General features: G+C 61.1%; 96 protein-coding genes and 4 tRNA genes (1 of these 100 only partly in view). 49 read left to right on the top strand and 51 right to left on the bottom strand.

What is annotated here, in order from left to right:
- Window positions 1-23 precede the first annotated feature (23 nt).
- From ACTFPK_RS04630 to ACTFPK_RS04655, 6 genes are all read right to left on the bottom strand, one after another.
- Window positions 24-1,247, bottom strand: a complete 1,224-nt coding sequence (locus ACTFPK_RS04630; RefSeq protein WP_274755816.1) for a serine hydrolase domain-containing protein — start codon at window positions 1,245-1,247, stop codon at window positions 24-26.
- Window positions 1,244-1,966, bottom strand: a complete 723-nt coding sequence (locus ACTFPK_RS04635) for an HD domain-containing protein (RefSeq protein WP_274735570.1) — start codon at window positions 1,964-1,966, stop codon at window positions 1,244-1,246. The genes ACTFPK_RS04630 and ACTFPK_RS04635 overlap by 4 nt, the downstream gene beginning before the upstream one ends.
- A 39-nt stretch (window positions 1,967-2,005) precedes the next feature.
- A complete protein-coding gene (locus tag ACTFPK_RS04640; protein ID WP_274755817.1) occupies window positions 2,006-2,575 on the bottom strand; it encodes a YdcF family protein in 570 nt (189 codons plus the stop codon).
- Window positions 2,576-2,578: 3 nt separating this feature from the next.
- Window positions 2,579-3,382: a bifunctional hydroxymethylpyrimidine kinase/phosphomethylpyrimidine kinase gene (gene thiD, locus ACTFPK_RS04645; protein WP_274755818.1), complete on the bottom strand. Its 804-nt coding sequence runs from the start codon at window positions 3,380-3,382 to the stop codon at window positions 2,579-2,581.
- Window positions 3,383-3,575: 193 nt separating this feature from the next.
- The gene (locus tag ACTFPK_RS04650) at window positions 3,576-4,415 is read right to left on the bottom strand and encodes an aldo/keto reductase (protein ID WP_439911195.1); all 840 of its coding nucleotides are present in this window, start codon (window positions 4,413-4,415) and stop codon (window positions 3,576-3,578) included.
- A gap of 242 nt (window positions 4,416-4,657) precedes the next feature.
- Window positions 4,658-4,912, bottom strand: a complete 255-nt coding sequence (locus ACTFPK_RS04655) for a 50S ribosomal protein L7/L12 (RefSeq protein WP_274735574.1) — start codon at window positions 4,910-4,912, stop codon at window positions 4,658-4,660.
- Between the two features lie 139 nt (window positions 4,913-5,051).
- On the opposite strand from ACTFPK_RS04655, the gene ACTFPK_RS04660 reads away from it, so the two are divergent.
- Window positions 5,052-6,419 (top strand): alpha/beta fold hydrolase, encoded by a 1,368-nt coding sequence (locus ACTFPK_RS04660; RefSeq protein WP_439911196.1) that lies wholly within the window; start codon window positions 5,052-5,054, stop codon window positions 6,417-6,419.
- Window positions 6,420-6,476: 57 nt separating this feature from the next.
- Here ACTFPK_RS04660 and ACTFPK_RS04665 read toward each other — a convergent pair whose 3' ends face one another.
- Together ACTFPK_RS04665 and ilvA are read right to left on the bottom strand one after the other, a co-directional pair.
- Window positions 6,477-7,151, bottom strand: a complete 675-nt coding sequence (locus tag ACTFPK_RS04665; protein ID WP_439911197.1) for a 1-acyl-sn-glycerol-3-phosphate acyltransferase — start codon at window positions 7,149-7,151, stop codon at window positions 6,477-6,479.
- Window positions 7,152-7,250: 99 nt separating this feature from the next.
- Window positions 7,251-8,576 (bottom strand): threonine ammonia-lyase IlvA, encoded by a 1,326-nt coding sequence (gene ilvA, locus ACTFPK_RS04670; protein ID WP_439911198.1) that lies wholly within the window; start codon window positions 8,574-8,576, stop codon window positions 7,251-7,253.
- Between the two features lie 76 nt (window positions 8,577-8,652).
- Between ilvA and ACTFPK_RS04675 the strand changes: the two genes are divergently transcribed.
- On the top strand, window positions 8,653-9,351 hold the full coding sequence (locus tag ACTFPK_RS04675; protein WP_039898187.1) for an adenylate cyclase: 699 nt from the start codon (window positions 8,653-8,655) through the stop codon (window positions 9,349-9,351).
- Window positions 9,352-9,428: 77 nt separating this feature from the next.
- Here ACTFPK_RS04675 and ACTFPK_RS04680 read toward each other — a convergent pair whose 3' ends face one another.
- The 7 genes from ACTFPK_RS04680 to ACTFPK_RS04710 form a co-directional block, all read right to left on the bottom strand.
- Entirely contained in the window at window positions 9,429-11,129 is a 1,701-nt protein-coding gene (locus tag ACTFPK_RS04680; protein ID WP_439911200.1) for an ABC-three component system protein, read from the bottom strand.
- On the bottom strand, window positions 11,116-11,370 hold the full coding sequence (locus ACTFPK_RS04685; RefSeq protein WP_439911201.1) for an ABC-three component system middle component 6: 255 nt from the start codon (window positions 11,368-11,370) through the stop codon (window positions 11,116-11,118). Before ACTFPK_RS04685 ends, ACTFPK_RS04680 begins: the two co-directional genes overlap by 14 nt.
- Entirely contained in the window at window positions 11,354-12,307 is a 954-nt protein-coding gene (locus ACTFPK_RS04690; protein ID WP_439911202.1) for an ABC-three component system protein, read from the bottom strand. The genes ACTFPK_RS04685 and ACTFPK_RS04690 overlap by 17 nt, the downstream gene beginning before the upstream one ends.
- A gap of 692 nt (window positions 12,308-12,999) precedes the next feature.
- The gene (locus ACTFPK_RS04695) at window positions 13,000-14,256 is read right to left on the bottom strand and encodes a GIY-YIG nuclease family protein (protein WP_439911203.1); all 1,257 of its coding nucleotides are present in this window, start codon (window positions 14,254-14,256) and stop codon (window positions 13,000-13,002) included.
- A complete protein-coding gene (locus ACTFPK_RS04700) occupies window positions 14,256-16,373 on the bottom strand; it encodes a DEAD/DEAH box helicase (protein ID WP_439911205.1) in 2,118 nt (705 codons plus the stop codon). The genes ACTFPK_RS04695 and ACTFPK_RS04700 overlap by 1 nt, the downstream gene beginning before the upstream one ends.
- A gap of 2 nt (window positions 16,374-16,375) precedes the next feature.
- Window positions 16,376-19,126, bottom strand: coding sequence for a class I SAM-dependent DNA methyltransferase (locus tag ACTFPK_RS04705; protein ID WP_439911206.1), 2,751 nt, complete (start codon window positions 19,124-19,126; stop codon window positions 16,376-16,378).
- A 112-nt stretch (window positions 19,127-19,238) separates the two neighbouring features.
- A complete protein-coding gene (locus ACTFPK_RS04710; RefSeq protein ID WP_439911207.1) occupies window positions 19,239-20,021 on the bottom strand; it encodes a GntR family transcriptional regulator in 783 nt (260 codons plus the stop codon).
- A 246-nt stretch (window positions 20,022-20,267) separates the two neighbouring features.
- Between ACTFPK_RS04710 and ACTFPK_RS04715 the strand changes: the two genes are divergently transcribed.
- Genes ACTFPK_RS04715 through ACTFPK_RS04730 form a run of 4 tightly spaced genes read left to right on the top strand, consistent with a single transcriptional unit; the run spans window position 20,268 to window position 25,033 of the window.
- Window positions 20,268-21,758: a CoA-acylating methylmalonate-semialdehyde dehydrogenase gene (locus tag ACTFPK_RS04715; protein ID WP_439911208.1), complete on the top strand. Its 1,491-nt coding sequence runs from the start codon at window positions 20,268-20,270 to the stop codon at window positions 21,756-21,758.
- Window positions 21,759-21,782: 24 nt separating this feature from the next.
- A complete protein-coding gene (iolC, locus tag ACTFPK_RS04720) occupies window positions 21,783-22,772 on the top strand; it encodes a 5-dehydro-2-deoxygluconokinase (RefSeq protein WP_439911281.1) in 990 nt (329 codons plus the stop codon).
- Between the two features lie 2 nt (window positions 22,773-22,774).
- Window positions 22,775-23,638, top strand: coding sequence for a Cgl0159 family (beta/alpha)8-fold protein (locus ACTFPK_RS04725; protein ID WP_439911209.1), 864 nt, complete (start codon window positions 22,775-22,777; stop codon window positions 23,636-23,638).
- Between the two features lie 27 nt (window positions 23,639-23,665).
- Window positions 23,666-25,033, top strand: coding sequence for a GntP family permease (locus tag ACTFPK_RS04730; protein ID WP_439911210.1), 1,368 nt, complete (start codon window positions 23,666-23,668; stop codon window positions 25,031-25,033).
- 156 nt (window positions 25,034-25,189) lie between these two features.
- Here the strand turns inward: ACTFPK_RS04730 and ACTFPK_RS04735 are convergent, their stop codons facing one another.
- A complete protein-coding gene (locus tag ACTFPK_RS04735; RefSeq protein ID WP_439911211.1) occupies window positions 25,190-25,645 on the bottom strand; it encodes a helix-turn-helix domain-containing protein in 456 nt (151 codons plus the stop codon).
- 170 nt (window positions 25,646-25,815) lie between these two features.
- Here ACTFPK_RS04735 and ACTFPK_RS04740 point away from each other — a divergent pair, with 170 nt between their 5' ends.
- Window positions 25,816-26,586: a DUF4261 domain-containing protein gene (locus ACTFPK_RS04740; RefSeq protein WP_439911212.1), complete on the top strand. Its 771-nt coding sequence runs from the start codon at window positions 25,816-25,818 to the stop codon at window positions 26,584-26,586.
- Here the strand turns inward: ACTFPK_RS04740 and ACTFPK_RS04745 are convergent.
- On the bottom strand, window positions 26,583-27,677 hold the full coding sequence (locus tag ACTFPK_RS04745; RefSeq protein ID WP_439911214.1) for a GTP pyrophosphokinase: 1,095 nt from the start codon (window positions 27,675-27,677) through the stop codon (window positions 26,583-26,585). The two genes, ACTFPK_RS04740 and ACTFPK_RS04745, sit on opposite strands and share 4 nt — an antisense overlap.
- A gap of 54 nt (window positions 27,678-27,731) precedes the next feature.
- On the opposite strand from ACTFPK_RS04745, the gene ACTFPK_RS04750 reads away from it, so the two are divergent.
- Window positions 27,732-28,172 (top strand): Panacea domain-containing protein, encoded by a 441-nt coding sequence (locus tag ACTFPK_RS04750; protein ID WP_439911215.1) that lies wholly within the window; start codon window positions 27,732-27,734, stop codon window positions 28,170-28,172.
- Window positions 28,173-28,268: 96 nt separating this feature from the next.
- On the opposite strand, the gene ACTFPK_RS04755 is transcribed toward ACTFPK_RS04750, so the two are convergent.
- The gene (locus ACTFPK_RS04755) at window positions 28,269-28,652 is read right to left on the bottom strand and encodes a TM2 domain-containing protein (RefSeq protein ID WP_016442007.1); all 384 of its coding nucleotides are present in this window, start codon (window positions 28,650-28,652) and stop codon (window positions 28,269-28,271) included.
- A gap of 285 nt (window positions 28,653-28,937) precedes the next feature.
- On the opposite strand from ACTFPK_RS04755, the gene ACTFPK_RS04760 reads away from it, so the two are divergent.
- A complete protein-coding gene (locus tag ACTFPK_RS04760; RefSeq protein ID WP_439911216.1) occupies window positions 28,938-30,188 on the top strand; it encodes an ATP-binding protein in 1,251 nt (416 codons plus the stop codon).
- Between the two features lie 162 nt (window positions 30,189-30,350).
- Here the strand turns inward: ACTFPK_RS04760 and ACTFPK_RS04765 are convergent, their stop codons facing one another.
- Window positions 30,351-33,089: a hypothetical protein gene (locus tag ACTFPK_RS04765; RefSeq protein WP_439911217.1), complete on the bottom strand. Its 2,739-nt coding sequence runs from the start codon at window positions 33,087-33,089 to the stop codon at window positions 30,351-30,353.
- 183 nt (window positions 33,090-33,272) lie between these two features.
- Between ACTFPK_RS04765 and ACTFPK_RS04770 the strand changes: the two genes are divergently transcribed.
- Both ACTFPK_RS04770 and tgt read left to right on the top strand, forming a co-directional pair.
- The gene (locus tag ACTFPK_RS04770) at window positions 33,273-34,109 is read left to right on the top strand and encodes a queuosine precursor transporter (RefSeq protein WP_439911218.1); all 837 of its coding nucleotides are present in this window, start codon (window positions 33,273-33,275) and stop codon (window positions 34,107-34,109) included.
- Between the two features lie 76 nt (window positions 34,110-34,185).
- On the top strand, window positions 34,186-35,451 hold the full coding sequence (tgt, locus tag ACTFPK_RS04775) for a tRNA guanosine(34) transglycosylase Tgt (RefSeq protein ID WP_439911219.1): 1,266 nt from the start codon (window positions 34,186-34,188) through the stop codon (window positions 35,449-35,451).
- 9 nt (window positions 35,452-35,460) lie between these two features.
- On the opposite strand, the gene ACTFPK_RS04780 is transcribed toward tgt, so the two are convergent.
- On the bottom strand, window positions 35,461-36,924 hold the full coding sequence (locus tag ACTFPK_RS04780) for a hypothetical protein (protein WP_439911220.1): 1,464 nt from the start codon (window positions 36,922-36,924) through the stop codon (window positions 35,461-35,463).
- A gap of 96 nt (window positions 36,925-37,020) precedes the next feature.
- Between ACTFPK_RS04780 and ACTFPK_RS04785 the strand changes: the two genes are divergently transcribed.
- Window positions 37,021-38,106, top strand: a complete 1,086-nt coding sequence (locus ACTFPK_RS04785; RefSeq protein ID WP_439911222.1) for an FHA domain-containing protein — start codon at window positions 37,021-37,023, stop codon at window positions 38,104-38,106.
- Window positions 38,107-38,142: 36 nt separating this feature from the next.
- On the opposite strand, the gene ACTFPK_RS04790 is transcribed toward ACTFPK_RS04785, so the two are convergent.
- The gene (locus ACTFPK_RS04790; protein WP_439911282.1) at window positions 38,143-39,627 is read right to left on the bottom strand and encodes a DUF1846 domain-containing protein; all 1,485 of its coding nucleotides are present in this window, start codon (window positions 39,625-39,627) and stop codon (window positions 38,143-38,145) included.
- Window positions 39,628-39,926: 299 nt separating this feature from the next.
- Between ACTFPK_RS04790 and ACTFPK_RS04795 the strand changes: the two genes are divergently transcribed.
- From ACTFPK_RS04795 to ACTFPK_RS04815, 5 genes are all read left to right on the top strand, one after another.
- A complete protein-coding gene (locus ACTFPK_RS04795; RefSeq protein ID WP_439911223.1) occupies window positions 39,927-40,562 on the top strand; it encodes a TetR/AcrR family transcriptional regulator in 636 nt (211 codons plus the stop codon).
- Window positions 40,559-41,551 (top strand): diaminopimelate dehydrogenase, encoded by a 993-nt coding sequence (locus ACTFPK_RS04800; RefSeq protein ID WP_439911224.1) that lies wholly within the window; start codon window positions 40,559-40,561, stop codon window positions 41,549-41,551. Before ACTFPK_RS04795 ends, ACTFPK_RS04800 begins: the two co-directional genes overlap by 4 nt.
- Before the next feature lie 38 nt (window positions 41,552-41,589).
- A complete protein-coding gene (locus ACTFPK_RS04805) occupies window positions 41,590-41,907 on the top strand; it encodes a hypothetical protein (protein ID WP_439911225.1) in 318 nt (105 codons plus the stop codon).
- A gap of 89 nt (window positions 41,908-41,996) precedes the next feature.
- Window positions 41,997-42,227, top strand: a complete 231-nt coding sequence (locus tag ACTFPK_RS04810) for a hypothetical protein (protein ID WP_439911226.1) — start codon at window positions 41,997-41,999, stop codon at window positions 42,225-42,227.
- Window positions 42,211-42,882, top strand: a complete 672-nt coding sequence (locus tag ACTFPK_RS04815) for a hypothetical protein (protein ID WP_439911227.1) — start codon at window positions 42,211-42,213, stop codon at window positions 42,880-42,882. Before ACTFPK_RS04810 ends, ACTFPK_RS04815 begins: the two co-directional genes overlap by 17 nt.
- On the opposite strand, the gene ACTFPK_RS04820 is transcribed toward ACTFPK_RS04815, so the two are convergent.
- From ACTFPK_RS04820 to ACTFPK_RS04830, 3 genes are all read right to left on the bottom strand, one after another.
- Window positions 42,879-43,454 carry a flavodoxin gene (locus ACTFPK_RS04820; protein ID WP_439911229.1) on the bottom strand — a complete coding sequence of 192 codons (576 nt, stop codon included), beginning with the start codon at window positions 43,452-43,454 and terminating at the stop codon, window positions 42,879-42,881. The genes ACTFPK_RS04815 and ACTFPK_RS04820 overlap by 4 nt on opposite strands.
- Window positions 43,455-43,656: 202 nt before the next feature.
- A complete protein-coding gene (locus tag ACTFPK_RS04825; protein ID WP_439911230.1) occupies window positions 43,657-45,048 on the bottom strand; it encodes a hypothetical protein in 1,392 nt (463 codons plus the stop codon).
- On the bottom strand, window positions 45,045-45,767 hold the full coding sequence (locus ACTFPK_RS04830; protein WP_016441992.1) for an ABC transporter ATP-binding protein: 723 nt from the start codon (window positions 45,765-45,767) through the stop codon (window positions 45,045-45,047). Before ACTFPK_RS04830 ends, ACTFPK_RS04825 begins: the two co-directional genes overlap by 4 nt.
- Window positions 45,768-45,891: 124 nt before the next feature.
- Between ACTFPK_RS04830 and ACTFPK_RS04835 the strand changes: the two genes are divergently transcribed.
- The 3 genes from ACTFPK_RS04835 (at window position 45,892) to ACTFPK_RS04845 (ending at window position 50,470) form a co-directional block, all read left to right on the top strand.
- Window positions 45,892-46,956, top strand: coding sequence for a sensor histidine kinase (locus ACTFPK_RS04835; protein ID WP_439911231.1), 1,065 nt, complete (start codon window positions 45,892-45,894; stop codon window positions 46,954-46,956).
- A complete protein-coding gene (locus ACTFPK_RS04840; protein WP_439911233.1) occupies window positions 46,934-47,662 on the top strand; it encodes a LuxR C-terminal-related transcriptional regulator in 729 nt (242 codons plus the stop codon). The genes ACTFPK_RS04835 and ACTFPK_RS04840 overlap by 23 nt, the downstream gene beginning before the upstream one ends.
- A gap of 108 nt (window positions 47,663-47,770) precedes the next feature.
- Window positions 47,771-50,470, top strand: coding sequence for an ATP-dependent RNA helicase (locus ACTFPK_RS04845; protein WP_439911234.1), 2,700 nt, complete (start codon window positions 47,771-47,773; stop codon window positions 50,468-50,470).
- Between the two features lie 114 nt (window positions 50,471-50,584).
- On the opposite strand, the gene ACTFPK_RS04850 is transcribed toward ACTFPK_RS04845, so the two are convergent.
- On the bottom strand, window positions 50,585-51,046 hold the full coding sequence (locus ACTFPK_RS04850; RefSeq protein WP_284891651.1) for a hypothetical protein: 462 nt from the start codon (window positions 51,044-51,046) through the stop codon (window positions 50,585-50,587).
- The gene (locus ACTFPK_RS04855) at window positions 51,039-51,692 is read right to left on the bottom strand and encodes a hypothetical protein (protein WP_284891652.1); all 654 of its coding nucleotides are present in this window, start codon (window positions 51,690-51,692) and stop codon (window positions 51,039-51,041) included. The genes ACTFPK_RS04850 and ACTFPK_RS04855 overlap by 8 nt, the downstream gene beginning before the upstream one ends.
- Before the next feature lie 88 nt (window positions 51,693-51,780).
- Here ACTFPK_RS04855 and ACTFPK_RS04860 point away from each other — a divergent pair, with 88 nt between their 5' ends.
- Window positions 51,781-52,593 carry a ribonuclease E inhibitor RraB gene (locus ACTFPK_RS04860; RefSeq protein ID WP_126135732.1) on the top strand — a complete coding sequence of 271 codons (813 nt, stop codon included), beginning with the start codon at window positions 51,781-51,783 and terminating at the stop codon, window positions 52,591-52,593.
- 24 nt (window positions 52,594-52,617) lie between these two features.
- On the opposite strand, the gene ACTFPK_RS04865 is transcribed toward ACTFPK_RS04860, so the two are convergent.
- The gene (locus tag ACTFPK_RS04865; protein WP_439911236.1) at window positions 52,618-53,715 is read right to left on the bottom strand and encodes a hypothetical protein; all 1,098 of its coding nucleotides are present in this window, start codon (window positions 53,713-53,715) and stop codon (window positions 52,618-52,620) included.
- A gap of 272 nt (window positions 53,716-53,987) precedes the next feature.
- Here ACTFPK_RS04865 and ACTFPK_RS04870 point away from each other — a divergent pair, with 272 nt between their 5' ends.
- The 3 genes from ACTFPK_RS04870 to ACTFPK_RS04880 all read left to right on the top strand — a co-directional run bounded on the left by ACTFPK_RS04870 (window position 53,988) and on the right by ACTFPK_RS04880 (window position 56,762).
- A complete protein-coding gene (locus tag ACTFPK_RS04870) occupies window positions 53,988-54,965 on the top strand; it encodes a metal ABC transporter substrate-binding protein (protein WP_439911237.1) in 978 nt (325 codons plus the stop codon).
- 100 nt (window positions 54,966-55,065) lie between these two features.
- On the top strand, window positions 55,066-55,899 hold the full coding sequence (locus ACTFPK_RS04875) for a metal ABC transporter ATP-binding protein (RefSeq protein WP_284911975.1): 834 nt from the start codon (window positions 55,066-55,068) through the stop codon (window positions 55,897-55,899).
- Between the two features lie 23 nt (window positions 55,900-55,922).
- Window positions 55,923-56,762, top strand: coding sequence for a metal ABC transporter permease (locus ACTFPK_RS04880; protein ID WP_274778551.1), 840 nt, complete (start codon window positions 55,923-55,925; stop codon window positions 56,760-56,762).
- 183 nt (window positions 56,763-56,945) lie between these two features.
- On the opposite strand, the gene ACTFPK_RS04885 is transcribed toward ACTFPK_RS04880, so the two are convergent.
- Window positions 56,946-59,375 (bottom strand): YPDG domain-containing protein, encoded by a 2,430-nt coding sequence (locus ACTFPK_RS04885; RefSeq protein ID WP_439911238.1) that lies wholly within the window; start codon window positions 59,373-59,375, stop codon window positions 56,946-56,948.
- A gap of 310 nt (window positions 59,376-59,685) precedes the next feature.
- Between ACTFPK_RS04885 and ACTFPK_RS04890 the strand changes: the two genes are divergently transcribed.
- Complete coding sequence (locus ACTFPK_RS04890; RefSeq protein ID WP_284891656.1) at window positions 59,686-60,111, top strand: hypothetical protein; 426 nt, start codon at window positions 59,686-59,688, stop codon at window positions 60,109-60,111.
- A 141-nt stretch (window positions 60,112-60,252) separates the two neighbouring features.
- Here the strand turns inward: ACTFPK_RS04890 and ACTFPK_RS04895 are convergent.
- Window positions 60,253-60,325: transfer RNA gene (locus ACTFPK_RS04895), tRNA-Arg, on the bottom strand.
- Between the two features lie 288 nt (window positions 60,326-60,613).
- On the opposite strand from ACTFPK_RS04895, the gene ACTFPK_RS04900 reads away from it, so the two are divergent.
- Window positions 60,614-61,543 carry an Abi family protein gene (locus tag ACTFPK_RS04900; protein WP_274778543.1) on the top strand — a complete coding sequence of 310 codons (930 nt, stop codon included), beginning with the start codon at window positions 60,614-60,616 and terminating at the stop codon, window positions 61,541-61,543.
- 61 nt (window positions 61,544-61,604) lie between these two features.
- On the opposite strand, the gene ACTFPK_RS04905 is transcribed toward ACTFPK_RS04900, so the two are convergent.
- Together ACTFPK_RS04905 and ACTFPK_RS04910 are read right to left on the bottom strand one after the other, a co-directional pair.
- Window positions 61,605-61,692 (bottom strand) — tRNA-Ser (locus ACTFPK_RS04905).
- Between the two features lie 57 nt (window positions 61,693-61,749).
- Window positions 61,750-62,310, bottom strand: coding sequence for a GNAT family N-acetyltransferase (locus tag ACTFPK_RS04910; protein WP_274778544.1), 561 nt, complete (start codon window positions 62,308-62,310; stop codon window positions 61,750-61,752).
- 325 nt (window positions 62,311-62,635) lie between these two features.
- On the opposite strand from ACTFPK_RS04910, the gene ACTFPK_RS04915 reads away from it, so the two are divergent.
- The 4 genes from ACTFPK_RS04915 to ACTFPK_RS04930 all read left to right on the top strand — a co-directional run bounded on the left by ACTFPK_RS04915 (window position 62,636) and on the right by ACTFPK_RS04930 (window position 67,005).
- On the top strand, window positions 62,636-62,779 hold the full coding sequence (locus tag ACTFPK_RS04915; protein WP_274778545.1) for a hypothetical protein: 144 nt from the start codon (window positions 62,636-62,638) through the stop codon (window positions 62,777-62,779).
- A gap of 9 nt (window positions 62,780-62,788) precedes the next feature.
- Window positions 62,789-63,922 carry a sialidase family protein gene (locus tag ACTFPK_RS04920; protein ID WP_274778546.1) on the top strand — a complete coding sequence of 378 codons (1,134 nt, stop codon included), beginning with the start codon at window positions 62,789-62,791 and terminating at the stop codon, window positions 63,920-63,922.
- Window positions 63,923-64,552: 630 nt separating this feature from the next.
- Window positions 64,553-65,551, top strand: a complete 999-nt coding sequence (locus ACTFPK_RS04925) for a DUF3644 domain-containing protein (RefSeq protein WP_439911283.1) — start codon at window positions 64,553-64,555, stop codon at window positions 65,549-65,551.
- 680 nt (window positions 65,552-66,231) lie between these two features.
- Window positions 66,232-67,005, top strand: coding sequence for a hypothetical protein (locus tag ACTFPK_RS04930; protein ID WP_439911239.1), 774 nt, complete (start codon window positions 66,232-66,234; stop codon window positions 67,003-67,005).
- A 67-nt stretch (window positions 67,006-67,072) separates the two neighbouring features.
- Here ACTFPK_RS04930 and ACTFPK_RS04935 read toward each other — a convergent pair whose 3' ends face one another.
- The 3 genes from ACTFPK_RS04935 to ACTFPK_RS04945 form a co-directional block, all read right to left on the bottom strand.
- Window positions 67,073-67,285 (bottom strand): hypothetical protein, encoded by a 213-nt coding sequence (locus ACTFPK_RS04935; protein WP_016442161.1) that lies wholly within the window; start codon window positions 67,283-67,285, stop codon window positions 67,073-67,075.
- Window positions 67,286-67,335: 50 nt separating this feature from the next.
- Window positions 67,336-69,114 (bottom strand): ATP-binding cassette domain-containing protein, encoded by a 1,779-nt coding sequence (locus tag ACTFPK_RS04940; RefSeq protein WP_016442160.1) that lies wholly within the window; start codon window positions 69,112-69,114, stop codon window positions 67,336-67,338.
- 196 nt (window positions 69,115-69,310) lie between these two features.
- On the bottom strand, window positions 69,311-69,571 hold the full coding sequence (locus tag ACTFPK_RS04945) for a hypothetical protein (RefSeq protein WP_016442159.1): 261 nt from the start codon (window positions 69,569-69,571) through the stop codon (window positions 69,311-69,313).
- 308 nt (window positions 69,572-69,879) lie between these two features.
- On the opposite strand from ACTFPK_RS04945, the gene ACTFPK_RS04950 reads away from it, so the two are divergent.
- A complete protein-coding gene (locus ACTFPK_RS04950; protein ID WP_016442158.1) occupies window positions 69,880-71,511 on the top strand; it encodes an RNA-binding domain-containing protein in 1,632 nt (543 codons plus the stop codon).
- A 180-nt stretch (window positions 71,512-71,691) separates the two neighbouring features.
- Here ACTFPK_RS04950 and ACTFPK_RS04955 read toward each other — a convergent pair whose 3' ends face one another.
- The gene (locus tag ACTFPK_RS04955) at window positions 71,692-72,219 is read right to left on the bottom strand and encodes a hypothetical protein (protein WP_039898221.1); all 528 of its coding nucleotides are present in this window, start codon (window positions 72,217-72,219) and stop codon (window positions 71,692-71,694) included.
- A gap of 19 nt (window positions 72,220-72,238) precedes the next feature.
- Between ACTFPK_RS04955 and ACTFPK_RS04960 the strand changes: the two genes are divergently transcribed.
- The 4 genes from ACTFPK_RS04960 (at window position 72,239) to ACTFPK_RS04975 (ending at window position 77,999) form a co-directional block, all read left to right on the top strand.
- Entirely contained in the window at window positions 72,239-72,553 is a 315-nt protein-coding gene (locus tag ACTFPK_RS04960) for a hypothetical protein (protein ID WP_435733839.1), read from the top strand.
- Between the two features lie 11 nt (window positions 72,554-72,564).
- Complete coding sequence (locus ACTFPK_RS04965) at window positions 72,565-75,318, top strand: HAD-IC family P-type ATPase (RefSeq protein ID WP_016442155.1); 2,754 nt, start codon at window positions 72,565-72,567, stop codon at window positions 75,316-75,318.
- Between the two features lie 273 nt (window positions 75,319-75,591).
- On the top strand, window positions 75,592-76,635 hold the full coding sequence (locus tag ACTFPK_RS04970; protein ID WP_016442154.1) for a hypothetical protein: 1,044 nt from the start codon (window positions 75,592-75,594) through the stop codon (window positions 76,633-76,635).
- 215 nt (window positions 76,636-76,850) lie between these two features.
- A complete protein-coding gene (locus ACTFPK_RS04975) occupies window positions 76,851-77,999 on the top strand; it encodes a cation diffusion facilitator family transporter (RefSeq protein WP_016442153.1) in 1,149 nt (382 codons plus the stop codon).
- A 276-nt stretch (window positions 78,000-78,275) separates the two neighbouring features.
- On the opposite strand, the gene ACTFPK_RS04980 is transcribed toward ACTFPK_RS04975, so the two are convergent.
- The 3 genes from ACTFPK_RS04980 to tadA form a co-directional block, all read right to left on the bottom strand.
- Window positions 78,276-79,811, bottom strand: coding sequence for a bacterial Ig-like domain-containing protein (locus tag ACTFPK_RS04980; RefSeq protein WP_284906563.1), 1,536 nt, complete (start codon window positions 79,809-79,811; stop codon window positions 78,276-78,278).
- A 712-nt stretch (window positions 79,812-80,523) separates the two neighbouring features.
- Window positions 80,524-80,612 (bottom strand) — tRNA-Ser (locus tag ACTFPK_RS04985).
- A gap of 163 nt (window positions 80,613-80,775) precedes the next feature.
- Entirely contained in the window at window positions 80,776-81,246 is a 471-nt protein-coding gene (tadA, locus tag ACTFPK_RS04990; RefSeq protein ID WP_231366653.1) for a tRNA adenosine(34) deaminase TadA, read from the bottom strand.
- Between the two features lie 102 nt (window positions 81,247-81,348).
- On the opposite strand from tadA, the gene upp reads away from it, so the two are divergent.
- A complete protein-coding gene (gene upp / locus ACTFPK_RS04995) occupies window positions 81,349-81,987 on the top strand; it encodes a uracil phosphoribosyltransferase (RefSeq protein WP_016442150.1) in 639 nt (212 codons plus the stop codon).
- Between the two features lie 100 nt (window positions 81,988-82,087).
- On the opposite strand, the gene ACTFPK_RS05000 is transcribed toward upp, so the two are convergent.
- Together ACTFPK_RS05000 and ACTFPK_RS05005 are read right to left on the bottom strand one after the other, a co-directional pair.
- Entirely contained in the window at window positions 82,088-82,912 is an 825-nt protein-coding gene (locus ACTFPK_RS05000; protein WP_284906528.1) for a sulfite exporter TauE/SafE family protein, read from the bottom strand.
- A gap of 23 nt (window positions 82,913-82,935) precedes the next feature.
- Window positions 82,936-83,136 (bottom strand): hypothetical protein, encoded by a 201-nt coding sequence (locus ACTFPK_RS05005; RefSeq protein WP_439911240.1) that lies wholly within the window; start codon window positions 83,134-83,136, stop codon window positions 82,936-82,938.
- A gap of 112 nt (window positions 83,137-83,248) precedes the next feature.
- On the opposite strand from ACTFPK_RS05005, the gene ACTFPK_RS05010 reads away from it, so the two are divergent.
- Together ACTFPK_RS05010 and ACTFPK_RS05015 are read left to right on the top strand one after the other, a co-directional pair.
- Window positions 83,249-84,112 carry a DUF5926 family protein gene (locus tag ACTFPK_RS05010; RefSeq protein WP_016442147.1) on the top strand — a complete coding sequence of 288 codons (864 nt, stop codon included), beginning with the start codon at window positions 83,249-83,251 and terminating at the stop codon, window positions 84,110-84,112.
- A 118-nt stretch (window positions 84,113-84,230) separates the two neighbouring features.
- Entirely contained in the window at window positions 84,231-85,016 is a 786-nt protein-coding gene (locus tag ACTFPK_RS05015; protein WP_439911242.1) for a glycosyltransferase, read from the top strand.
- 59 nt (window positions 85,017-85,075) lie between these two features.
- On the opposite strand, the gene ACTFPK_RS05020 is transcribed toward ACTFPK_RS05015, so the two are convergent.
- On the bottom strand, window positions 85,076-87,448 hold the full coding sequence (locus ACTFPK_RS05020; RefSeq protein WP_439911243.1) for a hypothetical protein: 2,373 nt from the start codon (window positions 87,446-87,448) through the stop codon (window positions 85,076-85,078).
- Between the two features lie 149 nt (window positions 87,449-87,597).
- Here ACTFPK_RS05020 and pheA point away from each other — a divergent pair, with 149 nt between their 5' ends.
- The 5 genes from pheA to ACTFPK_RS05045 all read left to right on the top strand — a co-directional run bounded on the left by pheA (window position 87,598) and on the right by ACTFPK_RS05045 (window position 93,277).
- Complete coding sequence (gene pheA / locus ACTFPK_RS05025; protein WP_274735814.1) at window positions 87,598-88,554, top strand: prephenate dehydratase; 957 nt, start codon at window positions 87,598-87,600, stop codon at window positions 88,552-88,554.
- 47 nt (window positions 88,555-88,601) lie between these two features.
- Window positions 88,602-89,603 carry an aminoglycoside phosphotransferase family protein gene (locus ACTFPK_RS05030; RefSeq protein ID WP_016442143.1) on the top strand — a complete coding sequence of 334 codons (1,002 nt, stop codon included), beginning with the start codon at window positions 88,602-88,604 and terminating at the stop codon, window positions 89,601-89,603.
- A gap of 9 nt (window positions 89,604-89,612) precedes the next feature.
- Entirely contained in the window at window positions 89,613-90,896 is a 1,284-nt protein-coding gene (gene serS / locus ACTFPK_RS05035) for a serine--tRNA ligase (RefSeq protein WP_039898218.1), read from the top strand.
- A gap of 43 nt (window positions 90,897-90,939) precedes the next feature.
- Complete coding sequence (locus ACTFPK_RS05040; protein ID WP_016442141.1) at window positions 90,940-91,878, top strand: HAD family hydrolase; 939 nt, start codon at window positions 90,940-90,942, stop codon at window positions 91,876-91,878.
- Between the two features lie 181 nt (window positions 91,879-92,059).
- Window positions 92,060-93,277, top strand: a complete 1,218-nt coding sequence (locus ACTFPK_RS05045) for a leucine-rich repeat protein (RefSeq protein ID WP_439911244.1) — start codon at window positions 92,060-92,062, stop codon at window positions 93,275-93,277.
- A gap of 274 nt (window positions 93,278-93,551) precedes the next feature.
- On the opposite strand, the gene ACTFPK_RS05050 is transcribed toward ACTFPK_RS05045, so the two are convergent.
- Window positions 93,552-93,857: a hypothetical protein gene (locus ACTFPK_RS05050; protein WP_439911245.1), complete on the bottom strand. Its 306-nt coding sequence runs from the start codon at window positions 93,855-93,857 to the stop codon at window positions 93,552-93,554.
- Window positions 93,858-93,896: 39 nt separating this feature from the next.
- On the bottom strand, window positions 93,897-94,220 hold the full coding sequence (locus ACTFPK_RS05055) for a hypothetical protein (protein ID WP_439911246.1): 324 nt from the start codon (window positions 94,218-94,220) through the stop codon (window positions 93,897-93,899).
- Between the two features lie 632 nt (window positions 94,221-94,852).
- Here ACTFPK_RS05055 and ACTFPK_RS05060 point away from each other — a divergent pair.
- Window positions 94,853-95,677, top strand: a complete 825-nt coding sequence (locus ACTFPK_RS05060; RefSeq protein ID WP_439911247.1) for a hypothetical protein — start codon at window positions 94,853-94,855, stop codon at window positions 95,675-95,677.
- Here the strand turns inward: ACTFPK_RS05060 and ACTFPK_RS05065 are convergent.
- The 4 genes from ACTFPK_RS05065 to ACTFPK_RS05080 all read right to left on the bottom strand — a co-directional run bounded on the left by ACTFPK_RS05065 (window position 95,648) and on the right by ACTFPK_RS05080 (window position 99,221).
- On the bottom strand, window positions 95,648-96,100 hold the full coding sequence (locus tag ACTFPK_RS05065; protein ID WP_439911248.1) for a DUF488 domain-containing protein: 453 nt from the start codon (window positions 96,098-96,100) through the stop codon (window positions 95,648-95,650). The two genes, ACTFPK_RS05060 and ACTFPK_RS05065, sit on opposite strands and share 30 nt — an antisense overlap.
- Window positions 96,101-96,223: 123 nt before the next feature.
- Window positions 96,224-96,310: transfer RNA gene (locus ACTFPK_RS05070), tRNA-Ser, on the bottom strand.
- Window positions 96,311-96,524: 214 nt separating this feature from the next.
- Window positions 96,525-97,502, bottom strand: coding sequence for a class 1b ribonucleoside-diphosphate reductase subunit beta (gene nrdF, locus ACTFPK_RS05075; protein ID WP_016442136.1), 978 nt, complete (start codon window positions 97,500-97,502; stop codon window positions 96,525-96,527).
- A 120-nt stretch (window positions 97,503-97,622) separates the two neighbouring features.
- Window positions 97,623-99,221 carry a trypsin-like serine peptidase gene (locus ACTFPK_RS05080; RefSeq protein ID WP_439911249.1) on the bottom strand — a complete coding sequence of 533 codons (1,599 nt, stop codon included), beginning with the start codon at window positions 99,219-99,221 and terminating at the stop codon, window positions 97,623-97,625.
- Between the two features lie 178 nt (window positions 99,222-99,399).
- Between ACTFPK_RS05080 and ACTFPK_RS05085 the strand changes: the two genes are divergently transcribed.
- Entirely contained in the window at window positions 99,400-102,567 is a 3,168-nt protein-coding gene (locus ACTFPK_RS05085) for a DEAD/DEAH box helicase (protein WP_439911250.1), read from the top strand.
- A 172-nt stretch (window positions 102,568-102,739) separates the two neighbouring features.
- Here ACTFPK_RS05085 and nrdE read toward each other — a convergent pair whose 3' ends face one another.
- From nrdE to nrdH, 3 genes are read right to left on the bottom strand one after another with little or no spacing between them, the layout of a single operon-like run.
- Window positions 102,740-104,893, bottom strand: coding sequence for a class 1b ribonucleoside-diphosphate reductase subunit alpha (gene nrdE / locus ACTFPK_RS05090; protein ID WP_439911251.1), 2,154 nt, complete (start codon window positions 104,891-104,893; stop codon window positions 102,740-102,742).
- Window positions 104,875-105,273 carry a class Ib ribonucleoside-diphosphate reductase assembly flavoprotein NrdI gene (gene nrdI / locus ACTFPK_RS05095; protein WP_016442132.1) on the bottom strand — a complete coding sequence of 133 codons (399 nt, stop codon included), beginning with the start codon at window positions 105,271-105,273 and terminating at the stop codon, window positions 104,875-104,877. Before nrdI ends, nrdE begins: the two co-directional genes overlap by 19 nt.
- Before the next feature lie 42 nt (window positions 105,274-105,315).
- Complete coding sequence (gene nrdH, locus ACTFPK_RS05100) at window positions 105,316-105,579, bottom strand: glutaredoxin-like protein NrdH (RefSeq protein WP_126135872.1); 264 nt, start codon at window positions 105,577-105,579, stop codon at window positions 105,316-105,318.
- A gap of 553 nt (window positions 105,580-106,132) precedes the next feature.
- Here nrdH and ACTFPK_RS05105 point away from each other — a divergent pair.
- The 4 genes from ACTFPK_RS05105 to ACTFPK_RS05120 all read left to right on the top strand — a co-directional run bounded on the left by ACTFPK_RS05105 (window position 106,133) and on the right by ACTFPK_RS05120 (window position 111,085).
- Window positions 106,133-107,746, top strand: a complete 1,614-nt coding sequence (locus tag ACTFPK_RS05105; RefSeq protein WP_439911253.1) for an L-lactate permease — start codon at window positions 106,133-106,135, stop codon at window positions 107,744-107,746.
- 95 nt (window positions 107,747-107,841) lie between these two features.
- A complete protein-coding gene (locus tag ACTFPK_RS05110) occupies window positions 107,842-108,699 on the top strand; it encodes a (Fe-S)-binding protein (RefSeq protein ID WP_439911254.1) in 858 nt (285 codons plus the stop codon).
- The gene (locus ACTFPK_RS05115; RefSeq protein WP_439911255.1) at window positions 108,696-110,438 is read left to right on the top strand and encodes a LutB/LldF family L-lactate oxidation iron-sulfur protein; all 1,743 of its coding nucleotides are present in this window, start codon (window positions 108,696-108,698) and stop codon (window positions 110,436-110,438) included. Before ACTFPK_RS05110 ends, ACTFPK_RS05115 begins: the two co-directional genes overlap by 4 nt.
- Window positions 110,435-111,085, top strand: coding sequence for a LutC/YkgG family protein (locus ACTFPK_RS05120; protein ID WP_016442127.1), 651 nt, complete (start codon window positions 110,435-110,437; stop codon window positions 111,083-111,085). Before ACTFPK_RS05115 ends, ACTFPK_RS05120 begins: the two co-directional genes overlap by 4 nt.
- A gap of 98 nt (window positions 111,086-111,183) precedes the next feature.
- Here ACTFPK_RS05120 and ACTFPK_RS05125 read toward each other — a convergent pair whose 3' ends face one another.
- Window positions 111,184-115,343: the 3' portion of a DUF7507 domain-containing protein gene (locus ACTFPK_RS05125; protein ID WP_439911256.1), read on the bottom strand. It continues 331 nt past the right edge of the window; only the last 4,160 of its 4,491 coding nucleotides appear in the window; its start codon lies beyond the right edge, outside the window; it ends in the stop codon at window positions 111,184-111,186.

Here is a 115,343-nt window from a genome sequence, read left to right on the forward strand (position 1 = left end):
GCCAAGCTAGCTGCCCGATCTAGCTACGCCAATTCAAGGCTGTCTCGCACCGCGGCCAGGAGGCGGCAGACGCGCGCCTGCGGCAGCGGCTCGGAGGAAAGCTGGTTCTCCACGTAGGAGAAGGAGATTCCGGTACCCGGGTCCGCGAAGGAAAGGCAACCGCCGCGCCCGTTGTGTCCGAAGCTGCCGCGGGAGAGCATGGGCTCGCGCTGGCTGCCCAGCTGGAAGACCAGCCCGTAGCGGGAGGTCGAATCACACAGGACTTCGTCGAAGCCTTCGGCGCGGGTGGCTGAAACCGCGGTGATGAGCTCGGCATCGTAGCGCGCATAGCGCCCGTCGCAGAACGTCGCGTAGAGGGTTGCCAAGGAGAGTGCGTCGGCATGCCCGTTAATAGAGGGCATTTCCGCGTCGAGGAAATGCGGATCGGTGATGGCCGAATCGGTGTCCTGCGGGGATTGGTAGGCGTAGGAGGTTGTGGAGTTCGGATCGGCCTGGGCCTGGCGCAGCGCCCCGCCCCAGCCCTGGGTGCGCGGGCCCCAGAAATGCTTGGCGATGCGGGAACGCTCGGATTCCGGGCAGCCAATCCACACGGACAGGTTGAGGGGCGCCCGGAAGTTTTCTTCCAGGTAGTGCTTCGGGGTGAGCCCGGAAACCCGCCGCACCAGCTCTCCGGCCAGGTAGCCCATGGAGAGCGCGTGGTAGCCGTGTTTGGTGCCGGGCTCCCAGCGCGGGGCCTGGGCCGCGAGCTCGGAGGTAATCAGGTCCCAATCGAAAAGTGCGCTCGCGGGCAGAATATGGTCAAAACCGGGCAGCCCGGCGGAGTGGCTGGCCAGCTGGCTCACCCGAATATCTTCCTTGCCGTTGGCGGCAAACTCCGGCCAGTAGTCAGCCACGCGGGCATCCGGGTCGATGAGGCCGCGCGCCACACAGTCCGCGAAGCAGATCCCGGTCAGGCCCTTCGTTTGCGAGAAAATAAGCTGCACCGCGTTATCCGGGTAGGGCGTGCGTTCCTCGATAGGATCTTCAACGACGGCGCCATCGGCCACCCCGCCTCCGGTATTTGCACCGGCGGGCGGATTCCAGCCCCCGTAAATATTGACCACGGGTTCGCCGTGCCAGAGCACCGCGATTTGCCCGCCGCGATCTTGGTTGGTGGCGATGGAGGCGGCGAAAGCGTCTACCACTCGCGCAAATTCCGGGGCGTAGGAGCCGCGGATGGAATCGCGCGCCTGCGTGAATGTTGTCATGGATTCCTCCTAGAGTGCGCCGAGGGTATTGACTCGCCCTCGGCAAGGTCCATATACGGGTGCGCGCTGGCTAGCTGCTCACGCATCCGGGAAAAGTAATACTCCTGAAATTCCAGCGCTTCAATCCAGAGGCGTTGCGCGCTGCGGGTGGCGCAGCGGTAGTGGCGCTCGCGGCCCAGGCGCGCCAGGTATCCGTCAATAAAATCAAGTTGTTCCGGGAGCGGCATGGCGTCCATATTGTGATACAGCAGGGTGTCGTGGATGCGGTAGACGCTGAAACGATCCACGTTATCGCAGTCGCCAACCGAGCGCGCCAGCACGCTGGCTTCTTCCGGATATTCGCGATGGCCGGGGTATTCGGGGGAATCTTCCGGATATTCGCTGCGGCCATCGGTGTGCATGGCGATGCCCTGGCAGATCTCCGTGACCTCCGCTTCCGGCATGCCTAGACTTGCCAAAAACGGGCGGATGATGCGTGCGCCGGCGCGGCCGTGGTCTACCGGGCGGGCGGAATCAAATTTCCCGACGTCGTGCAGGAGGCAGGCAATTTCTAGGGTATGTACCGCCAAGCCTTCTGACATGGCAACTCCGCGCCCGATGGCCGCCACTCGTAAACAGTGTTCATAGCGGTAGCGGCGGGCGCGCGGGCTGGCCGGGGCGCCTTCCAGGTGCTCACGCAGGAACGCGAGGGCGGGGCGTAGGTACGGATTCGTTGTCACGTTTCTATTGTGGCACGGCACGCGGGCTCCCTTCCGTACTTAAGTGCTACGACGACGCCGCTTGCGCACCCGGCGCGCCAGCACCCGCGCCAGGTAAATCCCCACCGCGCCCAGTTCCCAGATGAGGGCTTTCGGGGTGGTGGAAGGAGCGAGGCTGGCTCCGCGCATGACGGGGGTGAAGCGGTATTTCACGGCGAAATACCGGGCCCGCGGCACGTGCTGCCAGGAGGTCACGATCACCGCGGCGATGGTGCCATCGGGGAGCAGCCCGGGAATCGGAGTGCGCCCGCGGAGCAGCGCGGCGCAGTCTCCCATATTCTCTTCGGTGGTGCGCGAGTGGCTTTCTACCAGGAGCGCGCTGCGGGGTACTGCGCGGGCGGCAAGCCAGGAGGCCATGACCTGGGCTTCGCTGGGCACGCCGGGTGAGGCCCGCCCACCCGAGCAGATGAGGGCGGGGTGTGCCCCGCGCGAGCGGGCATAGCGATATTCAGCCAGCGCCCGCGCCAGGCGGCGCTTCAAACTACCGCTGGGCACAAAACCCACGCGGGTGTGCACGATCCGGCCGCCCAGCACAATAATGACCGGAACGGCCGGATCGATGCCGGGCATGGCTTAGTCCTGATCCCGGTAAGCGCCCTGCCACACGGTAGCGAAGGGGGTATTGGCTTCCACGCGGGCCTTAATGCCGGCGGTCACCATATTCTTCGCGCGCTGCACGGCTTCGTGGATCTCCACGCCCTTGGCCAGTTCCGCGGTGATGGCGGCGGCCAGGGTGCAGCCGGCACCCGAAACGCGTTCCTCACCGATCTTCGGGGCGCGGTAGACGGTGGCTTTCTCCCCATCCCAGAGAACATCCACGGCATCCGGGCCGGGGAAATCAATCCCGCCCTTGACCACCACGTACGTGGGGCCGAGCTCACCGATGCGCTTGGCGGCTTCGATGAGATCCTCCTCAGTTTCCAGCGCATCCAAACCGGAGAGGGTGCGTGCCTCAAAATTATTCGGGGTGGTGACGGTGGCGAAGGGAAGAATCTTGGTGCGCAGCGCATTATCGGTATCCAGCGCCTGGCCGGGTTCCTGACCCTTGCAGATGAGAACCGGATCCACCACCACATTGTCCCAATCCTGGGAAGCGAGCCCGGCGCGTACCGCCTCAATAGTATCCGGGTGGCCGAGCATACCGACCTTGGCGGTGCGAATATTCTGGGAGCGCAGCGCCGCTTCCATCTGAGCGCTGATCACTTCCGGAGAGACGGGCACGAAGCGATGGTTCCAGTTATTCTTCGGATCGAAGGACACGATACACGTGAGCGTGCCCATGCCGTACACCCCGAGTTGCTGGAAGGTTTTTAAATCAACTTGGAATCCAGCACCGCCGGTAGCTTCCGATCCGGCGATGGTGTATGCAAAATACATTCCGCTCCTTTTCCTTACGGGTTCCCGGCACGGTGACGTTCACCTGATATTCCGCCCCGGCCCATCGGGGCGTGACCTGCCTTTCACCACTTCTATGCTAGCGAAGGGCTACGACATCTTTATGGGGCGTTTTATGCGCTGGACACCAAATCCGAGGGCGTTAGCCCAGCTCATTCAGCTAGCGTGGCAGCAGTTATTCTCCGTTTCGCCGGAAGGTATCCGGGTGGCGCCCGGTGCGCCCGGCTTCGAAACGATCCATATTGTCGATTTCTTCCGCTTCTTCTTTGAGGAGCATGTACTCCAAGCAGGCCAGGTTTTCAGCCAGGTGCGCGGTGGAGGATGCCCCGGGGAAAACGATTCTCCCGCGCGAGAGGTGCCAGAGCAACACCAGTTGGGCAACGGTGCATCCCTTAGCTGCCGCAAGCTCGGCAAGCACGGCGTCGTCGTTCACAGCGCCGCGCGCCAGCGGCGCCCACGCTTCCACGCGAATCCCGGCGGCGGTGCAGTACTGCGTGACTTCGGCGTTCTGGAAATAGGGGTGCGCTTCGATTTGGTTGACGGCGGGCTGGATATGCGCGGCGAAACGCAGCGCTTCGAGGTGGTGACGCTCGAAATTGGATACGCCAATCGCCAGGGCGCGTCCGTCGGCCACGAATTCCTCCATGACCTGGTACGCCTCCACGTAATCGCCGCTGAGCATGGGCCAGTGGATGAGGAAAAGATCAACGTAATCGGTGCCGAGCTCCGCGAGTGAACGCGCGAACGTTTCCCGCACGGCGCGCGGGGCGTGATTGGGGTTATCGAGTTTCGTGACGAGGAAAATATCTTCGCGATCCACGCCGGATTCCGCGATTGCCTGGCCGACCGCGGCTTCGTTGCCGTACATTTGCGCGGTGTCGATATGCCGGTAGCCCATGGCGAGTGCCTCGCGCACGGCCCGGCGCGCGGTGGCCTCGTCCATGCGGTAGGTTCCGATTCCCAGTTGCGGAATCCAATGGCCGGAATTGAGGGGAAGGAGCGGGATTGTTGTCATGGCTCTATTCTTGCAGAAGGTACGACGGCGCAGCCGCACTCTGGCACCCGGCCAGCTACTCTAACATTGTTAGAGTAGCTTTAGAGTAGCTTCGGGAGAGCCCGAGAAAACGTTGCTATGGCGCGGATTTCTACTCTCACACCGGATGTTAGAGTACTTTAGAGTAGATGTGAGAGTAGCTGTTATAGCTACCAGGAAGCCGCGAGCCACCCGCCCCGGCGCCCGGGTGGCTTACTCACAGCTCAGAGCGAATCGATGGCATTTTTGGCGGTCACCAAATCCGCGCCGGTGCGCTCGCGGTAGGCTTTGATGGCCTCGACCGTGCGCCCACTGGCAGCCAAAGCACGTTCTTCAGCGCTGACCCCGTAGTCAGCTGCGGCGTCGTCGCCCGAAACAGTTCCCAACCGCGCCCGCAACTGCGCGATAACCGCGTGCAGGCGTTTATTTTCCTTCCGTAAGCGCTCAATTTCCGCAGCTTGATCGAACCACTTACCCACAGTTCCTCCTCGAACGTGCCGCCTTCGCATTGACCGTACGTATTTATTATTCTAACTTCGCGCCCGTCGCGGCCCCGCAGAAATGAGAGCTACCGTACAGCCGGCGAGAACTGCGCCTCGCTCAGGTAATCTTCACGGTATGAGCGCGGTTACCTATCGTTTTCAGGGCTACACAGTCATCGAGCACCGCATCCAGGTGCCCCTTGATTACTTTGGTGCGTTCACCGAGCTGCCCCCGGATGAAAATATCGCCCATGTTCCCGCTACTATCACGGTGTTTGCGCGGGAAATCGTGCGGGCCGGCCGCGAGGATGCGCCGCGATTGGTGTATCTGGAAGGCGGGCCGGGTCACGCGGCACCGCGCCCGGCGGGGCTGAGCGGGTGGCAGGACCTGCTACTCAACCACTATCGCCTCGTCCTGCTCGATGAACGCGGCACCGGCAATTCGTATCCGCTTGATTCCCTCACCATTACCGCGGCCGGCAGTCCCGCCGCCCAGGCAGCGCTGCTGTCCTGTTTCCGCCAGGACTCTATTGTGAACGACGCCGAACACCTGCGCCGCCACCTCCAAGGCGATGAACCGTGGAGCGTGCTGGGGCAAAGCTTCGGGGGTTTCGCCGCGGTTTCCTATCTTTCCTACGCACCCGTGGGGCTGCGCGAAGTCATGATCACCGGCGGGCTACCCAGTCTGGACGAGGGCCCGCAAGCCGTGTACCGGCAGACTTTCCCGCGGCTGGCCGCCCGGCACCGCGCCTATTTCGAGCGCTACCCGGATGACGAAGATACCGCCTGGTATATCGCCACCCACCTGGCGGATGTGGAAGAAATTCTGCCTACCGGGGAGCGCCTCACCCCGGCGCGGTTCCGCCAGCTCGGCCAGCGCCTCGGCTTCACCCACGGCTTCGAGCAGCTCCACTACCTGCTTGAAGACCCGGTCTGGTCCTTCCGCGGGCAACGCCGGTTGCGTCCCGGTTTCCTTCAGCGCGTGGGCGAAGCGGTGTCCGCCGCGCGCGCCCCGCTCTATTTCGCGCTCCAGGAAGCCATTTATGCACAATCCGGCACCGGCCCGCTGGCCTGGGCCGCGCACCGGGTCCGCGGGGAATTCCCCGAATTTGCTATTCCCGCGCTCGCGATGGGCGGGGTGGGAGAAACTGATCTGCGTAAAGAAGGCCACGGTTTCCGCTTCTCAGGGGAAAGTGTTTTCCCCTGGCAGTTCGAGCAGGATCCGGCGCTGCTCCCGCTGCGCGGGGCGGCTAATGAGCTGGCTTTCCGCACGTCCTGGCATGATCTGTATCGCCCTGATGTACTGGGTGGCAACCAGGTGCCGGTGGCGGCGTGGATTTTCCGTGCGGATATGTACGTGCCGGCCGATATTTCCCTGGAAACCGCGGCGCGGATCCGCGGCCTGACCGCGCTGGTGAGTGATGATTACCAGCACGATGCGCTGGGTCGCGATCCGCATACCGTGATCAGCGCGCTGCTCGAGGCGGTGCACCGGGAGCGGTAAACGGTAGCTCAGCGGCCCCGGCCGCTCACGCCGCGCCACCGCGGTAGGTCCCGGCCGCTACTCGGTAATCCCCACCCCGCCGGTTTCCCGATTCATGCGAATCGCAAAAGCGCGTGCTTCGTCCAGGTCGATGCCGTCGAGGAGGTGGGCGCGGGCTGCGGCGTCGTCCTCAGCGCGCAAACGCGGCACCGAGCGCTTCGATCCGTTCTTCCCCACGAAATCGCGGTAAAAATCGCGGATGATGTCCATATCTGCCTCGACGTCGCCGGAAAGGTAGAGGTGCTTCCACCACCCGTACGTTTTAGTGCGCGAATCAATGAAGCCGAGGGTGATGGGCAGGCGCCCGGCCAGGCCCATACGGTAGAAACCGGACTTCCAGTACTGAACGTCCTTCCGGGTGCCTTCCGGTGCGAGCGCCACGCAGAATTCTTCGCTGCGTTCGGCCTGCTCCAGCAGCGAGCCCACGATTCCGCTGGGATGCTTGCGATCCACTGAAATTCCACCGACGGCACGTACCACCGCACCCAGCACCGGGGCCTGCACGAGCGAATTTTTGACCAGGAATTTCATGGAGCGCCCGTAACTCCAAAACGCGACGATATCGTAAATGCCATCCCAATTGGAGGAATGCGGGGCGCCGATGAGGATCGTTTTCGGCGCGAGGGGTTCGTGCACGAACGTCCAACGGGAGCAGGCGCGGAAAATGCGCGCGGCGGCGCTACGGAATGCCATGGGGGTCCTTTCGCGGAGGGTGGCGTCTGGCCGGTATTGTACCCGCTTCTTGCGCAGCGCTTTTAAGTACGACGACGCAGCGCCGGCCAGGTGCCGACCCTAGATAAAGAAACGGAATTCGGGCGATCCGGGTTCGACCTTGTGAATATCAATTCCGGAGCGGTCCATGCGATCCAGCAGGTCAGCGAGGTTTTCCGGGTGTTGTATATCGATACCGACCAGCGCCGGGCCGGTTTCACGGTTGGTTTTCTTCGTGTATTCGAAGTACACGATGTCTTCGTCGGCCACGAGCACGCGGTCGAGGAATTCCTTGAGCGCCCCGGGTTTCTGGGCGAAGGTCACCAGGAAGTAGTGGCGCAGCCCTTCGTAGACCATCGAGCGTTCCAAAATATCGGCATAGCGGGACACGTCATTATTCCCACCCGAAATCACCGCGATGAGCGGGCGTGGCGTGGCGGCGGGATCGGCGCCACTGCCGGAGAGAGCGGCGTCGTCGTTCCCACTAACGCGGGTTTCGACCAGGGTGTTCAGGCGCCCTACCGCGGCCGGGGCGAGTGCGCCGGAAGGTTCGGCAATAATCCCGTCCACCTGGTAGAGGTTGAGCATTTCGGTGCACAGCGCGCCTTCGGGCACGGTGATGAAGCCGTCCACCAGGTCGCGCGCCACGGCGTAGGTGAGGTCCCCCACGCGCGCCACCGCGGTGCCGTCCGCGAAATTATCAACGGAGTCCAGCGTGACCGGCCCGCCCGCGGCCAGAGCGGCCTGCATGGAGGCGGCACCGGTGGGTTCCACCCCGATCACGCGGGTCTGCGGATGCGTATTTTTCACCCAGATCGCGGTGCCGGCCAGCAGCCCACCGCCGCCCACCGGCACCAGCACCGCTTCGGGTTCGAGTCCGCTTTGCTCCACACACTGTTCGTAAGCTTCGGTGATGACGGTGCCCTGCCCGGCGATAATCGGGGCGGCGTCGAAGGGATGCACGAAGGTCGCACCGTGCGCAGAGGCGTACGCCAGGGCGGCGCCGGCCGCGGCGTCGAACGTAGGGCCGCCAATAATCTGTTCCACCCAGGCGCCCCCGATATCGCGGATGCGTTCGCGTTTTTGGCGCGGAGTGGTGGCGGGCAGGAAAATTTTGCCGTGAATCTGCAGGTGGTTGCAGGCGTACGCCACTCCCTGCGCGTGATTGCCGGCGGAGGCGCACACCACCCCGGCGGCGCGTTCCTTCTCCCCGAGCGCGTGAATTGCGTTGTATGCTCCGCGCACTTTATAGCTGCGCCCAACCTGCGTATCTTCGCGTTTGAGGTAAACGGGCCGGCCGAGGGCGGCGGAGAGGCGCTCGGATAGCTGCAGCGGGGTGCGGCGCACCGTGCCCGCGAGAGTGCGGGTGGCTGCGGCGATGAGCTCGGGTGAAGGTAATTGAGTCATCCTCCTATTGTGCCGGGATGCGGGTGCGATGGCGTGGCTGTTTCACCACGTGGGTGCGCGCGTCTACGATGGAAGCATGATGGAACCCGGCCACGGCCCCGGCGTCGACGCGGATGCCGATTTCGAATTCGAACGTAAATTCCTGGTGCGTGAGCTCCCCGACGACGTCGCCGAGCACGCCTCCACCCAGGTCATCATCCAGGCGTACACCTTCGCGCAAGACGGCTACGCGGTGCGGGTGCGGGTGCGTTTCCCCGATGCGTTCGTGCCTTTTGATGAGTTCGACGACGCCGCCGACTTCCGCGGTGGTTACGAACGCCGCGCGCTCGCGCGGATGCTGGGGGCGGGATGCCCGGCGAGCGCCTCGGTGGCGGTGAAATCGCCGGTGGTGAGCGCGGAACGCTACGAGAAGGAAATGGAAATTGATACCGATGTGGCCGTGCAGATTCTGCGGCGCTCGGTGGACCTGGTCCTCAAGAATCGTTTCTCCTTGTGGATTGATGAGGATGGGTGGGAATTCGATGCTTTTGGCGGGCAAAACGCGGGGCTCATTATTGCGGAAGTGGAGCGGCGCGCGCCGGTGGTGGACCTGAAAATTCCGGATTTTTGCGCCACCGAAGTTTCCGACGATCTGCGTTTCACCAATGACCATCTTTCCAAGGATCCGTGGATGCAATGGGGTGCGGCCTATATGGAGGAGCTGGATGCGCGCGGGCCGCATTTCCTGGACTTGCGCACGCCACAGCAGCGCGAGCCCGAGGGGGAAGGGGCGTGAGCGCGAGGGCCGGGTGAGAGCCGGCGGGTGCGGGAACTGAGTGTCAGCCGGCGCTTCCTCGATAGGGGAATGGCACTTTAGTCAAAACGGAATCCGAAGAGCCCGCCCGTTTCTCCCGCGTCGGTCAGGACCGGGTCAATGGCGTAGTTGCGGCGCTCAAATCCCTCGTTTTCGGCAGCGGTGAGCCGGTCGGAATTAAGTGTCACGATATATTGGAATCCCACTTCATCGGCAAGCCGCGCGCCGATATTGAGGCAGGAAGCAACCTGCCGGTCATCCATGGAATCAAATAGCTGACTATCGTGCACCAAGATTCGCGGGGCGCGCCCGAGTGGGATCGCCGTAACCACGCAGACCATATCAAGCAGGAAGGTTTTGACCCCTTGGATTCCCGCTGAGGCATCACCGTCAATCTTCGGGATAACTCTCAGGGTGCCTTTGCTTGTCACTTCGATGAGGAGGGACACCTTTCGGTCAGTGTAGATTTCTTCGCCGAGCTTCTGGAAAAGAACCAAGGCGGCTTCGAGGCGAGGCCCGAGATCCTCGATTTCGGTTCGTAGGCCGGCTTCCGCCTCGGCTTCCATAGCGCGTATATGAAGTCTCGTTTTGGTTACGGACTGCACGAACTCAAGTTTTTGCTCCAAGTTGGAGACAAGGCTATCCACCTCGGTGAGTTCATGCTGGGCATGCTGGAATGTTTCTAATGCCATGGAGTCCTGTAAAAGTCTCATGACACGTGCACGTTTCTGGTCGAGGGTTTGGCGCTTGGAGTTTATTTCTTCGAGACGCCTATTCACACTGTGTAACTCTGACTTAAGATACAACTTCCTGTTGCGGATCACGGAAGCGTGGAAAGCAACGACGTCACTGAAACGGCGGGTTGTGGCCTCCGGGAGGGTAATACCGATTTCGGCATACATTTTTTCGAGCTGTTTTAGTCTTGCCGTTTCGGTAACGGGAGGATGTTCTTCCGCTATCGTGAGTTCGATATCCCGCTTTCGCTGCTCAAGGGAGAGCCCTTCGTCGTTGAGATCCCTGATTGCATGCGAAAGGTGGTTTGCCTCTTGCTGGTGGTCAGCATACTGTTCATCTACCCGGAAGACTGAGAGATGAGATTCCAGCCGAGAGCGCTTTTCCCGCGCTTGCGCCAGATCAGCGCGAAGCTCCGATTCACTGAGATTTATATTTCCGAATGAACCATCGGACATGGCCTTTTGAAGGGCCTGCCGATTCTTTTCCAAAGCCGCTATGGCGCTGGCTTTGCCGAGTAGTTCGGGTGAAAATCCCAGAAAGAAACCGATACGAATTCCGGACGCCCAATTAGATTCCGAGCTGTATGTTTTGAGGGGATCTTCGAAGTAGTCCCGAGCTAACTGCCCGAAGAGCTGGCCCACCGTTGGATATTTGGTGGACGTAGGAAGGCTGCATAGCTGCGCGAGTTTACACCTCCACTCGGTAACAGCTGCGGAGGATCCGTCAATGAATACTTTTGTCTGCGGTGATGCCGGCCTTTCAATACGGGTTGTTTTTGTGTAGCCATCCAATCTGAGGTTCGCCCAGAAGGAGTGCTGGGATAGCTGCTGAATCTTGAGACTCTTATTCAGCCTGCCTCCGAGGAGATAGCGCAGTATTCGGATAAAGCTTGTTTTCCCCGCGCCGTTTCGGCTATCACCCGAGGTGGATTCAGCTGTCTTATCCGCGAGCACAATATTCAAGCCGTCATGAAAGTTCAGTTGCTTGAAGCGTTCGTCTGAAGAGCCCAGGTTATGCAGGAACACGGCGTATCACCAACTTTCCCGATTCGTTCCAGGAGAGTGCGTTGATGGCAAAAAGCATGGACAACGCAAGGGAAAACCAATCGAAAGTGATCGTAGTGGTTGTTTGGGATTCACCCGAGGGCTTGGAGATTCTCTCCCAAAGTCCCGAAACGGTTGCCGGTGAATCTAAGAGCTCGATGATACGTGCTCCGACGGTGAGTAAGGCTCGGTCAGGAGTTATTCCTTTAGTGGGAAGCAGCATCGCTCATGTCACCTCCGTTATATGCGCCGGGTGGTTCTTCGAAGATATCGCACGAGTCAAAGAAGTACGCGGTGACAGCATAGACGGCGTTGGCTCGTTTTGTGGAGATATCAAAATCCTGGCCACCGAGTGCGCCGTAGATACGCCGGATGATTTCGCGTACATCATCGGTGGTTTGCCGGGCATCTTCGTAAATTAAGCGGAAACGCCGGGCTTTCTCGTCGCGGAGCTCCGGCTCTGCTTGTTCAGAAAACCATCGGTCAATGCGGTGAGAAAGTAACCGCCCTTCATAGAACTCAGCCCGGGTGATCTCAGGTAGGTTGTTGTAGTCCATTTTGGTTGCGGGAACCGGACGGAGGGTCTCAACACGATCCGGAGTGTTGATATCTACCCCTTCCAGGGAGTTGATCAGTTCCACCATATCGGCGAGCTCAACATTTTGAGCGTGTGGAACTCCTGGAATTACTTCATCTAAGTGCGCTGGCGTCAATAAGTTGACGGCCTTCCGCCAAAGAACATCAGTATTCCACACCTCGAGTTTTATGGAGCGGTGAGGGTGGTGAGCGTATTGGCGCTGGAGGTTCACGAGCGATTTAGTTGCTAGGGGGCCAAACTTGGCGTTTGTGACGAAACGCCAAGTTGTGAAATCACCCCAGGTCTTAAGAGCTCTGGTGAAATCGGATTCAAGTTTGACTTGAGTCTTGTGATCCATATTGGTTGTGGCGCGCTGCCCGTAGCAGGCGTACAGGATTGACCCGTTATCAGCGATTCCGTCACAGCCGCCGTCGCCATGACTTCCCATCGGATCGGGGTTGATGAATACCTCATGGAGGCGGCTCAGAATAGCGGTTACGTAATTCTCGAAAGCTTCGCCGGAAGCGCGGCAGTTATAGTCATGCTTGGCTCGATACCAATCTTTCCATGCGGCGTCGATCATGGAACCATCCCTCCCCTCCTGAACGATATGCGGTGCGCCAAACGGCAATGTTGTGTGGCGATCTGCCGTTCTGCCCCCCAATTCTACGGGGTATCCGAGCGTAGGGCTACAGCCGAATTTCGTTGAATTCGAGTTGAATGTGAGTAATGGCACGGCTGAGGGTGTCTCAAAAACCGCAAGCTTTGTTGCGCGTGCGTTTAGACTTATACAAGTACTCACTCGTTGTTACATTAACGGACCTGTGTCGCCATATTGGCGTGCACACCACGGCATGTGTATCACTCAACCTGAGGTGAACGGGTTGCTTGATCCGGCCGTTGAGGGGCGGCGTGCAAACGCCGCCCCTCTTTATTCTCCGCGGGGTGATAGGGCTTTTGGTTATGTTAAGTTCCGCCGCTGCCCTCCCATGGAAAGCGCAACGGCGGAACTCGTGATCTATAAGGGGTGGAACCCCTGAGGTCTAGTCATCGGCGCTCTCCTGATAATGGAGGGTCAACGTCTGAACCTAATGAAAAAGAGCATAGCGCGCGAGCGGAGGAGAATCTACATTTTGAAGGCCGATGGTTTAGCAACTGTGGAATATCCGCAAGTATTGATTTACGGGGAGAAGGGTGGGTATATTCGCGAGTGGACGCACTTCGGTACTCCACTTCCGAGGCCCGCAAATTTTGCGGGCTTTCGTGTTTTCTGCCCTATACTCCTTTGATTTCGACGAAACTCTCGCTCCCCTTGTCATAGCGGTACCGGGTGTTTTCTCCGTTTTGAATGAGCTCAACGGCGGTGGCGATGGCTTCACGGGGGACGATGAACCATTCGCTCGGGTCGTAGTTTTTGCCCTCGCTATCGATTTGCGAGAGGGATACTTTTACGTCCGCGAAGATCTGGTGAAGCAGGTGCTCTAGTTTCGCAGCATTGACGTCGTAAGTCACGTACGTGTCTACGATTTCGACGGGTGCCATGAGGTAGGTGGGTGATTGTTCGGCGCCAGCGATGCGCTTTTCTACCGGCCTGCGCGAGAACCCTATCTTGTGGAGGTTACGCAGGCTGGAGATTTGCGGATCTGTGGAGAGGGAACGCAGCACATAGATCCACCCGGTTGGAGTTTCGTCCGGGGAAGCTTCGTTGGTAATTTCACTAGAGGCCTCAACATCCGCCGAGGGTTCGGCGTAGGCAAGATCGTAAGCAACATCGGCGGGTTGGGTGATGATCCGGCCGTCTTCCTCTCCCATTCGTCCCGCGAGGGATTGGCGGAAGAGATCAGATTCGGTCCCGTTTTCGAAAATGACGCGTAACCGCTGCCGCGTCCGGATTTCGCCGCCGGTAAGGTGTTTTTCGTCGTCTCCTTGGAAAGCGACATATCCCATGACTCCGTTGAGTACGAAGTACAGGCCCTCACGAATCGCGTTGATACCGGTATCTAGACTCTTATAGGGTTTCTGCTCCACGACCCCGGCCGAAAGCTGTGCATGCTTCGCCTTGAAAAGTGGCTCAAACTTCTCAAACTCTTTTGCTTTCACGCGTTTGGCCACGTAGTCCGGCGTGGCGATAGTCCGCGGAGGCGCAGCGGGGAGCCGGGACACATCGGTAATCCCGTATCCGTCGTCCAGGAGGTTGAACTCATCGGAGGCCAGAACATCGTCAATGCTCTGCGGGGCTTCTTCGCGGGTGAGCAGCCCGAATTCAGTGTCGAGGTCCTTGAGCTTTTCGAGCTTTTCGGGATCGGCACGGATTCCCTCAAGGCGCGCGCCGAGTTTACGCTCCCCGATAGCGCGGGTGTGCGGATCGGGTTCGCGCCCTTCTTTGGCCCGGAAATCCACGATTTCCAGGAAGGCGCGTTCTAGCCGGTCTTTGCTGGTGAAACGCCGCGGGGCCGGAGGTGCGTCAAGCAGCCCTTCGGTATCGGAGGCGAGGATCTTCGCGAATTCTGCTTCAAAATCGAAATCAGCCATTAGTTCTTGTCCCCCTGGGAAGCATCGGCGCCTGCGGTACGTGCCGGCACCGGAACATCTTCGGCATGCTTACCACCGCTGCGCACTGCCGCGGGTTCGCTCTGCTCCACTCCAGCCGCAGCTTCAGCTGCTGCTTCGGCCGCGGCTTTCTCAGCATCATGCTTTGCTTTTTCGCGTTGCAGGATGAGCAGGCCTTCGGCGTACATTTTCTCGGTGGGGTCGTCGCTGCGCACGTCCGGACGGCGGCCATTGACCTTGACCCAGTCGGTAATTGCGGGCCACATTTCCATTGCTTCTTCCGGCTTCAGGGTGATGCGGGTAGCGGCAATGGTGTCCTGGATGATGCGCAGCACCGGGCTGGAGACCTGCTTGGACATCACTTCGAAGGCCTTCTGGAAGGGGTTGATAGATTCGATGAGGTCGATATTGATCTCATCGATATCCACGAACTTGTTCCCCATTTCCACGAAACGCCGGTCGCCCACGGTCCGCACTTCGCCGGATTTGATCACGGAGGAGACCACCACATGCTGGCGGATTTGCTCGACTTCTTTCTCAGTGATGTCAGGGTAGGTTTGGCGAATGATGCGCGGGATAAGCACCTTGTTGATCACTTCGGGTTCCGCAGCTCCAGCCGCGGCCCGCGCCACCTGGTCATCTTGCAAAATATTGGCCTTGAGGTCATCAATGCCGGTGGCGATAATCTCCTTGGCACGCTTCGTCGTGGGCTCCACCAGGCCTTTGACTTCCAGGGTGCCGGGATCTGGGGTTTCGTCTGTGTTCCGCTTGGCTCGGAAGTTGTAGTTCGGGGCAAGCACCTGCTCCATGAGCAGCGCCGCGGTAATCCCTTTCAAAACGTTATTGACGGAGAGCGTCACTTCGTTTTGGGTGGCATCCGGTTCGGCCAGTAGGTTGGTGAATTGGGCGTGGCTTTTCCCGGGGCTATCGCGGGTGACGCGCCCGATGATCTGGATGAGTTCGGTATGCGAGGCACGGTAGCCAACCGTGAGTGCGTGTTCCGCGAAAGGCCAGTCGAAACCTTCTTTCGCCATGCCGAGCGCGATGATGATATCGGCGGCGTCACGATTCTTCGCGGCCACATCAGTCAAGTACACCAGAGTCTTAGCACGTGCTTTCTCATCGCTATCGTCCACGAGGTCCGCGACTCGCAGCACGGCGCCGGTGTCACGCCGCCGCACGAAGATCATGCAGTCATCTCCGGGGAAACGCGGCTCTACCTGCGCAACCTCTTCGGGCGAAAGTACTTCGCCAATAATGTCGAGGATTTTCCCGACTTCTTCGTACTTGTCCTTGGTGGATTCCCCGGAGTTCACGGAGGGGATATGCAGAATGGTTTTCTTGTCGAGGTCCAGCACTTCCGCGATGGCGTCGGTGTAACGGCCCTGGTAGAAGTGGTGGCCGATCCCTAGTGTTTTCAGGTACTGGTAGCCGTTGAGCTGGTCGTAATAGTTGAAGGTAACGGGCGTGAATTTCGCTTCGTCTTTCGGGTCCAGCACGGGCACGGAGTCACCGCGGAAGTAGGAGCCGGTCATGGCGATGATATGCGCGTCTGACTGCTCCATAATGGCGTGCAGCACGGAGCCGAGCCGGTTGTTGTCCAGGTCTGCGGAGACGTGATGGAATTCGTCAATCGCGATCACGCAGCCGTTGAAATCTTCGGGTTTGGCCTGTTCGAAGGCGAAACGCAGGGTGGCGTGCGTGCACACGAGCGTGGCATCCGGCCCTTCCAGGAAACGCAGGAATGCGGCGACTTTCGATTCGTTGCTGCCGGGTGTGCACAGGTTGTTCGCGGGTTTGACGTCCCAGTCCGCGAAGAAGCCGTAGGTGGTGAGGTCGGTGGGCGCGAAGGACGCACCGATGGAGCGTTCGGGTACCGCCACAATCACCTTGCGCCGGCCCTGGTTGAAGAGCTTATCGAGCGCGATAAACATGAGCGCGCGCGATTTCCCGGAAGCGGGCGGCGCCTTGATGAGCAGGTACTGGGAGACGCGCTGTTCATAGGCACGAGCCTGCATTTCCCGCATCCCGAGCTCATCGGTGGCAACCGATTTCCCGGTTTGCGCATAGGTCACGTCCACAACGTTTTCGGTGGCCACGGCTATTTCCCTTCTGCTTCGATCATCTGCTGATACTTCGCGAACAGCACCGCGAGGCGTTCCTCATCGGATGCGAACGGGGTGCTCTTGTAAAGTCTATCGACGGCTTCGTCAATTTTTTCGTGTGCTTCGCGGAGGTTGCGCGGCATGAGGTCCGGGTCGTAGAGCTCGGCTAAGGTTTTTTCGCAGTGGTATTCGCGTACATCGAGTACGCGTAGCGCGCGTTTCGTGAGTTCTTCTTTCGACGACGCCGATAACTCTGGCACGGGGAAAGTGTTATAAACCAAGGTATTCGAGTAACGTAGCCGGGTTTCGAGCTGGCCGCCGACTGCGCGTAGCCAGGCCATGTGCATCTTCGAGGTCAGCAAGGCAAACAGCCACGGCTCCGCGTCATATACGGCGAAAGAGCTATCGGCAATGACAGCGTCGGGTCCTAGGTATCCGATAGGCACATAATTTCTGCGCTCTGATGAATGCCGCGGAACAATGATAGAGTCTGTGGGTTTATAGCGAACCTCCGTAAAGCGCCATGGGATATCTGCGAATTCTTGGGTCTGCTTCTTCGTACTGGCCGAACGCATGGCCGAAACGTGGTCCAGGCGCCGCTTTACTTCCGGAATCTCGGCTGCTTCGTGCCAGTTTTCCTCCGTGAGCCACAGGCAGTAGCGGTCTTTCCCATTGATGTAATCATCAGCGCCCACGAACTGCTTAATTACTTCGGAAAGCTCAGGATAGCTGGTAAGAAGATCTTCTGCCTCTTGAGCAGAAAGAATGAGGTTACCCCCGTCGGTCGGTTGGGAGCCTTTGGTCATTTTTGGAAGACTCGATGATAGAGCCTTACCTTGCGCTGTTACGAAAGTATCCTCTCCGGAAATGAGGTAGGCGTTAATATTTTCCACCGTGGTTTGGACGAGGTCCGTGAAGAGGTATTTTGTCTCGGAGGATTCATTGCGCAGGCTAATAACTGCGACGGTCACACCCGCATTATGGGAGGCATTATTGCTCCACTTGAAGGAGGTGTAGGCGTAGCCAATCTCTATACCGCCCGTGAAAACATGGGGGTGGAGCAGGGCAACCTGCTCGCCCTGGGTAATGGAATTCGTGGTCACGAAAGAGAGCTTGGCCCGGCTGCCGCGAATGTAATTGGCACCCTTAATGAACCACAGGGAAACATAATCAAGCTTCTTAGGATACTTCTCAGTGCCAAAAACAAAGTGAAAATCTTGTTTCTGGGAGGATGTTTGGCCCGCCGAACCTACATAGGGTGGGTTTCCGATTAAATAAATTTCGTCGGTGCCGTTGTTGGGGCAGACTTCGTTCCAGTCGAGGCGGGTAGCGTTGCCGTGCACGATGTGCCCGGTTTCCCTGAGAGGGATGAGGGGAATATCCAGGCCGAACTTGGCTTTGAACTCTTGGTTCATCTGGTGCTTGGCGATCCAGAGTGAAAGGATGGCCATCTCCACGGAGATGTCATCAATTTCGATGCCGTAGAAGTTCTCAATATTAATCACCGAGGAACCAAAGCCCAGGGTGGCAGCGCCGAGCTTTTCTTCCTCACCCATGCCGAGCAGACCCCAGCGGCCCGCCGAAGAAAGGGAATCGATGCGATCCAGGATGGCGTGTTCGAGCTTGCGCAATTCCTTATATGCGATAACTAAAAAGTTGCCGCTGCCGCTGGCTGGATCGAAAAGCTTGATTTTTGAAATTCTTGTGAGGAGTTTCTTCAGGCGGGGTACCGATTCGCAGGCTTTGTCATATTCGTTCCAGAGTTGATCTAGGAAGAGCGGTTTGATTGTTTTGAGGATATTGGGCACCGAGGTGTAGTGCTGGCCTAGGTTGGCGCGCTGATCCTTATCCACCACCGCCTGGAACATGGATCCGAAAATATCCGGGTTGATTTCCGACCAATCCAGGGTGCCGAGCTCCAGGAGCGAATCGCGCGCATGCTTGGTGAATTGGGGGACCGTCAAAGAGGCGGCGTCGTCGTTATTAATGCGGAAAAGGCGACCGTTGACGTAGGGGAAGCTCTGCAAGTAGACGGGTTTATCGGCGGAGCTTGGGGTATCAAGCGCATGGAAAAGTGCGGTGAGGAATTCGGCGGTGTCGGAGCCGTCGCGCTGGGTATGCGAGCCGACCGCGCTGGTGAACTGGCCTTTTGTGAAGATGCCGGTATCCTCCGCGAAGAAGCAGAAGAGGAGGCGAGTGAAGAAGATGTTGAGGCTGTGGGGAGATTTGTCCTCGTGGAAGAGGTTGGGGTTGGCGGCGAGGAGTTCGTCGTACACCTTGCTCATGTGTTCGGCGGCGCGGCGGTCCGCGTGGGTATCCGAGGAGAAGTGCTGTTTCTCCATATTCGCCCAGGGGAGGAAGAAGGTGAAATCGCTGGCGAGTTTGGCGAGGGGGATGCTGAGGGAATCGCCGGTTTTGGTATCAATTGCGGCGAGGGATTCGTAATTCGTGGCGATGACGAAGCGGGTATTGAAGCGGAGCGCGGCTTCGCTGGTTTTCATTTCCTGTGCGGTGGCTATGAGGTCATTGCTGGTTTCGGCCAGGTAGATCTTGTTTTTCCACACGATATCGCGCTCCGGGTTTTCCGCGACGTTGAGTGAGCTGGCGGTGGTGGAACGCAGGCGGGTGACGCTGGATTTGGAGATGCCGTAAGCGAGGAGGAGGTCGAAGAAGAAATCGCGGGTGAAGGGCGCACGGGAGGTGAGTTTCTTGACGTGCTCCTCAATACTCTGGAGAGTGATGGCCACGGCCGGCTCCTTTCGCGGACAGGCCCGGGCGCGGCGCAGGCGCTGCGGCTCGGGCGGTACGTTCCTATCTTAGAGGGGGCTTGTGACAGAAAATTTGTGCACTTACTTCAGGCTATGCGGGGAAGTTGAGTGGCAGGGTGAGGTCGTATTGATCTGCGTCATAGAGGTGGTCGGCTAGATCCACGATCTGCCCGGATTCATCGTAAGCGCTACGTCTCACTCGTAAGAGAGGGGCGCCGGATGCCACGTGGAGAAGTTCTGCTTCCGCGGGAGTTGCGCTGCGCGCGCTGATACGTTGGACTCCGCCTCGTAACACAATCCCGTGACTCTTGAAGAAAGCGTAGAGGCCTCCCGATGATATAGCGGTAAGCGAGGGAGCTAGATCGGCAGGGATCCAGTTACGCATAATCCCCATACGGTTTCCCTCCGCCCACCGCAAACGTTCTAAAGCCACGATTTCTTTACCTTCCGGGCAATGCATATCAGCAGCTAGACCGCTATCGGCAAGCATCACCCGATATTGGAGAACAGCTGTGCGTGGTTCACGGCCCGCGGCCCGTAAGTCATCGGAAAGGCTTGCTAGGGAAGGATCCCTTTGGAAAACTCGTGGCATCACCCGGGTACCAACACGTGGGCGCCGCGAGAGTTTCCCCTCATCGGTCAGCGCTTGTAACGCCCGCCGTAGCGTGGGGCGCGAGACACCCAGCCTGCGCGACATGGACACTTCGTCTTCAAGGAGCTGGCCGGGTAAGAGCGTGCCAGAGTCAATAAGACTCGCTAATGATTGCGTGATTTGCTGATGTAAAGGAGTAGAAGACCGAGAGTCGAAAACAATCCGGGGAGCAACCGGAACATCCAGCTGATCTGCATTGTCTTTTCCATGGGGCTTTGACATTAACGTGACCCTCTCACTCTTATTTGTTCGCCCAATTGTAAACATAGCCGATCGTCGTATGTTTGGCCAGTGTTTCTGTAGTTTTAGTCATTCGTAGCGGTTTATATGGCCACGTTCATCGAAGTTTCCCCGCCATTCTGGCTGGTCTTTTGTATTTACAAGTAGGCGGTCCGGGGTTATTTTGGGAACAAATGAGACACCCCGCTGGTGGGGTGCTGGTTTGGACTCACAAAGGAGTGATAACGAATGGATATACCTCATTGGATTAATGGTGGCCTGTACACGGGCCGGCCGGAGGGAAAGATCGCGGTTGACGACCCGGCTAGTGGTGAGATTCGCGGGTATTTGTTGCAGGCGAGCCGTGAAGATCTTGACTACGCGGTGGGGATTGCTGTTGAGGCTCAACAGGCTTGGGCGCGTACTTCCCTGGCGAAGCGTACGGAGATTATGTATCGGATGCGTCAGCTTGTCCTTGATCATCAAGACGAGATCGCAAAAGCGATTGTGGCTGAGCATGGTAAGGATTATTCGGATGCTATTGGGGAGATCCAGCGGGGGCGGGAGACCCTTGATTTTGCTTGCGGGATTAATGTTGCCCTGAAAGGTGAAACATCCTCGAATATTTCCACGGGTGTAGATATTCGCACGCTGCGTCAGCCTCTTGGTGTTGTTAGCGGGATTTGCCCGTTTAATTTCCCGGTTATGGTGCCGATGTGGATGCATCCCATCGCGATTGCTACCGGGAATGCTTTTATTTTGAAGCCGGCACCGGCTACGCCTTCGGCTTCTCTTTTGATTGCGCGTTTGTATAAGGAAGCTGGTCTGCCTGACGGGATCTTCCAGGTTATTTCCGGGTCGAATGATTTCACGATGGCCATGATTGACCACCCCGATATCAAAGCTGTTTCTTTCGTGGGCTCAACCCCTGTGGCGAAACTGATTCAGGAGCGTGCAGTGCGGGCGGGCAAGCGTGTCCAAGCATTGGGAGGGGCTAATAATCATGCGATTGTTATGCCCGATGCTGATATCGACTTCGCTGGCAAACACCTTTCAGCTGCGGCTTTCGGAGCTGCTGGTGAACGCTGCATGGCATTACCTGTTGCTGTGGCTGTGGGCGGGGTCGGTGACAAACTAGCAAAAGCCGTCAAAGAACACGCCGAGCTTATCCGAGTGGGCTACGGCTTGGACGAAGGCGTGCAGATGGGCCCGGTTATCAACGCTAACTCTAAAGAACGGATCATTGACGCGATTACTGATGCGGAAAGCAAAGGTGCGAAAGTCATCCTTGATGGGCGTTCTCTTAATGTGAGCGGGCATGAGAACGGGTATTTCCTTGGCCCAACTATTTGCACGCATGTCTCGCGCGATTCCATCCTGTATCGGGAAGAAACTTTCGGACCTGTCCTGGCAATCGTCGAGGTAGAAACTTACGAAGAAGCAATCGCTCTTGTTAATTCCTCGCCTTACGGTAATGGGGCAGCGATTTTCACCAACGATGGTGGTCTGGCACGTCGTTTCGAGCTGGAAGTTGAAGCTGGCATGGTTGGTATCAACGTTCCTATCCCCACGCCCGTGGCTTACTACTCGTTTGGTGGATGGAAAGACTCTCTTATGGGCGATACCCATATTCACGGGCCCGAAGGCGTGCGATTCTACACGCGCGCGAAGGCTACAACGGTGCGGTGGCCTTCGGAGGGCACCTATGAAGCAACAATGTCGTTTGAACGCACCGAATAAACCACAGATAAGGAAGTGATGGACATGGTCGTCCATGATGTACTAACAATTGGACGCTGCGGCGTCGATATTTATCCCTTGCAAACCAACTGCACTCTCGAAGAAGTAACGACTTTCGGTAAATTCCTGGGAGGCTCTCCCACCAACGTGGCAGTAGCAGCAGCACGCCTGGGAGAAGACTGTGCCACCCTCACCGGGGTAGGTGATGACCCCTTCGGGCGGTGGGTACGCTTGGAAATGCGCCGGCTTGGTGTATCGGATGAATACGTGATCGTTGACAATACCCTGAACACGCCTGTTACTTTCTGCGAGATTATCCCACCTGAGCATTTCCCGTTCTTCTTCTACCGTGAGCCCTCGGCCCCTGACCTACAGATTAAGGACACGGACCTGGATGAAAACCAGGTGCGCGAGGCTAAACTCTTGTGGGTATCCGGGACCGGCCTGTGCGAGGAACCCTCTTACTCCACGCACATGAGCGCACTTGACATGCGTGGGCGTAAAGACCACACCGTTTTCGATATGGACTGGCGTCCAATGTTTTGGGAATCGGTTGATCTAGCGCGCCAGCGGTATGCGAAAGTCCTCGACTATGCGACAGTCGCGGTGGGCAACGTGGAAGAGTGTGAAATCGCGGTCGGGGAAACCGATCCACACCGGGCCGCAACAGCACTACTAGAACGCGGAGTACAAATCGCTGTAGTCAAGCAAGGCAGTAAGGGCACCCTCGCGAAATCGAGTACGGAAGAATTCTTCATTCCCGCGATGAATACCACCGTGGTTAACGGGGCTGGTGCCGGGGATGCTTTCGGTGGGTCCCTTGTTCACGGACTCTTACAGGGCTGGAGCCTTGAGAAAACGATCCGGTATGCCAACACTGCCGGCGCGATCGTCACCTCGCGTATCGAATGCTCCACCGCTATGCCCACCCAGGATGAAATCGAGCGCGTGCTGGCCGCGAATCACACTGACGCGCTACTCGAGGTACCTCAATCAGCAGAAAGCAACCAGTAACCATGGATATTGCCAGGCTTATTGCAGGACGGCGTTGCCCGGGTTCTGCTCACAAAGCCTTGCTCAAACGCGAGCAACCCGCCACCCTGCTACCCAACGGGAAATTCCTTATTATGGCCGCGGATCACCCAGCCCGGGGCGCATTCGCCGCCGGCGCTAATCCGCGTGCTATGGAAGACCGGTTCGATCTACTCCAGCGCCTGTGTGATGCGCTTGCCGTGCCCGGGGTTTCCGGACTGTTAGGAACAGCCGACATTATTGAAGACCTCGCTCTGCTAGGAGTCTTGGACGGCAAATGGGTATACGGGTCGATGAATCGTGCAGGACTGGCCGGCGCGGCCTGGGAACTGGATGACCGTATCACGGGTTATACCGCTAGAGGAGTAGCCAAAGCAGGCCTGCAAGGCGGGAAAATCCTTCTCCGTATTGCCTACGACGAAACAGAAACCGTGAGCACTTTGGAGATGGCCGGGAAAGTAGTCACCGACCTTTCCCGACGCCAACGCATTGCTATGGTCGAACCCTTCATATCGCGGCGAGAAGACAAACAGGTTGTCAATGATGTGTCTACCGATGCCGTCACCCGCTCGATAGCAATCGCTTCAGGTTTGGGAAGCAACAGTGCCTACACGGTACTTAAACTCCCCGACACTCCCGACCTGGAACGCTTCGCGAGGGCGACTACCCTCCCCATCGTTATCCTCGGCGGGGAAGTCAGCAATGATGCTTCCAAAACCCTCCACAGGTGGGCTCTCCTCTTGGAGATCCCCAACGTGATCGGCCTGGTCATTGGCCGGTCATTGCTCTATCCACAATCGGGCGACGTTCAAGGCGCCGTGGCCAACGCCGCCCAGCTTCTCTCCTAAAGAGGCTCATATATTGAAGGAGCACTCATGACTCTGACAACAGGAGGTCTCCTCGGTGTCGCCCTAGCAGCGATCGCCGTTTTGCTCTTCCTTATTATCGTATTCAAAGTCAACGCTACAGTCGCACTGATTCTAGTATCAGCCCTGACTGCTATCGCTACCGGAGTCCCAGTCAGCGAGCTATTCGATATGCTCTTGACCGGTTTCTCGGGCACCGTTGGCAAACTCGCTCTCATTATCGGGTTCGGAGCAATTATTGGACGCATGCTTGAACAATCCGGGGGCGCTGAAGTACTCGCCCAAACCCTGCTGCGCTGGTTTGGGGAAAAACGAGCACCTTTAGCACTCTCAGTAGCTTCGCTCTTGTTCGGCTTCCCAATTTTCTTCGACGCCGGACTCATCGTCATGTTCCCGATCATCTTCTCCGTTGCTCGCCGCCTGGGCGGACCAGTACTCTTGTATGCCTTGCCGGCAGCTGGAGCGTTCCAGGTCATGCACGGACTCATGCCACCCCACCCCGGCCCGGTGGCCGCGGCTACCACGATGAACATTAATATCGGGACCGTGCTCCTGGTCGGTTTAATCGTCGCGATTCCCACCTGGTATCTCGCCGGTTACCGCTTCGCGTTGTGGCTTTCGAAGAGGTTCGATGTTCCCATCCCCAACGTTTTGGGATCCAAAGAATCTGGGCGTGAACTACCCGGGAAAGAGCCCGGCTTCGCAACCGTTCTCTTTATTCTCATGCTCCCGATCCTGTTGATTACCGGTAACACGGTGACTAGTACTTTGCAGTCAGCTGGGGTCATTCCAGAACACGCGGCGTGGGCAAGCGCCCTGAAATTCTTCGGTGAAACCGCGGTAGCCCTGTTCGTTACCGCTCTGGTTGCATCAATCATTTTGGGTTATGTACGTAAAGTACCCTGGAAGAATATCGACAAGATCAACGACGCTGGGTTCAAGTCCGTGGCAGCGATCGTCATGGTGGCCGGTGCTGGCGGTATGTTCGGGTCCGTGTTACGTGAAACCGGTATTGGTACCGCGCTTGCTAACACGCTAGCTGATCTTGGTATTCCCCTGCTCCTGGCTGCCTACCTTATCTCCCTGGCACTACGAGTCGCACAAGGCTCAGCAACTGTGGCCATCCAGACCACCGCAGCCTTGCTAGCAGCAACTGTGGCGGGGGCCGGACTCAATGACATCCAAACCGCGCTCGTTGTCGTAGCGATGGGAGCAGGATCTTTCTTCGCTTCCCACGTCAACGATTCCGGGTTCTGGCTAGTAGGCGGCTTCCTCCAAGTAGATACGAAAACGAATCTGAAGATGTGGACCACGTTCACCTCGGTCATATCCCTCGTATCCTTCGGTTTCTGCACTCTGGTCTACCTCATCGTCTAGAACACTCCTACTCCTGCGGCCTGCGGGTACGCGCCCTGTGGGATCCATATTGGATCTTCCTCAGGCGCGTACCCGCAGGTTCAGCTAGATGTTGAGCGTGACGATCACATCTCAAGCGCTACGGAGTGCGGTCGGTATCCAGGTAAGCCGCGCGCATTAGTTCCCACTGCCCATCTCTCGGATTGCCTGGGTGATAACTTCGGGATCTTCGTCGTAATCGCCCATGGCATAGGAATCTGCCATGAGAGCATCGAGAGCTTCACGAGTTTGCTGCCGCTGCTTTTCGCGATAGTTCAGAACATCTGAGAGCCAGAGCCGGCGGTGGGTGGTAATTTTCCGGAAGGGTATAGCGCCGTCTTCGCATAGCTTCACCACGGTCGGGCGGGTCATATTCAACAGATCGGCAGCTTCCTGAGTGGAGATTTCCCTATCTCCATCAGGTTCTTCCTGCACGGCCATCGAAATTTGCGCGCGCAGCAGGGGTGGAACTTCTACAGCAATACCGTCAAAAACCAATTCGATCCTGCGTGACTTAGCGATAAGCTGGCGGATTCGATCCATGATCTCCGGATTAATCTGCCCGTTTTTATCATCATGTGAAACAGTTGTCACATCACACCTCCTTTTCGTTTCTTTCGTTTCTAATGTAGCGGACCTCCCTTGGTGTTGGAAGACTGTATTTCCGCGATGCCGTACCGGGTCGCGCGTGAAGAGGATGCCCTCATTAGCCCAGGGGAACCCCGCATCGCACCCAGCTTGACCGACCCGCTACGATAGGGCACATGGCTCAAGTTCCGGTGTCCGCTATTCATCCTATTGCCCCTGACCACCTGGGCGCCGTCGCCCTTTTTAGTGCGCCGATTGACGTGCGTGCGGCGCTGGAACGCGTGGAAGTGGACGGCCAGGCCCTCGATGTCCACCTGGATGAGCTCCCCGGTGGGCAGGTGTTCAATTTTCTGGCCAGTGGCATGACTGTGTTGCTCACGCCCGTCTCCGGGCCGGCCGCGCTGGAGGGCGCCACTCCGCCGCACGCTTTCCACATTATGATGACGTTTTTCTCCGATATGGCGCGCTCCGGGGAGGACATGCCAGACCCGGTGAGCGATGAGTTCGCGGCGCGGCGTCGTACCTCTATGCACACGCTGCACCGGGTGTACACGGCCGTGATCCGCTCGCTCATGGGCGAGGAAGCCGCGGTGGGCGTGGCGCGCCCCGAGCTGGGCATCATCTACCCCGCCGATGTGGTGACCGGCTATCGGATCGACGCCACAGACCCGTTCCTGCTGTGGATTTACGTGCCGATGCGCGCCGGCGAGGTAGTGTCCGGACGCACCGTGGGCCTGCCTCTTTTCGGGCACCTCGACCTCGAGGTGAAGGACAGTCACCGCCCGCGCGAGGCCGTGTACGAACTGCTCGCGAACACCGCCGGATATATTATTTCCGACAGCGCAACCCTCATGCCAGGGCAAACTCTGGGCACCGCCGCGGATGAGTCCATCGCCATCGCCCAGGGCCGCGATGGCGACACCCCCACGCTGCGGTTGCTTTACTAGTTCTCCCCGAAATAGGGCGCGATTCTGCGATTGAACACATCCAAATTCGCGGTGTAGTTCGGGAAGGCCAGGGCAAGATTCTCCGGTGTTCGAGCGTGAACTAATACTGTGTCGCGAGTTTGTCCAAATACATCATTTTCTTCGCGGTCATTGTAGGCGCGTACGGCATCCGCGAGGGCCGAGTGTGGAAAAGGCTCCGCCCGCAGGCTCTGGGCTTCCTGGTCGTATTCGAGGACGTACAAGCTTGTATCTTCGCCACCGACGGTGGGCGCTGGGATGAAGTTCTGATAGCTGCTGGTGGATGAGTTGGCAAGATCGTGGAAGAGAGCGCGGTACTTTTCAGATGCTCTCAATTCTGCGAGGAGCTCATTTTTATCGGAGGACATTCCGGGTGGAACGGGTTGATTCTCCGAGAGAGCGAAAAGTGCGGAGACAATCTGGAAGAACCTGCGATTGGTCTTTTCGGATTCGTCCATGGTGGCCGCGATGGCCGGGTTTTTGTAATTCCGTTCGTACATGAATCCAGCAGCCTCGAGAGCTGTGGCCCACGCGTGTTGAAGGAATGTCCTGACCTGAATCTCAACTCGGTATCCGGTGGGTGTTGGGTGTGTCAGAGTAATCAGGTGGTACGACCTGTATCCACTACGTTGCGGCGTTCGAATATAGTCCTTCACCCCGCTTTCGGGTTTGAGGTCCATCTTCTTGGATAGGTTGGTAACAATATTGAAAACATCATCGCAGCTATTCGTGATGATGCGGCAGCCACCGATATCATCCATGGCCCCTAGGCGAAAGTCGTTCTTCGAACGACTTAGCTTTGCTACGATGGAGCTTATTCGCTTGAGTCGGAAAGTGACAAGGGTGCCGGGGATATCGGCGATAATATCCCGGGCCACGGCAAAAGCGTTGAGGGTTGGTTCCAGATGTTGGGAACGCCAGTTTTGGACGGTAACAAGCGCATTCGCGGAAATCTGGTCTTCTTGACAGCGAACCTCAGCATCTTCAGGATGCTCGGTGTAGAGCTTCGTCAAGACCCTGCCGGCGCTTGTTGCAGCGGACTTGGAGATTGTGGGGCGCGGGCTTTCGTCCATGCTAGAATTATAACCAAATTGCCGGTTCGAATACGTGACATGAGGAGGTGCGGGATGACGAATGTCGAAGATATTGCCGGGCGTATTCTTGAGCGCTGCGGGCGGATGACCACCATGAAATTGCAAAAACTCACCTTCTACTGCCAGGCCGCTTATCTCGGCGAAACTGGCCAGCCTCTTTTTGACGGAGACTTTCAAGCGTGGGTGAACGGTCCGGTATCACCAGATCTCTTCGCTCAGCACCGGCGCAAGTTTTTCATTAACCCGGGCGGGCTGCGCAGTCGGGGTGAAGGGCTTTCTGATCGGCAGCGGGGCGTTGTTGATGCCGTCTGCGCGAAGTTGGGCGAGTTGAATCCAAACGAGTTGGTTGAGAAAACTCATCGCGAAGCTCCGTGGCGGGAAGCCCGCAAGGACTGTGATACCGAAACTCGTTCAACCGTGGTTATTCCTCGAGCTGCTATTGAGGAGTACTACCGGGCCAATTCGGTTCTATAGGTGGGGGCATAGGAAAAGGAGGGGCGGTAGCACCCCTCCTTTACTTATGACTCCACGGGCGTTCGGGATTCTGACCGCGCAGAACAGGAGTATGAATTAGTAAATCCAATCCCCGCTCTGGGTGAAGATGAAATCGTCACCGGGGTACTTGCTGAGCTTCACGCAGCCGATAATGAACTCCACCAGCGCCCAAATGCCGATAGTGAGCCAGTTAAAGAGAATCATGCAGATTCCGATACCTACCTGGCCGCGCAGGAAACGGTGGACGCCGAAGCCTCCCAGGAAGAAAGCAAGGAGCACGTAAACGATCTTATTAACCGTGCGGAATTGCGGCTCTTGGTAGTAAGCGGGCGGGGCTGTGGGATACGCCTCCGGAGCGGTGGGGTACGGCTGTCCCGGCCCCTGATACGGCTGCCCCGGAAGTGGATACTGCTGGTTCTGTTGCGGCCCCCGCTGCGGGTACGGTTCAAAAGCGCTCATTGATCCAATCTTTCCTTGTGCCCGGTATGTCACGAGCTCCTGCCGAAAAGTATAGCCGGCGGGCCCGTGAGCTGGGCTGCTATGAGCTGTGAGGAAACGCCCGGCACCTGGTGAGGAAACGCCCGGCCCCGTAAAAGCAATCGCTGTAAGGCGGCCAAAATGGCAACCACGAATCCGCAAGAACGATAATGGAAGCCCGCAATAGTGATATCAATAAGCCCGCAAAAGTGATATCCAAACTCCCGCAATGGTGACAATGGCACGAGAAACGGCTAGTCTCACAGCATGGCTTATATTCGGCGCGCGGTTGATACAGTGCTGCAACAAGACCTGGAAATCATGGGTGGCGTGGTGATTGAAGGTGCGCGCGGCTGCGGCAAAACGGAAACGGGTATATTCCACGCCAAATCAGAATTCCGCGTGGACCAGGCATCCAACCAACGCCTCGCGGAGCTCAATCCCCAGGGAGTTCTGGAAGGCGATGTTCCCCGGCTTGTTGATGAGTGGCAGCTCGCCCCGATCCTCTGGAACGAAATCCGCCACGAAATCGATGCGCGGCGCATCCCGGGTCAGTTCATTTTGTCGGGCTCGGCTACCCCGGCCGATTCAATCACCCGCCACACCGGAGCCGGCCGGCTCTCCCGGGTGCGCATGCGCCCCATGGCCCTGGGCGAAGCGTATCCGCGGGAAGACCGCATCACCCTGAACGAGCTACGTACCACCACAAACGTGCGCTACGTACCCGGGGCCCTCAGCTACCCCGAACTCGCTACCGAAGCGGTGCGAGGCGGCTGGCCCTTCCTTGTCTCCTCGCAAAATCCTGCCTTTATCCGATTCGTCCACAACTACGTGGACAATATCGCACATGCGGACCTCGCGCAGGTGGACGCCCGCTTCGATCCGGAACGGGTGCGGCGCCTACTGCGCTCCCTCGCCCGCAATATCGCGAGCGAAACCGCGGACACCACCCTCTCCCAAGATATTTCCGCGGACGGCGGCCAGCTCTCCCCGCAAAGCGTACGAAGCTACCTCGATGCACTCACCCGGATTTTCATCGTTGAAGAGCTCCCGCCCTGGAGCGGATCCTTGCGCTCAAAAACCCGACTCCGCAAACAGGCGAAACTGCATTTCTGCGATCCCTCCCTGGCGCTCGCGGCCCTCCGCGCAACCCCGGAAGAGCTCGCGAACGACCCCGACTATTTCGGTCAGATTTTCGAATCGATGGCGGTCCGGGACATCCGCACCTACGCGGAGCAGATCGATGCCACCTGTTTCGGTTACCGTGATGAGAGCGGCTTGGAAGTGGACATTCTGCTGGAGTTCAGCGATGGTCACTGGGCTGGTATCGAAGTAAAACTTGGCGAATCGGATCGCGCCGTGAACGCAGGTGAACGCAATCTACTCCGGCTGCGCGATACCCGCATGGTGAAAGCCCCGGATTTCCTGGCGGTGGTGACCGGCGGCCGCACCGCATTCACGTTGCCAAGCGGCGTCCATGTTCTTCCCCTGAGTACCATGGGGCCGTTACTTACATAGTGATATCTACTCGTACCGTAGGGATACGTAATACATGCGCCGACAATCCTTCCGCACGGGACGGAACTGCCCCGCTTTCTCGATGCGGTTGCAAGAATCGAGAAAACGGGGCAGTTGGCGGGACGCTTATGTCAGCTGCGGTTATATGAGCAGCTGGTTGCGCTAATGATCGCGCCGGGAGCGCCGGATAACAAGTACCAGGCCCATGCTCAGCAATGCGAGGGCAGCACACCCGCCAGCGGCACCGGATGCGCCGGATGCTCCTGTGGATACCAGCCGTTTCTCACCAGCGGGCTTGCTGGGCGTTGGCGTAGGAGTTGGTGTGGCGGTAGTGCTTGGCGTTGGCGTTGGCGTTGCGGGCGGCGTACTCGGCGGTGCGGTCGGCGTTGGAGTGGGCACCGGGGTCGAAGTTTCGCTTGGCGTCGGTTCCGGCGTGGGCGTCCCGCTGGGAGTAGGTGTCGGTTCGGGCGTAGGCGTCCCGCTGGGCGTGGGAGTAGGAGTAGGCGTCGGAGTTGCCGTAGGTGTCGGCGTGGGTTCCGGGCTCACAGGAGGTACCGGTGGCACGGGAGGTACTGGAGGCTCGGGCGGTGTAGGCGGTACATACACGTTCGTGAATTCAACGACTCGCGCATGCGGCTGCGCCCCGGCGCTCTCCTTGCGCTCCACCCGGAAATGCCCGGCCAGGCCCTCGGGGAGTTTCTCCGTCACCCGATAGGTCAGCGCGGTGCGCTCGGCCGGAGCTTTGGCTAGTTCCTCAGGCGTATACATCGGCAATTTCTCCAGCTCAAACTGGAAATTCTTGCCCTCGCCGCGCACCACACTCTTGGCTTTGAGATAGGTGCGCGCCGGAACCGTGGCGATCTTCGTCTCGCCCTGCCAGCTTTCCACCTCGAAATTATCGAGATACGTATCCGGATCCACCCCGGCAATGAGATCCCCACCGCCGGTCCACTGCTTCTTCACCAGCACATCCAGGAAAGGCACGATCTCTACTTCATCGCCTGGGATGATATTGCGCAGCGGCGTCGTACCAAATTCACGCACCTGCGCACGGAAGGTGACCTCCACATTTTTCTCGGGCCGGTACGAGGTCCGCGTGGTGAAATCAAAATTCGTCACGTGCGCGGCATCGCGATCTTCCAGAATCACCCGGCGAGTTTCCGGATCGTAACGCACCGCGTAATTCACGGTTGCCTCACCGTCTTCGCGGACCTGCGCGCTGCCTTCCACGTAAGCGAAGCGCTCGTCCAGCTCATCGACCAGGGTCACGTTATTTTTGATACCGAAATCGACGTACTTACCGTATTTCATAATGAGCCGATGATCGCCGGGGATCTTCCCCGCGATCTTAAATTCGACGGCGTCCCCGAGACTCGCGTGGCTGCGCTTCACCTCAGCTTGCGGCTGCTTTTGCACAATTGTTTTGGTGAACGACGGCGCCTTGGGAATAAACATGCGCAAGGGAGTTTTGAATCCGAGGAGCGCCGTGGCCTCCGGGGTGTTATCGAAGCGGGCATCGTTACCGCCGTCAGGATTAATCCAAGTTTCCGCATCCGGGCTGCTGCTCGTCAAGCCGAGCACCTGCAAGCGGCCTGTTTCCGTGAGCCGGAAATGCTGCGCACGCTCCAGGTCGAAACCGCTCTTAAAACGTTCCGGGGCGCTGATAATACGCACCTGGTAGTCCCCGGGCAGCACCTTGGTGAAGAGGTAACGCGGAGCCATGCCCGGCTCTTCAACTGACGTATCAACTAGCTCACCGGCTGCGTTATACAGCCCGAGTTCAAAGTCGGACTTCGCGTGGCGTATCCCGAAATCACCGAAAGTAACGCCCTCGATATCCGAAACCGTGAAGTACACTCGCTTGCTCAGGGTGACCCGCAGGGTGGAGGTGGCCGGGTCGTAACTCTGCTTTGCTATCGCGTAGTAGGGATAAGACTCCGGGAGCTCGGGAAGTGATAGCCGCGCACCTTCCGGAAGGTTCGGCACCGTGATATCCGTGGTGAAATCACCGCGGCCCGCGGGAATTGCGAGCTGCGGGGCGGCATTAGGATTGGCCCGGCCATTCACCTCAAATGCCCAGCGGGCGTTTTTCCCGAGCACGTCAAAGGGGCGCTCAATAACCACGTGGAAGGTGGCGGTGCTCAGCTTCACTTCCCGCACACGCACCGTGAATTCTCCGGTATCACTGGATTCCACCGCGGTCACTTCATAGGTTTTTTCGGTGCCGCCATCGCGAACCGTGAGCGGATCCATCGGCTTATTCGGATCCGGGCGCAGCGGGGGCGTGGTGAATTGGCCAGCGTCGTCGTATACAGCGTTTTGTGTGAAATAGAAGCCCTGCGCATCGCGCTTAACGATCTGGCTGATCGAGTGGGGCCCATCCAAGGTGGGCAGGGCGAAGCGGTCAATCGTTCCGGTGACGGGAGTGCCGTTCGCGTCCACGAGGCTCACGGAATAGCGCCGTTCAATATTTTCCCGGAGCACCACATCAACGCGCAGATCCCCCGATTCTGTTTGCGTGATCGGGACCCGCACGGTGTCACTGATCGTGCGGCCGAGCCACCCACCGGGAGCACGCAAGGTGTAGGGCAGGGTTTGGCCCGCGGTGTAGCCATCCGGTTCCACCGCGAATTCCACTTCGTAACGGCTCAGGCCATTGGCTAGGTGCGTGGTGGACTTGACGTCTTCGGGAGCAATTTCCCATTCCCCGGCGCTCCACCCGGTTCCTTCCTCAAGTTTGAGGGATGTTATGTCCTGCCGCGTATAAATAGTGGCGTGCAAGACGAGCGCGGTGGGGGCGGGCGGAGCCGCGGGATCCGATGCCGCGTAGGCCTGTGGGAGCACGAGGGCGAGCACCGCGAGGAGCACCGTTAGGATCAGGGGTTTCTTCTTCGAACGCATATTTCTTCCAGACAACGCAGTCGGTATAAGGAATACCTATACGGAAATTATCTAAGAAAATGCTAGCACTCGGACGGTAATTAGATTCAGGAATTAAGGCGCTTCGTGCCCGACAATATCCCGCTATAATCGTGACCGTCCGTGCGGTGGCAGAGCCGGACACCATAACCATAATTTCTTGATATGCATGGAAAGGTCACGATGAGCTCGCAGTCCACCGCGCCGCACGGCGCCAGCACGCACCCCGAATCACACCCCGCCACTCCTGCCCCCGCGCTCGCGGACGGTTTGGTCACTCCGAATACCGTTACCGCTAATACCGCCGGCACCACCACTACCTCGGGCACTACCGCTCGCTTCGCGGACGTCGCCCGCTCCCACCTCTTCGTGTACGTGGCGGTATTCTTTGTCTCCTTCCTCCTCATTTCCAATATCGGAGCCACGAAGCTCATCACCCTGAATATTGGCGGTCTTGATCTGTATTTCGACGGCGGCGCGATGCTCTTCCCGCTCACCTACATCATCGGTGACCTTCTTTCCGAGGTCTACGGTTTCAAAGTCGCCTCCCGCACGATCATCCTCGCTTTCGGGGTGCAGATCCTGGCCTCCTGCTGTTTCTGGCTGGTGCAGATCGCCCCGCCCGCCCCGGATTACGCCAACCAGGAAGCTTTCGAAGCGGTGCTCGGCGTGGTGCCGCGCTTCGTAGCGGCCTCCGTTTTCGGATTCCTCTTCGGCCAGCTCTCCAACTCCTACGTGCTGGTCTGGATCAAACGCCGCTTCGGGGAACGCGCCCTGTGGGTGCGTCTCATTTCCTCCACCATTGTGGGCGAATTGCTGGACACCATTATTTTCTGCTTCGTGGCCTGGGGTGCTGATATCGCGGCCGGCAATGTCGAATTCTGGTCCATCGTCAACCTCTCCCTGGTGGGCTGGCTTTATAAAGTCGGTATCGAAGTGGTGTTCCTCCCCCTGACCTACGCCGTGGTTGGTGTGGTCAAACGCCACGAAGGCTTACGATAGGCAGCGGGCCGGTGGCGGCGTCGTCGTACCGAAAAGGCCACACACAACAACCGCACCGCAACAGAAAGGTGAGAGCGTGACAACAGGATTTACGATCGGGACGCGCCTGGACGCGCGCGTGGGTGACCTCACCGGGCGGCCGTTGGGACGCACCGGCGTGATTCACACCCCGCATGGCGATATCGCCACCCCGGCGTTTATTCCTGTCGGCACGAAAGCCACTGTCAAAACGCTCACGCCCGAGCAGGTGCGCGGTATCGGCGCGCAGGCGGTGCTCGCGAACGCCTACCACCTCTACCTGCAGCCCGGCCCGGAGATCCTGGACGCCGCCGGCGGGCTGGCCGCTTTCATGAACTGGAACGGGCCGACCTACACGGATTCGGGCGGGTTCCAGGTGCTCTCGCTCGGCTCCGGCTTCAAGAAAGTGCTCACCAACGAGTACGCCGGGAAAAACGCCGGGCGCGCGGATACCGAACTGGCGCGCGATAAAGAGCGCCTCGCGAATGTGGACGACGACGGCGTATGGTTCCGTTCCCACCTCAACGGCTCGCGCCACCGGTTCACCCCGGAGGTGTCCATGGGGATCCAACACCAGCTCGGCGCCGATATTATGTTCGCGTTCGACGAGCTCACCACCCTTCTCAATTCCCGGGCCTACCAGGAAAAAAGCCTGGAACGCACCCGCCGCTGGGCCGAGCGCTGCCTGGCCGAACACCGCCGCCTCACCATTGAACGCGCGGACAAGCCCTACCAGCAGCTTTTCGGCGTGATCCAGGGCGCACAATACGAAGACCTGCGCCGCAAAGCCGCCCGGGACCTCGGTTCCATGTGCGTGGACGGGCAGGAATTCGACGGCTTCGGGATCGGCGGGGCCCTGGAAAAGGAGAAACTCGGAACCATCTGCGCCTGGGTGAGCGAGGAATTACCCGAAACGAAAGCCCGCCACCTTCTCGGGATTTCCGAACCGGATGATTTCTTCGCCGCTATCGAAGCCGGCGCGGATACCTTCGATTGCGTCAACCCTTCCCGGGTGGCGCGCAATGCCGCGATCTATTCACCCGACGGGCGTTTCAACGTGACCCGCGCCCAGTTCCGCACCGATTTCGGGCCGCTGGTGCCCGAGTGCGAGTGCTACACCTGCCAGAACTATTCGCGCGCCTACCTCAATCACCTTTTCAAGGCGAAAGAAGCGCTGGCGGCCACGCTTGCCACCATCCACAATGAGTACTTCACCGTGCACCTCGTGGACACCATCCGCGCGGCCATCGAATCCGGGGATTACGCGGCCTGCAAAGAAGAAACGCTCGGGCGTTTCTACCGCGGTCAGTGGGGGCGCGCGTAGCTGGAGCGCCTAAAACGCGCGGTGCGCCGCCTCACTCAGCTTCCGGAAGGTCTCCGGATCGGGGAATCCGGACACTTCGTAGCGCGGCGGCCACACGTTCTCGAGAGGCTTGAAGCCCTCGGGCCACACATCGCGGGCCACATCCAGGCGAATGGTGATATTGGCGGCTTCGGGATCCGCGTCGTCAAGGTAATTAATGAAATCTGCAACCGCAGGGATGGATCCGTAGCGATCCGAGCGGCGCCACTGCGTCAGGCTCACCGCGCCTTCGTCCAGGTCATGCACCTCGTAGAGGGCCACGTGGCCCATCTCTTCCGGCCAGCGCGAGAGGAATTCCTGCTGGTGATCGTACATGCGCCCGCGGAAGGTGGTGCGCAGATTCGCCAGCGGTGCGTAGGCCGGGTGATCCGGCATAGGAATCCATTCCATCCAGCCGTCCGCGGCCACGGTGTGGGGGAGCGGGTAGATAGCGTCGTCGATATCGTAATCCTGGAGCAAACGGTTGAAGAGCGCGGGAAGTTCCGGATCATCCGCCAGCACCACGAACAGGCGCGAACGCGAAGCCGGCACGAAAAGCGGCAGCGCGCCGTCATATTGCTTGCTGATGGAGTACGCCACCTGCTGGACCAGATCCACATCCGCGAACCAGGAACTCTGGTAGTTATTTGGCTCGGTAAAAGCCAGCACCCGCGCACCCGCGTAGAGCATGACGGCCAGCTCCAGGGCCGCGTAGCCCGATTGCGCGTTCAGGCCGCGCAGTGATTCCACCGCGTGCCCGAAGATCGGACCCAGATCATCCGTTCCCGGAATCAGATCCAGGTCCGAGAAATACAGCGGAATGATGTTATCCGGGGTGTCGCGCGCCAGGCCCACGCCAACGAAATCCGTGAGCGGCAGGTAGATAAAGGAATCATCCTCGCGCCGGTTGACGCGCGTGAAATAGTCCGCGGCGCGCACAATCGGCATAATCGGCCCCTCGGTGTCATCCTGTTCCTCCGAGAGCTCAGCGAGTGCGGGATCGTGGTGCGGGAAGCCGGGATCGCTCGGATCCATGGTTCCGAAGAATTGCGCGAAGATATCCCGCCAGGACAGGTTTTTCTGGCCGCGGCCCGGAGGCGTACCGGGCATTTCGGACGCGTTGCTTCCCGTTGGCGCGCCGGTTCCGGTAGCCGTGCCTCCCGCGTTCGCGCCGTTTCGGGGCGACGCCGCCGCTCCCGGCTGGGTGGACCCGGCCGCGCCCTCGGTAACCTGCGGGGTGGTGGCCCCGGATACGCCGATAGTAATGAGGCGGTTGAGAAGTTCGCGCCGGCGTTCTTCGGGAGCATCCGGGTCGATCATCTCAAAGGGGCGGAAGCGGAACGTGCGTCCGTCCGGGAGCAGAACATCCAGCCAGGGCCCGTCGGAATTAACCAGCGCGCCGTCAAGTTCAGGGTGAGCGGTGGCGACCTCGAGGGCCCAATTCATGAGCGACATACCTCTATTCTGGCAGAAAGTGGCGCAGGCCGCTTGCCGGGCGCGGTATCCTTGCAAGCAGAGATGTGACTCATGGAACCAGGTCGAGGAGGAGCCATGCCGTCCTATTCTTATCCCGGTGATGGGCTGCTGGCCTGCGTGTCCGGCCTGGCGGTGTTCACGCCCGCGCTACCCGCGGATCCGACCGCGATATGGGAAACAGTGCGTGCCGGCCATGATTTCCCCACTCTTCTCACCCATCTGTGGTCCGCGCTGGGCGCGGATTTTGCGTTATTCTATGCCGACGGCCCGCTGCTGCGGGTTGCCGCCCACGGCCTCATTGTTCGCGATGCCACCGGCCGCGCGGTCGCGGATGGCAGTAACGCTCTGACCTGGCAGGAAGCCGCCACTACCCAGGACACCACGGTCACCGTGGGGAACGTTGGCGCTGCGGGTGCGGAAAATGCTGCTCGTGATGGGAACGACGGCGCAGTCGGGGGCGCTGGGGCACCCGGGAACGACGGCGCAGCTCCCGCACCGGGCCCGGCCCTCCCCTTGGAACGCGGCATGGCCCGCGCCGGAGGCGCTCGCATCAGCCTCAGCCCGGTTTTGAGCGGCCGGCCGGCGGCCCCGGTTGAGCGCCTGGCAGCTCTGCCCGCTGATCGCCCGGTGGTTCCGGAGCCTCCGGCACCGCCTGCACCCCCGCTCCCTCCGGTGGTACAGGTGGCACAGGTGGCGGAGAGCGCCCCTGTTCCTAGCTATGCCGCAGCCACCGAAGCCTACCCGGTGCAGAGCACCGAGCCCTATCCTTCCTCCGGCGTACCCGCCCCGCTCCCGGCGGTTGAATTGCGCTTCTCCTTCGGGGAAAACGTTATGCTGGGCGGGGTGAGCCCGGCTCTCAAAAATATTATTATGGGGCGCCGCCCGCTTCTCGATGCCGCGGGCGCGGGCGGGGATCCGGCTGCCACCCAGCTCCTCCCGGTTCCCTCCCCGCGTCAGGAAATTTCACGCACCCACTGCGAGGTTGCGGTGGAAGCAGGCGGCGCATATCTGCGGGACTGCCATTCCAATAACGGCACCTACCTCAGGCACGGAGAAGGCCCGCTGCGCCGCATCGAGCCGGGTCACGCGGTCCGCCTGGAGGATGGTGACCTGGTAGATATGGGTGACGGCGCCAGCTTCACGGTTCATTACCGCAGCTAGCGCCGCCGCACCACGTAGACCAACTCTCCTGCTTAGCTACTTCCGGTACAGCGTTTTGCGCTGGTAGTGCGGTTCGCTCGTGACATTCACGCCGAGGGAACGGAAAATACCATCGTCTACGGAGCCGAGAATCGTGGTGGTATGAACATCGCAATTCTGCAGATCCTTGAGCTTGCTCAGCGCCGCTGCCGCGGTGGGATCGGAGGCGGCGGAAACCGAGAGTGCAATAAGCACCTCATCGGTGTGCAGGCGCGGATTACGCGAGCCCAGGTGCTCCGTCTTAAGGGTCTGGATCGGAGCGATAGCTTCAGGAGCCAGCAGCTTCACCGAATCGTCAATACCGGCCAGCACCTTGAGCGCGTTAAGCAGCACCGCGGCGGAACAGCCCAGCAGTTCCGAGGTTTTCCCGGTCACGATGGTGCCATCCGGGAGCTGGAGTGCGGCGGCCGGCCCACCCGTGGCCTCGGCTTTGCGCAGCGCCGGGGGTACCACCGGCCGGTCGGTGCCGGTCACCCCGAGCTTGGCCATAATAAGAGCGATGCGTTCTGAGCATACGGGTTCGGATTCGCTGCGCTTCTCATCGACAAGCGCGCGGTAATACCGGCGAATGACTTCCTGGCGGGCGGCTTCGCGGCAAACGTCGTCGTCGGAAATACAATATCCGACCATATTGACGCCCATGTCCGTGGGGGATTTGTACGGTGTTTCCCCGGAAAGTTCGCGCAGCAGCAGGCTGAGCAGCGGGAACACCTCGACGTCGCGGTTGTAATTAATCGTTTGCACGCCGTAGGCGACCAGGTGGAAGGGGTCGATCATATTGACGTCGTCCAGATCGGCCGTCGCCGCTTCATAAGCGAGGTTGACGGGATGATCCAGCGGAATATTCCACACGGGGAAGGTCTCAAACTTCGCGTAATTCGAGGTGATGGAATGCTGATGGTCGTGGTAGAGCTGCGAGAGGCAGGTGGCGAGCTTGCCTGAACCCGGCCCTGGTGCCGTCACCACAATGAGATCACGCTGCGTTTCCACGTATTCGTTCTTCCCGAAACCGTCCTCGGAAACAATGAGCGCGGTATTGGACGGGTAACCCGGGATGCGGCGATGGCGCGCCACATTGAGCCCCAATTTAATAAGACGGCGGCGGAAGTCGCGCGCTTCGTGGTTATCTTCCTCGTACTGGGTGAGCACCACGGAATTGACCATGAAACCGGCTTCGCGGAATACGTCCACGAGGCGCAGCACCTCATCCTCATAAGAAATGCCCAGGTCAGCGCGGTGTTTTGCCTTGAGATCGCGCGCGTTTGCGGCAACGACGATTTCCAGCTCATCCTTCAATTCGGCCAGCATGGCGATCTTATTATCCGGGGTGAATCCGGGTAGCACGCGCGAGGCGTGGAAATCATCGAAAAGCTTCCCGCCCATCTCCAAATAGAGTTTCCCGCCGATCTTTTCGCGGCGTTCCCTAATTTTCTGGGACTGGAGCTTAATGTATTTTTCCCGATCAAATCCGATGCTCTGCAATGAGGGGATATGGGGGGAAGGGGAAGGGGTTTCTGTAGTAGGGATGGAGTTACGCGCGTTTTTATCAGCCACGCCGGTTCGCCTCTCTCGGTCACCTCAGCAGTACCGACAAAGTGTAGCGCCTCGGGCCGGATTTCGCATCGAGCGGGTGGGTGTGTGAGGGCGTGTGTGCGGGCGTGGGGTGCGTTTGGGCTGGCTGCGGGTGCGCGAACGCGGCGAACGGGCAAACCCGGGTGTGTTTAAACCGTTGCGCTCATCGGTTGAGTCCGCAACAATAGGGGGCGACGTTGGGAGGAGATATGCCAAAGATTTCTGCGCCAACCGTCCGCGAACATCGGGAGCTTATGACAGCTCGGCTCGTGGACGCCGCGGAAAAGATTCTCAAAGATGAGCCGGGCAAAACACTATCCGCCGGGGCGGTGGCCGCGGCTGCGGGTATCGCACGCAACTCCATTTACCGCTATGTCGGGTCGGTTGATGACCTGCGGCTCCTGGTGCTCGAACGCAATGTGCCCAAGTGGCGCGCCCAGGTGATGGGCCAGGTCGATATGAACGCCGAACCGCGTGAACGCCTCGCGCAGCTGATGGTGGCCTGCATCCGCCAGTCCGGCCAGCGCGAATCACATAAATGGCTCATGGGGCTCATGCGCTCAGCCCGCGGGAAAGTTTCGGATAAAGCCACGGCGCATACCAAAATGGGTGTGGATAAAGCCCACGGTTTCTTCACCGATGCCCTCAAAATGTGCTGGAAAGATACCGGCATCGCGCATCCCGATATTTGGGCCTCGTTCAGCCGCGCCCTCATTTTCGACGCATTTCGCCAGGTGGAAACCGGCGCGTCGCTTGAGGATGTGTGCCGGATTGCCCGCCACACTATTCTTGCTATGTCCGCCGGGCATACAGATGACGAACTCGAGAAAGAACCACACGCATGACACACGCGCGCATCGCGATCAACGGCTACGGCAACCTGGGCCGCGGGGTGGAACAGGCCCTCAGCCTCGCCCCCGACCTGGAGCTGGTGGGGGTCTTCACCCGCCGCGAAGGCGTCATGACCGCCTCCGGCCCGGCATTCCCCGCCGCCGAACTCACCGATCCGCAGCTGCGCGCCCGCTGGGCCAGCAAAATCGACGTCGTTATCAATTGCGGTGGCTCGAAATCGGACCTCGATACGCAAACGCCGCTGGTTGCCTCCGGTTTTAACGTGGTGGATTCTTTTGATACGCACGCGCGGATTCCTGCGCACTTCGAACAGGTCGACGCCGCCGCCCGCACGGCCGGCACCCTCGCTCTCATTTCCGCAGGCTGGGACCCGGGCCTCTTCTCGCTTCAGCGGTTGCTGGCCGAGGCAGTTTTGCCGGCTGGGCACTCAGAAACTTTCTGGGGACCGGGCCTGTCCCAGGGGCATTCGGATGCGGTGCGGCGGGTACCGGGTGTGAAAAACGCGGTGCAGTACACCGTTCCCAAGGAGGACGTGCGGGCTGCGGCCTTGGCTGGAGAAACGGAAGGCCAGCTCAGCGCGGGTGATAAGCATCGCCGGATCGTTTACGTGGTGTTGGAAAACGGTGCGGATCCGGAGGGGGTGCGCCAGGCCATCGTGACGATGCCGAACTACTTCGCCGAGTACGAAACTGAGGTCCACGTTATCTCCGACGAAGAGTTTGCCGCCGAACACACCGGCATGGCTCACGGTGGCGATGTGATCCGCCATGGGACTACCTCGCCGGGTACCTCGCACGCGCTGCACTTCAACCTCGCGTTGGATTCCAATCCGGAATTCACCGGTTCGGTGCTGGTGGCCTGCGCCCGCGCGGTGGCGCGTATGCATGCCCGCGGGGAACGCGGGGCGGTTACCCTCTTCGATGTTCCGCCGGCTTTGCTCCACCCGGCCAGCGCGGCGCAGCTGCGCGCGGATTTGCTGTAGGGCGTTTCGCGGTAGTTATGTGGGATCCAGTACCGGCGTTGGCGAGAATTGTCCCGGAACTGATGTGGGGCATGCTCTTCTCGTTTTTCGCAGCCGACTTTTACCGCATCGGACGTTTTGATTTCGAAATCATCTCCGAAGTTGCGATGCTTGGCGGTCTTGCGCTGTGGAGTTTCTCCCGGCGGTATGAGGAAAACTGGGGCGAGCTTCTGCACGCCGTGCTCTATATGGGCGTATGCCTTGCCGTGGTGGCGATCAACAACTCCTCGTGGACGCGTTTCGCGGTGATTATCCTCGCGGCCTGCTATGCCTTGGGGTATGTTCAGCGGGTGAAAAAAGCTCAGAAACCGGAATAGAAGCAGCTCATCGCGGGTGCGTGATTCCCGCGTGAAATTGCCGAAAAATTGGTCTGGGCAGGGCTGTGATCTTCGGCTAGGCTGTGGCTATGTCGATCATCTATGGCCCCACGTACACAAGTCTCGAACAGGTGCGCGCCCGCATGGATGCCATTCTCTCCGAGCTGAGGATCTCGCGCGAAGAGTTTGAAGAACGGATGGCTGAATATACGCTCAATCGGCGCGAAGCTGAGTTCCGTGATGAGTTTGAAACCCTCCAATGGTTCGAGGAGCTGTTCCTCGATGATCTCGAGGATGAAGACCGTGACGGACTCGCTTGATGAGGAAGTTGAGGATTTCGAGCAGAATATAACAGCTACAGGAAAACTCTTCGACGAATCCTTTGCTATTCACATCGCCGAGGCGCGTGCGTCCCGCAAGGATAGCCGTGTCCTCCGCGGTTACCTCAAGCTTCGCGATCCCATGTGCGTCAAGCGAATGCTCTATCTCGGAATTACGTATGAACTCTTCGTGAAGTCTCCCGAGAAATTCCTGACCGTTGAGCGGTCCAGCTTCGCGCTGCACCTCAATAAAACCACCAGTGAGCCGCTTGTGCGCTGGGATTACAACCGTAACCCGCGCTCGAAAGATATTCCGCTGGCCCATCTGCAAATTCATGCGCATCGCGACGCATGGACGCACGTCATGCTTGAGGGAGGAACTACCTCGCGGCGTGCCCGAAAAAGAGTTATTGATTCTTCTCAGACGCCCACGCTATCGGAACTCCATTTTCCGGTCGGTGGAAAACGCTTCCGCCCCAGTTTGGAAGAAGTATTACTTTTCCTTATTTCAGAGCTAGGTGTTTCATGCGACCCTCAAACGAAACACATCCTGGAAAGTAAACAAGCAGAATGGGAGAAAATACAGGTCCGGGCGGTTGTGCGGACCCACCCGGACCAGGCGCTCATCGTTCTCCGTGAGCTAGGAATGATCTAAATCAAATTCGCGGAGGCCAGCCATTCCTCCAGCGCGCTATCCGTGGTTTCCTCGCGCACGTTTTCTCCGCGCACGGAGAAAGGCACTCCGGTGGTTGCCTCTGGAGCTAGGTTCGTGAAGGTCGATTCGATTTCCACCTTTGGTGAGCCAGACCAGGTGGTGAAGGGAAGTACCAGCTGGTCCGTGAGTCCAGCGGACTTCAGGTAGGTCTGCACTACCGGGGGAACCTGTTCGCACCAGACAGGGAAACCGACAAGCACCACGTCGTACCCACGTGCAGCCGGAGCCGGGGCCGTAAGCTCCGGGAAAATGCCGTCCGCAAGTTCACGGGTGCACTGGGCATGTGCCTCATTCGGATCTGCAGGATAAGGATGAACCGGGACAATCTCAAAAGTATCCGCACCCAAACGCGCCGCGATTTTTTCGGCCAGTACCTTGGTATTCCCAATTTCGAGATTGCGCACCTCTCCGTCCCAGAAATTCAGGCCGGCACGCGAGAAGAAAGCTACGAGGCAGCGCGGGCGGGGCGCATCCGCCGGCGTTTCCTGCTGAGCCGCACGAATTTCTGACATCGGAATATCCTTCCCGCGAAGTGAGCCCTCCGCACTGAGAATTGTGACCTGAACATCACCCATTCTGCCACCGTGCCCGGGCTGCCAGCGGGTCTTTATACCCGGGGCGTCGACGCTTAATTCCTGAATTGGTTCTCAATCATTCGGGTGCCGGCACCTCATCATGCACCCACCAGCCCCGCATCATTCATCCTCCACTTCCCTAATCATTCGCGCGTCCGCGCGCCAGCACCACCCGAGTTTCCAGCGGCGTAACCACCAGAATGCTCGCCAGGCACATGGCCAAACCAAGGACCGTAATAATCCCGAGTTTCGTGAAAGCAGCGCTATCCATCCGGGCACCCCACGAGTAATTCGTCATAAGAGACATACCCACCCCGAGCGCGGTGGTCAGCGCCGTCGTTACTACCAAGGGAATAAAGGTTTGCAGGATCCGAATCCGCGTGAAGACCGCCGTGGGGAAACCGAGAAAACGCAAGGACTGCGTCTGCTGCGCCGATTCAAAAACGAGGGAAGCGTGATTCGTGAGACTGGACAGCGCCACCACCGCAAAACCGAAACCGAGAGTCACCATGACGCCCGTGCCAATATCTGCGGACACCAAGCGAATCGCCACCGAATCTGAACCGGTCCGTTCCGGAAGTGTGGAGGTGTAGCCACCAATGAAACACAGCAGTGCGAGAGTGGAAACACTGCGCCACACCGCGCGCGGGTCGTTGAGAATCCGCCGCGCCGCCATGAGGAGCGACGCGTGGCGCGAGCGCACGAGCGGATAGGCCAGCGCCTGAATAATGAAGGAAGCCGCCACCGAAAGCGCGAAAAGGAAGACCAGCAGCACGCCCGCCATCATCATGATTTGCACGATGGGGGTGGAACCACCGCGCGCATTAGCCACCAGCACGTACATTATTCCGGCGACGGCGAACACCGCGAGGCGCCAAGCCCGCAGCGCACGCGGAGTTTCGCGGCGCGCCACCCCCAGGGGTGAAATCGACACCCGCATCAGCCCGCCCAGTGCCGATACCAGCGTGACCACGAAAAGTAGCGCAATAACCGCGGCAATAAAGGGAACCGGCAGCAGCATCTGGGCCGGATTAATAGGCAGCCCGAGGAAACTTAGCGCGCGCCAACCCGGCAGGGTCACCAGGTAGAGCACCGTGCCCAAGGCGGTGCCCAGTAGCCACTGCACCACCGTTTCGCACAGGGAGATCGCAATTGTTTGGGTGCGGGTAGTACCAACGAGGCGCAGGGAGGCCAGGCGCTGGGAGCGATCCTGCGCGCCCAGCCGGGCGGCCCCGGAAGCCAGGGAAGAAATGGGGATAACCAGGAGCGCCCCGGCAAAAAGCGCCAGGCCGAGATACATTTCCGTGAGGCCGGCGCCCAGGGTTTCGCTCAGGGCGTCGAGGTGGGCGGCCATGGCCGGGCTCGGGTGGAAATTCCAGTTATAGAACATGAAAATGCCGCCGGCGATGGTCAGTGCCATGGTGGCTGCCAGCGTGAAGCTGAGGACCGCGAGGATATCCAGCCAGGCATTACCGGTGCGGGCGCGCAACCGGGCCAGGGTGAGGCGGGGTGCGAAAGAAAGGACTCTCATTGCAGCTCGCCTCCGTTCGCGGTGGTGGAGTTAGCCGAATCGGCGTGGATAACGCCGTCGCGAATTTCCACGAGGCGTTCGCACCAGGCGGCCACATTCGGGTCATGGGTCACAATAATGAGGGTGGCCCCGCTCATTTTCGCGGCGGTGGTGAGGATCTGGGTAACTTCGTGGCCGGTGGCCTGATCGAGGGCGCCGGTCGGTTCATCGGCAAACACCACCGCAGGTTGGCCCGCTAAGGCCCGCGCAATAGCTACGCGTTGGAGCTGCCCGCCGGACATTTCCCCCGGGCGGCGGTGGCGTTCGGGTTCCACCCCGAGCCGCGCCAGCCACATATCCGCCGCCGCCAGCGCCTCCCGCCGCGGCTTGCCTTGGAGCAGCAGCGGCACCGCTACATTTTCCCGGGCCGGCAGTTCAGGAACCAGCTGACCATCCTGGAAAACAAAACCGAAATTCTCCAGGCGCATTTTCGAACGCTGACCATCGGACATATCCGAAATCGGCTCGTTGCCCAGCAGCACCGTGCCGGCGGTGGGCGCAATAATCCCCGCCAGGCAGTGCAGCAGCGTGGACTTACCCGAACCGGACGGGCCCATAATCGCCACCGACTGCCCGCCGGGAATCCGCAATGATACCCGGCGCAGTGCCGCCACGTTCCCAAAATTCTTCGTGAGATTATTCGCCACCAAATCCGGGGCGACATTCTGTGTTGTATCCATGGCTCTAGTCAACTTCCGATTGGCCGGTGACGGCAGGGCTCGTACTCCACACTTATGGTAGAGCTAGGTCTACCATTGCCGGATTCGCGCGTGGGGGCGAGCCCGCGCCGGCTACCATGGCGGTATGACAACGCAGAGCACCGAGCACGGTGAGCACGCCACGGGCGTGGACATCGCCATGCACGTGGATAACACCCGAGCGGTGGCGCAGCAACTACGCCACGCCACGGTGCGCGGGGTGCTCGCGGGCGCCCTCGGCACCTTCGCCCTGATATTCGTGGCGGTGGCGGGACTCTCGCTGCTCGGCGGATTCAGCCCGATCCCGATCATCATCGGGCTGGTCGGCCTGCTGGCCCTGGGCGGGGCCGGGTGGATACTGTGGCGCGGGAACGGGCGGGCGCTCGCGGACGTGGCTCCGGCGTCGTCGACCTGGATGGCGGAACCATCCGATCACCGCGACGTTGTGCACGCGCAACGCTCCATTGCCGCGGCTTTTGAAATTGAACGGCGCCGCATCGAACGCGACCTGCACGACGGCGCCCAGCAGTACCTGGTCGCGACCTCAATGGATGTGGGTGAGGCGGCGTTTCTGCTGGAAGGTGACGCGAGCGGCGCGGTGAGCTCGGCGGATCTTCAAGCTGCGCGCGAACGCATGGCGTCCGCGCAGGACCGCGCGGAACTTGCCCTCACCTCGCTACGCCGCACGGTGGCCGGTATTCATCCGAAAGTGCTCTCTGACCTAGGGCTGGAGGCGGCGGTGCGCGATCTGGTGGTCTCCGCGCCGGTGCCCGCCACCCTGCGGGTTCCGAGCCCGCTACCCGAGATCCCCGAAGGCGTGATCGCCGCCGCTTATTTCACGGTGGCTGAAGCACTGACGAACGTTGCTAAACACGCGCCCGCCGCGACCGTGACCGTGCTGCTCATCGCCGACGATGACCTCCACCTCAGCATCACCGATACCGGCCCGGGCGGCGTGATTCCGGGAAGCGGGCTGCGCGGGATCGGCGAGCGGCTCGCGACTTTCGGCGGTAGTCTGCGTATTTCCAGCCCGGTGGGCGGACCCACGGAAATTCGCGCGCGTATCCCGCTGCTGCTCCACCGCGGGGAGTGGGGGAGCGGGGCCGGGGTGGCGGCGCTCAGTGAAAATCCGAGAACGGAGGGGACAGATGCGTCTGGTAGTTGCGGATGATTCCGCGCTGTTTCGCGAAGGGTTATGCGGGCTGCTGGAGCGGCGCGGGCACACTATTGTGGCGACCGCGGCCACCGCACCGGAACTGAACGAGACGGTGCGCGCGGCCACCTCCCGCGGGGAGGCCCCCGACCTGGTCATCACCGATGTACGCATGCCACCCACCATGAGCGACGACGGCCTGCGTGCCGCCGTGGAGCTGCGCCGCGAATTCCCGTCCCTGGGCATTATGGTGCTTTCCCAATACGTCGCCCCGGCCTACGCGCGCGAACTCTTCCACCCGGCAGCCGGTGCCGGTGCCTCCGGTTCCCCCGTGACTACGACCGCGGATGCAAGCGGGGACGATGCGCCGGGAGGCCTGGGGTATTTGCTCAAAGATCGCGTGGCGCGGGTGGCGGATTTCGTGCGGTCCCTGGAGATTGTGGGGGTGGGTGGCGTTGTTGTGGATCCGGATGTTGCGGCCCAATTAATGGCGACGACGCCGTCACTCCTCACGGAGCTCACCTCCCGCGAACGTGAAATCCTGGAGCTCATGGCCCGGGGCTACGCCAATTCCGCGATTGCCGCCGAGCTCTACCTCACCGGGGCGACCGTCTCCAAACACGTGGCGAATATTTTTCTCAAGCTGGGGATGCAGCCCGGGGAAGAAAACCGCCGGGTGCGGGCGGTGCTGGCGTATCTGACGGAAACTTCGCGCGCGGGCTGAGGCGTGCGGTGCGCCGTTCGCGCATACGGCGTTTCGCGCATACGGCGTTTCGCGCGTGCCGTGGTTCGGGGTGACAAGTGTGTCGGAGGCCCGTGGGAGAATGGGGGCATGACCTCGGATCCCTGCGCTCGCCTGCTCGCTGCCCCGCCCGCACTTCCGGTAGCAGCCCACCTCGATGAGGTGCGCGCAGCGCTGCCGCTCGCGGTGGTGAGTGCACCGCCGGGAACCGGGAAAACCACGCTCATTCCGCCGCTGGTGGCCCGCGCGCTCGCGGAAGGTGCCGGGCGGGTCCTCGTGATTCAGCCGCGCCGGGTGGCGGCGCGGGCAGCGGCACGCCGCCTGGCCGAACTTTTCGGGGAGCCGGTAGGCGCTACCGCCGGGTACAGCGTACGCGGGGATTCCCAGGTGAGCCGGGAAACCCGCATTGAAATGATCACCCCCGGTATTGCGGTGCGCCGCCTGCAAAGCGATCCGGAATTGCACGGAATTGGCGCATTGATTTTTGACGAAGTACACGAACGTCATCTCGATGCTGATCTGGCCCTGGCCCTCGCCCTGGAAGCCCGCGCGGCTTTCCGCCCGGATCTTCTGCTGGTGGCCATGTCCGCCACCGTGGAATCCCAACGCACCGCTGGGCTGCTGGAAGCAGGTGCCGCGGCTCCCGAAGAACTCCCTCGCATTGTGGATATTCCGGGCGTGCTCCATCCCCTTACTCTGCGCTACGCGCCGCCCGGGCGCGGGGAAGAAGCTCTGGGCACAATTTCGCGGGACGGTGCGCTCGGGGTGCGCCGGGAATTCTTGGCGCACGTAGCACGAGTGGTGGAACGGGCCTTCCGGGAAGTGGAACTCGGTGACATATTGGTCTTCCTCCCCGGGGTGCGGGAAGTGGAGCACGTGGTGGGTCTGCTCGGCCACCTACCCGCCCGGGTGGCACCCCTGCACGGGTCGCTTACGGGCGCCCAGCAGGATGCCGCGCTCCGGGAAGTTGCGGGAACCCGCAGCATTATTGTGACCACCGCTATCGCAGAATCTTCTCTTACGGTCCCCGGGGTGCGGATCGTGGTGGATAGCGGGCTGTCCCGGGAACCGCGCACCGATTACGCCAGCGGGATCAGCGGGCTCGTCACGGTGCTGGAATCCCAAGCTGCCGGTATCCAACGCGGTGGGCGCGCCGGGCGTTTAGGGCCGGGAACCGTGTATCGGGTCATGAGCGAAGCTACCTGGGCTCGCCTCGCAGAACGCTCCACCCCGGAAATTTACACGGCCGATCTCACCGATTTTCTCCTGCAAGCCGCCGTGTGGGGTGCTCCGGAAGGGCGCGGGCTCGCCCTCCTCGATCCGCCCCCGCAGCCGGGCGTGGCAGCCGGTATGCGCGCCCTCACCGCGCTCGGCTGCGTGGTATCAGAACACGGCAGCGCAGATGGTGCGACCGGTAGAGATCCCGGTGCGGAAAGCTCCTGGCAGGTCACGGAGCTGGCCCGCACCCTCGCCCCGCTCCCGGTCAGCGCCCGGCTGGGCCGCAGCCTGCTGGAAAATACCCCGCGTCTCGGGGCGGGAACAGCCGCCCAGATTGTTGCCGCGCTCGCGGAATCGCCCCGGCTCCCCGGGGCAGATCTGGCCCGTTGGCCCACCACCGTTTCGCCCGCCTGGGCCCGGCAAGCCCAACGCCTTGAGAAACTTGCCCGCCGCGCACTGGGCGATGCGGCGGGAGCCGGTAGCGCGGAAGCCGCTACCGCGGGAGCCGGTAGGGAGGGCGTCAGTAACGCGGGTGCAGGTAGCGCGGGCGCCGGTTCCGGGAAAACCGGCCCATCTGGCTCCGGGAAACCTAGCCGATCCGCTCGCAGTGATGATGCCCTCGCCCTCGTCACCGCCTGGGCATATCCGGATTTGTTGGCCCGCGCGGTGGATAGCACCTCGGGGCGTTACCTCCTGGCTAATGGCAGCGGAGCGGTACTCCCGCACGGCTCTCCGCTACTGGGAACACCCTGGCTTGCGGTAGCAGAAGTGAGCGCCAGCCAGGGCCGGGCGGATGCGCTCATCCGCGCCGCCGTACCCGCAGATGAAGAACTCGCTCGCCAAGCCGGTCGCGGCCTCATCACTACCGGCACATCTATGAGCTACCGGAAAGGCCGCCTCCGCGTCCGGGAAACCACGCGCCTAGGAGCCATTGAACTCACGGGTCGGGCCCTCGAACAGGTCCCGCGCGCCGCTGCCACCGCGTGGGTGAACGCCGCAGCCAGTTCCGGCACCCTCCCGCTCGAATTCACCGCCGGAGCCCAAGCCCTGCGCGAACGCCTCGCCTTTCTCCATACCGTCCTGGGGGAGCCTTGGCCAGATATGGAAGAATCCGCGCTGCGCCAACGCATCGAGGAACTGGCCGGCCCCGAACTCGCCGCCCTCGCCCGGGGTGGCACCTGGGGAAACCTGGGGGCCGGCAATATTGAACGCCTGCTGCCCTGGCCCGAAGCTACTCACCTTGATGAGCTCGCCCCCGCCAGCATGACTATCCCCACCGGGGAACAGCGCACCGTTCACTATGCGGGGGGCCGGCCCACCGTGCGCCTGCGTGTCCAAGAAGCCTTCGGCTGGGCCCGCACTCCGCGTCTGGCCGGCGGGCGTATCCCCGTCACCCTTGAACTACTCTCACCGGCCGCCCGGCCCGTTGCCATCACCGATGACCTCGCAAGCTTCTGGGCCGGCCCCTACGCCCAAGTGCGGGCGGAAATGCGCGGGCGCTACCCGCGCCACCCCTGGCCCGAAGATGGCGCTACCGCCAGCCCCACCAAGCGGGCCCGCCCGCGGCGCTAAATAGCCGCGTCACTACACTGCGGCATGCCGCTCAATATGGGTATGCTGCGCAAACGCGGGCACGCTGGCGCGGCCCGTGCTACTCAGCTCCGCGCCGGCCGCCCCGAATGTGCCTCAGTAGCCAAAGGTCAAGGTGCCAGTTTCGTCGTCGTCGGCAAAATCCCGGCGAATAGAAGTTGCGGCCCCGGCAAGATTACGTAAACGCGCCCGCAACGTCTCAACCGTGAGACCCGCCATCGGCAAACAGATCCGCAACTGCAAGTGACCACCGGACATCACCGCATCGCCATCCAAAAACTCACCGATCCGCTCCAAAATATCGCGGGTGCGGACCTCCGTTGGCGACTCCACCAGCGACGCCGCCACGTAGAGCACATCCCCCAGCCCGGGAACATTCGCGTAACTCGCGATCATCTCCTGCTTATCCGACTCCGAACGCCACACCACCTCAAAACGGTAATGCACCCCATCCGGCAGCGCCTGCGCGTGATAATCAGCAACAAGCACCTCGTACAGGCCCGCAGCCGTGGTCACATCACGGGCATCGCGTTCGTCGCGCCCAGACTTCTTAGACATCAGCCTCCCCTTCCCGCGCGGAATCCGGCGCGGATTCCGGCAGCGTATCCGCGCCGCTCAGCGCCCGGGCCTGCGCCGCCACCAAGGCCGCGCAGGCAGTCAGCTGCGCGGTCGGAGCCGGCAGCGCCACCGCGTAATGAATATGCGTGCGCCCACCCAGCAGGCGAATCCCGCCAATGGGCAGCGTGTCCGCCGCGCGCAGCACCGCGATAAGATCCGGGCCGGTCGGGTCAATACCAAAATGCTCGAGCACCGCTGCCGCATTGCGGGAAAGTGATGCATCGGATGGCGTCCCGGGTTGAGCGGCGGGTGTGGCGCCAGGTTGAGCGGCAGCGGCGTCAGACGCCGCGGATGCGGCGGCGCCGTCGTACTTACGCAGCTCCGCGCCGGTGAGGATGGGTGCAGCGAGGTGGACGACGGCGCGACTATCGTGCCGGGTCGACTGCCCGGGCCAGGCCGTCACCGGAACCCCGTGAGTGACAAAACGTAAAGCCGGAGTGTCATCCGCCCGCGCATCCGCATAAGCAGCGCGCAACGCGGCGGCGGCTTCCTCCCATGTTGTGAATGTCGATACCACCTCACCAGTATTCCACGTTGGCAGAAGAATGCGGCACAGCCCGGGCGCGCCGCGTACAATAGACCTCATCCCGTCCACGCTTGTCCGCGGACGGTCCCCTGAGCATCCTCGTGATTATTCCGCGACCCTCGAGTAGCAAAGGACGGTACCAACAGCCATGGCGCATGGAGCACATCTGGCCCCCGAGAGCGACAACCAGGCGGATGCCTCCGCACTGGACCACGCTCTGCTTGCTATGGTCGCTGAAGCAGCCCGCCTGACCGCCCCGCGCATGTGGATCAACCGCCTCCGCTTTTCTTCCCGCCGCGCTGCGGTAGCCGCTCGCACCCGCCTGCAACGCAACGGCTGGGTGCAGCAATCGCAACTTTCCCAATTCGGGCGTTCCAAAGATTCGTGGATGCTCACCCTCTGGTCCGCGACCGCCGTGGATAATGGCGTTATTGCCGATTCGCGCTCGTATCTTGAACTTATTGCCGCCGCTACGAACGGGCGTTACCTGGGCTGGGAAGCCTCGCTACTGCCGGCCCTGCGCGAATGCGATAATCCCGATTATTACCCGGAAGGGAGCATCGGTTGGCTCGCCCCCGGAGATGAGAATTATCTGCATGAGGCACGCGAAGAAGCGAAGAAACTGGTGCCGCGCGGCCGGGAACTACCCCAGAATTTACGGGATATTTGCGCGCTGCTGCATGACCTGCGCGGCCAGCGTTCCCGGCAGGCCCTCGCCTCCGGGCTCGGAGTGCTCATCGGGGACAGGCTGGTGGCTCATGCGCCGCTTGCCTGGGTGGCCTACCGCCAGTGCGGCGGGTTTTATCCCTGCCTGCTGGGCCTGGAACGCGATACCGCCTACTTCCCCGAATCCATCGTTGCCGAAGCCTACGACGCCGAAGCGGACCTGTGGGAGCGCCTCCGGGAGGTAGTGCTGGAACTACCCGCGGCAGAGCATGAGCGCGGCGCGCACGAACAGTAATGCGGGCGCCGCGGTGAGGATTATTTAGCGCGCACCGCCAGTGCTGCCCGGGCCGCCCTGGCCCGCTGCGGTACCCGGGCCCGCCGGCCCGCTGAGTTCCCGGGCGCAACGCGCCGCGCCTTCGATTTGGCTGGCAATCCACCCCGGCCGCTGCCCGCTGATCTCAAAAGCGTGGCTGAAATAAAGATCCGTGCCGTGTACCACCACTCCGCCGAGCGGAAGAGCCGCGGCCTGGCGTGCCGCCTCCCGGACGGCCTCCGCGGTGGCATCCCCCAACCGCAAGGTCACCGCCGCGCTATCCGCCCCGCTGACCAGGGCATTACGCAGCATCACCACCGGCACTTCGTTACCACCCACCCGGAGCGTGGCCCCGAAACCGTATTCGGCCTCAGCCGCATCGCGCTGCCCGAGCAGCGGCGCGAGCGCGGAAACCAAGCCGTTCCAGCGATACACCCCGGCCGTGCCCAGCAGCTCATCGAAACGGGTATCCACCCCGGCCGGATCCGTGAATTGATCGGCATCCCCGGGCGCATTCCCCACAAAAGGATTCATTTCCGGGCGCGCGGAGAAGGTATCCTCCAGAATATCCCCGGCGCCGGCCACCGCCTCCGGCCCGAAAAGATCATCTTTCGTGGGGGGAACGTTATCCAGACCGCGCACGAATACCGCGGTAGCGTCAATAGCGGCGACGACGAGGAATTTCACCATGCTGGTTAGCCGCGAGAAAGGTAACCCGGCCATGCGCAAGGCCAGGTGCAGGACCACTTCCTCCCCGACAATACGCACATCCCCCAGGGAGAACGTCTCAAAAACCCAGCCGGCCAGGCCGGTCACATCAATGAGATCCGCCCGGCCCACCCCGCAGCGCAGATTGAGATAGGAACGCCCCTCCGCATCGCGGGCGGGGGAAAGTTCCACAGTTTTTAGGTTGTGCCCGATGGCCACGGCCAGGCGCAGCCCTTCCGTGGATGCCACCGGCCGCATCCCTGCCCGGCACGCGGTTACCACGCGTTCCCAGGTATTAATGATGTAGCCCGGTTCGCCGGGTTCGGCTTCCGGAATATCACCGAGGGAAGCGGCGATGGTATCAATTTCCCGTCCGATAGCGTCCATCTCATCCATGGGGGAAGTCTACCCGGGGCCTACGACAGCAAAATGTGGTGTTCACGCTCGGCGGCGCGGTGGGAGATGTCATATTAAGTAAAAATGTGGCGAATAACCGGGGAGAAAGTCCCGGCTGTGTACCCGCACCCTCGCGCGCGGGAGCAATGTCGCGTAGGATTAAGCCCCGTCACCAAAAAGTAAGGGTACCCTTACTTACGAGCGCTGGGCTTCCTCACGAGGTACATCCAATCAGGACTCAACGCCCAGTATAAGCCAGAAAGGGGATGGTGATGGGAATGGGATATAAACGGCGTGCGGTACGGGCCGGCCTGGCCGCGCTGTTGGCGAGCATGCTTGCCGTGGTGGGGGCCTGCGGGGCTGCGTCGTCGCAAGAAAAAAGCGCGGGAAGTGAGAAACCGCAGGTGCTCACCACTTTCACGGTACTGGCCGATATGGCACGCAATATCGCCGGTGACCATATGGAGGTCGCGTCGATCACCAATCCGGGCGAAGAAATCCATGACTATCAGCCTTCGCCCGGCGATATTAAGCGCGCGGAAGGCGCCGATATCATCCTCTACAACGGCCTGGGCCTGGAGCGGTGGTTTGAGAAATTCGTGGAGAATTCCACCGCTGAACGTGTCAACCTCTCCGATGGAATTGAGCCGGTCGCTATCGCGGAAGGTGATTACCAGGGCAAACCGAATCCGCACGCGTGGATGAGCCCGAAGAACGGCAAACTCTACGTGGATAATATGGTCGCCGCTTTCGCGAAAGTGGATCCCGCCCACGCGGAGGACTACCGCGCCAACGGTGAAAACTACAAGAAGCAGCTGGACGCCATCGCCACCGATATGGACGCGGCCCTGGCTACCATTCCCGAATCCCAGCGCGCGCTGGTGAGCTGCGAGGGTGCTTTCTCCTACCTCACGCGCGATCACGGCCTGCAAGAAAAGTACCTGTGGGCGGTTAATGCCGAAGGCGCACAAACCCCCAAGGCCAAGGCCGACCTCGAGAATTTTGTGCGCACCTCCGGGGTGCGGGCGCTGTTCTGCGAATCCACCGTGGATGACAAAATGGCATCCGTCGCCGAGGATACCGGCGTGCCGGTGGCCGGCTTACTGTACGTAGACTCGCTTTCCGAGGCGGACGGCCCCGTGCCCACCTACCTCGATTTGCTTCGGTACGACGCCGATCTCATCACCCGCGGGCTAACCGGCAAAGCAGGGGAAGCCGCGAGCGAACCCACGAAACCGACCGGCAAGTAAACGCCGCTCGCATATAAACGCTGTTCGCAGGCCAACGTGGCTAGTAGGTCAGCGCGGCCAGTAGGCCAACGTAGCTGGCAGGCCAACGCGGCTAGCAGGCATGTCACAATCGCAGAAAGGCGGAGGAACGGTGGCAACACCAACAGAATCTCCGAAATACGCTCTTGAGGTGAGCGGCGTTCACGCGCGCTACGGCTCGGTGCAGGCCCTCACCTCGGTGAGCTTCGGGCTGACCCCGGGTGTTATTTGCGCACTCGTGGGGCAAAACGGCTCGGGTAAATCCACCCTCATGAAATCAATTATGGGATCCGTGCGGCACGGCGGGGATATTACGATCCTCGGCCAGAGCGGCGCGCGGGCCCGCAAAGCCGGCCTGGTTGGCTACGTTCCCCAAAACGAAGGCGTGGACTGGGCTTTCCCGGTGAGCGTGCGCGAGGTAGTCACCATGGGCCGCTACGGCTTCATGGGCCCCACCCGCCGTGCCCGCGCCGAAGATCGCGCGGCGGTGCGCCACGCCCTCGACATGGTGGAAATGACCCCCTACGCGGAACGCCAGATCGGCTCCCTTTCCGGAGGGCAGCGCAAACGCGTCTTTATTGCGCGGGCCATCGCGCAGGGCGCCCAGCTCATGCTCCTCGACGAGCCCTTCGCCGGGGTGGATAAGCCCTCGGAAACCATGATTATCGCGCTGCTCCAGAAACTGGCTGCTTCCGGGGTAACTATCCTGGTCGCCACCCACGACCTGGCCGGGCTACCCCAACTGTGCTCCGAAGTGCTCCTCCTCAACCGCCGCGTTATTTTCCACGGCCCGGTGGCCGAGGCCATGCAGCCCGAGCACCTCATGCAGGCTTTCGGCGTCGTCCCCGACCACAACGAACCCGACCCGGCCGCGGACCCGGCCACGCACCTGCGCAAGGCAAAGGAGAATCGCTAGTGTGGTACGAACTTTTCGTTGAAATGTGGACGCACCCCTTTATGGTGCGGGGTGCCACGGTCACCCTCACCGCGGCGATAGTGTGCGCGGTCATCAGCTGCTGGCTGGTGCTCATCGGCTGGTCACTTATGGGCGACGCGCTCTCGCACGCGATTCTGCCCGGCGTGGTTATCGCTTATGTACTGGGAATGCCCTTCTCCCTGGGCGCGGTCATCGCCGCGCTCATCGCGGTGGCGCTCATTTTCCTGCTGCGCTCCACCTCGCGAGTCAAAGAAGACGCCTCCATGGGAGCGGTGTTTACATTATTCTTCGCGGTCGGGTTGATCCTCATTAAACTCAACCCTTCCAATGTGGACCTCAACCACGTGATCTTCGGTGACCTCCTGGGCGTCACTCGCGCGGATATGATCCAGGTGGTCATCCTGGCACCGCTCGCGCTCGCGATTTTGCTCTTCAAGCGGCGCGACCTTACCGCCTACGCTTTCGACCCCACCCATCTGCAAGCCATCGGCATCCGGGCGCGCACGCTCGGCGCGATTTTGCTCTTCTGCCTGGCGCTCACGGTGGTAACGGCCATGCAGGCGGTAGGCGCAATCCTCATTATTGCGCTGGTGATCGTGCCGGGTGCCACGGCCTACCTGGTCACCAACCGCTTCCGCGTCATGCTCATATTCGCCCCGATTTTCGCGGCCGTGTGCGCGCTGGTGGGGCTGTACGTTTCCTACTGGCTCGACCTGCCCTCCGGTGCCGCGGTGGTTACGGCCCAGGGCATCATGTTCCTGGTGGTTTGGTTGATTTCCCCGCACGGGTTGCGCGGCAAGCTTGAGGGCGTGCGCACCCGCGCTGCCGCGGTTTCTCTATAGAACGACGGCGCAGCTAGCGGGCGGCGGCCTTCCCCTAAAAATGTTGCTCCAATAAACGGGTGTGGCCCAGAACCTTCGCGGTCCTGGGCCACACCTGTTATTAACTAGCGCTTATGTACTGTGGCTATGCACTGCTGAGCCTGCACTGTGTTTTAGTCATGAGCCATGCGTGGCTGGCGCTACTTAGCTGTGCCGGCGCCGCATCAGCAGCCCGGTTCCCAGCAATGCAAAGGCACCAGCCACCAACCACGCGCTCTGCGCGCCGGTGGCGGGGAGCTTCTTCTTGATGGTGCGGGTCGGCTTGCTCGGAGCCACCGGTTCGGCCGGTGCGGATGCGGTGCTTGGAGCTGCCGGTGCAATGGTAGGCGCAACGGTCGGTTCGGCAGTCGGAGCAGCTGTAGGCACGGCCGTGGGCGCTACCGGAGCTGTCGGCTGGGCCGTGGGCGCTACCGTTGGATCAACTGTCGGGTCTGCCGTCGGTTCGGTGGTCGGCTCAACTGTGGGATCAACCGTGGGCTCGGTGGTCGGCTCGGTCGTGGGCTCCGGCGGAATCGGCGTGCCCGGGGTTAGCGTCGCAGCCTTCTGGGTGAAGCTTACCTGCGCGTTGAGAACAGTGCTGCTCCCATCGGCAAACGTCACCTTGATCGGCAGCTCGTGGGTTCCGGTGGCGGCCTCTTTCCCGATTGTCACGGAAAGTGCGCCGTCGTTCGGATTAACTACGACGTCCCAGCCCTTGGGAAGGGTCGCTCCGTCATTGAGTGCGTAAGCACCGTTCTGGCTGAGCGCGGGGGTCACCGCAGCGCCGCTCGCATCCGCGAAGCTCGGGGCGGCCACGTTCACGGTGACCGGATCCAGATTCTCGCGGGTGGCAGAGGCCGGCTGGTAAGCGGCGTTCACCGCGGTGACGGTGACCTGCGCGGTTGTCGAAACAATATCTTCCACCCAGGTACCCGCGGCATCCTGAGTTTTCACGGCGCGCTTGTAGGTGACCGGATACACGCCGGGCGTGGCAGTATCCACCTGAGAAGCGTCAATGGTGACACGGGTGGGAATGCCGGTAGCATCCGGGGCATCGTAATTCGCGGTGGAGTAGGTGATGACCTTCTTCGCGTCGGTGACCGCCTGCGGATCCCGGTCGGTTGTGAGCGTGGCGAGGTCAAGGTTCCCCGCCTGCGCTGCCTGCTCTGCGAGACCGCGAATCGTGCTCAGCTGGGCGCGCGCATCATAAGCGCTGTACTGCGGAATCGTGACATCGCTGGCCTCAACAACCTTGACCAGGCGCACGTGTGCGTTGGAGAGCTCCGCCGCGAGCGGTGCATACGCTCCCGCGTTCATCGCGATGGGATTTCCTTCGGCGTCCACAAAGCTCGGCTGCGCGGCGGACATGCCGTAGGTGTAGACCGGCATGATCTGGTTGGCGGTTGCCCCAACGGAGTACCCCTTATCGCGGATCGCATCCCGGATCGGCATGAGGTCAATCTGGTAGGAATTCACCGTGGCCGTTGAAATCTTCGAGATCATGCTGTCGTAGCCGGTGCACTGTGACCTCAGCCCATTGGTGTAGGTGGTCTGGTACTGCAGATTGAAACCGTCAGCGAAGGGAACCTTCTTCGCGGCATCCACGTCCCGGTGCTTAACCGCGGGCATAGCCTGCTGAATATCAAGAGGGACCTGGGTGAAGGGGCCGGAAAGGTCATTGTAATTGGCGGCACCGGACTTCTCCACAGCCACGAACTTCCCGGTGGTGCCGTGCTGGTTGGCCGTAGCTCCGTTATCTAGCTGGGTGAGCGGAGTGAAACCGCGGAAGCGGATAATCCGCTTGTAGCCTTGGGCTTTCTTAGACATATCTTCGCCGTAATCAGTCCCAGACTGAACCAATTTGTGGTTCTGCAACGAAGCGATCGGCATCAAACCCTTGACTGTGGCAATATCCTGATTGAACTTGAGGGGGACATCCACCGTGATGATATCGTCCGGGCCGGTAGAAGCCGGGAGGTTACCGCGGATCCACACCGTTGCCACGTTATCCCAGTCTGCATCGGTCATCATGGCGAGGGTCTTTTGGGTGTTGTCCTTGAGGATGAGCCAGATGGTCACCTTGGTAGACACGTCTGAGTTCGCGAAGAATTCCTTAAGCTTGGGGCCGTCCACAACGAAACCTGAAGCTTCAGCCGGGGCGCCGGAGGTATCATAGGCGGCATTGCCATCGCTCCAGCCTACCTGGTAATTGAGCCCGTAAAGCGTAGTCGCGGTGTTATTGCGTACCTGGATGCGTGCGGTGAGCTCGGTGGTCTTCGTGAGATCAATGAGGTTATTACGCATGCAATCGAGGCGGTTGCCCGGATCTTGCTGCGGGTTGGCCGGCATCGGGAAATTATTGGACGCCGAGCCATCGGCTGCGCGTAGCTGCATACCCACGCTGAATTTGGCGTCTTTTCCGTTTTTATCTTGCGGGGTGATGAGGCTGCCATCACCGCTTGCCAGCCCCGAAACAATTGCGGGACTGGGGTTATCTGCTGTGGGAACATCCGCGACGGCGAGTGGTGCGATTCCGCATCCGAGGACCGTGAGGGCGGATAGTGTTCCGACGGCGAGCCTGCGCATCTTCGTCATGATGTCCTATCCAGAGTAGTGATTACTTATGCTTCTAACCCTAAATGAAATTTCGTGTTAGTTAAAGCGATTTTGATAGGAGAATGTTAAAGTGCTGTGAGCTGGGTGAATTGTTGGCGCGGGGAGGGGTTGGCTGTTAATTGGTGATGCTATGCGAAAGGGCTGCGGGGCAGGGGTGTGCGTCGTCGTAAAAAGGTGTAATCTAAAACTATTGAGGTGACAAACTTCGCGCAAGGATGCGGGAAAGGGATCTCCTCGTTCGCCGCGATAGTTGCGAGGAAGGTGTACGGTCATGGGCGTTATTCGGGGCGTGACGGAAGAAGATATTCTCACGTTTCTTCGCGAGCAAGGTATCGAGGCTAACGGGAACTACCTGGTGGCACGCAAGTATCGCAGCTTCCTGAATGGAATCGGCAAGCTCCTGGTCTCAAACTTGTGGAACGCGATCGACGCGGCGGTGATCCGGGTGCTCGTGGTCACCGACGCCGAGTTTATTGTGATCAATCCGGAAGGCGCGTCGGGGCTGTCACATATTTCGCGAGCGGACGGCAAACGTTTCCGGCGGTACCCGTGGGAGAACGTGATCGACTTTCATGTGGAGCGCAAAGCCACTACCGCGCTTATTAGCTGGACTGCGGAGGGCAAGGCGCAGACGTGGGAAGTCGATATTACCGATCCGGGGGTTTTCAGTTTCAACCCGGTCAATTTGCCGGCGTTCCTGAAGCATTCGCGTTAGCTTGGTTTATTAGCCCTTGGTTGTGTTGGCCGGGCTTCGGGCGAATTGCGGGGGTAGCACCGTTCCGGCTTGGGGTGGGGCATGGGCCCGAGAAAAGAAATTGCTCCCCACCGGGATTTGCGTCACCGAGGAGGAGCTTCGCGCGCTCGAAGGGATTCGAACCCCCGACCTTCTGATCCGTAGTCAGATGCTCTATCCACTGAGCTACGAGCGCACAGTCGCGAGAGAGTTACCGAAGACCTCCTCAATAAAAAATTGAGGAGGCGAGCGATTAACCCGCCTCGTTTTGCGACAGATAAGAGTTTACATCGTTGCTCGGCGAGAACAAAATCTACAGGCCAGGTGCGTTATGTTTCACATCTGGGCTGGATGACTGATGTGTGCATCTCCCATTGCTTTTCGGAAACTATCCAACTAGATTGACTAGTGATAGACCCCCGGTCAGGCCTCTAGCTTTTAGCAATGCACAAATGACCGGGGCCTTTCTCTACAGGCAGGCGAAATGAAACAATGGCTTACCTACGAACAACAGCTTTCACTGCTTGTAGACCGCGGGCTGTGCATTCAAAATGAGAAAGTGGCGCTAGAGTTTTTATCTAGAGTAAATTACTACAGGCTTTCCGGCTATTTCCGCTACTGGCAACGCGACCCGGTTCGTAACGATAATCGGTTTATTCCGGGTACTTCTTTCGAGAAAATAAAGCAACTCTACGAAGCTGAGGAACAGCTCGTCGTGAAATGTAACGACATATTACACCCGCTAGAAGTGTTGCTCCGTACGAGATTTGCGTACTCGTACGGTCATCTCGTCGCGCCCTTCGGCGGCTTCGCCCGTGGGGACGGTTTTACGCAACCCCCAAATCCGAACGGTGTACGGGCTGAAGAACATGCGCTGAATAACCTTGAGCATTCCAAAGAATCTTTCATCGCTCATTACCGGGATGACATTAGAATTGGGAACTCGTACGCGTTAGAGGCGTATGATCGAATGCCTATCTGGGTTGCCGTAGAAGGAATGACGTTCGGCGCCCTTTCCCGTTTAATCGCAGCATCTGGAGAATCAGGCGTGCTAGATGAGATCGCTAAGTCTCTCAGCACTTCAAGGCGTACGTTGCCTAGCCAAATACGGTCGTTTGTGTATCTACGTAATAGGTGCGCCCACTGTTCGAAGTTGTGGAATCACTCCGTTCTTGATGCTCCCGGGCTGCTTCCCAACATTGAGCGTAGGGCGAAGAAAACGCACGGTCAGTTCTCTCCGCGTTCTGTATACAAAATATTCGTAGCTATGGATGAACTCACCTCGAAAGTAGGGATTGCTACTGGATGGCTCACCCACCAAATAGATCCGCTGCTCCATTCCAGCCCGCTACTCAGCGCGGGGATAAAGACACCTGCTCGCTACGGTGAATTCGATGTGTCCCGGTTCCGGTAACGGGCGGTTTCGATGCGGTACTAAGCATGCCGAAGGTTCGGCATGCTTTTGTAGCATAAAGCGGAGAGTAAGGGATTCGAACCCTTGGTGCGGGGTCGCCGCACAACGGTTTTCAAGACCGTCTCATTCGGCCGCTCTGACAACTCTCCTAGCAGCACCGCCCACGCGGGCTGCAAAAGGCTAGTTTAGCGTAGTTTCACCCGCTGTTACACCAGTGGTGCCGCTGCTTCGAGTACCGTTCCAAACTCACCTACCGGCGTGAACTCGGGCAGCAGGATGCGCTCCATCAGGTGCGCATCCATATCCGCCGAGTGATTACCGGAATGGGTCATGCCAGTATCCTCAAAACCTTGGCGGGCATAGAAGCCGCGCAGCGGGCCCACGCAGTCCAGGCGTACGCGATCATAACCGTAGGTAACAGCCAGCTGGGCCATCGCGGCCAGGATCGCGCGCCCGGCCCCCTTGGTCTCCACGGCCGGATTGGCCATAAGGGTGTGCAGGTAGAGGGCGGGCATATCATCGAACCAGATGAGCGGGTCGGAGTGGAGTGCGCGCACGGCGGCGGTGATGGTGCCATCAGCCGCGCGCAAGGCCCAAAATTCGCCGGCGTTCACTTGCTCAGCGATCTTCCACACGGGTAGCGAACCGAGCGGCCACTGGCTGTTCCCGGCCGCGGCCATAGTTTCTTCTATGGTGCGGCGGATGGTGGCGAGGGTGGGGATATCCTCGGCCGTGCACCGGGTCAGGCGAGTCGGTTGAGTGGTCATGAGAGTCGTCGTCCTCCGCAACTCGGTCCCACAGGGGAAATTCGGTCAGGAATTAGCCAGCGCTTGGCATGCATCGAGTACATATGCGCTGCTGTTAGGTTGGGTTGGGGGTGGCGTCGTCGTACCGGACGAAACACCGGGGGTGTCACACGGTCATGGGCCGCTGAACGCTAGCGTAAAACAAGAAAAGTATTCAGTGCAAGCTCTAGTAACGGTCAAGAATCAGTATCGTTGTTGTACGCGAACAGCTGGAAACGCGGGTGGTACCGCCCGGCCTCGCTTGCTGCACACAGGATTTTACACAGCGCGGCGGCCCTGTCAAAACATGATGTGTACCACCGGCACTCGCCTTCCGGCTACCGAGGGCGACGACGCCGCACTTCTCGCCCACCAGCCCCGTTATATCGCGGAAAAGTCCGCAGCGGCGGCCCGCGCCCGGCGCACGGCATTAAGTCTGACAACCACATAGGATGGTGTCATGACTTCTCAATACCAGGACCCGCACAATGATCGTGCGCAGGCCACCGTGCCCAGCGCTGGCGCCGCGGCTGGCCGTTCGGCCCGCGCGCTCGTCACCCGTACCGCCGACCGTGATTTCCGCATCCCGGCAGTCTTGCATCGGGATCATCACCTGACCGTCTTCTTCGATGAACGCCCGCATCCGAGCGGGGATTTTGACTGGGAAAACCTGGGCGGGGCGATGGCCGCCGATCTCCCTAATCCCAACCGGATTTGCTATATCAGCGCTCAACTCCCCGCGCCGGGTACGCCGCTGCGCCTTGATGACCTCGAGTTTTCCGCACCGCGCCCGGTTCCGGGGACCCCTGCCGTGTGCGGGGATCCGTGTGTGGCCGGTGGGCCCGAAGGTGCGAGCACCGGGAATGAAGGCGACCAGAACGCCGCGCCGGATGCCGGCATTACCCTGGCCTACGCGGCTTCGGAGGAGATCGGCTATTTCGGCTCTCGCTTCGCCGGCCCGCGGCTGGAAGCCTGGATCGCCTGGGGTACCGGCCTCGATTCCCTAACCCATACCCGGGTGGACGATGAGCTCTATAGCGAGCTGCGTTGTGATGGCCTCTTTGCCACGTCCGGTTCCACGCCGTTGCTGGGCGATACCGCGCTTCTCCCCTATGTGACAAACCGCGGCGGGGAGGCCGTTATCTACGTGGTGCATGTGCGCGCGGGCAAGATTGTGGCAATTTCCGAGCCGATTCGCCCGGTGGGTACTCCCGGCCTGGACGAAACAACCCTCGAGGTCTGCGGGGGAGAGGTGATCGCAAATATCCGCCTCCAAGGCGCGGGCGGGCGCGTGGTGGCGCGCTCGAAGGACGGTCTGACCTGGTCTGAACCGCAGCCCCTGAGTTTCCCCGATCCGGGCTGCAATGCCAAGCTGATCACCTGCGGAGATGGCACCGTCCTCATCCACCCGCATTCGGATACCGCTCGGGAGAACGGCGCTATTGTCGACGACGCCGGACGCCTGCTCCGCTCCCTGGGCCCGGGCGAATTCGGTTACTCCGACGCCGTGTGGCTCGCGGATAACCTCGCCGTCGTTTTCGAACACGAGAACTCGCTCTACCTGGACCTTATCCCGGGCAGCGCGCTGCGCTAATTCGGCCAAGAAATAACCCGCGTGGCACGCCACGCAACCGGGGCCGGGGGGGGGGGGGGGGGGCCGCCCCCCCCCCCCCCCCACCGCGTGCATTCCGGGTCCGGGATTTCCGGTAGCAGCGGTTAATGCTTTTATGCGAGCCAGCCCGAGCAGTCTCATCGTTGCTCATCAGCAGCTTTCGAAAACCTGACTAAATGAGCCAAGTCAGGTTTAAGTAGATGGGAGTGTCTGGATTCTGCCGAAGAATTTTAATAAGAGCCCTAAGGTCTACGTTGGCTAACTTGCCGGATACCGTGTCCTCAGCGTAATCACGTTCCTATAAGATGCTTGCAAGGTCGCGCCTTCTATAACTTAACGCTTCCTGGGAGGGGGTCAAATAGTTTACGCGAACGTTCGATTCGATAAAAAGTTGAGATTGAGGGTCACGGAAGCATATGTTACTGAGGTCGATTAGAGTAATGAAAGTACCCGACTCCGCGACTCGTCCGACAATTCTCTCGACACACAGTGTGATTGTCTGAAGGCTCTTCACGCTAAGCGGTCCCACTGGGGACTCTTACCATCAGGTGGGAGGTCAAGTGAACATGACACTGTTCAAAGGAGGTATCACTACTTGTGGCTAGACCATACGTGTCACACAAAAAGCTCTGCGACAATTCTCGCGCTGCCATGCTCGCAGCTATCGAGATCTACAATAAGCCACAGACAACCTATCGCGAACAAGTCGTCACGGTCTTGGTAATCAACGCGTGGGAACTCATTCTCAAGGCCGCACTGCGAAAAGCAAAGAAGTGTGTTTTCTACAAGAAAGAGCGAGGTAAGGACTACAGGTCCTTGTCATTGGAGCATTGTGTCGGCACTATGGATCGCTATCACCTATGGCCTAATAATGTAGACGGGACGGGGGTCCGTGCAAACCTTCACGTTTTAACTGACTATCGAAACAAGATCATCCACCTCTACGTATCCGATGACCTCAACACGATCCTCTATATGTTCCTGCAGCAAAGCATCGTAAATTATCGGGACTTCGTACTCGCTGTCTTCGAAAAAGACTTGGCTGATGACATAACATGGACTCTTTTACCCTTAGCCGCAAGCACCCCAAGTGATGTTATTCGCTCGCTAAAAGTCGATGGAGATAGAAGGTCCGCTCAGGTGGTTGAGGACTTCCTTCAAGATCTACGGCAGATCATCGGCAAAGCTGAAAACCTCGGCGCAGATATGGGTCGCGTCGCCATGGTTCAAGAGATCAACCTACAGTCTGGTAAGAAAATCAGCCGGGCCGATCTTGAAGTAGCAATTAACCAGACGGCGCCGACTACCATCATTCAACGTAAAGTCGACCCGAATGAAACCCATCCATATTCTGCAACTGAACTGATCGAGCGAGTAAATCAGGCAAGGAAAAACGGAAGAAAACTGACAATCTATGACCTGACTTGCATGGCGTGGAAGCATAACCTGCGCGTCAACAACAAGTTTGCTTGGCGTGGAAAACACAACCTCTCCTGTGTCTGGTCAGGAGATGCGTTGAACTTTCTCAAGAAGCAGCCCGAGGAGGAATACGCCCGTGCCAGAAAAGCCTACCAGCGGCATCTGAAAGACAAAAATCGTGACGAGAAATGAAATCTTGTCACGCAACTACTTGACGTTGAACACCCCTGTCCAAAATACTTACGACACGACAGAGTTTTAGCGACAGTAGAAAAGTAGCCCCGATCCAACGGTTGAAAAACGAAGGGGCCGGTAAGCGTTACTTTTCTAGGTGCGAATGGGTCGACTGGGGTGCGGGGCGAAAAGGCAGCCCTGGGCTAATAGACAAAAGTGTGCCTAATGACGGCGTGGCGGTGGCTTTGGTTCCGCCCGGACCCGCACGAACCGGGCCTGCAAACGAAGAGCGTGGAAGAGAGCACCGTTCGCGCCCGGTTTCGTGTCCCTAACGCGCACTGTGCGCATACACGGTCCAAAAGTCACCTCTGCCCCTTGCGCACCCCGTGCATGTGGCGCGTGGCAGTCCGGGCGAGACAAGTTTTCCGTCAAAGCATGTCTCGCCACGGACGTCAAGAAAGCAAGCTTATTGAGGTGCTCCAGATCAATAAGGCCTACTTTTCGTTGCCATAACGGGGCAAACCCCGGATATAAGACCCACCTTTTCTCTATTTATCCCGAGTCCTGGCAGTGAATGTCCTGCTTGAGGAACCTGCTCAAGGCGGTCCACATGCCGAGCCTGAGGCGAGCGAAGGACCGGGCCTGCCTGCCCGGACTGCCCGGAATCTGGGAAGCACGTTACCGCGGTAGGATGAAGCATGGCATGGAAGAATGTGACCCGCGGCGTGGCGGGGATATGTGTAGTGTGCTTGCTGGGGGCGTGCACGAGTAGCAGCCAGACCCCCGCGGTGGGATCGCGGAGCGAGACCGGCGCGGCGTCGTCGGCATTGAAGGAAAAGGCGGGTAGCGAAGCGGACTCTGCGAGCCCGAGCTCCTCGGCAGCAGAACAGAATGCCGGCAGCGAAGATACCAGCGAGGCGATTGCCCGCGAGGCGCTGAAGTTCGTGGACGAACTCGCTGAAGCGGAGATGGGAATCATCCACTGGGACAACGCCAAGGGAGGCTCGGAGGACCTCAATTACGCGGGCGAACGGCGCATTGCGGTGACCTACTCGGGCGACGAGGCGAGTGACTACACCGTGCGCACGCAGGTACCGGACGGTACTGACGGCGGCCCCGTTTTGAAAAGCGATATGCGTTTCCTGATTGAGCATGCCGATTTTGGGCCGGCGGACCAGAGGGGCGTCTCCCACGGGAGCGTGCGCGAGGGAACCGCGGTGCCGGCAGCCGATACTCGCCTCCTCGAGGGATGCTCGGAGGGCGACGGGTGGACGATCACGCGGGGGTGGGTGGCATACAACCGGAACACCGATGTGATTGAGTCTTTCGACTTCACCATGAAAAAGCCGGGCGCCACTATTGCGGTGCGCCAGTCGGATGGATCAACGCGAGAGGAAACTTCATCTTGCACCGTGGTGTGGGACTTGGCCGCGGCGAACGGGCGGGTGATTGACAAGCCGATACCGAATTAGGCTGAATGAGGGAGCAGGGTGGGTTGAGGGAGCGCGGAATGGTGCTGCCGCTTCAGAACGGGACGGTTTAGACCAAAGTGTCAAGGAAGTCGAGGGCGTCGTGGAGGTCATCGAAAACTGCGCCGTCTTCTGGAAGCTCGCCGGCCATGATCTTCTCCGCGTGTTCAATTACTTGCTCGGTGAGTTCATTCGGTACGCATGACTCAAGTGGAGTACTTGGAGGTGCCTGGCCGCTGGCATGTGTATTGACCTGAGGAAGTATCGAATCTGGAAACTCCATTGGGGATCACCCCTTTCGCACGGTTGGGCTTGCGGTGTGCGAGATTGAGATTACCGGGTGCGGGCGGGGAGGTGAAGACCCTTAGATTCCGGAACGGTAAGACGCGAGTCCGGTAGGCGGAGGCGCGGGCCGGGCCAGTGGGTGATGAGCCAGCGGTCGTGCGTGGCGAGGATGATCGTGCCTGACCAGCGGGCCAGGGACTCCTCGAGGGCGTGCATGGCAGCCAGGTCAAGGTAGTTGGTGGGTTCGTCGATGACGAGGACAGCAGGCTTGGCCGCGAGCGCGAGGGCAAGCTGGGCGCGGCGCTGGTTACCGGCCGAAAGCTCGGGTATCGGGGTTGCCCACATAGATGGGTGCACGATGCCGGTGCCGCGCTCCCCGATGCCAGAGTTCCAGACCTCGGGAGTGAAGCCGGGATCTCCGCAGCGCGGAAGGCGTTGCGGGACGAAAGCTGACGGGCCCGCGCAGGAGAGAGTGCCGGAAGGCTGGGCGGTTGCGTGCTGCGCGGTGGCCGCGGGCGGCGCAGCGGTAGCAGGCGCGCTGAGGTGCCGAGAGTCGAGCGGAGCCGCGGCAGACGGCGGGGTGCCAGTGGCTATCCAGGTGAGGAGCGTGGATTTGCCGCTGCCGTTGGCGCCGGTGACCAGGAGGTGCTCGCCGTGGGAAAGGTCGAAGGTAACCGGGGTGAGGCGACCGGGGACCGCTGCCTCGCGAGCGGATACTGCAAGGCCGGCAGATGGGCGGGCCGAGGGTGATTCTGGCCGAGTCGCACCGGCATACTCCGGGAACGTAAAAGTGTAGCTGCGGGGTTTGCGTACTTCCCGGGTGGCGAGGGCCTCGAGTTTACGGTCGTCGTGGCGGGTGCGGCGGGTGGCCGTGCTCTGGGCGCGATCCGCGAAGAACTTCTTCGCCTTACCCTCCGCACTCGCCAAACGCACCCCACCCCGGGCAATACCACCGGATGCATAGCGATGTGCGCGCAGCTGCGTCTTTTCTTCTTGTTGGGCCAGGTAGAGCGCCCGGTAGCGCTCCTCCGCATCACGCTTGGATTCAAGATAATCCGTGTAGGTACCGCGGCATTCCCACACCCCGCACACCTCACCACTGCCTTCGGCGCAGGCCAACTGTGCCCACACGCTCATATCCATATCCACAATGAGCGTGGCAACATCCTCAATAAAAGCACGGTCATGGCTAGACATAAGCACCGGGCCCGGCCAGGAGCGCAGCATATGGCTGAGGTACGCGCTCGCCTCCGCATCCAGATGATTGGTGGGCTCGTCCAAAATAAGAACCTGCGGGCGGGCCACTAGGGTGACCGCCAAGTTCAGCCGCGCGCGCTGGCCCGGGGAGAGCGTGGCCAGCTCCCGCGAGCACCCGCTCCCGGCCAACATATCCAGGCCCAGACCAGCCAAAGCGTCGTCGGCCCTATCCTCAAGCGACCACAGGTCCAGGCGGGTGATCTCGGATAATAGCCGGTCGTATTCGGCCGCGACCGGGCCGCCCTCCCCCAGGCGTGCGCTGAGCGTTTCGAAACGGGCGAGTAGTTCCCGCGCGGGCGCGAAGGTGCTTGCGAGGAAGTGAGCGACGGTCGCGGCGGCGGCGTCGTTCGACACGGGGCTCCATGGGATGGTGCTGGCGCCGGTGCGGGTGACGGTGCCGCGTTCGGGACTGAGATGACCTGCGGCGATGCGCAGCAGGGTGGTTTTGCCGCAGCCGTTCGGGCCGATGAGGACGGCGCGGTCGGCGGCGGTGAGGCGCAGGGTGATGCGGTCGAGGAACGGGCGGGCGCTGTAGGAAAATGAAATATTGTCAAGAATGAGGGCAGGCATGGTGATCTCCTTGGACGCGGCGGGTGATGCGGGGTGCGGCGTCTCAGCTGAGCTGAGTGGGGATCACAGTGTCATCGGAACGATGGCCTCCTTTGGCGTAGGGTTGTAGTCCCGGTTACATAAGTAAATGTAGCGACGGCGCGGGCGGTGGGTCAATCACCCCGGCTGCACGGCGAGGCCTCCCGCTGCGCTTCGGCTAAGAAAAACGTTTATTGGCGCCCTGGCGAGTCATGCCGAGCACGCGGCCGATGGCGGACCAGCTTTCGCCGGATGCGCGCGCTTCTTCTACCGCGGTATCGAGTTTGCGGTTCGCGGCGTTGAGCTCGATACTTGCAAGCAAGACACGTGTGAGTGCCTGGCCGAGCGGCGCGCCAACCGTATTGGGGCCGCGGCCGCCGTCGGCTTTTTCGTAAAAATCCGCGGCGGCAAAAGCTTCTTCGCTTGCATCTTGAGTCACATTGGTAACTGTAGTTACCGCGCGGGCGGTGGGTCAATGGTTAGCGAATGGCTCGTGAATGGTGCGGCAGTGAAATGCACGCAGACTGAAAGTCTGGATGCGAGACTTACAGTTAGAGTCATAATTCACGCGATAGGTAGACTCACAGTTTCACAGTCTTAATTGATAGTCTGATGCTATTTTTCGCAGTCTGCGTGTGAGTTTTAATAGTCTCAGCGCTAATTTTAGCAGTCTAAGTAATAATCTGCGCCCCAGACTTCGATTTAGACATTGAAAACCCGCGTGACTCATAATAGTCTATGAGTGTGATGTCGAAGTTAGAAAGCGAAGAAGAGCTGCTTGCGCTTCTTGCTCGTTTGCGCCTGCACTGCGGGGATGACACGTTTTACAAGGTAAAAGCTGCACAAGGTGGCCTCCCGGAAGACCTCGGGAAAACAATCTGCGCTTTCGCTAATATGCCTGAGGGCGGTTTCATTGTTTTAGGAGTCTCGGAGCCCAATTTCGATGTTATCGGTGTTACGCGCCCCGCAGACATCGAAGCAGGCGTGGTCAGCGTTGCACAAAACGCGGTCGTCCCGGCACCATCGGTTACAACTCGAACTCTGGCAGTCAACGGCAAATCCGTTGTGGTGGCTCAGGTACACCCGCTCGCTGTCATGCACAAACCCGCCACATTCCAGGGAAGCCCTTACCTGCGCCAGGCCGATGGCGATTACGTTATGCCGGCCACCGAACAACGGATGCTGGAAGTTGCTAAGCTAACGGACCGCGAAATTGATTCGCCGGACGCACAGGTAGTGGCGGATACGAATGTACGTGACCTCAAAGCCGACCTCGTGGAGAAATATATACGTGCGTGCCGGCGCGAGGTTCGCCCATTGAGCGAAAGTACCGATGAAGAAGTGCTACGGAATACTCGTGTGGCGCGCGAGGGCCAGCTCACCCTCGCCGGACTATACGGGTTAGGTACGTTCCCCCAGGGGGCCTGCCCCGCGCTCACGGTAACCGCAGCCGTCCGGTACTCGGGCACTCGCGCGACGGTCCGAACTTCTGACTTAAAGCGATTCAACGGCCCCGTACCTGAGCTTTTCGATGCGGTAATGGACTGGATTCGCCAGAATCTCACGAGTTACCAGGCCTATCTTCCCAGCGGTGACTTACGCTCCATCCCTGAACTTCCGCTCAACGCAATTCGCGAAGCAGTGGCTAATGCTTTGGTTCACCGCGATCTCGGCCCTGACACACTCCTGGAAAAAAGCATCGATATCCGCTTGGAGCCACGAAAACTTGTTATCTCGTCCCCGGGTGGGCTCAAGTCATTGACAGTTTCCCAGTTACTGAGTGAAGAGCTCACCCGCGTGCAGGTCAACCAGCATCTGTACCGCATCGCTACTTATATGACCGACGCCGATAGGAATAACATCATTAAGGGAGAAGGCGGCGGCATCCAAACAATGCTCCGGGAAGTGAAACGGTACGGCCTGCCGGCTCCCACAATTATTGATACGGGAGTCAAAGTCACGGTAGTTTTCCCACGCCCGCAATATGTCGATGATATTAACGTGGATGCGGTTCTCGGATCTCCTACACGCATCTCACCATTCGTGGACCCGGGGCCGGTTCCTGCCGAAGTTCTCCTGCAAGAAAATACCTCGAAAGAAGTTGCTTCGCCTACCGCGAGCGGCCCACTCTTGGCGTCGCGGGATACCGATTCTTGGCTCCGCGGGCTGAGCCGGAACGCGCCCGCGATTGTGGAAACGTTGCGCGACCGCAAGGGAGCGCTTTCCACCGGAGAGCTTGCTCTACTGACGGGGCTGTCCGTCGCGCAGATCCGCTACGCCCTCAAGCCGCTCCAGGAGGAAGGGGTGATTCAGCGCGATGGCGGACAGGGCGTAAAAACCACGACATATACCCTCTGCGAGCCGTCCACGCATATGTAGAGGCCGTTCGGGTGTAGTAAAGCTGGGAACTCCGACCGCCCCAGTAGTCACACGAGTCCCAGCGAAGGCCCTATGTGCTGTCGCGCCTGTACTGCGATTGCGTTACGCGCGCAGTACAGCCGGGAAAACATATACCGCTTCTCGCCGCACCGGCCGCAGTATTTTCAACGACGACGCGCCCTAACTCGCCGGCGGCTTATCAAGGGCTGTACCGTTGACGGAGCGGAAGTCCCATACCGAACGGCATTGCGACTTTTCTTCCCCGGCGCTGGCATCCCGAAGCGTGCCTTGCGGGTTGAAATCGGGGGTTTCCACCATGTAATCCACGTACTCGATCACTCCGGTACGTCGGTTGTAACCCACACTTCCCGCTTTAATAAACCAGTCGCCATCTTGCGCGCAGGTATCCATCAGCTGGGTGCCCAGCGATGGAAGCTTCGTTCCCTCGCGCAAAATCCCCGAAACAACCCCGCGCTCATTTTCAGCACCGTAATCGGCACTGCGAATCAGCAGACGCATATCATCCTTCGATAGCGGCGCCAGGCTCGCCTTATTGGGAGGCTGCCCGTTGATGGTGTAGTCCAGCACCTTATCCCCGTCATACCGCTGCGCCAGCTCATTTACACTGAATCGCGAGGCCCAATCATCCAGCCCTGAACGATTATTGGTGCGCAGCACCCGGACCTCGAACTCCGTGATGTTATCCACCGCGCGCAGGGCTTCCGCCGTGATCGCATCCCCCGGTGCGGGCTCCGCGCCGGGCGAGCCTGCTACCTCGGGTACACTCGCCGCAGAAGACGAAGGCGCCGCACTGCTTAATGAACTTGCCGCGCTAGGTGCCGGAGCTGAGCTTGCTGAACCGGCCGCCGGTGCCGGGGTGCTGGGTGCCGGTGGCGGCGTCGTCGTACTACTACAGGAAGCGAGGGCCGCGACCGCGCAGATTCCCGCGGCGCTGCGGAAAAGATTTTTTCGTGCCATACCTCATGCTACCGCCGCACAGTCCTCAAGAAACATTCACCCGGCGTCCAGCTTCCTTGCCTAGAATCGTTTTTTATGAACGACGCCGCATCCGCGCCCGCCGCGGGAACCGCATCCGCGCAGCCGGACCACGAATCCCTCGCCCTAACCGACCCCACCACCGGGAACGAGCACGTACCCGCAAGCGACCCGGCCCGCGGGCTGAGCGCCGCGCAGGCCGCCCAGCTCGCCGCGGAAGGCAAAGCGAATACCCTGCCCGACCGCTCGGGGCGCTCGGCCGCGCAGATTGTGCGCGATAACGTTTTCACCCGCATTAATTTCATGCTAGGGGTGCTGTTCATTGCCGTGATCCTCACCGGTTCGTGGATCAATAGCGCTTTCGGCCTGCTCATTATCGCGAACTCGATTATCGGCATTATTCAGGAACTGCGCGCCAAGCACACCCTCGATTCCCTGGCCGTCATCGGCGAAGCCCATCCGCGGGTGCGCCGCGAGGGCGAAGTGCGTGAAATCGCGCGCGAAGAGGTGGTGCTGGGCGATATTATCGTGGTCGCCGCCGGCGAGCAGATCGTGGTGGACGGCGTCGTCACCGAAGCCGATTACCTCGAAGTGGACGAATCACTCCTCACCGGCGAATCCGATTCCATCCACAAGGAACCCGGCGCCGCGATGATGTCCGGCTCTTTCGTGTCCTCCGGCTCGGGCAGCTACCGCGCCACCCGCGTGGGCGCCGATGCCTACGCCGCCAAAATCACCTCTGCCGCCTCGAAATTCTCGCTCGTCGATTCCCAGCTGCAAAACGGCATCGACCGCATCCTCAAAGCCATCACCTGGGTGCTGGTGCCCGTGGGACTGCTGACGATCTGGGGGCAGATCCGCGTGGTGGGCCTGGATTGGGCTGCCATCGGCGCACACTGGCGCGATATCGTGCTGTCCGTGACCGGCGCGCTGGTGCCGATGATCCCCGAAGGCCTGGTGCTCATCACCTCGACCGCTTTCGCGCTGGGTGTGATCAGGCTCGGCCGCCTGAACGTGCTGGTCAACGAGCTGCCCGCCATCGAAGGCCTCGCGCGCGTGGATACCGTCGCCGTGGATAAAACCGGCACCCTCACCGAAAACACCCTGTGGTTCGCGGGGCTCGAGTTGGTGCCCGGTGCGGCTTCGAGCAGCGGCTCTGCTTCCGGAGGCGCGAGTTCTTGCAGCGGTTCCGGTTCCGGCACCGTGTGCGAACAGCACGACGCCGCCGCTCCCGCCGCGCGCGCTCAGGCCACCGCGCGGGAAGCCCTGGCCCAGCTGGGCGCGGCCGACCCGGCCCCGAACTCCTCCATGGAGGCCATCCAGGAAGCCCTCGGCGCGCCGGCCCAGCCGTGGGAGGTGGCCGAACGTCAGCCTTTCACCTCGGCGAAGAAATGGTCCGGGGTGAGTTTCGCCAATGGCCAGCACTGGATTATGGGCGCCCCGGATGTGCTCCTTGATCTGGCGGGTCCCGCCGGTCAGGCGGGCGCCGTCGTTCCCCATAGCAACGCGGCAGCAACGAACGCCACCGCTCCCGCGACTCCCGCGACCGCCATCAACGCAGCCCGCGAGCGCGCCGCCGCCATTGCCGCCACCGGCCAGCGCGTGCTGCTCCTGGCCCGCAGCGATACGCCGGTCACGGCCGCGAACGCGCCCGGCAACCTTGAGCCGCTTGCCTTCATTTTGCTCGACCAAAAAATCCGCCCGGACGCCTCCGATACCCTGCGTTATTTCGATTCCCAGGGTGTGGCGGTCAAAGTTATCTCCGGTGATAATGCCGCGGCGGTCGGGGCGGTGACCACGCAGCTCGGCGTCAATGTGGGCACTCCCGTGGACGCGCGCACCATCCCGGAGGCGAGCTTCGCGGAAACGATTAATGAAAATGCCGTGTTCGGGCGGGTGACCCCGGATCAGAAGCGCGCTATGGTGGCGGCGCTGCGCGGGGCGGGACACACTGTCGCGATGACGGGCGATGGCGTCAATGACGTGCTTGCCCTCAAGGATGCCGACCTGGGCATCGGCATGGGCTCCGGCACCTCCGCGACCCGCTCGGTCGCGAAAATTGTGCTCCTCGACGATAAATTCGCCTCCCTTCCGCACGTGGTGGGCGAGGGCCGGCGCGTGGTGGGAAATATCGAACGCGTGGCGCGGCTTTTCCTCACCAAAACGGTGTATTCGGCGGTGCTCGCCATCGCGGTGCTGCTGTTCGCGCTGCCCTACCCCTTCGTGCCGATTCACGTGACGATCACCGGCTGGTTCACCATCGGCATCCCGGCCTTCCTCCTCTCCCTGCCGCCAAATAACGACGCCGCCCGCCCCGGTTTCGTGCAGCGCGTCATGCGTTTCGGTTTCCCGGCGGGCCTGATTGTCGGGGTTGCGACTTTTATTACTTACGTGATGTTGTACGACGGCGCAGCTAGCTCGGCATATGCGACTCAGGTGTCCACCGCGACTCTTCTAACGATGATTATTGCCTCCTCGTGGGTGCTCGTTGTGGTGGCCCGGCCCTATGTCTGGTGGAAGATTCTGCTGATTTTGCTGCCGCTGCTCGGGTACGGGGTGATTTTCCTCTGGCCGTTCACGCAGCGCATCTTCATGCTGGATTCCTCCAATACCGGGGCGATGGCCCTGGGTACGCTGGTGGGGCTGATCGGGGCGGCGCTGATTGAGGCACTGTGGTGGTTCTTGGGGCTGCGCTTCGGGGAGCCGGCTCGGCTGTGGCAAAGCGCGGAGCAGCGGGCCGCGCAGCGCACCCAGGCTGAGCTGCGCAAGAAGGCCACCGCGGAACGGCGCGCAGCGGACACGGCAAAATAGCGCGGGCGCGGGCGCGGGCGCGAAGTAGCGGGTGTTTCTCTGCTGGCCGAAAGGTGCTGAGCTTGGCAAACACGAAACTTGCTTGCCGCTCCCGGCTGCGCTCTGATTGAATGATTGTGGCTTGGCCCGTGTAGCCGAGCGCTCCGGTGTGTCCGGTAGCGTGCGGAAAGCGGCCAGGTACCTGTCATATCGGGGGCGTTTTCGCCGGTTACCGTGCGTTGTTTATCGCGCGGGGTTACCGCGCACCGCTCCCGCGCATCGTTAGGATTTATCGTGAGCGAAGAAGACGCAACCCGGTCGCCGCAGGGCGGCGAACCCACCCGAGCTTTCCCTCCGCACGGCTCCGAGAACACCACCCCCTCCTCTCCTTCGGCCGATTATCCCACCCAGGCTTACGCCGCTAACCCCGGTACCTACCCCGGGCCGGGCCACTACGGCGCCGGGCAGGGAAACCAGCACGGCAGCGCCGGATATCCGGGTGCCCAGGCAGGGCCCGGCAGCCAGTACCCCGGCCAGGCCGGCTACCCGCAGCAAGGCAATTATCCGGGTCAGGCCCCGCAATATGGCTCCGGCCAGGCTGGACAGTACGGCGGCCCGGGTTACCCCGGCGGGCAATACGGTGCTGGCCAGGGCGGGCAATACGGTGCTCCCGGCTACCCGAGCGGTCCGGGTAATCAATATCCCGGTGGCGGCCCGAACGGCCCGAACGGCCCGCGCGGTGCTTACCCGGCCGGATACGGCCAGCAGCCCAAGCAAAGCAAAACCGGGCTTTTTGTTGGAATTGGCGTGGGTATAGTTGCGCTAATCGCGCTGGTTGTTGGCCTCATTTTCTTCCTCAACCGGGATAAGGCCAGCGATGATGCGCAGCCCGATCCCAGCTCGGCGCCTTCGATCAGTGCACCCGCCACGCCGGACGGCACCGCCGCACCGGAAACCAGCAAGGCTCCCATCTTGGATTCACCCACCACGCCCGCCCCCGCGCCGTCCGGCAACTCTGGCGACTCAGCGGGCAAGGACGGCAAGGACGGGCTGACCTACACCTATCCTCCGGAGAAAATCGGGGCCCTCTTCGATACCTTCCTTAAGGACCCGACCTTCACCGAGGCCTTCGGCAAACCCGAACGCGATGACGCCGGAGCCTGCATTGGCAATGCCGCGCAGGGCAAGCTATCCGACCAGTTCATTGATGTCCTCGAGCGTGCCAGCAAGGGTGATATCACAGCCGGCAACGAAATTGAGGACCCTAAGTTCATGAACGACCTCCTCAACTTCATCCTCATCATGGACTCCTGCGGAGTGAATATCACGATGCAATAGGATCCTTCGCCGGCATACGTCAGTTCACTGTAATTCACCCGGGCACCGATTCCCCTCGAGGAATGAGTGCCCGGGTGCTTTATCTCCCGGCACACCTCAATGCGTATTATGCACGTGGCCGCATAGGCGCCGTCGTACATGCTCCGCATCACAGGCCGCACCCTGCCACAAACTCGACCGGGCAGGTACACTCAGAGCCCCAAGGAGGTTATGTTATGCATAATAATAATTATTATCATTGCGAGCACGGCGACCACGCCGGCGGGCAATGCACCTGCGCCCAGCGCAGTTCCAACACCTCCTCTGCATCGGCGTCAGAGGAGAGCAATCTATCCGAGGAGGATGGGGAATCATTTAACGAGGACGGCGACGACGGCCACCTCTGCCGTCTGGCTCGCACCCCCGCTGCGGTAGCTCCCGCGGCCGGCCACGAGCATGCCAGCGGGCACGACCACGGGCCCGGGCATGTGCACGGTGCCGGGGCGCAACGCGGGCGCATCGCCTGGGCGCTCGGTATTACGTTCTCCATCCTCATAGCCGAGGTGATCGGAGCATTCTGGCTCGGCTCGCTGGCCCTCCTTGTGGACGCCGGCCATATGCTCACCGATAGCGCCGGTCTGGTCATGGCGCTGGTGGCCGCTCACCTCACCACCAAACCCGCCACCAACCGCCGCACCTGGGGATATGCCCGGGCGGAGATTATTTCCGCGTGTTTACAGGCGACGCTGCTCCTCGGGGTGGGTATTTTCGTCATTATCGAAGCGATCAAACGCCTCACCGACCCACCGGAGATGCCTGCCGCGCCCCTGCTGATTTTCGGCATTATCGGCCTGCTCGGCAATATCGCTTCCATGCTGATTCTGTTCACCGGGCGCGGTGCCAGTCTCAATATGAAGGCCGCCTTCCTGGAGGTCTGCAATGACGCGCTCGGTTCGGTCGCGGTGATCGTGGCTGCGGCGTCGATCTACTTCACCGGCTGGGGCGGCGCGGATGCGATTGCCGCGATCCTCATCGGGATTCTTATTATTCCGCGGGCGCTGCGGATTCTGTCCACCGCGCTCAACGTGCTGATGGAGGCGACGCCGCAAGGCCTCGACCTGGACGACGTGCGCCGGCACATGGAAAATCTGCCGCACGTGATTCGGGTGCACGATATGCATGCGACGACGGTCGCCACCGGGCTACCAGTGCTGAGCGCTCACGTGGTAGTTGAGGATGAGTGCTTCTTCGACGGGCACGCCCCGCGGATCCTTGACCAGCTCCAGCAGTGCGTTGCGGAGCATTTCCCGGTCAAGGTGGAGCATTCCACTTTCCAGCTTGAGCCGGCCGAGCACAGCAAATGTGAGTATGTGCCGCACGGGTAGAGAGTGGAGCTAGGTCGGAGGTAGCGCTGGGCCGCGGGCTTGCGGGCTGCGAGTAGCTCTCAGACGCGGGTAGCGCCAAGCGCGGGTAACGCACTAGCCGAGGTCGTTCTCAGACGCGAACACGACCGAAAGTAACCGCAGGCAGCCGACAACCGCAGGCAAAGTGTGGGGCACCTCAATCGAGATGCCCCCACACGTGTGCGTTCACCGATGCGCTCAGCTGGCAGGCTAGTGCGTTAACGGGCTAGCGAGCCAGGAAAGTAACGCGGCAGCGCTCTATGCATTCTTGCGGCGAGTTGCCACCAGGGCCCCACCTACCAAAATAAGCACACTCCCCAGAGCGAAGGGCGCAGCCGCTTCACTACCGGTGTGGGCGAGGGTGCGACCAGCGGTCGTCGCTACCGCGCCCGGTTTGCCAGGCGCAGCGGTTGCGCCTGGCGTGCCGCTTGCGCCGGGCTGACCCGGTTTACCGGGCGTGCCGGGCTGGCCCGGTGTACCGGGTTGAGCTGGCTGTTCAGGCTCACCGGGCGCCGGCGTTTCCGGCCCGGGTTGCGGCTCCGGATTAGGCTCCGGCTTCGGCTTCGGCTTGACGGTCAGCTTCGCCGTCCGAGTCACCGTGGCACCCTTCTCATCGGTCACAGTGAAGCTCAGATCATAGGTGCCCAGGGTGTTCGGGTCGTAGTTATTATCCGGGCTGGGCACAGCCGTACCGCTGGAAGACACCACCATATCCGCAGGATCGAAGGGATCGCCGGCCTTGATTTCCATATTCTTGAGCGTGAGCTCCGGGGCCGGGGTGAGCGGGGTCCAGCGCTTCTTCACGATGAGCTTCGCGGTGCGGGTGACCGTGCCACCCTTGCTGTCCTTCGCCGTGAAAGTAATGGGGTATTCGCCGGCCTGCTGGTTGTCATAATCACCCGTGGGTGTCACCGAGCCGCCATTCGCCGGATCGGTCAGGTCCTTACCGGCAAAATCCGTTGCGGAAACGACCATATCGGAAGGCGTAAATGCCTCACCTTCCCAGATCTCAATGTTCTTCACCTCGAGGGCAGGCTCCTTGGCCCACGCTGCGGTCAGGTTAACCACGTTTTGCCGGCGGTGTCCGAGGATCCGATTCGGGTCGATTTCATCGAAGCGGTAGGGGTTATCTACCGTGTAAACGTGGTACTTGTAGGGCGGTTCGGCCACCGGAATATTGAGGGTACTCTTCCCAATCCAGCCCAGGAAAGTGTAGCCTTCGCGCACCGGATCCGTAGGCTTGTACACCGTGCCGTGCGGGGTGATGAACATGCTGTAGAACGAACCGTTCGGAGCCTGCCGCAGCGGATCGGTCGGAATCTTATCGGTCCAGGTACCGCCGTTGAGGTCATAGGTGGCGTAATTGAACTGTTCGTAGGATATTTGCTGGAAATAAATACTCTCGGTCGGTTTCAGGTCCTTCGCATGGTAGGTCAGGACGGCGTCCTTCCCGCTCCCGGTCACGCTCTGCTCTAGATTATCGGGGTAAAGCAGATCCGAACCCGTGCTGGTAATCTTCCAACCCGGCTGCATTACGATTTTTCCGTTGAGTACCCAGCCCGCCGGAATTCGCTTGAAATTCCATTTATTGGCCGGGTCGCTCGGATAGGTAATACTTTCCGATGGGTTGTTCGGGTTGTGCGCGGTGAATTCGAATTTTTGTATTTTGTCACCGATCACGTAGTTAAAATCAACAGATTGAGGCGCTGCCTCAGCCCGAAGGGGTTGCCCAACGGCGACCATCGCAATAGCAGCGATCACCGCCAGCAACCTCGAAAGGTTTCGCGCGAGCATGTGGTGTTTCCTTACCTTAGATGAGTGATGAGTAAACTCAACTCAAGTAAATCATATTTGGAGAGTTTATTCTCAAGTCATTCAACATTTACCCAGGTCATGACCGTGCGTTTGAGCATCTTCACAAAATTTTCACACGGCATACGTTTACGTGGAATAAATAATATTTTGCAGATTTTTGGAGCACTTGCGTTGGTGGTGTAGTTTCGTGCGGTACGACGGCGCAGCTTCGGCGGCGGCGCAGCTATCGGCCATCACAAACCCCAACAGTCACACCAGCACCTGGAGAGGGGGCATGTGTTGTCAGAGCTGTACTTTGCATGTACAACATCCGCAGTACACCCCGGAAAAAGTACACCACCCCCCCCCGCCGGCGCGGGCTGAAGTGAGTCATTCTCCAACTTCAAGGCTGCAAAACGTGCATTTCGGACTGTTAGGGGCACAGAATGTACGCCACGGACATTAAACAGCCGAAAAACTGTCACCCACGTACATTCTGTTATTCGGCTCGGCCCCTAGCCTCCTCGAAGTGTGCATTACAGACAATGCATCCCACGTAGTGTGCGTAAGAGACATGAAATCGCCCCAAAACGGTACTCTCACGCACACTTCGCTGTGGACCTGCTGTTGAACCTTCACCCACGCCACCGCGCGGTGGGCAGAGACGCGAAATCCCGCGTCACAGGCGGACCTATGACGCGGGACATCACAATGGCGGTGGCGGCGGGATTTGAACCCGCGGTAGCTATTAACTACACATCATTTCGAGTGATGCACCTTCGGCCGCTCGGACACGCCACCGCAGAATAGATTACACGGCACACCCCGAATTTACCTAATCAATGCGGAACACATCACGTTAAAGCTTCGAGGTGCCGCGTCAATGCTGAAATACCGCAGCCTTAGCACCGGACCAGTTTCGCGGTACCCGCCACCGCACATGCACAATGCCGCCCCCGTACGCTCACCCGCGGAAGAACTTCCGTAGCTGCGCGGAGGTCTCCTCTTCCAATACTCCCCCGATTACCTCGATGCGGTGATTGAGGCGCGGATCGCGCACCACGTCGCGCAGCGAGCCAGCCGCCCCCGCTTTCTCATCCCAGGCACCGAAGATAAGCCGCCGAATCCGGGCGCCGACCATGGCCCCGGCACACATTGTGCACGGTTCCAACGTGACGTAAATATCGGCGTCGTCCAAACGCCACCGCCCGAGCACCGCACCGGCCGCGCGCAGCGCCATGATTTCCGCGTGCCCGGCCGGATCGTGTTCGCGTTCGCGGGTATTCCAGCCGCGCGCCACCACGGCGCCGTCCACCACCACGAGCGCACCGACCGGCACATCCCCGCCCGCCGCGGCCCGCGCCGCGAGCTCCATCGCTTCGCGCATGAATAGCTTTTCCGCCGCGCGCATATCGCCCCGCTCGTCTCCCCGCATAGGTCCATTGTGTCACGAGCCTGAAGGCGCGCCGTCTGTGTCACGAGCCTCAAGCTGAGCCGCCCGCGCGCGTCGCCCGCCGGGTACCGCTATCCTTAAAGCATGCACATCCTCGAAATTGACCACCCTCTGGTCGCGCATAAACTCTCTGTCCTCCGTGATGAAACCACTCCGTCGGCAATTTTCCGGCAGCTAACCGAGGAGCTTGTGACTCTCCTCGCGTATGAAGCCACCCGGAATGTGGCGGTGCATGAAGTAACGGTCACCACCCCGGTGGCCACCACAACCGGTGTGAAACTGGCCCGCCCGGCACCCATCGTCGTTCCGATTTTGCGGGCCGGCCTGGGCATGCTGGAAGGAATGACGAAACTCCTTCCCACCGCTGAAGTTGGTTTCCTCGGCCTGCGCCGCGATGAGGAAACTCTCGAGGCCGTGACTTACGCTAACCGCCTCCCGGATGATCTGACCGGGAGGCAGTGTTTTGTTCTTGACCCGATGCTGGCCACCGGTCACACCATCCACGAATCTATCAACTACCTGCTCGAACGCGGGGCGCGTGATGTTACCTGCGTGTGCCTGCTGGCCACTCCGCAGGGCCTGGAGGAAGTGAAATCGCATCTGCCCGCGGATGCGGATGTCAAGATCGTCGTTGCCTCCATTGATGAGGGTCTCAACGAGAAGGCCTACATCGTGCCGGGTCTGGGCGATGCCGGCGATCGCCTGTACGGCGTCGTCGACTAAAACTCCAGAACCACGCGGGTGAGCGCCGTTTACGCGGTGAACAGTGCTCACCCGCTCCGGTTTTAAGAACGACGACGCCGCCTCCCGGCCCGCGCCCCACTTAGAGGAGCTCGCCGGCCAGGGTGCCGGCCGCTACCGCGAGAAGCAGCACGCCAAAGAGGATGGTGGCGATGCGATCGGGGATGCGCCGACCTGCGGCTTCCCCGCCGACGCTTCCCAGCGCCGAACCTGCGGTGAAGAGGGCGACGACCACCCAGTCCACGCTGAGGCCCGCCGTGAATTGCGGGATACGGCCGAGCCCCGCCACCACCATATTGATGGTCATGACGAGGAGTGACGTGGCACTGGCATACCGGGCAGGTAAACGCAGGAGCAAGATGAGGGCGGGAACCACCACGAAGCCGCCACCCACCCCGAAGAAGCCAGAGAGTGCCCCCGTGCCGAAGGCACCCACGACGGTGATGAGGTAGGTGCGCCCGCGCAGGGTGGGGGCAGGCGGGTTTTCCGATGCGGTCGGTTTTCCCGGCACGTCCGAATTTTCCGGCGCGGTGCCCGAGCGTGATTCGCCGCTTGACCGCACCGCCCTCCAGAACATGCTCAGCGCCACCACCACGAGGAGCGCGCTCAGCGACCACACGAGAATGCGCCCGGATACCGCGCCGGCTAAGAAAGCACCCGCCAGGGTTCCCGGGATGCCTACCAGGGCGAAGACGAGGCCGGTTCCCCAGCGCACGCGCCGGGCCAGCGCCGCGGAGATCATGCCAACAAGCGAGGTCACCCCTACGATAATGATGGATTCAGCAGAAGCTTGGTGTGCGCTATGCCCGAAAACGGTGAGGAGAATGGGGATGGTCAGGATCCCGCCGCCAGCCCCGAGCAGGCCAACAACAAAACCGACAGCAATTCCAACTCCGCAGGCAAGCACAGCGTCACTCTATCGCAGCGCCGTTAGTCGCGATTCGACCACCAGCGCCAGATAATGACAGCAACACCCACCGCTACCGCGGCGATTCCCACCCAGCGGATGATGGACACGGCCGTCGGATCCGCGGCGGGTGCGGCGAGGAGCTCGCCCGCCAGGGGCGCGGTGAGGGCCGGAGATGCGGTGAAGCCGGCAAGCTGCGGCGTCGTCGTTATGAGCAGATCCATAACGCAACTCTAACGTGACCATCGCCCGCGGGCCGCATCTCACGTAGAATCTCGAGGGTACAAACGGCGGCGATGCCGCAGGGCACGCACAGCAGCGAGGATACGAGGACTTATGGCTAAGAAGAACCGCAAGAAGGATTCGGCGACCCCGAAGAAGAAGCGTGCAATTATTCCTTTTGTTGAGCGGCCTTTTGAGGGGCTGGATGCCGAGGCGGAGCTGGTGGCGATGCGCGATCTGCTGCCGCTGGCAACCATGACCGTGACCCTCACGGAGGAATACGGCAGCGAAAAGGTTATTTTTGGCACGCTGCTGCCGAATATGGTTGGCGCGCTGCGACGCGCGGACGGCCAGCTCCTGGTAGCGATGCAGACGGTTATGAATTCCGGCGACGCTTCTTTGGATATTGCCACGCGGGTGCTCGCCGGTCTGGAGCTCAAGCCGGGCGAAAGCTACCCGGGTGGCACGCAGCCGGAGGCCGGTTCCCCGCGTTTGCAGGATATTGTGGCCTCGTTCTCCGAGCTGGAACTGCAAGAAGATCCGGCTTTCTGGATGACGGACGAGGAAGCCGCCACTCCCGAATCGCAGGCGGCCTTGCGTGATGCCCGCGCGGATATGGTGCCCGCGGCGCGCATCGCATCCGTGAACGGCGCTTACTGGTGCCGGATGTCGCGCGAGTTTTTGCGCTGGGTGCGCCCCGAGCCGCGCGATGCGGTGCTGGACGGTTTGGCACGCTTGCGCGTCTCCGGCGAGGAGCGTTGGGACGACGACGCCCGCTTCATCGGTGCGTTCCGAGCCTACGGATTGTCGGTCCCGGTGTGGGAATTGGCGCGCGGCACCGAAGCGGAGGAATTGGAGGAGCCGCTGGCGAAGTTCGCGGAGAAGCTGAGTGCGGCTATTGCGTCGACCGAGCCGCTCACCGCGGAAGAAAAGCGAGCCCGCTCCGGCCTGGTTTCCCGCCAGGTGACCTTGCGCTAAGCGGCGTGGGCGCACTCCGGCTGAGCTCCCTTGCGCTCAGCCGGCCTTCTTTAGTGAACTTCCACTAGTTTATAGAAACAGTAAGCAAAGCCCCCACTTTTCCCTATACACTTATGGGGTGAGTAAAGTCGGTCAGGTCGCGGTGGTCGTGCCCGCGAAGGACGAGGAGCAGTACGTGGGGCGTACTGTGCGCGCAGCGTACGCGCTCCCGGGTGTGGACCTCGTGGTGGTGGTTGACGATGGGTCGGCTGACGAAACCCAAGCTATTGCCCGCGCGTCGGGGGCCACGGTGGTGCGCCATTCCGTGAATCGAGGAAAGGCCTCCGCGATGGAGACCGGGGCGAAGGTGGTCCGCATGCGTGATGTCGAGGGCCGCCCGCCTCGCCATTTACTTTTCCTTGACGCCGACCTGGGTGACTCGGCTATTGAGTGCGCTCCTCTTATCGCACCGGTTGTTGACGGCACGGTTGATTGTGCGATTGCTGCTTTACCTCCGCAGGAAGGTGCGGGCGGCCACGGTTTTGTGACTCGTTTGGGGCGCCGTGCGATTGAGCGGGCTACCGGCTGGTCTCCGCTTCAGCCGTTATCCGGGCAGCGCTGCATGACTGCGGCGGCGTTTGATGCGGCCCGTCCCCTGGCGAAGGGTTGGGGTGTTGAGGTGGGGATGACCATCGATATGCTGGTGGCTGGCCTGACGCTCCAGGAGATTCCGTGCGATATTCGCCATCGCGCCACCGGGAATGATGTGGCTGGGACGTTGCATCGGGCCGGGCAGTACCGTGACGTTTTCCGTGCGGTGTGGTCACGCCGCTTCCACGGTGTTAAGGTGCCCGCGGAGCTGCACGGTCCAAGCGGTGCCGAGCATTTCACTCCCTACCGCGCGCTGGTGCTGGAGCATTCTTGAGCGCTTATCCCTCCGTCCTCCGCAATATAAATCTCGCGAATTTTCTTTCCGGCTGGTTGCTATCTGCCAGCCGGTTTTTCTTGTGGTTTTTGGATGGTATACGTGCTGGCGCGTTCCTCTAAGGAACTTTCGCCGGCCCGCATGAGCCCGAGGGCGAAGGTGGGGGCGAGTAGCGCGACTCCGACTCCGAGGATAACCAGGCCGGAGTCGTTAATAAGGGAGGCGTAGCCGAGGGCGAGGAAGCCTGCGGCCGCCACAGCGGCCAGGTGCGGATGGGCCGCAATGCACGCGTGTACCTGCGCGGTTGCCGGCCGGGCTCGCAGATCCCAGCGCCCCGAGGTCACGAGCCACACCACCACGTATACTCCCGCGAGAAGGGATGCGCCTAGCGCGCCGGCCACCAGGGGCGGCAGGCCGAAGAATGCTTGGGATAGTTTTCGGGCGACGACGGCGCCCGCCCCGCCGTGTTCCATCCTGCCTACAAAGTTGCCCAGGTGGGTGGTGGATCCCACCGCGCGGTCAAGCATAGCCAGGCCGGCCGAAACAGCTACCCCGGCTATGGCCGCGAGCGCGGTATGCCACCAGGTCCAGCGTTTTCCCCAGGTGTGCCAGGCGAGGTAGGCGAAGCCGAGGGTGAGGGCCGGTGGCCCGCCGGCATCCGCACCGAAAACAGGAAGCCCATCCAGGGCGATGGCGCACGCACCCACCGCGAGTACAGCGAAGCCAGCTATACGGACGGCCCGGGTATTGGGGGCGGCCAAGCCACCGGCGCCACGTATCCGTGCGGCGAGGGTGGCGGCTGCGGCAAGCGCGCCGACAGCGAAGATAGCGAAGACCGAATTATTGAAGCCGAAGAAACGCCCGGCGACAGTGGGGAGGGATCCCATAACCGATGTGTTAGCGAGGGAGTATCCCCCACCAAAGGTACTGGCGAGGATGTCCGCCGCGATCACGGTGACGCTGAGTGTGCCCAGCCGTGCTAGCGGGGCGGCGATCCAGCGCCCCCCTGCCTGAGCCTGGTGGCGCGGGCCAGCTACCGCCCAGGTGGCGAGGAGCGCGGCGAGGACGGCCAGGCTGCTCCACCAGCCAAGTAGCGGGCGGGAGAAGGTCCACCACGGAATAATTCCGATGAGGAGCGCACTGACCGGCAAGGCTGCGAGCCAGGCCAGGAGCTGAGCAAAACCGGTGGGGCGGGCACGGCGGGCGGCGGCCCGGGTAGGCTGCGCGGGTGCGGTAGCCGCCTGTGAAAGGGAGGTTCCGGCAGAACTTCCCGCAGCCGCTACCACCGTTGCGGGTGGGAAGCGGGAAAAGCGGACCAGGTGAACGACGATAACGGCTACGCACACCAGCCCGAGGCCGGCGAGGATGAGGTAGAACTGCGGGCTCAGCTGCGCAGTGAGGTCAGCGCGCAGTGCTTGCCCGTGCAGAATGGCGCTGGCCGTGGCCAGTGTGGTTTTCCCTCCGTTATCCGTGAGCGGCGCGGGGGCACCGGTATGCCAGGCGAGCACGCTGGGCGCCAGGTCAATGAGCTGAACGAGACCGGCGGTACGGGTGGTTGTGGAGCGAGCGAGCGCTGCTGTTCCGCCCGGCTCCAGCAGTGCGAAGAAGCCAAGTTCGGCCCGCTCGGCACGGTCGGCCACAGTGGTGATGATGATGCGGGCCTGCGGTTGGTGGGCGGTAACAAGCGCGATGATTTCCCCGAGGCGTTCATCGAGCCCGGCCAGGCTCCCGGCGGGGACATTCTCCGCATTAGCGCTTCCCGTATCAGAGGTTCCCGAATCGGCGTTCGCTACATCAATGCCTCCCGCATCAATGACGGTGAGGTCCCGCCCGGCGAGCACCGATCCATCCGCGAGCACATCCGCGAGATCACGGTAGGCGATGCGCGATTCCTCCTGACTGTTGAGGGCAAGGGCAGCGCCCGGCCCCACCGCGAGCACCTTTTCCGGAGCCGTGGCCTGCGCGAGCGCACCCATCACCACGGGGTAGTGGGCAGCGCTGCTTTCTTCACTTAGTCGCTCCGCATCGCGCACCGCACCATCCTGGGTCACCAGGGATTTTGGCGCTACACAGCTGCTGCCGGCAGGAGTGACCGCCGCGCGGGCACCGGCCCCGAGGCTCACCCAGCCATCCGCCGCGCAGGTGGTGGGCGCGGCCGTGCGCACGGAAATATTGGCGAGGGCCGCGCCATAGCCCGAACCTGCCAACGCCGCGCTGAGCCGCGGGGTGCTTTCCTCACCGACATCTGCCCAGCGCAGCCCGGCCACCCCGATCATCACCGTGGGCCGCACCTGATCTGGTGCCGCTTGCGCTGCCGGTGCCACACTCAGCGTGACCCCGAAAGCCACCATTGCAACAGCAAGCACAGCCGCCCAGAGCCCAGCCAACCGCATCACGCGCTCGCCGGGGCTATCACCGTGAGAATTCCGCATGGGAACAGCCTACTCGGGGCTTACGACACTTTCGGACGCCCCGAACGCCCCACTCCGGGGCGGGATACAATAACCAGGCGACAGCGCGGGCAGGTGCACCGCCGCCCAGCTGCGCCGTCGTACTATTTCTCCACGCACGAAAGGACACCATGCAATCCTCGCCCGCTACCGAACCGGTCCGCTATTCTTTCCTCGGCCCGCGCGGCACGTTTTGCTTTGCCGCTTTGCAGCAGGTAGCCAGCGAGGACACCGCCACCTTCGTGCCCGCCGTGGACGTTCCCTCAGCGCTGCGGATGGTGCGCGCCGGGCAAACCGACGCCGCCGTGGTGCCCATCGAAAATTCGGTGGAGGGCGGAGTTAATGCCACTCTCGATTCGCTCACTGCCGGGTCGCCGCTGGAAATTCGCGGGGAAATGCTGGTTCCTATCGCATTCTCGCTGGCGGTGCGGCCCGGCACGCGCGCCGCGGATATTCGCCGGGTCGCCACCCATCCGCATGCCTGGGCACAGTGCCGTACCTGGATCGCCGAGCACCTGACAGACGCCGTGCATGTGCCGGCTACCTCCACGGCCGCTGCCGCGCGCGAACTGGCTGAGAACCCGGATGCGGATTTTGATGCCGCGATTTGTGCGGTACCCACCACTGGTGTGTACGGGCTCGTCTCGCTGTCCGATGAAATCGCCGATAACCGCAATGCCGTCACGCGCTTCATTAAAGTGAGTAAGCCCGGGGAGATTCCCCCGGCGACGGGTTCGGATAAAACAACGCTCATGGTGCGGCTGGCCTCGGAAAAGCCCGGGGCGCTGCTGGAAATGCTGCAACAATTCGCCGCGGTCGGTGTCAATTTATCGCGGATTGAATCGCGTCCGGCCGGCGATCAGCTGGGTCGCTACGCCTTCTCACTGGATGCCGAGGGCCATATTCACGACGAGCGGGTGCAGGCCGCGCTGGTCGGACTGCATCGCATCTGCCCGGAGGTGACCTTCCTGGGTAGTTACGCGCGCGCGGACGGCCACGCCACTCGCCTGCACGCCGGGACTTCCGACGAAGATTTCGGTGCCGCACGCACCTGGGTTGCCTCGCTGCTCAGCCGGGTAACGCGCTAGGGGTCCGGTACACGGTACGGTCTTCATCAAGAATCATCGAGTCGCCCATGGACCAGCTGCGAACACCGCTCACGCTGAGAGCACTGCTTACCGAGCGGCAGTATGCGGGGTTTACGGCCGCGTGGGCGGAACTGCGCGGGGGCTCGCTCAGCGGTGAATCGTTGCCTGAAACTTCACCCGGCCCGGTGCTCGGCGACTCTCTGATCGGTCCGGACGCACTGCGGGTGCGGGATCTTTCCTGGCCGGAACGCGAGAGCACTGTTCTCCACCTCAGCAGCCCCGGGGTGTCCTGGATTCTCAAAACCGCTGGGAACACTGCTTACAGCGTGGGGCGCGAAGCTCGCGCACGCGCGTGGACCGGCCCTTTGGAGGCGCGCGGAACCGTGGCTCGCTTGCTCTGGTACGACGACGCCGCTCCTCTCACCATCCTCGACTATCTACCCGGATGTGACGTTCTGGGTAGCCCGTGGGAATTCTCGCCACGGGTGTATCACCAGGCCGGAGCCGCCCTCGCGCTCCTCCACCGGGCGGGAGCTCGCCAAGATCACGGTTTCACCAAGGGTGCCCTTACCCGCACCCGGGCGCGGATCACGGAGATTCGCACGCTCGCGCCGGGAGGCGCACTGCCCGCTGCTGTGGATGAGAAGCTCGCCGAAGCGGAGGATTTTCTGGCGAGTTACCGGCCGGGCAGCGTCGTCGTACATCCCACGCACGGGGATTGGCAGGCCCGCAATTGGTTGTGGGATGAGCCCGCCGGCCAGCTGCGGATCATTGATTTTGGGCGCTTCGGGTGGCGGCCGGCCGCCGCGGACTTCCTCGAGCTGCACGATCTCTGGCACACACATCCGGAACTGGAAGAGGCCGCGGCACGCGGCTATCGGGAAGCCGGAGGAGACTGGCCCGCGGGGAGCGAAGTTGGCAGCGGCGAGCGCGGGAATGGCGGTGCGGGTGATACCGAGCGGCTTTTAAGAGTGGCGCGCGCCGTCGGCCATATGTGGCATCGCACCACAACGGCCCGCCGGATCGCGAGCGCGCCCGCCGCGCGCTAAGCTGGATCCATGCTTGATATGCGTTCTGTTCGCGAGAATCCGGAAGCTATCCGTGAGTCCCAGCGCCGCCGCGGGAATGATCCCGCCACCGTCGATGCCCTGCTCGCCGCCGACGATGCGCGCCGCACCACCCTGCAAGAGTTCGAAGCCGCCCGGGCCGAACAAAAAGAGGTGTCGCGATCCGTGGGGAAGGCATCCCCGGAGGAGCGCCCCGCCGTGCTCGCCCACGCCAAAGAGCTGGCCGAAAAGGTCAAGGCGCTGGATGCGGCCGCGGCGGAAGCCGAAGAAACCTACCTTGCCGCCAATCGCGCGATTGAAAACCCGGTGCTCGCCGGGGTGCCCGCGGGCGGGGAAGATGATTACGAGGTGCTGGAAGTCATCGGCACCCCGCGCGATTTTGAGGCGGAAGGCTTCACCCCCAAGGATCACCTCGATATTGCGGAAGGCCTGGGGGCCTTGGATATGGATCGCGGCGCGAAAGTCTCCGGATCGCGCTTCTACTACCTCAAGGGAGTGGGCGCGCACCTGGAAATGGCGATGTTCCGCATGGCCATCGATCAGGCTGCCGAACACGGCTTCACGCTCATGACCACGCCCACGATTGTGAACCCGGATATTATGTCCGGCACCGGGTTCCTCGGGGAACATTCCGATGAGATTTACTACCTGGGTGCCGATGACCAGTACCTGGTGGGTACCTCGGAAGTGCCGCTGGCTGGCTACCACAAGGATGAGATTTTGGACTTGGGCGGTAAGCCGCGGCGCTACTGCGGGTATTCGGCCTGCTACCGGCGTGAGGCCGGCTCCTACGGGAAGGACACCCGCGGGATTATTCGCGTGCACCAATTCAATAAGGTGGAAATGTTCTCCTACTGCCCGGTGGAGCAATCCGAGGAAGAACACCGCGCGCTGCTCGCGATGGAACGCGAAATGATCGGGAAGATGGAACTTCCCTACCGCATTATTAATGTGGCGGCCGGGGATCTGGGTTCTTCCGCGGCACAGAAATTCGATTGCGAGGCGTGGCTGCCCACCCAGCATCGCTATATGGAGGTCACCTCAACCTCCAATTGCACCACTTACCAGGCGCGGCGGCTCAATGTGCGCGAGCGCGTGGACGGGAAAACCCGCGCGGTGGCCACCCTCAACGGAACCCTGGCCACTACCCGCTGGCTGGTGGCGCTTTTCGAGAACCACCAGCAGAAGGACGGCTCGCTGTACGTCCCCGAGGCGCTGCGGCCCTACCTGGGCGCCGGCCTGGCCGGACGCGAATTCATCGAGCCGGTGAACTAGGCTCCCTGAACGGAGTAACCACCAGCGTAACGAAGGCGGCGATGTGAAGATCCAGGAGGAGTCCACGGCGGCGCGCTTGCGGGCCGCTTTCGATGCCGCCGGGACCCCGCCGGCCGGGCCGGAGCTCATGGTCTGCCTGGACTTGGACGGCACCACGCTCCGCCCGGACGGAATCATCGCCGAACGGGTGGACGCCGCTTTCCAGGAGCACCTGCGCCGGGGAACCCACCTGGTGGTGGCTACCGGACGCGGGCGTGAATCCGCCATTCCCGTGCTCGATATGCTACGGGTGAGCGAAACCATTATGGTGTGCTCGAACGGCAACGAAACGGTGCTGCTCGGGAACGCACAGCTTCCCGGGGTGGAGGTGCGCACGGTCCGCTCCATGACGGATCGCGGGGACGTGGTGCCGGTGCGCCTCGCCCACCTTTTCACCATGGAGGAAGCCGATCTGGCCCGGGCCCTCGATGCCATGCGCCGCGAATTCCCGGGCGCCTATTTCGCGGTGGAACCGGTGGAAGGCCCGCGGCGGGTGGCGCACGGGTACGCCACCGAACGCCTGGAACCCAATGCCATCTGGGTGAAATTCAAAGACCTCGTGGTCCCGGACGCCCTCCGCCTCATTATGGTGGTCCCCCGCATGGAAGCCGCCGAGCTCATGGCGCGCCTTTCCCGCCTCGATATGCCCGGGGTGGATTGGGCGGCGTCATCTTCTTCCGGCTCAGGCTGGGTGGATGCCGGACGGGCCGGGATCTCCAAGGCCAGCGCACTTGAGGTACTCCGCCGCGATTTCGGAATCGCGCGCGGGGGAACGGTGGCCGTGGGCGATGGCGGGAACGACATCCAGATGCTCGAGTGGGCCGGCGTGGGGGTCGCGATGGGGCAGGCGCTCGATTACGTTCGTGCGCACGCGCGGGCCGTGACCGATCCGGTATGGGACGACGGCGTAGCCACCCTCCTCGAGGTGCTGCTGGCGCGTTAACGCTGGCGCCGTCGTCGTGAAATATCACAAGCGCCCCGCACGGCCGCAAGCTGCGATAATAATAATTTCCATGCAATCCGGTTCATTTTCTGATGAATTTCCGCGCATTTCGCGGTACGGTGGCGGTGAGTAACCCGAGTTTCTCTGGACTCGCCCGAGCCGCACCACGAAAGGATATCGGATGAAAAAGGGAATCGTCGGCACGGTGGGTGCACTGTGCACGGCATTGATGATGGGGCTGGCGGCGATGGTGCCGGCAGCCACCGCCGCTCCCGCTGCCACGTGGGATGCCGCGGATTTCACTATCGAAACCGAGGGCGCCACCACAACGCTGCGCGGTTTGAGCGATACCGGCCTGCAGAAAATTACGAACCTCAAGCACGTGGTTATTCCAGAGGGCGTGACCGCGCTGACCGGGCCGAATGGCAGGACGGGGAATATGCACAGCAAGGGAATCACCGGTATTACGCTGCCGGCCACCCTCACGGAGGTGAGTTACGGTTTCCTGGATCGCAATGCGATTTCCGCGGTGGAGTTCCCGGCGGGGATGCAGAAGATTGGGCCGGCGGCTTTCCAGGCCAATGCGCTCACGGAGGTCACGCTGCCCGCCTCGATCACCGAGGTGGCCTGGAGCGCTTTCCAAAATAATCATATTTCCACGGTGCGCTTAGCCGGCACGTATAACAACGCCGTTTTCCCGGTGGTGCCCGGCAGCAGCGCCGGCAATAGCAGCCCGGCTTTCGCGCAGCAGGAGCTCGCAGACGCCACGATACCCGCGCACGGCACGCTCACGCTCGCGCGGATTTCTGATGTGAACGGCGATCTCAGCGGTCGCGGGCTCACGTGGGGTGCGTATTATTGGGACGACGGCGCAGCCGAGCCCGCCCTCACCAGCTCCATCGTGACCTTTGCCGATGGCACGGTGACCGGGGTGGCCCCGGGTTCCACCCGCGTCATCATGATGGCGAATGATACGGCCACCGGTAAGCCGCTGTATTCTGCGGTGGTTCGGGTCAATGTGACCGAGCCGGCACCTGAGCCTGAACCCGAACCGGTTCCTGATCCTGAACCAGTTCCCGATCCCGACCCCCAGCCGGCGCCGGACCCTGTTCCGGACCCCAACCCTCAGCCGCAGCCGCAACCTGATCCGGTGCCGCAACCGGAGCCCAATCCGCAACCGAAACCCGCGGATCCAACTTCTCCGTCGCAACCGCAGGACCCGAAGCCTCAACCGGCTCCTAAGCCTGCGCCGTCGCCCGAGGCTAACAAGCCGGCTCCTACCCCAAGCAAGGCACCGACGCGGCAACTCGCCCACACTGGCCTTGCCGCTACGGGCGCTCTGGCCGTCATGGCCGTGCTGCTGCCCACCGGCTACGCCCTGCGCCGGCGTGCGAAGTAACCCAAAGCTCTAGGTAACTCAAGGCTAAACGCCACGCACCTGGGGGCCGCACCGATACCGGCGCGGCCCCCAGGTTTTCTATTCTCCGCACAGATCCCGGGTGACGTTCCGACCGGTTGTCTACGCTGAAAGTAAATGCGCGGCAAAAGAGGCTGCCGCGGATTTGTTAGCTACGGCTGAAAAGTAGTCCAATTTCTATGGCTGAAAGCTCTTCGATTACCTGTCACATTACCGAGGACAGGCATATGACCAGCGAATGGAATTGATCGGCAGATTAGGCTCGCAGGGAGTAGCCGCCCTCTTCCAAGTACCCATTCAAGATCTGTCGCGTAAGCTCGTCAAATTCATCCTGGACTTCATCGATAGCTGCGCGCAGTAGATCTTCTGGCATGGCACAACTGGAAATAACACCCGAATGCACGGTGTAAATCAGATCCCAAACGTCACAATCCACACCTAGGCCGTGTCCCCAATGCCCCTTTTCACCGAAAAGGATATCCTGGTCACCATGCTTCCGGACATACTCGGCGAGAAGCGCCACCTGCGACTCCTGCGGTGCTTCACTTATAGGTAAAACCATATGATTTCCTCTTTTTCCGGTCTGGCAAAGATGGGCTGGTTAGTCAGGCCAAACTCCCGGCTCCTTCGGCAAAGACAAGTCCAAACCCCAATGATTCTTATTTTCGTGATACTCCAGAATATCGGTAGCCCACGGAGCAAGAATCGGACGGATCTCATCCACTGCATCGCACACAAGCCCTGCAGGAATCTCAAACGCGTAGGAGTCCCCCCATTCTACGGCAGTAATAACTGTCCACGGAGTTACTGGACTCCACAATGCATCTAAACGAATCTGCTCAGGGTGGTATTTCTCAGATTTTTCCGTCACGTATTCAAGAAGGCGAATCACCGCCGGGAAACCATCCAACTCATAAGAATCCATTGAGGAAACCTCCTACCTAGTCGTCGCGGGGAATTTGAGGGACCCGCAAAGACGAACCAATCAACTCCAGCCGACCATTCAGAACGCGGGAAGAAACATGATCCAATTGGCGGGAAATTTCGTAAATTGCGTCGCTCAGAAGAGCTTCGGGTAATAGGACTCCCGAAAGATAAGCGGAGGACACAGTGTAGATCAGATCCCAAACGTCCCCCTCTTCACCGATACCGACCCCAAGGCCTTGGCCCTTCCCCTGACCGAAGAGAACTTCAGGGTCGCCATGCTCGCAAACGTATTTCGCAAGTTTCGTTACCGGACGGCAATGTGGTTCACCACTTGTACTTCCAGCCACGCTTTACCCTTACTTCCCTTACACCGCGGTCGGAGAACTCCAATAAAAGAAAGGCCTAAGCTTCGGTGGCGAAATTCCGAGGCCCTTAGTCACCTCTATGGATGAAAGGCCCCAGTTTCCCAGTTTCGGTTTGTCTCGGCAACCCTACCTATCAAAGATCAGACCAGGTTCTCTTTGCGCTTGAGTCTAATCCGCCAGACCCGTGCAATCCAGCGCCTCCCTAGCCTCAAGAAAATCTTGTACCCTTGATTCACACCACCATCTTCGACGTGAAGGCGCGCCCATGGATATCAGCAAAGCAAGGGAACTGGACCAGCTAGGTCGAGAAATCGACGTTTTAGTCGTTGTTAAAACCGCTCCCATCCCCTCAGAAAAATACAAGGAAACCGTGTGCGTTGCCGGAGTCGCCCTTGATCCGCTTCGCTGGGTAAGGCTCTACCCTATCGCCTTCCGTTATCTTGACGGTACCGACCGCTTCAAGAAATATCAAACTATTCGAGTATCCGTCCGCGCACCTAACGATGATGACCGGGAAGAAAGCTTACGGGTCGAAAAGGATCCTCAACCACAAGATGAGCCTATTACCGGGTGGGACGAGAGAGCTATCTACCTCGACCCTCTTCCCGCTAAATCACTCTGTGAACTACGAAAGGAAGCTAAGAGAAATCCGGCCGCGCAATCCCTTGCGCTTATCACGCCCCGCGCAACACCTACGATTAAAGTATCGCTTCACCCGGGCTGGAATGAACAGCAGAAAGCTGCGCTGCGCAAATATAAAGACGAAGATATCTTCGGTAACAAGGGGCTCACGCTCGAAGCCCCGCGGTTTATTGCTCGGCTTGAATTCTATTGCAATTTTCAGAGTTGCTCGCGCCATTCCTTGACAATAACGGACTGGGAAGCGGTAGCGCTGCAACGCCGTTGGCCGCCAACGGCGTCAATCGAATACGCCCAGCAAGAATTCGAAAAGAAATTCATTAGAGAACGTGAAACGCCCGGCGTTCCACTGCGGATTATTGTTGGCAACCAAGCCGCTCCGCACAAACGCCACAGCTTCCTGGTGTTGGGAATTTTTGGCTCAAGCCGCGAAGCGCTCGGACTCTTCTAACACAGCGCACGTTTCCTCAATCACGAGTTTCCGGTGGCACTGCTGGTGATTAGCCTCAAAGCAAAGAATAAGAATCGCACCGTCATGCGCTAGGCCAGCAATCTCGTGGATGGCTACCCGCGCATCCGGAGTCGCGAGTACCTCGTTGCGGAAACGTGCGTGAGCTGCATGCGCTTCGGGAGTCCCAGGATAAGCGAAAGCTGCCCGATTATCTTTTGGATTACCGAGGGACCGCATATGAACATAGCGAGCCCCAGTAGATTCAACGGCTTGGCGAAGCCGCGTTTTAGAAAATCCTTTCTTGCGGCTGATGGGGGTAAGCCGGATATCAACAACGGTATGAACTCGGTTAGCTTCCAATGTATCGAGAAGATCACTGATAGTTTTCCCCTCGTATCCCCAACCGAGAATAGTGGTGGCCATCGGTTGTACTCCTTCGTCTTACGCGACCGGCCCACGACCCTAAAACCTCATGAAACTTCAGTTACACACAAGCATGATGGCAACGAAACCACAGGAAACTCTATGGCACACGCCATCACAGAGCGGAGACGGAGGGATTCGAACCCTCGAGCCGCTATTGCGACTAACACCTTAGCAGGGTGCCACTTTCGGCCACTCAGTCACGTCTCCATGCTCACCGGGAAAGCTTGAGCTCACCCGTGCAAGCCTTACTAGCGTACACGCTCAGCGGGGCGTGGTGCCAGTTTTTTCGCGGCGGAATTGGTCACGCGGCGCCGCGCCGCATTGCGTGGCGGCGGGCCGGCGCTATTACCGCCAGGCCGGCGCTGCGGCGTCGTACCACACGCGCCGCCGCGGGCCGCACCACCGCGAGCGCGCAAGCACGCTAGAAATCCCAGTCGTCGTCGGTAGTATCTTCCACTTCGCCGATAACGTAGGAGGATCCGGAACCGGAGAAGAAATCGTGGTTCTCGTCCGCGTTCGGGGAGAGTGCCGCCAGGATCGCCGGGTTGACGGCCGTCTGGTCCGGGTTGAACAGCGCTTCGTAACCGAGGTTCATGAGCGCCTTATTGGCGTTGTAGCGCAGGAATGCCTTGACGTCCTCCGTCAGGCCCATCTCATCGTAGAGGCTGGCGGTGTATTCTTCCTCGTTCTCGTAGAGGTCTTGGAGTAGCTCAAAGGTGTATTCCTTGAGTTCGGCCTTGCGTTCCTTGCTGGCCTTCTCCACCGCGCGCTGGTATTTGTAGCCGATGTAGTAGCCGTGCACGGCTTCGTCGCGAATAATGAGGCGGATGAGGTCCGCGGTATTGGTGAGCTTGGCGTGCGCGGACCAGTACATGGGCGCGTAGAAACCGGAGTAGAAGAGGAAGGATTCCAGCATCGTGGAGGCCACCTTGCGCTTTTCCGGATCATCCCCGCGGTAGTAATCCAGCACGATTTGCGCCTTCTTCTGCAGGAATTCGTTATTTTCCGACCATTCGAAAGTTTCGTCGATCTCATCGGTGGAAATGAGCGTGGAGAAAATCGAAGAATACGACTTCGCGTGCACGGATTCCATGAAGGCGATATTGGTATACACCGCTTCCTCGTGCGGGGTGACCGCGTCCGGGATAAGCGAAACCGCACCCACGGTGCCCTGAATGGTATCGAGCAGGGTCAGCCCGGTGAACACCCGGGTGGTCATGAGCTGTTCGTGCGGCTTGAGAGTGTTCCACGACTGAATATCGTTGGACAGCGGCACCTTTTCGGGCAGCCAAAAATTCCCCGTGAGGCGGTCCCACACTTCGAGGTCCTTTTCGTCCTCGATGCGGTTCCAGTTAATGGCTTGCACAGAACTGACAAGTTTCAACTTTGGGGGGATCACAGTAGCTCCTCGTTAGCGCAGGTGATGCGGGATAGATAACGGTTAAGAACGACGACGCCGCTTGCGCCGCCACACCCCGCCCATTCTAGACGGTTGAATCGGTAAGCGGTGCGAGCCAGATCATGAGGTGCGCGGCTGCGGCTGGATACCTTGCTGGGAGATATCCGCATACTGCGTCGTCGTGCCATCGATGTTGGTGACGGTGAGGGTGTCATCGGCGATGCTCATCTTGGTCACGTTGGTGAATTCGAGGGGGAGGTGCGGGTTGAGGTGTTCGGGGTGGCGCAGGCCGAAGAGCCCCGGGTCGTGCCAGAGGATGAGAGCGCCGTCGCGGCCGAGAGTGAGAATATCAGCCATGCCGGAGCCGTCCAGGTCCCCGGCCGCGAGGGTGCGGAGGTTACGTAAACGGCGATCACGCCCGCCCAGGATCCGCACGGAACGGAAACGCCGCGCGGCATCCACCTGGGCGAGCTCGCCGGTTTCTTCCTCGGCCCGCGGCAGAGTTTCTTCCCCGCTGCCGGCATCCAGGTAGAGCGCGACCGCCCCGGAGGGCCACACGGTGAAGGCATCCGCGCGGTCGGGCTGACCACCCAGGTAACCGAGGACTTCGTGGGCCGGATTGCCCGGTTCGAGGCTCGCATCCCCCAGGGACGTGCGGGCTTCTTCCAGCAGGTCAGCGATGAGGTTGTCCATGGGGACGCCCACGGATTCATCATCGGTATAGCCCCCGCCGTCCTGCGCCCCACCGGTAATTGCCACGATGGCCCATTCCCCGCTCTCGTTCTGCTGGAGCCAGGGCCCGCCGGATACCCCGGTGGGCATCCCGGCGCATTCAATATGGAAGTAGTCCACGCCGTTTTCCGTGAAGGTTTCGGTGGAGTTACGGCAGTGGCGCGGGTAGGCGGAGGTGTAGTTATCGGCCTCGAAAGATTCGGCCACCGGGTAGCCGATCACCTCAATATCGGGTTGTTCCGGGCTCACATTGGCAATGGGTAGCCCGCCTGTTACATCTTCGAGGAGGTTGCCGAAGCGGTCCGGGTCCGCGGTGAGGACGGCGGCGTCGTACCGATCCGCATCCTCATCATCGCTGTAATACGCGTCGTTGATGACCACGGAGTCCGGGTCGATGCGCCAAATACCGTGGGGGATATAGGCGGTACCGGCGATAATGGCGAATTGCGGTACGAATACGGTGGCGGCGTAGGCATCTCCGGGCCAGCAGTGCGCGGCGGAGAGAATCTGGGAGCGCCCCGGGGTATCGAGAACCACGCCGGTGCAGCCGCGGATCACCTGGGTTGTTCCGGGAACCACGTGAAAGAAGGTCCCCACCTGCGGGATTCCCGGAAAGTTGTAGCCCGCCCCGGGTAGGCCCTCCCCCAGCCCAACGTCGCTGACTTTCGGGTCCTCGTTGAGGGCGGCGTTGAGGGAATCGGGGAGCCCGGCGCCGCGGTGGTAGGCGGCGGCCAGGACCCGGCCGTCCACAATGCCAGAGTCGTCAAATTCGGCGTCGAGATCGCGGTAGGTGGCGTCGTCGTCCCAGACGATAGCAACGGCGTCGTCGCCAAAATTATCGTAGGTGACCGGGCGGGGAATCGGAGCGGCGAGTACCGGGGCTTTGAGCAGCGCGCAGCCACCCAGCGCTCCTGCTACCAGAGCCAGCGCGAGTAGGGTGCCGAGGAGCACCGCCAAGGTGCCCGCGTGACGATACCAATTCCTCACCTGCTCCGCCTTCTTTCTCCGCGGGGTGGCTCCGCGGAAGTGGCACCTATCCTACCGCGCCAACCCGGAAGCGCCGCGCCCGGTTCACCCGCCGCACTCGGTTCACCCCTCCGCGCCCGGCCCGAAGAACCCGGAACCCAAACTTTCCTCATCCCCGGATGCGTCTTAAAATTAAAGGATGGCCGGCACACTTCGCTCCGCTATTGCAGCACTTACCTCGGATTTCTACGAGCTTTACTTCACGCCTCCCATGCTCGCCCGCGGAAAACGCTACGCGGCAACCGGTCGCGTGCTTGAGATAAAGGAGAATTCCCACGGCATCTTCGCCCGCGTCCTCGGTAACGGCCACACCTACCGGGTTCTTATTACCTCCGTACATCCCCTTACCGCCTCCTGCTCATGCCCGGTCTCACGGCGGTGTAAGCACACCGTTGCCACCTTGCTGGTGTACGCCGACCGTATGAAAGACCGCTCCTGGCGAACACTGCTTACCGATAGTTGTGTGGGAATAGAGCAGCGCCCGGCTACCCGCGGTCTCGGTCTTATTCTCATCCGCGGTGCGGAAAGCGGGGAAGTGACGGGATTGCTGCGCCCGGCCCAGCGAAATCTCAACGGGGAGTGGTCACGCCGCACCACTACCTGGTCCACTATTGCTCCCGCGCACGGCTACAGTTCCGCCGCAGAAAGCTTGGACCCCCTCCAACTTGCGGCGCTGCGGGAATTACATGACGTAGCGAAGCGCGCCTCGTATTTTGACCCAAGTATTTCCTTGCAAAGTTTAGGTACTACGGCGATGGCCTACCTGGAAAATGCTCGCGATGCCGGGGTGGAGCTTTTTTGCGGGGATACTGACCAGCCGCTCCGCATTGATAAAACACCCTGGAGCGCCCAGCTCAGCTTGTCCGCCCGCGAGCGCGGAAGTGATGATCTGCTTTTGCGGGTGCTACCAGAAACCCCGGAGGGCACCCCGGCAGCCGTTATCGAAGGCACCGAGCCAGCCCTCGCCATGAGCTACGAAAACGATTCTTATGTCCTCGGCCGCGTCAATCCGAATCTTCCCGCGGCTCTCTCCGAAGCTTTGGGATCCGCGCAGCCCTTACGCATTCCCGCCGCGGAAATCCCCATGTTTGAACTCAACCTCCTTCCCGCCCTGCCGCCCGATATCAGGGTGGTCTCCCCCGACGGCGCGTTCACGCCGCATCGTTTCTCTGACCCGGTTCTGCACGCCCTGATTCGCCGCCCCGCGCCCGACGAGCTCAATTCACAGCTCACCGGACCTTTCCTGCTGGAGTGGTACGCGAAACGCCAGCTGCTGGGCGCTGACAGCGCGGAGCCAACCGAAATGCCGGCTTTGTATACACCGCTTACTTGGGGAAGCGGCATCATGAAGTTGCCGCAGGGGCAACTCCAGGCAGCCCAACGGGCCTGGCTCGCGGCTGATATGCCCGAACTTCACTTCCCCCGCAGTCGCAACCTCGACATCACCACCTACCAGCACCTGCGCGAGGATATTGTTCCCGCCTGGCGCGCAGCCGGAATCTCGGTCACATTCGACGAGGGCGCGGATCTCACCGTCCTCACCGAAGCCCCGGTCCTCACCACCACCGTCACCGAGGATCGCGACTGGCTCGACCTGGGAGTCACGGTCACCGTTGGGGAACACGACGTCCCCCTCCCCGTCCTCTACGACGCACTCACCAGCGGCGCCCCGCATCTGGTGCTGGGAGATATGGTCATCCCGCTGGGCAGCGATTTCGATGCGTTGCGCCAGCTTTTGCACGACGCCGCAGCTCTCGGCACCGTCACCCCGGACAGCATTTCTGTACCCCGAGCGCGTGCCCACGCCCTGGATCTCTCCGCGCTGGCCAATCCGCAGGCGCTGAGCGATGCTCTCGCCCGGCTTGAGCACCTGGGCGAGGCGGTGCCGGTTCCCGAAACGTTCCGGGGCACCCTGCGTTCCTATCAGGAAGCTGGCTATTCCTGGCTCACTCACCTGGCGCGGGCCCACTACGGCGGTATTTTGGCTGATGATATGGGCCTGGGCAAAACCGCGCAAATGCTCGCCATGATCAGCGGCGAAGGCGCGGAGGGCACATTGAAAGGTCCGGTGCTCGTGGTGGCCCCCACCTCCGTGGTGCCGGTCTGGCGCAGCGAAGCGGAACGCTTCACTCCGGAGCTGCGCCTCCGCACCATTACCGAATCAGGTAAACGCCGTTCACAGGCCTTGCCGATTATCGCCGCGAACGCTGACGTTGTGGTGACCTCCTACACCCTGCTTCGCCTCGAGCGCGCGGAGTACGCGAAGGTCGATTGGGGCGGGGTGATCCTCGATGAAGCCCAGGCGGTGAAGAACCCGAGCACGGTGGGTTATCGCGCCGTCGCCGCGCTCACCCGCCCCTGGACGTTCGCGGTCACGGGCACGCCGGTGGAAAATAGCCTCTCGGACTTGGCCGCGCTGCTGGCTCTCACCAGCCCCGGCCTGCTCCCCGGGCACGCGCGTTTCACCGAGCAGTTCCAGAACCCCATTGAGAAATTTAATGACGAGGAGGCTGCCGCGCTGCTCACGCGCCTGGTGCGGCCCTTTATATTACGACGCCGCAAAGCCGAGGTGGCCAAGGACCTCCCCACCCGCACGGTCACAGAGCTCAGTGTCCCCCTCGCCCCGGCCCACGCCCAGCGCTATCGCAAACAGCTGGAACGCGAACGCCAGGAAATCCTGGGACTCATCGATGACCCGAATGCCAATCGCATCTCGATCCTGGCTTCCCTCACCCGGCTACGACGCATGGCTATTGACCCGGGTCTAGTGGATGCGCGAATTACTACCCCGCCGGCGAAAACAACCCTGCTCCTCGAGCACCTCCAGCAGATCATCCCCGAGGGTCACCGCGCCCTGGTGTTCTCCCAATTCACCACCTATCTGGAACGTATTGCCCACCAGCTGGATCGGGAGGGCATTACCTATAGCTACCTGGATGGGTCTACCCGGGATCGCGCCGGTGCGATTGCGGCTTTCCGCGATGGCAGCGCCCCGGTTTTCCTTATTTCCCTCAAGGCGGGCGGCACCGGGCTCACCCTCACGGAAGCCGATTACGTTTACATTATGGATCCGTGGTGGAATCCGGCCGCAGAAGAGCAGGCCATTGACCGGGCCCATCGCATTGGCCAGGATAAGCCGGTCACCGTCTACCGACTTGCCTCGGCGGATACCATCGAGGAAAAAGTCATCGCCCTGCAAGCGCGCAAGCGCGAACTCGCCGGCATGGTGGACGAGGCGGCCCGCGGGCCCATCTCAGGGGCGGATATCCGCTCCCTTCTCGAGCTCACCGGGCCGGAGGGCCGCTAGCTGCGCCGTCGTACCGCGAAAAGTACCCGCACTTAAACCGGGCGGGCCGGTCACGTTTCCACGCAACCGGCCCGCCCCGCGCAAGCACACAAGCCGCACGCTCGCTACCGCTCACCCGCACCACAGGTAAACACTGTTCACCCTCGCGGCGCAAGTAAACACCGCATACCTACTACAGCATGCAGGAGACGCACCCTTCCACTTCGGTGCCCTGGAGGGCGGCCTGGCGGATACGCATGTAGTAGAGCGTCTTGATGCCCTTACGCCAGGCGTAAATGTAATTGCGGTTGACATCGCGCGTGGTCACGGTGTCCGGGTAGAACAGCGTGAGGGAGAGCCCCTGGTCCACGTGCTGGGTGGCCACCGCGTAGGTGTCGATAATCTTCTGCGGGCCGATTTCGTAAGCATCCTGGAAGTATTCCAGGTTGTCATTGGTCATATACGGCGCCGGGTAGTACACCCGCCCGATCTTGCCTTCCTTACGGATCTCAATCTTGGACACGATCGGATGGATGGAGGAGGTGGAGTGGTTGATATAGGAGATGGAGCCGGTAGGCGGAACCGCCTGGAGGTTCTGGTTGTACATCCCGTATTCGGCCACGTCCGCGGCAAGCTGGGCCCAATCTTCCCGGGTGGGAATGTGATGCGCGGCGAAAAGCTCACGCACCCGCTCGGTTTGCGGGACCCACTCCTGCTCGAGGTACTTCGTGAAGTAAGCACCGTTTGCATAGGTGGAATCCTCGAAACCTTCGAAGCGCTGCCCGCGTTCCTTTGCCAGCAGCATGGAGGAACGAATCGCGTGGTAGGCCACCGTGTAGAAGTACATATTGGTGAAGTCGAGCGCTTCTTCGCTCCCGTAGAAGATCCGCTCGCGGCCCAGGTACCCGTGCAGATTCATCTGACCCAGCCCAATCGCGTGGGACATCTCATTCCCGCGCTTGATGGAGGGCACCGAGTCAATGCTGGTCTGGTCGGACACGGCCGTGAGGGCACGCACCGCAATCTCCACCGTTTTACCCAGGTCCTCCGAATCCATGGCCTTGGCAATATTGAGGGAGCCAAGATTGCAGGAAATATCCTTGCCCACATACTTGTAGGAGAGATCCGCATTGTATTCGGAAGGTTCGGATACCTGGAGGATCTCCGAGCACAGATTAGACATGGTAATCCGGCCCTTAATCGGGTTGGTGTTATTGACGGTGTCCTCGTACACGATGTAGGGGTAGCCGGATTCGAACTGGATTTCGGCGAGGGTCTGGAAGAACTGACGCGCATCAATCTTCGTTTTCTTAATGCGCTTGTCATCGACCATCTCACGGTACTTTTCACTCACCGAGATCTCGGTGAGCGGCTTGCCGTAGACCCGCTCCACGTCATAGGGGGAGAAAAGATACATGGGCTCGCGGTTCTTCGCCAGCTCGAAGGTAATATCCGGGATCACCACGCCCAGGGAGAGCGTCTTAATACGGATTTTTTCATCCGCGTTTTCACGCTTGGTATCTAGGAAGCGCATGATATCCGGGTGGTGGGCGTGCAGGTACACGGCCCCCGCACCCTGGCGCGCCCCGAGCTGATTCGCGTAGGAGAACGAATCCTCGAGTAGCTTCATCACCGGGTTCACCCCGGAAGACTGGTTTTGGATGCGCTTAATCGGGGCGCCCTGTTCACGCAAATTGGTGAGGTTGAGTGCCACCCCGCCCCCGCGCTTGGAGAGCTGGAGCGCGGAGTTAATCGCACGGGCAATGGATTCCATATTGTCTTCCACCCGCAGCAGGAAGCAGGAGACCAGTTCCCCGCGCGCCTGCTTACCGGCATTGAGGAAAGTGGGGGTGGCCGGCTGGAAACGCCCGGTGATCATCTCTTCCATGAGGTTGGTGGCCAGCTCAGTATCCCCATCGGCCAGCGCGAGGGCCACGATGGAGACCCGATCCTCGAAACGCTCCAGGTAGCGGGTGCCATCCCAGGTTTTCAGGGTGTAGGAGGTGTAGTACTTGAAGGCCCCCATGAACGTGGGGAAACGGAACTTATGCGCGTAGGCCTTCTTGTAGAGCTCCTTAATAAAGGCCATATCGTAAGCCTCGATCACGCGCTTTTCGTAATAACCTTCGCGCACGAGGTACTCCAGTTTTTCCTCCAGGTCGTGGAAAAACACGGTGTTCTTATTGACGTGCTGGAGGAAGTACTGCCGCACGGCTTCGTGATCCTTCTCGAATTGGATCTTGCCCTCGGCGTCGTACAAATTGAGCTCGGCATTGAGCGAGTGGTAATCCACGAGCGAATCATCCAGGTTTTCCGAACCGGTATCCGTTAGTGTTGCGATGCCCAAAACTGTTCCAAACCTTCCTTAACCGTGGCAACGTCCGTAGGCGTGCCGAGCAGTTCAAAGCGATACATCATGGGGACCCCGCATTTTGCGGAGATAACATCCCCGGCGAGTCCGTAAACATCGCCAAAATTGGTATTTCCTCCAGCGATCACCCCGCGGATGAGAGCACGGTTGTGTTCGTTATTGAGGAATTTGATGACGGGGCGCGGCACGGCACCGCGATGGTTCCCGCCACCGTAGGTGGGGCAAATAAGCACGTAGGGCTCATCCACCACGGGCGTTTCGCCGTGGATGGGGATGCGCACGGCATCGTAGCCGAGCTTTTCCACGAACCGGTGCGTGTTATTTGTTTGAGAAGAAAAATAGACGATACGTGCCATCGGTTCTTTCCTCAGCGGGCGGCACGCGGCCGCACCGCCAGCTTAGGCAGTCACCAGGGTGGGTTCCGCGGTGGCCTGCGCGCCGGCTTTGAGCGCCTTGATTTCATCGGGGCGGTAGCCGGACCAGTGATGACCGTTCGCGATAACCACGGGCGCCGACTGGTACCCGAGGGCCTTAACCGCCGCGAGGGCCTCCGCATCCTGAGTGAGATCCACGAGCTCATACTCCAGCCCCGCCTTATCGAGCGCGCGCTTGGTGGCATTGCACTGCACGCACGCGGGCTTGGTGTAGACGGTAATGCTCATGAGGTCTCCTCGGTTTCGGATTGTCACGCTGTGTGCGTGGTGGAACGACTACAAGGCTAAACACTACACCTAGTGGCACCTAGAACAAAAGACCACTAGAACTTGTGGTTGTTACGACGACGCCGCCACTCCCGCTTTGCGCTCATTTCCGCGGTTTTGGGACTTTGGGCCCGCGCTTTGTGAAGCTGGTAACCACCCCGCTCGGCGTGTCCTGCGGGTGGGCCGCGAGTTAATTGCGGGCCGGCCACGGGGGTGCCCACGCCCCACCCGCGGACCGTACCGAGTGAACGGAGCGTCAGCTACATACCTAGACAGTCGCGCAACGCGCCGAATCATTTAGCACATTTACTAATTTTCCGCCAGGGTAAGGAGTCCCTTACCGGCCATTTTGTGCGCAATATCACCCATATTTAGGTGCTCTCAATTTTTATCTTGTGACCTACGTCCGTACGATCTTAATCAGACTTAACCGGATTCGGATTCGACCGCCGTGATCAACGCTGCTCACCGACCCGTATCCGCCCCAACCTCGTGCGATGGATAGGAGAACATCGTGGAAGCCTTTACACAAACCGCCGCGCCACTGGGGAGTCTCACCCTCTCCGCCCTCGTGGCCCTCCTCCCGCTCCTCACGGTGTTCTTCCTGCTGGGTGTTGTCCATATGAAAGCGCACTGGGCGGGGGTATGCGGCGTCGCCGTTGCGCTTGCCGTGGCAATTTTCGCCTTCCGCATGCCCGCCGGAATGGCGCTTTCCGCCGGTCTGGAAGGTGCCGTCTTCGGGATCTTCCCCATTACTTGGATCGTTCTCACCGCGATTATCCTCTTCGAACTCACGGTGGCCTCCGGGCACCACGACACCCTCATGCAGGCTTTCGCGCGACTCTCCCCCGATCCGCGCGCGCTGGGCATTTTCATCGCCTTTAGTTTCTGTGCCCTCCTCGAAGCGCTGGCCGGTTTCGGGGCACCGGTGGCGATCTGCGGTGTTATGCTCCTCGCCCTCGGTTTCGCGCCCTGGAAGGCGGCGCTCACGGTACTGGTGGGCAATACCTTCGCGGTGCCCTACGGGGCAATGGCCACGCCCGTGCTCACCGGCGCGAATCTCACCGGTATTGATGCCGCTACTCTTTCCGCCCAGATCAGCGAGCAAAGCAGCGTGCTGGTATGGCTCATCCCCTTCGCGCTGCTCCTCATTATGGACGGCTGGCGCGGCCTGGCCCAAGTGTGGCCCCTGGCCCTGGCGGTGGGATCCTCCTACGCGCTGAGCACCTGGCTCGCGGCCCGCACCCTGGCCCCTGGTCTGGTCAATATGGTTCCCGCCCTGGTGAGTCTGGCGGTGGGCATCGCGCTGCTGCGCATCTGGCAACCGCGCGGGAGCCGCGCCGCGGCCGAACGCCTCACCGGCGCCGCGCCCCAGCCGGCCGCGGAACGTATTCGCCCCGCGGCCCTGGCCTGGGCCATCTTCCCCTACGTACTTATCGTTGCCGTTTTCGTGACCACCCAGATGGTGCCGGCAATCCGCAACGCCCTCGCGGCCACAAACGTGACCATCCACTGGCCGGCCCTGTGGGCCGGGGGCGAGAACCTGGTGCGCGCGGCCGATGGCACACCCGCCGCCTCCACCACCTACACCTTCGCCTGGCTGAGCTCCCCGGGCACCCTGCTGCTCCTGACCGCGCTGGTGCTGGCCGCCTGCTACCGGATGCGGCCCGGCGCGGTGGCACGCCTCATGTTCGCCCAGGTCTACAAGCTGCGCTGGACCTTCCTCACCATCGGTTCGGTGCTCGCCCTCGCCTACGTTATGAACCTTTCCGGGCAGACCCTCACCATCGGCACCTGGATTGCCGGAGCCGGCTCCATCTTCCCCTTCCTCGCCCCGATTCTGGGGTGGATCGGCACCGCGGTGACCGGTTCGGGAACCTCAACCACGGCGCTCTTCGCCAATTTGCAGCACACCGCCGCTACCCAGATCGGGGCGGATCCGGGGCTGCTGGTGGCCTGCAATACCGTGGGCGGGGCCGTGGGCAAGATGATTAGCCCCCAAACCCTGGCGATTGCCACTGGCGGGGTGGATATGGTCGGCGAGGAATCCGTGCTGCTGCGTAAGTCCCTGCCCTGGGCCTGCGGCCTGCTCATCCTGCTGTGTCTGCTGGTCGGGTTCCTCGCCTAAATAAATTCCCGCCCTGCCAGAGTTCCGCGGGTGGCCGGGCATAGCGCCGCGCAGCGGCGGCGTCGTCGTAATAACAACGAAAGAAAAGAGTTGATATGACCCTCATTCCCGGACCGGAACCGCGCAAGAAAGTTGCGGTTTTCGCCACCTGTATTAACGAGGTGATGTTCCCGAATACCGTGAATAACACCGCGGTGCTGCTCGAGCGGCTCGGGTGCGAGGTGGAGTTCCCGCGCGCCCAGACGTGCTGCGGCCAGATGTTCACGAATACCGGGTATTTTGACCGGGCACTGCCGAGCGTGCGGGCCTTCCTCGAAGCATTTGAGGACTACGACTACATCGTGGGGCCCTCCGGATCCTGCGTCGGTTCGGTGCGCGAACAGCATGAGATGCTGGCCCTCGATGCCGGTGAGGACGAGCTGGCACGGCGCGTCCACGAGGTGCAGAAACGGGTCTACGACATCAGCGAATTCATCGTGGACGTGCTGGGGACCGTGGATGTGGGCGCGTATTTCCCGCATACGGTCACCTATCACGCCTCGTGCCATTCGCTGCGGGTGGCCGAGGTGGGTGACCGGCCCATTCGGCTGCTACAGGCGGTGCGCGGGCTGGAATATATTCCGCTCGAAGATATGCGCCAGTGCTGCGGTTTCGGGGGCACGTTCTCCGTGAAGAACTCGGATGTGTCCATCGCGCTGGGGCGGGATAAGGCCCGGCACGTGATCGAAACCGGGGCGGAATACGTGGCCAGCCTCGATAATGCCTGCCTCATGAACTTCGGCGGGATTCTGCATCGCGAAAAGAAACCCGTGCGCCCCATCCACATGGTCAATGTGCTGGTGCAGACCGCGCCGGTCGGCGCCGGCACGGTAGCGGGTGCTGCAACCGGAACCCTGAGCGCCGCGATCGGAACCGCTAGTGCCGCAACCACCCCCGCCGGGAGGATCGCATGAAAACCTTGAAATTGGAACGCCTCACCCCGGCCCCGCCCGCAGGGGATCTGCTTGATTCCCCGGCCTTCCCCAAGGCCGCGGTGCGCGAGCTGGGCAACGAAACGCAGGCGAAGAATCTCCATCACGCCACCCACACGATCCGCGCCAAGCGCCAGGCCGTGGTGAGCGAGCTGGATAATTGGCAGGATATTCGCCAGGCCGGTGCCGATATTAAGAACCGGGTGGGCCGCCACCTCGATCATTATCTGGCGGAGTTCGAAAAGAACGCCACCGCCGCCGGGGCGCATGTGCACTGGGCACGCGACGCGGAGGAAGCCAACCGGATCGTCATCGACCTGGTGCACGCGACCGGGGAAAGCGAAGTCACCAAGGTCAAGTCCATGGTCAGCCAGGAAATTGACCTGAACGAACACCTGGAAGAAGCGCGCATCGCGGCCTGGGAAACCGATTTGGCCGAGCTTATTGTGCAGCTCGGGCACGACCGGCCCAGTCATATCCTGGTGCCCGCGATTCACCGTAATCGCAGCGAGGTGCGTGATATTTTCCTGCGGGAGATGGGCCAGTACGGCACGCCCTGCCCGCCCGATGTGACCGATGAGCCGGCCGAGCTGGCCGCCGCGGCCCGCGGGCACCTGCGCGAAAAGTTCATGCGCACCAAGGTCGGTATTTCCGGCGCGAATTTCGCGATTGCGGAAACCGGTTCCCTGGTGGTGGTGGAATCCGAAGGCAATGGCCGCATGAACCTCACCCTGCCGGAAACCCTCATTTCCGTCGTAGGTATTGAGAAGATTCTTCCCACGTTCCAGGATCTCGAAGTGTTCTTGCAGCTGCTGCCGCGGTCGTCCACCGGCGAGCGCATGGCCCCCTACGGAACTATCTGGACGGGCGCGCGCGAAGGTGATGGCCCGCGCGATGTTCATATTATTTTGCTGGATAACGGGCGCACCAAGGTGCTCTCTGACCCGGTGGGGCGCGCGGCGCTGCGCTGCATTCGCTGTTCGGCCTGCCTGAATATTTGCCCGGTGTACGAGAAGGTGGGCGGGCACGCCTACGGCTCGGTCTACCCCGGACCCATCGGCGCGATCCTCAACCCGCAGATCCGCGGCCTGGAATCGGTGGTGGATCGCTCCCTGCCCTTCGCCTCTACCCTGTGCGGAGCCTGTAATGAGGTGTGCCCGGTGAAAATTCCTATCTCGAATATCCTCGTGCACCTGCGCCGCAAAGCGGTGGATAAGAAACGCGCGGAGGCCGGGTTGCGCCCGCACGTGGAGCCGATCCTCATGGCCGGCGGCGGCTGGGTGATGGGCAAGGGCTGGCGCCTGGGCGCCGCGGCCCGGCTGGCGAGCGTGGGCGGGCGCGTGATGGGCCTGTTCATGCACCACATCGGGAATTGGCATATTCCCGGTGTGCATCGCTGGACGCGGGCCCGCGACGTCCCGATGCTACCCAAGCGCAGCGCCCGCGCCACCTTCGCGCGGCGCAAGAAACGCGAAGCGCGGCAGCTCAAGCGCATGCAGAAAGAGTTGCAGAAGGGGCAGTTGCATCAGCTCGGTTGCGATCCAAATTTGATCGACGGCTCCCCCGCCGCTCCGCCCGCGCAGCTACCGCCCGGAGCCGGACAAGTGCCGCCCACCGCGACGCAAGTACCGCCCACCGCGGGGCAAGTGCCGCCCACCGCGGGGCCGGTTTCGCCCGCACCTGATATTTTCGGCCGCCCAACCACAGAGGAGCTGTCATGACCTCGGCACGCGATGAGATTTTCGCGCGGATTCGCTCCGCGCTCGGTGATGTGCCCTGCCGGGATCCGGAAGAATCCGCGATCAGCTGGGAATACAACCAGCCCACCGCCATTGAGGGCGACCTCGTGGATTATTTCCTCGAGCTCGTGGCCGATTACAAGGCCGACGTGGAGCGGGTCGCCCCGGAGGCGGTCCCGGCGGCTATCGTCGCCCACCTGCACGCCATCGGCGCGCGCTCCGTGGTGCTTCCCGCGGGGCTGGATTCTTCCTGGCGCGCGGCTATTGCGGAGGATGGTTTCCAGGTGTACGACGACGATAACCTCAGCGCCCGCCAGCTGAACGATATTGATGCGGTGGTGACGGCCGCCGCTGTCGGGGTGGCCAATACCGGTACTTTTGCCATGGACCATCGCGCCGACCAGGGCCGGCGTGCGCTCACCCTGGTACCTGATGCGCATGTGTGCGTGCTGCGCGCCGATCAGGTTGTTTCCAATACCCCCGAGGCGATGACCCGGCTCCAGGATTCGGTGCGCGATGGCCAACCGATTACCTTCGTGGCCGGGCCCTCCGCCACCTCGGATATCGAGCTGAGTCGCGTGGAAGGCGTGCACGGCCCACGCCAGCTGCACGTGCTCGTCGCCGGCTAAATAGGCGGGCGGCGCGGCCACCAGCACACCAGGGCCCGGCCGGGATCGTGATCCCGGCCGGGCCCTGCATGTTGTACCCGCGTTAGCGGTACTTCCCGCTAGTTAGCCTTTTCCCGCCGCCGCAGCGCTCCGCCTCCGGCCAGGAGGAGAATCGCGAGGGCGATGGGCATCGCAAGCTCAGCACCGGTGTGGCTGAGTTGCTTGCGGACTGGTGGTGCGGGCGGGATCTTCGTGTCCACACTGGCGGTCGCCGGTGTGGCCTTCTCGCCACTCGGGGTCACCGCGGTAACGGTAGCGGTATTGGTGACCGTCGTACCCTGCATCGTCGCGGTGATCTTCGCTCGGGCTTGCGCTACGAGCTTTTCTCCCGGTGCCAGCACCCCTGCCGCACGCGGCCAGGTGTACTCGATGGGCCCCAGCTCGCTCATAGGATCGTCGATAGTGATGCCGGTGAGCGTTGTTGTTCCGGTATTGAGCACCTCGAAACGATAGACAATCACGTCCCCGTCCACAGTTGCGGTTTTCTCCATCACCATTCCAGGGTGGCCGGTGATGGTGACACTACCGTGGCCACCGGTGCCCGGTTCGCTCGGGTCGCCCGGTTTGTTCGTCACGGTGTCCCCTCCGGGGGTCACGCCGGTGGCGTTGGCATCGTTGCGGACGGTACCCGCATCCACCTGCTCCTGGGTCAGCACCGAAGTAGCGGTAGCACTAGCTTTTTCACCCGGAGCGAGCACCCCGGCAGCACCCGGCCAGCTGTACTCAATCTCGGACAGACCCGGGAAGTCATCTTGAATGACAAGATCCCGCAGGGTGGTATTGCCGGTGTTCTCCAGCGTAAAGAACCAGGTAATGAGGTCACCCGCGCGCGACTTCTCCTTTTCTACGCTACCCGTCTTCACCAGGGTGAATCCGGGGCACTGCGGGAGAAGCACGGTTTCGGTTGCGCTATCGCGCACCAGCAACCCGCGCGCTGAGGTCGCGCTCACCTCCACGGTATTTTCCACCGCTCCGGCATCCAGAAGTTCCTGGGTGATGTGCGAGGTAGCGCTCGCAGTCACCGATTGACCCGGTGCGAGCACCCCGGCCGCACCCGGCCACTCACCGAAGGTCACCGCGCTCAAGCCGGGAAGCTCATCGCGCAGTGCCACCTCACTTAGCGTGGTGGTACCGCGATTAGCAATGGTGAAGGTCCACGTGACCTCGTCCCCGGCCCGCACGGTTCCAGCGGGGCGCGCGGGCGCGCTACCCTGCTTGATCACCTGGATCTGGGCACCGTCCGGGATACTCACCGTGGCGCTATCGCTGGCCGTAACCGCAACGCCGCGCGGATCGGTGCCGGTCGCAGTGGCGGTATTGTCCAGCGTGCCGCGGTCAATATCGGCCTGGGTAAGGGTGTAGGTTCCGGTTACCTGCTGGGAGGCACCGGGTGCCAGCGTTGCGATAGTGCCCAGCTCCCCGCCCAGTAGCGGATCTGCAATCGTCACGCCGCTCAGGGTCACATTGCCACTATTACTCACCTCAATGATGTACTCCACTTGTTCACCTGCGCGCAGTTGCGCGGGCGGCGTGGCCGTTTTTACCAAGCGCAATGCCCCGGTCCCGGGAAGCGGGGTCGTAACCGTGGCACTACCCTCCACCGCGGTACCATGCGGGGACGCGCCCGCGGCCGTGGCGGTATTTTCCAGCGTGCCGCGGTCAATATCGGCCTGGGTGAGGGTGTAGCTGCCACCCACCGTGCCGCTGGCTCCCGGAGCCAGGGTGGTGATGGTGGCGAGTTTCCCGCCCAACAGCGGATCGTTCACAATAATTCCATGCAGGGTGACGTTCCCGGTATTGCGCACCGCGATGCGGTAATGCACCTGCTCGCCGGCCGCGATGGTGGCCGGGGGCGTAGCGGTTTTAGTGACCGCGAGCGCCGGAGCTTCGGGAAGCGACACCGTCACACTACCCTGGGCACTCACCGCGGTTCCGCGCGGATCGGTGCCGGTCGCAGTGGCGGTATTGTCCAGCGTGCCGCGGTCAATATCGGCCTGGGTAAGGGTGTAGGTTCCGGTTACCTGCTGGGAAGCACCGGGTGCCAGCGTTGCGATAGTGCCTAGCTCTCCACCCAGCAGCGGATCCGTGATCGTCACGCCGCTCAGCGTCACGTTCCCGGTATTACGCACGTCAATGGAGTAGCGCACGTGCTCGCCGGCCGCGATAGTGGCCGGAGGCGTAGCAGTTTTGCTTACCGTCAGTGCACCGGCGGCCGGCAGCGGCGTGGTCACCGTCGCGGTGGCCTGCACCTGCGTATTGTGCGGCGAGGTTCCGGTCACCGTGGCGGTATTATCCACGCGACCCGCATCGATATCGGCTTGGGTGAGCGTGGCTTGCGCGGTTCCGGTGGCGACGGCGCCCGGCGCCAACATGCCCGGTTGGGCAGCATCAGGCCAGGTCATGACAAGCCCACTGACCTTCGGGTCACTCAGGGCCACCTGCGCAAGCGGAACGTTCCCGGTATTCGTCACGGTGAAGGTGTAGGTCACGGTATCACCGGCCGCCGCATTCGCACCCGTGCCATCGGCCGCGAGCGCGGCTGCCTTGGTGAGGGTGAGCGCGGGCTGGGCGTGGAAGAATCCGAAGTCTTGGCCTTCCAGTGTGGCCGCGCGTTCCACCGTTACCGCGGCGCTAGTGGCACCGTCTTTCCCCGCCGGTGAGTAGCTGGGTACGTAGCTGGCGCCCCCGTCAGTTACGGGTGGGGTGACGGAGATACGGTAGTTTCCGGCCAGGACATTATTAAAGGAGTAGGTCCCATCGGCTGCCGCCGTCGTTTCCAACGGAGCACCGCTGGGGCCCAGCACGGGGGCACCGGTACTGGCATCGAGGAGGCGCACGGTAGCGCCGGCCAGCGCGGTGTCATCCGCGCTGGCGCCGTCGTCGTTAATATCCACGGCGATGCGCCCGCTCACGGTGGCGGCGACCACGGTGGCACTTTGCGGTTCGCCTGCGGTGAGCGGAAGCGGCGAATGCGAGGCGGTGCGCAACTGTCCGGTCATCGTATTCGCGATGACCGCGCCGGCCTCAGCTTGCGGGGCTTCCAGGGTGAGTGCGTAGCGGGCACCTCCGGCCGGGCCCGTCGCGAAATCGTTGATGACGAAACGCAGTGCCGTGACCTGGCTGAGGTCCGTGGCAGCGGTGACTTCCTGCCACGTTACGCCCGCGGCCGGAGCTGCTCCGATGGTGCCGTGCGGTGCCGTGGTGTATTCGGCTCGCACATTGGCGGCCTCACCCTGGAGGCGTTCTACCCCGGTGAGAACCGGGGTCACGGTGGTGCCGCGACCGTCACCCACGTAGGGGAGTTCGTCCACGAAAATAGCGTGCCCCATGGAATCCATGGTGGTGTTGTACATTTCCAGCAGGTACGAAACCGGTTCGTTGCGCTGGACGTTGGGCGCGCGGAGCGTCTTGAGGTAATTCGCTCCCGCGACGAGCACCATGGTGACGTCCGTGGAGGTTTGGGCCTGCCAGCCGGCCTGATCGATCACGGCCCTCCAATACCATTTCCTCAGATCGTCACCGCGGAAATAGGAATCCAGATTGAGCTGGCCGGATTCGGGTAAATAGGGTCCCACCTGAAGGTTGACAGGAATCTCGGGCAGCGGCTGGCCCACGGGCAGTTTGCCGCCGTTGGCCACGTAATCGAAGAGGTACGGGGTACGCCCATCCGCGCAGAGGTTCGCATCGGTAGCCTTGCTCCCCTTCCAGGTGGTGGCATCCACGGGGGAGAGATCCACGTCCACCACTTCTGCGGGCAGGCACATGAGCACCTGTGCATGGGCAGCTGTGGTGTGGGGCGAGTTAGGAACGAGGAAGGTTTCAGGACGAACGGTATAGCGGTACTTATGATTTGTTTTCGCGACCGCTATACGGTTGCCCACAGTTCCGTCCGGATTAATAGTGGCCAGGGAAGAAGCCTGGAAACGCGCTTCGCCCACCGCCACGAAAATACGAACTCCGGTACCTTTGTACTGACTTCTTCCCTGGTACTTCGACCGCATACTCACGGAGAGGGGAACGCCATCATCAACAAAAACCGCGTCCGACGTTGCCACCGCTTGAACCGTTAAGTACATATGGTACCGATCTAGCGCAGCGGCCGAGCCCGTGCGTTTGGACAGCAAGTTGCCGTTATTCACTTTGGGGCGCGCTTGCAACGCAAAAACATCGCTAAAATCGCCGGAGTATTCCGAGAGCGGGCGGAATTCGCGCTGCTCCG

Origin of the sequence: Actinotignum sp. UMB0459 (assembly GCF_051905915.1) — a bacterium.
Taxonomy (GTDB): domain Bacteria; phylum Actinomycetota; class Actinomycetes; order Actinomycetales; family Actinomycetaceae; genus Actinotignum; species Actinotignum sanguinis.

What these genes read in the sequence shown, in the direction of transcription:
- ACTFPK_RS04630 (WP_274755816.1), bottom strand. Translation starts at nt 1,247, where the DNA reads ATGACAACATTCACGCAGGCGCGCGATTCCATCCGCGGCTCCTACGCC.
- ACTFPK_RS04640 (WP_274755817.1), bottom strand. Translation starts at nt 2,575, where the DNA reads ATGCCCGGCATCGATCCGGCCGTTCCGGTCATTATTGTGCTGGGCGGC.
- thiD (WP_274755818.1), bottom strand. Translation starts at nt 3,382, where the DNA reads ATGTATTTTGCATACACCATCGCCGGATCGGAAGCTACCGGCGGTGCT.
- ACTFPK_RS04650 (WP_439911195.1), bottom strand. Translation starts at nt 4,415, where the DNA reads ATGACAACAATCCCGCTCCTTCCCCTCAATTCCGGCCATTGGATTCCG.
- ACTFPK_RS04660 (WP_439911196.1), top strand. Translation starts at nt 5,052, where the DNA reads ATGAGCGCGGTTACCTATCGTTTTCAGGGCTACACAGTCATCGAGCAC.
- ACTFPK_RS04665 (WP_439911197.1), bottom strand. Translation starts at nt 7,151, where the DNA reads ATGGCATTCCGTAGCGCCGCCGCGCGCATTTTCCGCGCCTGCTCCCGT.
- ilvA (WP_439911198.1), bottom strand. Translation starts at nt 8,576, where the DNA reads ATGACTCAATTACCTTCACCCGAGCTCATCGCCGCAGCCACCCGCACT.
- ACTFPK_RS04675 (WP_039898187.1), top strand. Translation starts at nt 8,653, where the DNA reads ATGATGGAACCCGGCCACGGCCCCGGCGTCGACGCGGATGCCGATTTC.
- ACTFPK_RS04685 (WP_439911201.1), bottom strand. Translation starts at nt 11,370, where the DNA reads ATGCTGCTTCCCACTAAAGGAATAACTCCTGACCGAGCCTTACTCACC.
- ACTFPK_RS04690 (WP_439911202.1), bottom strand. Translation starts at nt 12,307, where the DNA reads ATGATCGACGCCGCATGGAAAGATTGGTATCGAGCCAAGCATGACTAT.
- ACTFPK_RS04695 (WP_439911203.1), bottom strand. Translation starts at nt 14,256, where the DNA reads ATGGCTGATTTCGATTTTGAAGCAGAATTCGCGAAGATCCTCGCCTCC.
- ACTFPK_RS04710 (WP_439911207.1), bottom strand. Translation starts at nt 20,021, where the DNA reads ATGTCAAAGCCCCATGGAAAAGACAATGCAGATCAGCTGGATGTTCCG.
- ACTFPK_RS04715 (WP_439911208.1), top strand. Translation starts at nt 20,268, where the DNA reads ATGGATATACCTCATTGGATTAATGGTGGCCTGTACACGGGCCGGCCG.
- iolC (WP_439911281.1), top strand. Translation starts at nt 21,783, where the DNA reads ATGGTCGTCCATGATGTACTAACAATTGGACGCTGCGGCGTCGATATT.
- ACTFPK_RS04725 (WP_439911209.1), top strand. Translation starts at nt 22,775, where the DNA reads ATGGATATTGCCAGGCTTATTGCAGGACGGCGTTGCCCGGGTTCTGCT.
- ACTFPK_RS04730 (WP_439911210.1), top strand. Translation starts at nt 23,666, where the DNA reads ATGACTCTGACAACAGGAGGTCTCCTCGGTGTCGCCCTAGCAGCGATC.
- ACTFPK_RS04740 (WP_439911212.1), top strand. Translation starts at nt 25,816, where the DNA reads ATGGCTCAAGTTCCGGTGTCCGCTATTCATCCTATTGCCCCTGACCAC.
- ACTFPK_RS04745 (WP_439911214.1), bottom strand. Translation starts at nt 27,677, where the DNA reads ATGGACGAAAGCCCGCGCCCCACAATCTCCAAGTCCGCTGCAACAAGC.
- ACTFPK_RS04750 (WP_439911215.1), top strand. Translation starts at nt 27,732, where the DNA reads ATGACGAATGTCGAAGATATTGCCGGGCGTATTCTTGAGCGCTGCGGG.
- ACTFPK_RS04755 (WP_016442007.1), bottom strand. Translation starts at nt 28,652, where the DNA reads ATGAGCGCTTTTGAACCGTACCCGCAGCGGGGGCCGCAACAGAACCAG.
- ACTFPK_RS04760 (WP_439911216.1), top strand. Translation starts at nt 28,938, where the DNA reads ATGGCTTATATTCGGCGCGCGGTTGATACAGTGCTGCAACAAGACCTG.
- ACTFPK_RS04765 (WP_439911217.1), bottom strand. Translation starts at nt 33,089, where the DNA reads ATGCGTTCGAAGAAGAAACCCCTGATCCTAACGGTGCTCCTCGCGGTG.
- ACTFPK_RS04770 (WP_439911218.1), top strand. Translation starts at nt 33,273, where the DNA reads ATGCATGGAAAGGTCACGATGAGCTCGCAGTCCACCGCGCCGCACGGC.
- ACTFPK_RS04780 (WP_439911220.1), bottom strand. Translation starts at nt 36,924, where the DNA reads ATGTCGCTCATGAATTGGGCCCTCGAGGTCGCCACCGCTCACCCTGAA.
- ACTFPK_RS04785 (WP_439911222.1), top strand. Translation starts at nt 37,021, where the DNA reads ATGCCGTCCTATTCTTATCCCGGTGATGGGCTGCTGGCCTGCGTGTCC.
- ACTFPK_RS04795 (WP_439911223.1), top strand. Translation starts at nt 39,927, where the DNA reads ATGCCAAAGATTTCTGCGCCAACCGTCCGCGAACATCGGGAGCTTATG.
- ACTFPK_RS04800 (WP_439911224.1), top strand. Translation starts at nt 40,559, where the DNA reads ATGACACACGCGCGCATCGCGATCAACGGCTACGGCAACCTGGGCCGC.
- ACTFPK_RS04810 (WP_439911226.1), top strand. Translation starts at nt 41,997, where the DNA reads ATGTCGATCATCTATGGCCCCACGTACACAAGTCTCGAACAGGTGCGC.
- ACTFPK_RS04820 (WP_439911229.1), bottom strand. Translation starts at nt 43,454, where the DNA reads ATGTCAGAAATTCGTGCGGCTCAGCAGGAAACGCCGGCGGATGCGCCC.
- ACTFPK_RS04825 (WP_439911230.1), bottom strand. Translation starts at nt 45,048, where the DNA reads ATGAGAGTCCTTTCTTTCGCACCCCGCCTCACCCTGGCCCGGTTGCGC.
- ACTFPK_RS04830 (WP_016441992.1), bottom strand. Translation starts at nt 45,767, where the DNA reads ATGGATACAACACAGAATGTCGCCCCGGATTTGGTGGCGAATAATCTC.
- ACTFPK_RS04835 (WP_439911231.1), top strand. Translation starts at nt 45,892, where the DNA reads ATGACAACGCAGAGCACCGAGCACGGTGAGCACGCCACGGGCGTGGAC.
- ACTFPK_RS04840 (WP_439911233.1), top strand. Translation starts at nt 46,934, where the DNA reads ATGCGTCTGGTAGTTGCGGATGATTCCGCGCTGTTTCGCGAAGGGTTA.
- ACTFPK_RS04845 (WP_439911234.1), top strand. Translation starts at nt 47,771, where the DNA reads ATGACCTCGGATCCCTGCGCTCGCCTGCTCGCTGCCCCGCCCGCACTT.
- ACTFPK_RS04850 (WP_284891651.1), bottom strand. Translation starts at nt 51,046, where the DNA reads ATGTCTAAGAAGTCTGGGCGCGACGAACGCGATGCCCGTGATGTGACC.
- ACTFPK_RS04855 (WP_284891652.1), bottom strand. Translation starts at nt 51,692, where the DNA reads ATGAGGTCTATTGTACGCGGCGCGCCCGGGCTGTGCCGCATTCTTCTG.
- ACTFPK_RS04860 (WP_126135732.1), top strand. Translation starts at nt 51,781, where the DNA reads ATGGCGCATGGAGCACATCTGGCCCCCGAGAGCGACAACCAGGCGGAT.
- ACTFPK_RS04865 (WP_439911236.1), bottom strand. Translation starts at nt 53,715, where the DNA reads ATGGATGAGATGGACGCTATCGGACGGGAAATTGATACCATCGCCGCT.
- ACTFPK_RS04870 (WP_439911237.1), top strand. Translation starts at nt 53,988, where the DNA reads ATGGGAATGGGATATAAACGGCGTGCGGTACGGGCCGGCCTGGCCGCG.
- ACTFPK_RS04875 (WP_284911975.1), top strand. Translation starts at nt 55,066, where the DNA reads ATGTCACAATCGCAGAAAGGCGGAGGAACGGTGGCAACACCAACAGAA.
- ACTFPK_RS04880 (WP_274778551.1), top strand. Translation starts at nt 55,923, where the DNA reads ATGTGGACGCACCCCTTTATGGTGCGGGGTGCCACGGTCACCCTCACC.
- ACTFPK_RS04885 (WP_439911238.1), bottom strand. Translation starts at nt 59,375, where the DNA reads ATGACGAAGATGCGCAGGCTCGCCGTCGGAACACTATCCGCCCTCACG.
- ACTFPK_RS04900 (WP_274778543.1), top strand. Translation starts at nt 60,614, where the DNA reads ATGAAACAATGGCTTACCTACGAACAACAGCTTTCACTGCTTGTAGAC.
- ACTFPK_RS04910 (WP_274778544.1), bottom strand. Translation starts at nt 62,310, where the DNA reads ATGACCACTCAACCGACTCGCCTGACCCGGTGCACGGCCGAGGATATC.
- ACTFPK_RS04915 (WP_274778545.1), top strand. Translation starts at nt 62,636, where the DNA reads ATGATGTGTACCACCGGCACTCGCCTTCCGGCTACCGAGGGCGACGAC.
- ACTFPK_RS04920 (WP_274778546.1), top strand. Translation starts at nt 62,789, where the DNA reads ATGACTTCTCAATACCAGGACCCGCACAATGATCGTGCGCAGGCCACC.
- ACTFPK_RS04930 (WP_439911239.1), top strand. Translation starts at nt 66,232, where the DNA reads ATGGCATGGAAGAATGTGACCCGCGGCGTGGCGGGGATATGTGTAGTG.
- ACTFPK_RS04935 (WP_016442161.1), bottom strand. Translation starts at nt 67,285, where the DNA reads ATGGAGTTTCCAGATTCGATACTTCCTCAGGTCAATACACATGCCAGC.
- ACTFPK_RS04940 (WP_016442160.1), bottom strand. Translation starts at nt 69,114, where the DNA reads ATGCCTGCCCTCATTCTTGACAATATTTCATTTTCCTACAGCGCCCGC.
- ACTFPK_RS04950 (WP_016442158.1), top strand. Translation starts at nt 69,880, where the DNA reads ATGTCGAAGTTAGAAAGCGAAGAAGAGCTGCTTGCGCTTCTTGCTCGT.
- ACTFPK_RS04965 (WP_016442155.1), top strand. Translation starts at nt 72,565, where the DNA reads ATGAACGACGCCGCATCCGCGCCCGCCGCGGGAACCGCATCCGCGCAG.
- ACTFPK_RS04975 (WP_016442153.1), top strand. Translation starts at nt 76,851, where the DNA reads ATGCATAATAATAATTATTATCATTGCGAGCACGGCGACCACGCCGGC.
- ACTFPK_RS04980 (WP_284906563.1), bottom strand. Translation starts at nt 79,811, where the DNA reads ATGCTCGCGCGAAACCTTTCGAGGTTGCTGGCGGTGATCGCTGCTATT.
- tadA (WP_231366653.1), bottom strand. Translation starts at nt 81,246, where the DNA reads ATGCGGGGAGACGAGCGGGGCGATATGCGCGCGGCGGAAAAGCTATTC.
- upp (WP_016442150.1), top strand. Translation starts at nt 81,349, where the DNA reads ATGCACATCCTCGAAATTGACCACCCTCTGGTCGCGCATAAACTCTCT.
- ACTFPK_RS05005 (WP_439911240.1), bottom strand. Translation starts at nt 83,136, where the DNA reads ATGGATCTGCTCATAACGACGACGCCGCAGCTTGCCGGCTTCACCGCA.
- ACTFPK_RS05010 (WP_016442147.1), top strand. Translation starts at nt 83,249, where the DNA reads ATGGCTAAGAAGAACCGCAAGAAGGATTCGGCGACCCCGAAGAAGAAG.
- ACTFPK_RS05020 (WP_439911243.1), bottom strand. Translation starts at nt 87,448, where the DNA reads ATGCGGAATTCTCACGGTGATAGCCCCGGCGAGCGCGTGATGCGGTTG.
- pheA (WP_274735814.1), top strand. Translation starts at nt 87,598, where the DNA reads ATGCAATCCTCGCCCGCTACCGAACCGGTCCGCTATTCTTTCCTCGGC.
- ACTFPK_RS05030 (WP_016442143.1), top strand. Translation starts at nt 88,602, where the DNA reads ATGGACCAGCTGCGAACACCGCTCACGCTGAGAGCACTGCTTACCGAG.
- serS (WP_039898218.1), top strand. Translation starts at nt 89,613, where the DNA reads ATGCTTGATATGCGTTCTGTTCGCGAGAATCCGGAAGCTATCCGTGAG.
- ACTFPK_RS05045 (WP_439911244.1), top strand. Translation starts at nt 92,060, where the DNA reads ATGAAAAAGGGAATCGTCGGCACGGTGGGTGCACTGTGCACGGCATTG.
- ACTFPK_RS05050 (WP_439911245.1), bottom strand. Translation starts at nt 93,857, where the DNA reads ATGGTTTTACCTATAAGTGAAGCACCGCAGGAGTCGCAGGTGGCGCTT.
- ACTFPK_RS05055 (WP_439911246.1), bottom strand. Translation starts at nt 94,220, where the DNA reads ATGGATTCTTATGAGTTGGATGGTTTCCCGGCGGTGATTCGCCTTCTT.
- ACTFPK_RS05060 (WP_439911247.1), top strand. Translation starts at nt 94,853, where the DNA reads ATGGATATCAGCAAAGCAAGGGAACTGGACCAGCTAGGTCGAGAAATC.
- ACTFPK_RS05065 (WP_439911248.1), bottom strand. Translation starts at nt 96,100, where the DNA reads ATGGCCACCACTATTCTCGGTTGGGGATACGAGGGGAAAACTATCAGT.
- ACTFPK_RS05085 (WP_439911250.1), top strand. Translation starts at nt 99,400, where the DNA reads ATGGCCGGCACACTTCGCTCCGCTATTGCAGCACTTACCTCGGATTTC.
- nrdI (WP_016442132.1), bottom strand. Translation starts at nt 105,273, where the DNA reads ATGGCACGTATCGTCTATTTTTCTTCTCAAACAAATAACACGCACCGG.
- nrdH (WP_126135872.1), bottom strand. Translation starts at nt 105,579, where the DNA reads ATGAGCATTACCGTCTACACCAAGCCCGCGTGCGTGCAGTGCAATGCC.
- ACTFPK_RS05110 (WP_439911254.1), top strand. Translation starts at nt 107,842, where the DNA reads ATGACCCTCATTCCCGGACCGGAACCGCGCAAGAAAGTTGCGGTTTTC.
- ACTFPK_RS05115 (WP_439911255.1), top strand. Translation starts at nt 108,696, where the DNA reads ATGAAAACCTTGAAATTGGAACGCCTCACCCCGGCCCCGCCCGCAGGG.
- ACTFPK_RS05120 (WP_016442127.1), top strand. Translation starts at nt 110,435, where the DNA reads ATGACCTCGGCACGCGATGAGATTTTCGCGCGGATTCGCTCCGCGCTC.